At 64.4% G+C, this 114,450-nt stretch carries 100 protein-coding genes and 4 pseudogenes (1 of these 104 cut by a window edge); 41 read left to right on the top strand and 63 right to left on the bottom strand.

The annotated features are described in order from the left end of the window. The 3 genes from H4V95_RS08900 to H4V95_RS08890 form a co-directional block, all read left to right on the top strand. On the top strand, nucleotides 1-262 hold the 3' portion of the coding sequence (locus tag H4V95_RS08900; RefSeq protein WP_196866101.1) for an RNA helicase. 2,564 nt of this gene lie to the left of the window's left edge; 262 of the gene's 2,826 nt are visible here — the last part of the coding sequence; its start codon lies off the left edge, out of view; the stop codon is at nucleotides 260-262. 32 nt (nucleotides 263-294) lie between these two features. Then, on the top strand, nucleotides 295-1,953 hold the full coding sequence (locus H4V95_RS08895) for an amidohydrolase (protein ID WP_196866102.1): 1,659 nt from the start codon (nucleotides 295-297) through the stop codon (nucleotides 1,951-1,953). Nucleotides 1,954-2,378: 425 nt separating this feature from the next. Then, nucleotides 2,379-3,125 carry a polyprenol monophosphomannose synthase gene (locus tag H4V95_RS08890; protein WP_196866103.1) on the top strand — a complete coding sequence of 249 codons (747 nt, stop codon included), beginning with the start codon at nucleotides 2,379-2,381 and terminating at the stop codon, nucleotides 3,123-3,125. A 176-nt stretch (nucleotides 3,126-3,301) separates the two neighbouring features. Here H4V95_RS08890 and H4V95_RS08885 read toward each other — a convergent pair whose 3' ends face one another. Then, nucleotides 3,302-3,649: an RNA polymerase-binding protein RbpA gene (locus H4V95_RS08885; protein WP_024477045.1), complete on the bottom strand. Its 348-nt coding sequence runs from the start codon at nucleotides 3,647-3,649 to the stop codon at nucleotides 3,302-3,304. A 415-nt stretch (nucleotides 3,650-4,064) separates the two neighbouring features. On the opposite strand from H4V95_RS08885, the pseudogene H4V95_RS08880 reads away from it, so the two are divergent. After that, nucleotides 4,065-5,331 (top strand): annotated as a pseudogene (locus tag H4V95_RS08880) (IS110 family transposase). A 166-nt stretch (nucleotides 5,332-5,497) separates the two neighbouring features. Here the strand turns inward: H4V95_RS08880 and H4V95_RS08875 are convergent. The 3 genes from H4V95_RS08875 to H4V95_RS08865 form a co-directional block, all read right to left on the bottom strand. Next, a complete protein-coding gene (locus H4V95_RS08875) occupies nucleotides 5,498-6,433 on the bottom strand; it encodes an SPFH domain-containing protein (protein WP_209729967.1) in 936 nt (311 codons plus the stop codon). An 82-nt stretch (nucleotides 6,434-6,515) separates the two neighbouring features. Further along, complete coding sequence (locus H4V95_RS08870; protein ID WP_171585208.1) at nucleotides 6,516-6,995, bottom strand: NfeD family protein; 480 nt, start codon at nucleotides 6,993-6,995, stop codon at nucleotides 6,516-6,518. Nucleotides 6,996-7,099: 104 nt separating this feature from the next. After that, the gene (locus H4V95_RS08865; protein WP_209729965.1) at nucleotides 7,100-7,972 is read right to left on the bottom strand and encodes a putative RNA methyltransferase; all 873 of its coding nucleotides are present in this window, start codon (nucleotides 7,970-7,972) and stop codon (nucleotides 7,100-7,102) included. Between the two features lie 76 nt (nucleotides 7,973-8,048). On the opposite strand from H4V95_RS08865, the gene H4V95_RS08860 reads away from it, so the two are divergent. Continuing rightward, nucleotides 8,049-10,118 carry a S9 family peptidase gene (locus tag H4V95_RS08860; RefSeq protein ID WP_209729963.1) on the top strand — a complete coding sequence of 690 codons (2,070 nt, stop codon included), beginning with the start codon at nucleotides 8,049-8,051 and terminating at the stop codon, nucleotides 10,116-10,118. Between the two features lie 4 nt (nucleotides 10,119-10,122). Here the strand turns inward: H4V95_RS08860 and H4V95_RS08855 are convergent, their stop codons facing one another. Continuing rightward, nucleotides 10,123-11,565, bottom strand: a complete 1,443-nt coding sequence (locus tag H4V95_RS08855; protein ID WP_209729960.1) for a cell wall metabolism sensor histidine kinase WalK — start codon at nucleotides 11,563-11,565, stop codon at nucleotides 10,123-10,125. Between the two features lie 250 nt (nucleotides 11,566-11,815). On the opposite strand from H4V95_RS08855, the gene H4V95_RS08850 reads away from it, so the two are divergent. Both H4V95_RS08850 and H4V95_RS08845 read left to right on the top strand, forming a co-directional pair. Next, entirely contained in the window at nucleotides 11,816-14,206 is a 2,391-nt protein-coding gene (locus tag H4V95_RS08850; RefSeq protein WP_196866109.1) for an excinuclease ABC subunit UvrA, read from the top strand. Nucleotides 14,207-14,238: 32 nt separating this feature from the next. Then, the gene (locus H4V95_RS08845; RefSeq protein WP_245345633.1) at nucleotides 14,239-15,426 is read left to right on the top strand and encodes a VOC family protein; all 1,188 of its coding nucleotides are present in this window, start codon (nucleotides 14,239-14,241) and stop codon (nucleotides 15,424-15,426) included. A 224-nt stretch (nucleotides 15,427-15,650) separates the two neighbouring features. On the opposite strand, the gene H4V95_RS08840 is transcribed toward H4V95_RS08845, so the two are convergent. Then, a complete protein-coding gene (locus tag H4V95_RS08840; RefSeq protein WP_196866110.1) occupies nucleotides 15,651-16,526 on the bottom strand; it encodes a glycosyltransferase family 8 protein in 876 nt (291 codons plus the stop codon). A gap of 33 nt (nucleotides 16,527-16,559) precedes the next feature. Then, nucleotides 16,560-17,942, bottom strand: coding sequence for a D-arabinono-1,4-lactone oxidase (locus tag H4V95_RS08835; protein ID WP_209729956.1), 1,383 nt, complete (start codon nucleotides 17,940-17,942; stop codon nucleotides 16,560-16,562). A gap of 168 nt (nucleotides 17,943-18,110) precedes the next feature. On the opposite strand from H4V95_RS08835, the gene H4V95_RS08830 reads away from it, so the two are divergent. Beyond that, nucleotides 18,111-19,025 (top strand): 2-hydroxyacid dehydrogenase, encoded by a 915-nt coding sequence (locus H4V95_RS08830; RefSeq protein ID WP_209729954.1) that lies wholly within the window; start codon nucleotides 18,111-18,113, stop codon nucleotides 19,023-19,025. A 4-nt stretch (nucleotides 19,026-19,029) separates the two neighbouring features. Here H4V95_RS08830 and H4V95_RS08825 read toward each other — a convergent pair whose 3' ends face one another. The 7 genes and pseudogenes from H4V95_RS08825 to H4V95_RS08800 all read right to left on the bottom strand — a co-directional run bounded on the left by H4V95_RS08825 (nucleotide 19,030) and on the right by H4V95_RS08800 (nucleotide 24,282). Continuing rightward, complete coding sequence (locus H4V95_RS08825) at nucleotides 19,030-19,971, bottom strand: glycosyltransferase (RefSeq protein ID WP_209729952.1); 942 nt, start codon at nucleotides 19,969-19,971, stop codon at nucleotides 19,030-19,032. Between the two features lie 77 nt (nucleotides 19,972-20,048). Continuing rightward, nucleotides 20,049-20,861 carry a glycosyltransferase gene (locus H4V95_RS08820; protein WP_209729949.1) on the bottom strand — a complete coding sequence of 271 codons (813 nt, stop codon included), beginning with the start codon at nucleotides 20,859-20,861 and terminating at the stop codon, nucleotides 20,049-20,051. A gap of 1,006 nt (nucleotides 20,862-21,867) precedes the next feature. Further along, complete coding sequence (locus H4V95_RS08815) at nucleotides 21,868-22,812, bottom strand: oxygenase MpaB family protein (RefSeq protein ID WP_209729947.1); 945 nt, start codon at nucleotides 22,810-22,812, stop codon at nucleotides 21,868-21,870. A gap of 172 nt (nucleotides 22,813-22,984) precedes the next feature. After that, the gene (locus tag H4V95_RS08810; protein WP_196866115.1) at nucleotides 22,985-23,173 is read right to left on the bottom strand and encodes a hypothetical protein; all 189 of its coding nucleotides are present in this window, start codon (nucleotides 23,171-23,173) and stop codon (nucleotides 22,985-22,987) included. 202 nt (nucleotides 23,174-23,375) lie between these two features. Beyond that, the gene (locus H4V95_RS08805; RefSeq protein ID WP_209729945.1) at nucleotides 23,376-23,558 is read right to left on the bottom strand and encodes a hypothetical protein; all 183 of its coding nucleotides are present in this window, start codon (nucleotides 23,556-23,558) and stop codon (nucleotides 23,376-23,378) included. Between the two features lie 11 nt (nucleotides 23,559-23,569). Then, nucleotides 23,570-23,768 (bottom strand): annotated as a pseudogene (locus H4V95_RS18325) (recombinase family protein); the annotation flags it as partial. Between the two features lie 262 nt (nucleotides 23,769-24,030). Then, complete coding sequence (locus H4V95_RS08800; protein ID WP_196866116.1) at nucleotides 24,031-24,282, bottom strand: hypothetical protein; 252 nt, start codon at nucleotides 24,280-24,282, stop codon at nucleotides 24,031-24,033. Nucleotides 24,283-24,478: 196 nt separating this feature from the next. Between H4V95_RS08800 and H4V95_RS08795 the strand changes: the two genes are divergently transcribed. From H4V95_RS08795 to H4V95_RS08785, 3 genes are all read left to right on the top strand, one after another. Then, nucleotides 24,479-25,021 carry a DUF421 domain-containing protein gene (locus H4V95_RS08795; RefSeq protein ID WP_196866117.1) on the top strand — a complete coding sequence of 181 codons (543 nt, stop codon included), beginning with the start codon at nucleotides 24,479-24,481 and terminating at the stop codon, nucleotides 25,019-25,021. Continuing rightward, nucleotides 25,021-25,761, top strand: a complete 741-nt coding sequence (locus H4V95_RS08790) for a hypothetical protein (protein WP_245346041.1) — start codon at nucleotides 25,021-25,023, stop codon at nucleotides 25,759-25,761. Before H4V95_RS08795 ends, H4V95_RS08790 begins: the two co-directional genes overlap by 1 nt. A gap of 107 nt (nucleotides 25,762-25,868) precedes the next feature. After that, nucleotides 25,869-26,573 (top strand): alpha/beta fold hydrolase, encoded by a 705-nt coding sequence (locus H4V95_RS08785; RefSeq protein WP_209729943.1) that lies wholly within the window; start codon nucleotides 25,869-25,871, stop codon nucleotides 26,571-26,573. Between the two features lie 76 nt (nucleotides 26,574-26,649). On the opposite strand, the gene H4V95_RS08780 is transcribed toward H4V95_RS08785, so the two are convergent. The 3 genes from H4V95_RS08780 to H4V95_RS08770 form a co-directional block, all read right to left on the bottom strand. Beyond that, nucleotides 26,650-27,411, bottom strand: coding sequence for a methyltransferase domain-containing protein (locus tag H4V95_RS08780; protein ID WP_209729941.1), 762 nt, complete (start codon nucleotides 27,409-27,411; stop codon nucleotides 26,650-26,652). 36 nt (nucleotides 27,412-27,447) lie between these two features. Further along, nucleotides 27,448-27,858: a VOC family protein gene (locus H4V95_RS08775; RefSeq protein WP_209729939.1), complete on the bottom strand. Its 411-nt coding sequence runs from the start codon at nucleotides 27,856-27,858 to the stop codon at nucleotides 27,448-27,450. A 109-nt stretch (nucleotides 27,859-27,967) separates the two neighbouring features. Then, nucleotides 27,968-28,240 carry a DUF2277 domain-containing protein gene (locus tag H4V95_RS08770; RefSeq protein WP_209729937.1) on the bottom strand — a complete coding sequence of 91 codons (273 nt, stop codon included), beginning with the start codon at nucleotides 28,238-28,240 and terminating at the stop codon, nucleotides 27,968-27,970. 106 nt (nucleotides 28,241-28,346) lie between these two features. Between H4V95_RS08770 and H4V95_RS08765 the strand changes: the two genes are divergently transcribed. From H4V95_RS08765 to H4V95_RS08750, 4 genes are read left to right on the top strand one after another with little or no spacing between them, the layout of a single operon-like run. After that, entirely contained in the window at nucleotides 28,347-29,123 is a 777-nt protein-coding gene (locus tag H4V95_RS08765; RefSeq protein WP_209729935.1) for an alpha/beta fold hydrolase, read from the top strand. A gap of 11 nt (nucleotides 29,124-29,134) precedes the next feature. Continuing rightward, a complete protein-coding gene (locus H4V95_RS08760) occupies nucleotides 29,135-29,551 on the top strand; it encodes a DUF3054 domain-containing protein (RefSeq protein WP_209729933.1) in 417 nt (138 codons plus the stop codon). Between the two features lie 55 nt (nucleotides 29,552-29,606). Continuing rightward, complete coding sequence (locus tag H4V95_RS08755; protein ID WP_196866123.1) at nucleotides 29,607-29,888, top strand: Lrp/AsnC family transcriptional regulator; 282 nt, start codon at nucleotides 29,607-29,609, stop codon at nucleotides 29,886-29,888. 2 nt (nucleotides 29,889-29,890) lie between these two features. Beyond that, nucleotides 29,891-30,616: a copper homeostasis protein CutC gene (locus H4V95_RS08750; protein WP_209729931.1), complete on the top strand. Its 726-nt coding sequence runs from the start codon at nucleotides 29,891-29,893 to the stop codon at nucleotides 30,614-30,616. On the opposite strand, the gene trpD is transcribed toward H4V95_RS08750, so the two are convergent. Then, nucleotides 30,613-31,674 (bottom strand): anthranilate phosphoribosyltransferase, encoded by a 1,062-nt coding sequence (trpD, locus tag H4V95_RS08745; RefSeq protein WP_196866125.1) that lies wholly within the window; start codon nucleotides 31,672-31,674, stop codon nucleotides 30,613-30,615. The genes H4V95_RS08750 and trpD overlap by 4 nt on opposite strands. A gap of 148 nt (nucleotides 31,675-31,822) precedes the next feature. Between trpD and H4V95_RS08740 the strand changes: the two genes are divergently transcribed. From H4V95_RS08740 to H4V95_RS08725, 4 genes are all read left to right on the top strand, one after another. Further along, complete coding sequence (locus H4V95_RS08740; RefSeq protein WP_196866126.1) at nucleotides 31,823-32,461, top strand: heme-copper oxidase subunit III; 639 nt, start codon at nucleotides 31,823-31,825, stop codon at nucleotides 32,459-32,461. Nucleotides 32,462-32,548: 87 nt separating this feature from the next. Continuing rightward, a complete protein-coding gene (locus H4V95_RS08735) occupies nucleotides 32,549-33,334 on the top strand; it encodes a c-type cytochrome (RefSeq protein WP_196866127.1) in 786 nt (261 codons plus the stop codon). Between the two features lie 94 nt (nucleotides 33,335-33,428). Beyond that, entirely contained in the window at nucleotides 33,429-34,454 is a 1,026-nt protein-coding gene (locus tag H4V95_RS08730; protein WP_209729929.1) for a ubiquinol-cytochrome c reductase iron-sulfur subunit, read from the top strand. 1 nt (nucleotide 34,455) lies between these two features. Next, nucleotides 34,456-36,138, top strand: coding sequence for a ubiquinol-cytochrome c reductase cytochrome b subunit (locus H4V95_RS08725; RefSeq protein WP_209729927.1), 1,683 nt, complete (start codon nucleotides 34,456-34,458; stop codon nucleotides 36,136-36,138). An 85-nt stretch (nucleotides 36,139-36,223) separates the two neighbouring features. Here H4V95_RS08725 and H4V95_RS08720 read toward each other — a convergent pair whose 3' ends face one another. Further along, on the bottom strand, nucleotides 36,224-37,006 hold the full coding sequence (locus H4V95_RS08720; protein ID WP_209731324.1) for a GntR family transcriptional regulator: 783 nt from the start codon (nucleotides 37,004-37,006) through the stop codon (nucleotides 36,224-36,226). A gap of 153 nt (nucleotides 37,007-37,159) precedes the next feature. Here H4V95_RS08720 and H4V95_RS08715 point away from each other — a divergent pair, with 153 nt between their 5' ends. Then, nucleotides 37,160-37,702, top strand: a complete 543-nt coding sequence (locus H4V95_RS08715) for a PadR family transcriptional regulator (RefSeq protein ID WP_196866131.1) — start codon at nucleotides 37,160-37,162, stop codon at nucleotides 37,700-37,702. Nucleotides 37,703-37,707: 5 nt separating this feature from the next. Then, a complete protein-coding gene (locus tag H4V95_RS08710) occupies nucleotides 37,708-39,423 on the top strand; it encodes an AarF/ABC1/UbiB kinase family protein (protein WP_209729925.1) in 1,716 nt (571 codons plus the stop codon). A gap of 353 nt (nucleotides 39,424-39,776) precedes the next feature. Here H4V95_RS08710 and H4V95_RS08705 read toward each other — a convergent pair whose 3' ends face one another. The 5 genes from H4V95_RS08705 to H4V95_RS08685 all read right to left on the bottom strand — a co-directional run bounded on the left by H4V95_RS08705 (nucleotide 39,777) and on the right by H4V95_RS08685 (nucleotide 44,873). Then, nucleotides 39,777-40,178, bottom strand: a complete 402-nt coding sequence (locus H4V95_RS08705; protein WP_196866133.1) for a cytochrome c oxidase subunit 4 — start codon at nucleotides 40,176-40,178, stop codon at nucleotides 39,777-39,779. Between the two features lie 3 nt (nucleotides 40,179-40,181). Next, the gene (gene ctaD, locus H4V95_RS08700) at nucleotides 40,182-41,903 is read right to left on the bottom strand and encodes a cytochrome c oxidase subunit I (RefSeq protein WP_196866134.1); all 1,722 of its coding nucleotides are present in this window, start codon (nucleotides 41,901-41,903) and stop codon (nucleotides 40,182-40,184) included. Continuing rightward, on the bottom strand, nucleotides 41,903-42,769 hold the full coding sequence (gene coxB / locus H4V95_RS08695; RefSeq protein ID WP_196866135.1) for a cytochrome c oxidase subunit II: 867 nt from the start codon (nucleotides 42,767-42,769) through the stop codon (nucleotides 41,903-41,905). The genes ctaD and coxB overlap by 1 nt, the downstream gene beginning before the upstream one ends. Before the next feature lie 193 nt (nucleotides 42,770-42,962). Beyond that, a complete protein-coding gene (locus H4V95_RS08690; protein WP_171585239.1) occupies nucleotides 42,963-43,343 on the bottom strand; it encodes an iron-sulfur cluster assembly accessory protein in 381 nt (126 codons plus the stop codon). Nucleotides 43,344-43,469: 126 nt separating this feature from the next. Then, a complete protein-coding gene (locus tag H4V95_RS08685) occupies nucleotides 43,470-44,873 on the bottom strand; it encodes a dipeptidase (RefSeq protein ID WP_209729923.1) in 1,404 nt (467 codons plus the stop codon). 89 nt (nucleotides 44,874-44,962) lie between these two features. On the opposite strand from H4V95_RS08685, the gene H4V95_RS08680 reads away from it, so the two are divergent. Then, nucleotides 44,963-45,535 (top strand): DUF3043 domain-containing protein, encoded by a 573-nt coding sequence (locus H4V95_RS08680; protein WP_196866137.1) that lies wholly within the window; start codon nucleotides 44,963-44,965, stop codon nucleotides 45,533-45,535. 38 nt (nucleotides 45,536-45,573) lie between these two features. On the opposite strand, the gene H4V95_RS08675 is transcribed toward H4V95_RS08680, so the two are convergent. Then, on the bottom strand, nucleotides 45,574-46,650 hold the full coding sequence (locus tag H4V95_RS08675; protein WP_209729921.1) for a quinone-dependent dihydroorotate dehydrogenase: 1,077 nt from the start codon (nucleotides 46,648-46,650) through the stop codon (nucleotides 45,574-45,576). A 96-nt stretch (nucleotides 46,651-46,746) separates the two neighbouring features. On the opposite strand from H4V95_RS08675, the gene H4V95_RS08670 reads away from it, so the two are divergent. Then, complete coding sequence (locus H4V95_RS08670) at nucleotides 46,747-47,862, top strand: alpha/beta hydrolase (RefSeq protein WP_209729919.1); 1,116 nt, start codon at nucleotides 46,747-46,749, stop codon at nucleotides 47,860-47,862. On the opposite strand, the gene H4V95_RS08665 is transcribed toward H4V95_RS08670, so the two are convergent. The 3 genes from H4V95_RS08665 to leuA form a co-directional block, all read right to left on the bottom strand. Beyond that, entirely contained in the window at nucleotides 47,859-48,683 is an 825-nt protein-coding gene (locus H4V95_RS08665) for an isoprenyl transferase (RefSeq protein WP_196866140.1), read from the bottom strand. The two genes, H4V95_RS08670 and H4V95_RS08665, sit on opposite strands and share 4 nt — an antisense overlap. Beyond that, on the bottom strand, nucleotides 48,680-49,429 hold the full coding sequence (gene recO / locus H4V95_RS08660) for a DNA repair protein RecO (protein ID WP_209729917.1): 750 nt from the start codon (nucleotides 49,427-49,429) through the stop codon (nucleotides 48,680-48,682). The genes H4V95_RS08665 and recO overlap by 4 nt, the downstream gene beginning before the upstream one ends. A gap of 97 nt (nucleotides 49,430-49,526) precedes the next feature. Continuing rightward, nucleotides 49,527-51,275 (bottom strand): 2-isopropylmalate synthase, encoded by a 1,749-nt coding sequence (gene leuA, locus H4V95_RS08655; protein WP_209729915.1) that lies wholly within the window; start codon nucleotides 51,273-51,275, stop codon nucleotides 49,527-49,529. A 286-nt stretch (nucleotides 51,276-51,561) separates the two neighbouring features. Here leuA and H4V95_RS08650 point away from each other — a divergent pair, with 286 nt between their 5' ends. Continuing rightward, entirely contained in the window at nucleotides 51,562-53,511 is a 1,950-nt protein-coding gene (locus H4V95_RS08650) for a M13 family metallopeptidase (RefSeq protein WP_209729913.1), read from the top strand. A gap of 3 nt (nucleotides 53,512-53,514) precedes the next feature. Here the strand turns inward: H4V95_RS08650 and H4V95_RS08645 are convergent, their stop codons facing one another. From H4V95_RS08645 to H4V95_RS08625, 5 genes are all read right to left on the bottom strand, one after another. Further along, the gene (locus H4V95_RS08645; RefSeq protein ID WP_209729911.1) at nucleotides 53,515-55,092 is read right to left on the bottom strand and encodes an LCP family protein; all 1,578 of its coding nucleotides are present in this window, start codon (nucleotides 55,090-55,092) and stop codon (nucleotides 53,515-53,517) included. 111 nt (nucleotides 55,093-55,203) lie between these two features. Continuing rightward, nucleotides 55,204-56,133, bottom strand: coding sequence for a GTPase Era (gene era / locus H4V95_RS08640; protein WP_196866145.1), 930 nt, complete (start codon nucleotides 56,131-56,133; stop codon nucleotides 55,204-55,206). Beyond that, nucleotides 56,130-57,422, bottom strand: a complete 1,293-nt coding sequence (locus H4V95_RS08635) for a hemolysin family protein (RefSeq protein WP_395939870.1) — start codon at nucleotides 57,420-57,422, stop codon at nucleotides 56,130-56,132. Before H4V95_RS08635 ends, era begins: the two co-directional genes overlap by 4 nt. A gap of 20 nt (nucleotides 57,423-57,442) precedes the next feature. Next, complete coding sequence (gene ybeY / locus H4V95_RS08630) at nucleotides 57,443-57,916, bottom strand: rRNA maturation RNase YbeY (RefSeq protein ID WP_196866147.1); 474 nt, start codon at nucleotides 57,914-57,916, stop codon at nucleotides 57,443-57,445. Next, the gene (locus tag H4V95_RS08625; protein WP_209729907.1) at nucleotides 57,913-58,962 is read right to left on the bottom strand and encodes a PhoH family protein; all 1,050 of its coding nucleotides are present in this window, start codon (nucleotides 58,960-58,962) and stop codon (nucleotides 57,913-57,915) included. Before H4V95_RS08625 ends, ybeY begins: the two co-directional genes overlap by 4 nt. 331 nt (nucleotides 58,963-59,293) lie before the next feature. Here H4V95_RS08625 and H4V95_RS08620 point away from each other — a divergent pair, with 331 nt between their 5' ends. After that, nucleotides 59,294-60,265 carry a GerMN domain-containing protein gene (locus H4V95_RS08620; protein ID WP_209729906.1) on the top strand — a complete coding sequence of 324 codons (972 nt, stop codon included), beginning with the start codon at nucleotides 59,294-59,296 and terminating at the stop codon, nucleotides 60,263-60,265. 9 nt (nucleotides 60,266-60,274) lie between these two features. Here H4V95_RS08620 and H4V95_RS08615 read toward each other — a convergent pair whose 3' ends face one another. The 3 genes from H4V95_RS08615 to hrcA all read right to left on the bottom strand — a co-directional run bounded on the left by H4V95_RS08615 (nucleotide 60,275) and on the right by hrcA (nucleotide 63,279). Beyond that, nucleotides 60,275-61,030, bottom strand: coding sequence for a 16S rRNA (uracil(1498)-N(3))-methyltransferase (locus H4V95_RS08615; protein WP_196866150.1), 756 nt, complete (start codon nucleotides 61,028-61,030; stop codon nucleotides 60,275-60,277). A 2-nt stretch (nucleotides 61,031-61,032) separates the two neighbouring features. Next, entirely contained in the window at nucleotides 61,033-62,160 is a 1,128-nt protein-coding gene (gene dnaJ / locus H4V95_RS08610; RefSeq protein WP_196866151.1) for a molecular chaperone DnaJ, read from the bottom strand. Nucleotides 62,161-62,265: 105 nt separating this feature from the next. Continuing rightward, entirely contained in the window at nucleotides 62,266-63,279 is a 1,014-nt protein-coding gene (gene hrcA, locus H4V95_RS08605) for a heat-inducible transcriptional repressor HrcA (protein ID WP_196866152.1), read from the bottom strand. Between the two features lie 149 nt (nucleotides 63,280-63,428). Between hrcA and H4V95_RS08600 the strand changes: the two genes are divergently transcribed. Both H4V95_RS08600 and H4V95_RS08595 read left to right on the top strand, forming a co-directional pair. After that, nucleotides 63,429-64,295 carry a DUF3097 family protein gene (locus H4V95_RS08600; RefSeq protein WP_196866153.1) on the top strand — a complete coding sequence of 289 codons (867 nt, stop codon included), beginning with the start codon at nucleotides 63,429-63,431 and terminating at the stop codon, nucleotides 64,293-64,295. A gap of 73 nt (nucleotides 64,296-64,368) precedes the next feature. Next, complete coding sequence (locus tag H4V95_RS08595) at nucleotides 64,369-64,815, top strand: DUF4870 domain-containing protein (RefSeq protein ID WP_196866221.1); 447 nt, start codon at nucleotides 64,369-64,371, stop codon at nucleotides 64,813-64,815. A 140-nt stretch (nucleotides 64,816-64,955) separates the two neighbouring features. Here the strand turns inward: H4V95_RS08595 and hemW are convergent, their stop codons facing one another. Next, nucleotides 64,956-66,185: a radical SAM family heme chaperone HemW gene (hemW, locus tag H4V95_RS08590; RefSeq protein WP_209729904.1), complete on the bottom strand. Its 1,230-nt coding sequence runs from the start codon at nucleotides 66,183-66,185 to the stop codon at nucleotides 64,956-64,958. Nucleotides 66,186-66,187: 2 nt separating this feature from the next. Next, the gene (gene lepA / locus H4V95_RS08585; RefSeq protein ID WP_196866155.1) at nucleotides 66,188-68,041 is read right to left on the bottom strand and encodes a translation elongation factor 4; all 1,854 of its coding nucleotides are present in this window, start codon (nucleotides 68,039-68,041) and stop codon (nucleotides 66,188-66,190) included. Nucleotides 68,042-68,226: 185 nt separating this feature from the next. Between lepA and H4V95_RS08580 the strand changes: the two genes are divergently transcribed. Then, a complete protein-coding gene (locus H4V95_RS08580; protein ID WP_196866156.1) occupies nucleotides 68,227-68,706 on the top strand; it encodes a type II toxin-antitoxin system PemK/MazF family toxin in 480 nt (159 codons plus the stop codon). 256 nt (nucleotides 68,707-68,962) lie between these two features. Next, nucleotides 68,963-69,223 carry a 30S ribosomal protein S20 gene (gene rpsT, locus H4V95_RS08575; protein WP_209729901.1) on the top strand — a complete coding sequence of 87 codons (261 nt, stop codon included), beginning with the start codon at nucleotides 68,963-68,965 and terminating at the stop codon, nucleotides 69,221-69,223. 261 nt (nucleotides 69,224-69,484) lie between these two features. Here the strand turns inward: rpsT and holA are convergent, their stop codons facing one another. From holA to leuS, 5 genes are all read right to left on the bottom strand, one after another. Continuing rightward, on the bottom strand, nucleotides 69,485-70,501 hold the full coding sequence (gene holA / locus H4V95_RS08570) for a DNA polymerase III subunit delta (RefSeq protein ID WP_312883983.1): 1,017 nt from the start codon (nucleotides 70,499-70,501) through the stop codon (nucleotides 69,485-69,487). A gap of 46 nt (nucleotides 70,502-70,547) precedes the next feature. Next, nucleotides 70,548-73,289 (bottom strand): ComEC/Rec2 family competence protein, encoded by a 2,742-nt coding sequence (locus tag H4V95_RS08565; RefSeq protein WP_209729899.1) that lies wholly within the window; start codon nucleotides 73,287-73,289, stop codon nucleotides 70,548-70,550. 25 nt (nucleotides 73,290-73,314) lie between these two features. Beyond that, entirely contained in the window at nucleotides 73,315-74,334 is a 1,020-nt protein-coding gene (locus H4V95_RS08560; protein ID WP_209729897.1) for a ComEA family DNA-binding protein, read from the bottom strand. A 72-nt stretch (nucleotides 74,335-74,406) separates the two neighbouring features. Beyond that, a complete protein-coding gene (locus H4V95_RS08555; protein WP_245345630.1) occupies nucleotides 74,407-75,489 on the bottom strand; it encodes a DegV family protein in 1,083 nt (360 codons plus the stop codon). Between the two features lie 3 nt (nucleotides 75,490-75,492). Beyond that, on the bottom strand, nucleotides 75,493-77,991 hold the full coding sequence (leuS, locus tag H4V95_RS08550) for a leucine--tRNA ligase (RefSeq protein WP_395939830.1): 2,499 nt from the start codon (nucleotides 77,989-77,991) through the stop codon (nucleotides 75,493-75,495). 318 nt (nucleotides 77,992-78,309) lie between these two features. On the opposite strand from leuS, the gene H4V95_RS08545 reads away from it, so the two are divergent. After that, nucleotides 78,310-81,765 (top strand): bifunctional proline dehydrogenase/L-glutamate gamma-semialdehyde dehydrogenase, encoded by a 3,456-nt coding sequence (locus H4V95_RS08545; RefSeq protein WP_209729894.1) that lies wholly within the window; start codon nucleotides 78,310-78,312, stop codon nucleotides 81,763-81,765. A 123-nt stretch (nucleotides 81,766-81,888) separates the two neighbouring features. Here the strand turns inward: H4V95_RS08545 and H4V95_RS08540 are convergent, their stop codons facing one another. Together H4V95_RS08540 and H4V95_RS08535 are read right to left on the bottom strand one after the other, a co-directional pair. Then, on the bottom strand, nucleotides 81,889-82,797 hold the full coding sequence (locus H4V95_RS08540) for a GIY-YIG nuclease family protein (protein WP_209729891.1): 909 nt from the start codon (nucleotides 82,795-82,797) through the stop codon (nucleotides 81,889-81,891). A gap of 49 nt (nucleotides 82,798-82,846) precedes the next feature. Next, nucleotides 82,847-86,035, bottom strand: a complete 3,189-nt coding sequence (locus H4V95_RS08535) for a type I restriction endonuclease subunit R (protein ID WP_209729889.1) — start codon at nucleotides 86,033-86,035, stop codon at nucleotides 82,847-82,849. A 172-nt stretch (nucleotides 86,036-86,207) separates the two neighbouring features. Here H4V95_RS08535 and H4V95_RS08530 point away from each other — a divergent pair, with 172 nt between their 5' ends. Then, a complete protein-coding gene (locus tag H4V95_RS08530) occupies nucleotides 86,208-86,369 on the top strand; it encodes a hypothetical protein (RefSeq protein ID WP_196866164.1) in 162 nt (53 codons plus the stop codon). 42 nt (nucleotides 86,370-86,411) lie between these two features. On the opposite strand, the gene H4V95_RS08525 is transcribed toward H4V95_RS08530, so the two are convergent. The 4 genes from H4V95_RS08525 to H4V95_RS08510 all read right to left on the bottom strand — a co-directional run bounded on the left by H4V95_RS08525 (nucleotide 86,412) and on the right by H4V95_RS08510 (nucleotide 89,987). Next, complete coding sequence (locus tag H4V95_RS08525; RefSeq protein WP_209729888.1) at nucleotides 86,412-87,269, bottom strand: ABC transporter permease subunit; 858 nt, start codon at nucleotides 87,267-87,269, stop codon at nucleotides 86,412-86,414. Beyond that, a complete protein-coding gene (locus H4V95_RS08520) occupies nucleotides 87,266-88,213 on the bottom strand; it encodes an ABC transporter ATP-binding protein (protein WP_209729885.1) in 948 nt (315 codons plus the stop codon). Before H4V95_RS08520 ends, H4V95_RS08525 begins: the two co-directional genes overlap by 4 nt. A 121-nt stretch (nucleotides 88,214-88,334) precedes the next feature. Continuing rightward, complete coding sequence (locus H4V95_RS08515) at nucleotides 88,335-88,832, bottom strand: DUF6326 family protein (protein WP_209729883.1); 498 nt, start codon at nucleotides 88,830-88,832, stop codon at nucleotides 88,335-88,337. Between the two features lie 114 nt (nucleotides 88,833-88,946). Further along, on the bottom strand, nucleotides 88,947-89,987 hold the full coding sequence (locus tag H4V95_RS08510) for an NAD(P)-dependent alcohol dehydrogenase (RefSeq protein WP_209729881.1): 1,041 nt from the start codon (nucleotides 89,985-89,987) through the stop codon (nucleotides 88,947-88,949). Nucleotides 89,988-90,109: 122 nt separating this feature from the next. On the opposite strand from H4V95_RS08510, the gene H4V95_RS08505 reads away from it, so the two are divergent. Next, complete coding sequence (locus H4V95_RS08505; protein WP_209729880.1) at nucleotides 90,110-90,784, top strand: TetR/AcrR family transcriptional regulator; 675 nt, start codon at nucleotides 90,110-90,112, stop codon at nucleotides 90,782-90,784. A 311-nt stretch (nucleotides 90,785-91,095) separates the two neighbouring features. Here the strand turns inward: H4V95_RS08505 and H4V95_RS08500 are convergent, their stop codons facing one another. Genes H4V95_RS08500 through H4V95_RS08490 form a run of 3 tightly spaced genes read right to left on the bottom strand, consistent with a single transcriptional unit; the run spans nucleotide 91,096 to nucleotide 95,902 of the window. Then, nucleotides 91,096-92,229, bottom strand: a complete 1,134-nt coding sequence (locus H4V95_RS08500; protein WP_209729878.1) for a restriction endonuclease subunit S — start codon at nucleotides 92,227-92,229, stop codon at nucleotides 91,096-91,098. A gap of 14 nt (nucleotides 92,230-92,243) precedes the next feature. Beyond that, nucleotides 92,244-93,851, bottom strand: coding sequence for a class I SAM-dependent DNA methyltransferase (locus H4V95_RS08495; RefSeq protein ID WP_209729876.1), 1,608 nt, complete (start codon nucleotides 93,849-93,851; stop codon nucleotides 92,244-92,246). Continuing rightward, complete coding sequence (locus tag H4V95_RS08490; protein WP_196866171.1) at nucleotides 93,851-95,902, bottom strand: hypothetical protein; 2,052 nt, start codon at nucleotides 95,900-95,902, stop codon at nucleotides 93,851-93,853. Before H4V95_RS08490 ends, H4V95_RS08495 begins: the two co-directional genes overlap by 1 nt. On the opposite strand from H4V95_RS08490, the gene H4V95_RS18760 reads away from it, so the two are divergent. Continuing rightward, a complete protein-coding gene (locus H4V95_RS18760) occupies nucleotides 95,832-96,359 on the top strand; it encodes a DUF3892 domain-containing protein (protein WP_312883982.1) in 528 nt (175 codons plus the stop codon). The two genes, H4V95_RS08490 and H4V95_RS18760, sit on opposite strands and share 71 nt — an antisense overlap. 88 nt (nucleotides 96,360-96,447) lie before the next feature. Then, nucleotides 96,448-97,167, top strand: coding sequence for a hypothetical protein (locus tag H4V95_RS08480; protein ID WP_209729874.1), 720 nt, complete (start codon nucleotides 96,448-96,450; stop codon nucleotides 97,165-97,167). A gap of 120 nt (nucleotides 97,168-97,287) precedes the next feature. Here the strand turns inward: H4V95_RS08480 and H4V95_RS08475 are convergent, their stop codons facing one another. From H4V95_RS08475 to H4V95_RS08460, 4 genes are all read right to left on the bottom strand, one after another. Beyond that, entirely contained in the window at nucleotides 97,288-97,872 is a 585-nt protein-coding gene (locus H4V95_RS08475) for a recombinase family protein (RefSeq protein ID WP_209729871.1), read from the bottom strand. Nucleotides 97,873-98,052: 180 nt separating this feature from the next. Continuing rightward, a complete protein-coding gene (locus tag H4V95_RS08470; RefSeq protein ID WP_209729869.1) occupies nucleotides 98,053-98,397 on the bottom strand; it encodes a hypothetical protein in 345 nt (114 codons plus the stop codon). Between the two features lie 344 nt (nucleotides 98,398-98,741). Further along, nucleotides 98,742-100,138 (bottom strand): IS3 family transposase gene (locus H4V95_RS08465; protein WP_209728238.1). Its coding sequence is split into 2 segments (ribosomal slippage): nucleotides 98,742-99,787 and nucleotides 99,787-100,138, totalling 1,398 coding nucleotides; the frame shifts between segments, so codons are not numbered across the junction. A gap of 157 nt (nucleotides 100,139-100,295) precedes the next feature. After that, on the bottom strand, nucleotides 100,296-100,796 hold the full coding sequence (locus H4V95_RS08460) for a hypothetical protein (protein ID WP_209729867.1): 501 nt from the start codon (nucleotides 100,794-100,796) through the stop codon (nucleotides 100,296-100,298). Nucleotides 100,797-100,930: 134 nt separating this feature from the next. Between H4V95_RS08460 and H4V95_RS08455 the strand changes: the two are divergent. Beyond that, nucleotides 100,931-102,324: pseudogene (locus tag H4V95_RS08455) on the top strand (IS1380 family transposase). A 440-nt stretch (nucleotides 102,325-102,764) separates the two neighbouring features. On the opposite strand, the gene H4V95_RS08450 reads toward H4V95_RS08455, so the two are convergent. Further along, nucleotides 102,765-103,001: a hypothetical protein gene (locus tag H4V95_RS08450; protein WP_209729865.1), complete on the bottom strand. Its 237-nt coding sequence runs from the start codon at nucleotides 102,999-103,001 to the stop codon at nucleotides 102,765-102,767. A 302-nt stretch (nucleotides 103,002-103,303) separates the two neighbouring features. Beyond that, nucleotides 103,304-103,918: an ECF RNA polymerase sigma factor SigK gene (gene sigK, locus H4V95_RS08445; protein ID WP_209729863.1), complete on the bottom strand. Its 615-nt coding sequence runs from the start codon at nucleotides 103,916-103,918 to the stop codon at nucleotides 103,304-103,306. Nucleotides 103,919-104,359: 441 nt separating this feature from the next. Here sigK and H4V95_RS08440 point away from each other — a divergent pair, with 441 nt between their 5' ends. Continuing rightward, nucleotides 104,360-104,560, top strand: coding sequence for a hypothetical protein (locus H4V95_RS08440; protein WP_209729861.1), 201 nt, complete (start codon nucleotides 104,360-104,362; stop codon nucleotides 104,558-104,560). 9 nt (nucleotides 104,561-104,569) lie between these two features. After that, nucleotides 104,570-104,968: an MMPL family transporter gene (locus H4V95_RS08435; RefSeq protein WP_209729859.1), complete on the top strand. Its 399-nt coding sequence runs from the start codon at nucleotides 104,570-104,572 to the stop codon at nucleotides 104,966-104,968. A 252-nt stretch (nucleotides 104,969-105,220) separates the two neighbouring features. On the opposite strand, the gene H4V95_RS08430 is transcribed toward H4V95_RS08435, so the two are convergent. Further along, nucleotides 105,221-106,174: a GlxA family transcriptional regulator gene (locus tag H4V95_RS08430; protein ID WP_209729857.1), complete on the bottom strand. Its 954-nt coding sequence runs from the start codon at nucleotides 106,172-106,174 to the stop codon at nucleotides 105,221-105,223. 359 nt (nucleotides 106,175-106,533) lie between these two features. On the opposite strand from H4V95_RS08430, the gene H4V95_RS08425 reads away from it, so the two are divergent. Next, nucleotides 106,534-107,238: a cyclase family protein gene (locus tag H4V95_RS08425; RefSeq protein ID WP_209729855.1), complete on the top strand. Its 705-nt coding sequence runs from the start codon at nucleotides 106,534-106,536 to the stop codon at nucleotides 107,236-107,238. 142 nt (nucleotides 107,239-107,380) lie between these two features. Here the strand turns inward: H4V95_RS08425 and H4V95_RS18635 are convergent, their stop codons facing one another. Further along, a complete protein-coding gene (locus tag H4V95_RS18635; RefSeq protein WP_281064524.1) occupies nucleotides 107,381-107,503 on the bottom strand; it encodes a hypothetical protein in 123 nt (40 codons plus the stop codon). Nucleotides 107,504-107,923: 420 nt separating this feature from the next. Here H4V95_RS18635 and H4V95_RS08420 point away from each other — a divergent pair, with 420 nt between their 5' ends. Then, nucleotides 107,924-108,139 (top strand): AsnC family protein, encoded by a 216-nt coding sequence (locus H4V95_RS08420; protein WP_209729853.1) that lies wholly within the window; start codon nucleotides 107,924-107,926, stop codon nucleotides 108,137-108,139. A gap of 444 nt (nucleotides 108,140-108,583) precedes the next feature. After that, nucleotides 108,584-109,558, top strand: coding sequence for a serine hydrolase domain-containing protein (locus H4V95_RS08415; protein ID WP_312883981.1), 975 nt, complete (start codon nucleotides 108,584-108,586; stop codon nucleotides 109,556-109,558). A 209-nt stretch (nucleotides 109,559-109,767) separates the two neighbouring features. Here the strand turns inward: H4V95_RS08415 and H4V95_RS08410 are convergent. Further along, nucleotides 109,768-111,041 (bottom strand): annotated as a pseudogene (locus tag H4V95_RS08410) (IS110 family transposase). Between the two features lie 161 nt (nucleotides 111,042-111,202). Here H4V95_RS08410 and H4V95_RS08405 point away from each other — a divergent pair. Further along, nucleotides 111,203-112,350, top strand: a protein-coding gene (locus H4V95_RS08405; RefSeq protein WP_209729851.1) for an IS3 family transposase whose coding sequence is annotated in 2 segments (ribosomal slippage) — nucleotides 111,203-111,467 and nucleotides 111,467-112,350 — 1,149 coding nt in all. Because the reading frame shifts where the segments join, the coding sequence is not laid out codon by codon here. 611 nt (nucleotides 112,351-112,961) lie between these two features. On the opposite strand, the gene H4V95_RS08400 is transcribed toward H4V95_RS08405, so the two are convergent. Together H4V95_RS08400 and H4V95_RS08395 are read right to left on the bottom strand one after the other, a co-directional pair. After that, nucleotides 112,962-113,348 (bottom strand): TipAS antibiotic-recognition domain-containing protein, encoded by a 387-nt coding sequence (locus H4V95_RS08400; RefSeq protein ID WP_209729849.1) that lies wholly within the window; start codon nucleotides 113,346-113,348, stop codon nucleotides 112,962-112,964. Nucleotides 113,349-113,410: 62 nt separating this feature from the next. Beyond that, nucleotides 113,411-113,752, bottom strand: a complete 342-nt coding sequence (locus tag H4V95_RS08395) for a hypothetical protein (protein ID WP_209729847.1) — start codon at nucleotides 113,750-113,752, stop codon at nucleotides 113,411-113,413. Nucleotides 113,753-114,450: the final 698 nt, after the last annotated feature.

The following is a 114,450-nucleotide window of genomic DNA, read 5'->3' as shown; positions in this document are numbered from 1 at the left end:
CAGGTTGCCCGTCACCGGGGAACCGGAACTGGGCCTTGTCTGGCCCATGTACAAGTGGGCGCGGGGGAAGGCCCTCCAGCCCTCACTCAGCGGAACCGACCTGGCCGCAGGGGACTTCGTCCGGTGGACCAAGCAGGTCATCGACCTGCTCGATCAGCTGGCCAAGATCGACGACCTGCCGAGCGGTCAGCGGCGGCTATGCATTGATGCCATCGGGCTCATCCGTCGCGGCGTGGTGGCCTACTCGGCCATCGGCGACTAACCATCACCTTCCACCACCTGTCTGGAGCACGCATGACCCCGCCCCGCCCTGTTCTGTACCGCAACGGCTCCGTCTACAGCGCCGCGGACCCGTTTGCGACGGCCATGCTGGTAGACGGCGACACGGTCGCCTGGATCGGCTCCGAGCATGCCGCCGAGTCCCTCGCGGATTCGACGATGACCGTGGTCGACCTCGCCGGTGCGCTCATCACCCCAGGCTTCGTCGACTCCCACGTCCACACCACCGAGACCGGCCTCGCTCTGGAGTCCATTGACCTGGCAGGCTGCGGCAGCCTCACCGAACTGCTGGACCTGGTCGCCGCAGCCGCGCGGAGCGGTGTGGCCACGGTCCTGGGCCACGGCTGGGACGAATCCCGCTGGCCAGACCGGACCGTACCGACGGCACAGCAGCTGGACGCGGCCGGCGGCGGTAAACCTGTATACTTGGCGCGCGCGGACGTCCATTCGGCGGTGGTCTCCGGCTCCCTGGCAGCTGCCCTCGGGTTGGCAGCCCTCGACGGCTGGGACAACGGCTTCGTGGTGCGCGACGCCCACGTCGCCGCCCGGCTGGCCTCACGGAACCTCAATGACACCCAACGGTCCACGTACCAGCGGGCAGCCCTTCGCCAGGCGGCAGCCAACGGAATCGTCGCTGTCGCCGAGATGGGCGCACCGCACATCTCACCGACCGCGGACCTGCAGGCGTTGCTGGGGCTCGGCCAGGGCCCCGAGGACGAGCTGCTTCCCGAGGTACTGGCCTACTGGGGTCAGGCCGTCGGGTCGGTGTCCGAGCTGAGGGACATCCTGGATACTTTCGACGGGCGCCTGGCCGGACTCGGTGGCGACCTGAACGTTGACGGGTCGATCGGTTCCCGCACAGCAGCGTTGAGGCAGCCCTACGCCGATGACTCCCACCAGGGCACCGTCTTCCTGGATGCCGGCGCTGTCGCCGCGCATCTGGGCGCTGCAACGAGCGTCGGGGTGCAGTCCGGATTCCACGTGATCGGGGACGCCGGACTGGACGTAGTCCTCGACGGCCTGTCCCGTGCTGCAGAGGCGCACGGCATCGAGAACGTCCGGAAGGCCCGCCACCGGCTGGAACACGTGGAGCTCGCCGACAGCGGGGCCATCGCCCAGCTGGTTCACTTCGGCGTGACCGTCAGCGCCCAACCGGCGTTCGACGCCCGCTGGGGCGCCGCTGACGGCCTCTACAGCCAGCGGCTGAGCGACACCCGGATGGCTGGCATGAACCCCTTTGCCAGTTTCCTTGCGGCGGGGGTGCCTCTGTGCTTCGGATCCGACAGTCCCGTCACGTCGCTCGACCCGTGGTCCACACTTCGAGCCGCCGTCCTGCACAATAATCCGGCCCAGCGCATCTCCGCCCGTGCCGCTTTCATCGCCCACACCCGGGCGGGGTGGCGGGCCGTGGGGTCCAGGAATCCCCTCCTCGGACAGTTGGTCCCCGGGGCTCCGGCGTCCTACGCGGTCTGGGAGGTAGAGGAACTGATGGTGCAGACAGCGGACAGCCGGGTCCAGTCCTGGAGTACCGATCCGCGGGCCGGAACACCGTTGCTGCCCGCTCTCGATACGGGGTCGGATCCGCGCTGCCTCGAAACGGTGCACCACGGCCGGCAACTGTACCGGGCAGAAGGTTTTGACGAATTACCATCTGCCCTGCGGTCCGCGTCCTGACCTGCGGAAACGGAAGTTTCCCCAGGTCAGCGGGCTGTTGACACGTACTCCACAGCGCGTAGGCTGTGGAATCAACGGGTTGATCCAAGTCAGGCACCATGGCTGACCCGACCGGACCGACTCGACTCATGACTGAGGCAACCACCACCACGCTGGACGGGTAGTCATGTGTCGCGGTATCGGTAGTGATGAAATGGGTAGATTCGCGCGTCAGTAGAAAACAGCTGTGATCGTTGTCGATCCGTGCTGGCCCGAAGGCGCGCGAATCTACCCCACCATTGAGCGAATCCTCCCAAGCATGGAGGCGCCCCCTGGCCCCACCGGCTTTTCGGTCCTGCGAGGGCATCCAATATACTGGGCGTTTGGTTCCGACCCCCGGGACGTGCGCTGCGGCGCACCTACTTACTTGACCAAAGGTTGCCTGAGTGCGAGTCGTCACCATCATTCCCACCTACAACGAGATAGAGTCGCTGCCCCTGACGGTTTCCCGTCTCCGCCGCGCCGTACCCCACTCGGATGTCCTGGTGGTTGACGACAACAGTCCGGACGGCACCGGTGACCTTGCCGATACTCTTGCTGCTGCCGACCCCCAGATCCACGTGCTGCACCGCCAGGGCAAGGCGGGACTCGGCGCCGCCTACATTGCCGGTTTCACCTGGGGACTCGACGCCGGCTACGACGTCCTGGTGGAGATGGATGCTGATGGGTCCCACCGGCCTGAACAGCTGCAGTCGCTGCTCGAGAGGGTGGCCGACGCCGACCTGGTAATCGGCTCCCGGTGGGTCCCGGGAGGATCTGTGGTGAACTGGCCGCGCCGCCGGAAACTCCTGTCGAGGGCCGGCAGTACCTATTCGAGGATCATGCTCGGCATCGAGGTCAGGGACATCACCGCCGGGTACCGGGCGTTCCGCCGCGAGACCCTCGAGAAACTCGATCTGGCCCAGGTGGATTCGGTCGGTTACGGTTTCCAGGTGGACATGACCTTCCGGGTTGCCAAACTGGGTCTGAAAATCGTCGAGGTGCCGATCACGTTCGTGGAACGGGAGTTCGGGGCGTCGAAGATGAGTGGCGGAATTGTTCTGGAAGCCATCGGCAACGTCACCCGGTGGGGAATTGTTGCCCGCTGGCGTGCTCTTACCACCCGCGGCGCGCCCAGCAACATCACCGGCTGACCGGGTCCTCGGCCAAAAGCCTCCTCGGCTAAAAGGCCGGCTTGAAGCCAGGCTTTTAGAACACGAAAAAGCCGGGTCTGCTGCCCTATGGCAGCCGACCCGGCTGAATCAGTACTTGCTTGAAACAGGGTTAGCGCTGAATCAGCGTGTGCCTGAATCAGGCTGTAACTGTCACTCTAGGCGGACTGACGCTCTCCGCGGCGCTCCCGAAGAATGGTCAGGCGGTCCTGGAGGATCTGCTCCAGTTCGTCCATGCTGCGGCGTTCCAGCAGCATGTCCCAGTGCGTACGCACCGGCTTGTCGCCTGAGGTGTCGGGGCGCTCTCCATCGACAAGCAACGCCTCCTTGCCGGTTTTGGATACCCAGACCGGTGGAACGTCAGCTTCCGCCGCAAAAGTGACGAACACCCTTTCGCCGTCTCCGCAGCGGTATTCGACCCGCTGACGGGGAGCTGGCTCAACCCCGGATTCTGTCTCCATGCTCTGCGCCCCGAGGCGCATTCCGCGCAAGCTACGATCGCTCATGTATTCTCCTACTCAACAATTTGGCATCCGTGACGGCGGATGGTGGTGTGGCGTTTTCCGCCACGTCCTGCCATCTACATAACGCTGTGGAATATGAGTCTGTTCCCGATCACAGCAGCGAAACCACGGCAAACACACAATTATACGCCGGAGTGGCAGCCAAACAGAAACCGGCCAGCTAGCCAACCGCTAGCCGGCCGGCATCAGTAGGGCGACCCCCCCCGTTACCTTTCTTATAGCCCCTAAACGAGCAAGAATCGGGGTTGCTGGCCTGTCGGTCCTGGCATGATTGAGTCCCCCAGTCGAATGTATGATCCGGGGGGTGTTGTCACCGGGGTTCGATAGGCGCCAGAGGATCGCTAATGGGGACCGGACCAGCTGCAGACACCATCGTGGTAGGTCGGCCGTAACGTGGATGCCGAGCTCTGGGGCCGCAGGACAGACCAGCACGGTCTCATTGGGTTTCACCTCTGGAGGTAGTAGTGATTAAGGATCACGAACTCGTCGATGTGTTTATCGGCGTCGATGTCGGTAAGTCCAACCACCACGCGGTGGCGTTGGACAGGAACGGCAAGAAACTGCTCGATAAGGCACTGCCGCAAGACGAGGCGAAACTGCGGGCGATCATCGACAGTCTCACCAAGCACGGCACGCTTTTACTCGTCGTGGACCAGCCGGCCACCATCGGTGCACTGCCGGTCGCTGTGGCGCAGGCCGCCGGTATCCTCGTCGGTTACCTGCCGGGCCTGGCGATGCGCCGCATCGCTGACCTGCACCCCGGTGAGGCCAAGACGGATGCCCGAGACGCTTACATCATTGCTGAGGCCGCCCGGAGCATGCCGCACACGCTGCGCTCGATTGCCGTCGCCGATGAACAGGCCGCAGAGCTGTCAATGCTCTGCGGTTTCGACGACGACCTGGCCAAGCAGGCCACCGCCGCCTCGAACCGGATCCGCGGGCTCCTCACGCAGATCCACCCGGCCCTGGAACGGGCCATCGGCCCGCACCTGGACCACCCCGTAATGGCCGAACTGCTGCGGAAATACCCTGCCCCTGAGGCTCTGCGCCGGGCTGGCCAGAGCCGGGTCGCCGCGTTCATGGCCAAGTCCGCGCCGCGGGCCGGCAGGCGCTGGGCAGAAGAGATCTTCACCGCTCTGGGTGAGCAGAGCGTAGTCGTGGCCGGCACTGGCGCCGCCGGCGTCGTGTTGCCCCAACTCGCCGCGCAGCTGACCCAACTACGCACCTCTCGTGCCGAGGTTCTGACCCAGGTTGAAGCCATCGTGGAGGCCCACCCTCTTCACGAACTCCTGACGTCCCTACCGGCGGTCGGCGTCAGGACGGCAGCACGGATCATTACCGAGGTTGCAGGCAAGGAATTCAAGACCGCCGGGCATCTGGGATCCTACGCCGGACTCGCGCCGGTGACGTGGCGATCCGGTACCTCGATCCGAGGAGACCACTCCTCAAAAAAGGGCAACAAGATCCTCAAACGGGCGTTCTTCCTCTCCGCATTCGCGGCCCTGAAAGACCCCGTCTCACGGGCGTACTACGACCGCAAACGAGCCCAAGGCAAACGGCATAATCAGGCCCTGATCGCCCTCGCCAGACGCCGCTGCGATGTACTGTTCGCGATGCTGCGCGACGGAGTGCTATACGAGGCACCCGCAGTCAAAGCCGCCTAAACAACCAGCCCAGCAGCCGGCCGACCACGCGCCACCGGCCACTCCCTCCTGCCCAAAAACCCGGCAAACCCCAATCTCCGAAAACCACCCAACCAGCTTGACAAAAAACATAGGGACACCCCCCCTTCACCCGGGTCCATCGAGGGACATCGCGGTAGAGGTTGTCCTAGGGGCTGTAGGTGGGCGAGGTGCTTTCGCCGTCGGGAGCGTCAGCGGTCGTGTTGCCGAGGACGTTACCGATCCCCTTGAGCGCTTCTCCGACCTCGCTGGGAATGATCCACAGTTTGTTGGATGACCCTTCGGCGAGCTTCGGAAGGGTCTGGAGGTACTGGTAGGCCAGGAGTTTCTGGGTCGGGTTGCCCTTGTGGATGGCGTCGAAGACCTTCTGAATGGCCTGGGACTCACCGTCGGCGCGCAGGATGGCTGCCTTCGCGTCACCTTCCGCGGCGAGGATCGCTGCCTGCCGCTGACCTTCGGCGGTGAGAATCTGGGACTGCTTGGTGCCTTCGGCGGTCAGGATGGCCGCGCGACGGTCCCGCTCGGCACGCATCTGCTTCTCCATCGAGTCCTGGATGGACAGGGGAGGATCGATGGCCTTCAGTTCCACCCGGGAAACGCGGATGCCCCACCGGCCGGTGGCTTCGTCGAGCACTCCACGCAGCTGCCCGTTAATCTGGTCACGGGAGGTCAGCGCCTCTTCAAGGTTCAGGCCACCGACGACGTTACGCAGGGTGGTGGTGGTCAACTGTTCAACGGCCTGGATGTAATTGGCGATCTCGTAGGTCGCCGCCCGCGGGTCGGTGACCTGGAAATAGACCACCGTGTCAATCGATACCACCAGGTTGTCTTCGGTGATGACCGGCTGTGGTGGGAAAGACACCACCTGCTCGCGCAGATCCAGCAGGGGCAGCAACCGGTCCACAAAGGGGATCAGGATCGTCAGGCCGGGCTGGAGGGTCCGCTGGTACTTTCCCAGCCGTTCCACCACGCCAGCGCGAGCCTGCGGAATGATCCGCACCGATTTAACCAGCACGATCAGGACGAAGATGATCAGGGCAATCAGGACGACTGTCAGTCCGATTGCCCCTGCGTCGCTAGGCATGTGTTCCCCTTTGAGGTTGATGGCACAGGTTCAGTGTCACGGGTAAGTGGCACTGGGATAAGTGGACGGTTGGGGGTGAAGCCTAGACCGCGCCGGAGTCGGCGGCTTTCGGCTGGGCGGGTGCTGAGATCAGGGCGGTAGCCCCGTCGATTCGGGACACTGCCACCCGTTCGCCGGCAGGAATCAGAGAGCCGTCGACCGTCCGGGCGGACCAGGTGTCCCCGCCGATCTTCACCGTGCCGGATTCCCCAGTCACCACGTCGAGGGTCAACGCTGATTCGCCGATGAGCCGGTCAATGTTGCTCAGTTGTTCGGGAGAGCCCCGCTTCAAATGTTTCAGGGCAACCGGCCGGACCACCAGAACCATGAGCAGGGACACCACGCAGAACACCACGACCTGCAGGAAGAACGCCGCCCCGATGAAGGTGCTGATCATGGCGGCGAGGGCGCCCATGGCCATCATGATGAAGAACAGGTCCAGAGTCAGGGTTTCCACAGCGGCAAGCCCCAGGAACAGGACGAGCCAGAGTATCCAGCCGTTCTCCATAAGCCACTCAAACATGTCTTCCCCTCGGGCTAGGGCGCCATTGGGCGCGTATTGCGTACCTCCATCATGCCAAAGCGGAGGGGCGAAACCTAGGGATGGGAGGCCCGGCAGAGCGGTTGTTATAGATCCGCAAGGGTCGCACTCCCCGCTGACCTCCTGAAAACCTGGACGGTGAAACGAGCGCTTGCCGCAGTCCACTCCGGTAGGCCGGCGAGCCGGGCCGAGAGCCCGACCGGGTCCAGGTGGTGTCCCGCCGGACCCATCAGGGCAGCGTTGTAGACGTCGGCCCGTGAGAGCCGCAGCTGGTAGTCAACAGCCACCGCCTCAATCTCGTGGAACAAGCCGGCCAGCGTGGCAGACACCCCGCCGGCCTTGTCTTCGGGCACCTCGAGCAGTCCCGCATCGTCGGCGATCTCCGCCAGATGACCGGGGAGGGGAGTCACCACCACCAGCACGCCGTCCGGCCGCAGTACCCGGTGGAACTCCTCAGGATTGCGGGGGGCGAAGATGTTCGTCAGGAGGTCGACCACTCCATTCTGGATGGGCAGGGGGCGCCAGACGTCCCAGACGAGGCACACGCCGTCGTCGTCGAGAAGCCGGGCGGCACGGCGCAAGGCGAACTTGGAGATGTCCAGGGCGAGCAGGGAGGTGTCGTCGTGTCCGCGGCGCAGTCCGTGAAGGTAGTAGCCGGTGCCGGCTCCGGCGTCCAGGATCACCCGCGGTGCAGCGACCTGCCGCTGTGCCAGGGCCGATACCTCCTCCCGGAGGCGGTCGTAGTGGCCGGCTCCGAGGAAGTCGGTCCGGGCCTGCACCATTGCGGCGGTATCGGGCTGGAACGCGGTGCCCCGGCCGGTGAGCAGGTTGAAGTACCCCTGCTTCGCCGCGTCGAACCGGTGCCCCGACGCGCATCCGAGGGTCCGGCCCGCTGTCGACAGTTCCAGCTTCGCCTCGCACACAGGGCAGCGCAGAACGTTCTCCGGAAGGTGGGGCATGCCTTCATCCTAGGGCCGGCACAGTGCCCACGTGCCCGAATTGGGAAGTCCCGATGACTGATCTAGTCTCGAACCTGTGAAACCACATGAGCTGAACCTTCTCCAGTCCGTAAGTTCACCGTCACTCTCACCCGACGCGCAGCACTGCGTCGTCTCGGTGACCCGACCCGATTTTCAGGCCGACTCCTACGTCGGACAACTGTGGGACCTCCCCGTCTCCGGTGGCGTCGCCCGCCGGCTGACCCGCGGATTCCGCGACACGGCACCGCAGTACTCGCCCGATGGCCGGCTCCTCGCGTTCCTTCGGTCAGCCCCAGGCGGCAAGCCACAGCTGATGATGGTGGACAGCCGCGGTGGCGAACCGCAGCCTCTGACCGATCAGAAAATGGGCGTCGGAGCGTTCAGTTTCTCGCCGGATTCGTCGAAGATCGCCTTCACCTCACGGGTGCCCGAGCATGGCCGGTACGGAACCGTCGACGGCGTCGGGCCCGGTCTTGAAGACCCACGCCGAATCACTACGTTCAAATACCGCATGAACGGGCTGGGCTACTCGGTGGACAAGCGCAACCACATTTTTGTGCTCGAGCTACCGGACCTGGATGCCGCACCCTTCGTGGAAGCGGTCGGCCGTGCCAAGGAGGCTGAGGCGGCCGAGAGCTCGGAGGCAGCTGGCGGATCGGCGGGGGCTGGTGAGTCGGCAGGGGCTGGCTCCAAGGGTCTCCCCACCGCAGTCCAGCTGACCACCGCCAATGCCGACCACAACGAGCCGGTGTTCTCCCGCGACGGGCAGCGGATCCTCTTCACTGCGGCGCTGCACCCGGAGGCCGACACCACCCTGTACACCGACGTTCACTCGATGGCGGTGGACGGAACCGGCCTGTCCCGGCTGACCAACAACGGCGCAGGCACCCGGCTCGGCTGCAACCGGCCGGTGGAAAGCCTCGACGGGAAATGGCTCTTCTTCCTGGGCAGTGACCTGTCCGAGGACGGACTCGACTTCCTCGCCAGGAACACCGCCCTCTACGTCGCACCGGTGGACGCGCCCGGCGAGGCCCGTGCCCTCACCGACGCCGAGACGGTCGACCTCGGGGAGGTCGGCGACATGGTGCCCCGCGGTGCTGACTCGGTGCTCGTCTTCAACCGCACCCGGGGGAAGGGAACCCTCCTGGAGGTGTCAGCTGATGGAACGCTGACGGAGCTTGCCGACGGCGAGCTGATCATCACGGGCGCGGCAGCGGCCGGCGACGTGGTCGTCGCTGCCTATACCGACGCGCACACCATGGGCGACGTCGCGGTGGTGTCCGGCGGAACCCTGTCCCCGCTGACCGATTTCTCCAACGACCTGCGGGACCAGACCACGGTGGTCACACCGGTGGAGGAGACCTTCACCGCAAGCGACGGTCACCCGGTGCACGGGTGGGTCCTCGAACCCGCGGGGGAGGGCCCCCATCCGGTTCTGCTGAACATCCACGGCGGCCCGTTCGCCCAGTATGGCTGGGGATACTTTGATGAGGCCCAGGTGTACGTCGATGCCGGCTACGCCGTGGTGATGTGCAATCCGCGCGGTGCTGCGGGCTACGGGCAGGAGCACGGTCGCGTCATCAAGGGAGCCATGGGCACCGTCGACCTGCAGGACGTGTTGGGCTTCCTCGAGGGTGCCCTGGAGAAGTACCCGGCGATGGACCGGGAACGGCTGGGAGTGATGGGTGGATCCTATGGAGGCTATCTGACCGCGTGGACCATCTCCCAGGACCACCGGTTCACTGCGGCAGTGGTGGAGCGCGGGTACCTTGACCCGCCATCCTTTGTCGGGTCGTCGGACATTGGCTGGTTCTTCTCCGACGCGTACACCGGGTCCGATCCGGAGCAGATCAAGGCACAGAACCCCTTTGCGCAGGTGGACAAGGTGCAGACTCCCACCTTCGTGGTGCATTCGGAGGAGGATCTGCGCTGCCCGCTGGAGCAGGCACAACGCTATTACACGGCGCTGAAGCTGCGGGGCGTGCCCACCGAGCTGTTGGTCTTCCCGGGGGAGACCCACGAACTGTCGCGGGCAGGATCGCCGTGGCATCGCCGGCAGCGGTTCGAGCACATCCTGCAGTGGTGGGCGACCTACCTGCCCACATCGCGGAACCAGCCGGCCTGATGGTCTAGCCGGGGTTTGCCGGCGGCAACTCGGCGGGGCGGGGGAGCAGTATTTCGAAGCATGCTCCCCAGCCCGGTCGTGTCACCAGCGACGCGCTGCCGCCGTGAGCTTCGGCAATCGCGGCCACGATTGACAGGCCCAGACCGGCGCCGCCGGTTTTCGCGGTATTGCGTCCGGAGCCCCGCTTGAAACGGGTGAAGATCTGGTCCGCGTCCTGTGCGGGAATGCCGGGTCCGGAGTCCATCACCCACAGCCGTACCGCCTGGGGCGATACCTCGGCGTCGAGGCGGATGGTGGCGCCGGCCTCCGTGAACTTGACCGCATTGTCTGCCAGCTGGAGGAGCGCCTGCGTCACCCGATGTCGGTCCGCAAGAGTGACCGTCGGCTCGGGGGCGTGGACCTGCCAGTCCCGGGCGGCGAGGGCCGTCATCTTCCGGTACACGCCCAGCACCAGCTCCCGCACCTCGACCCGGTCGAGGGCCAGGAAGTCCGGCCGCTCGGCGCGGGCCAGAACGAACAGGTCGGAGACGATCTGGGTCATCCGGTCCACCTCGTCGGTGACCAGAGCAACCGTTTCGGCTCGCTCTTCGGGGGTCTCGTCGAGATCGATCAACTCCATCTGCCCGCGGATCACTGTGAGGGGTGTCCTCAGCTCGTGGCTGGTGTCGTCGAGGAACTGCCGCTGGGTGGTGAAAGACTGTTCAAGCCGTGCCAGCATGTCGTTGAAAGCGTCAGCTATCTGGGATGCCTCGTCCTTGCCCGTGGTGTCGATCCGCCGGCTGAGATCGGTGTCTGAAATGATCCGCGCGGTCTCCGCCAGGGACTTCAGGGGGCGAAGTACCCGCCCGGCAAGGGCCAGGCTGAGAAGCGACGCCAGAATGGTGGTGCCCAGCTGGACCACCAGCTGCGTCTGGACCGCCTGGTCGATTTCGCTCTGCTCATTGGCGGGGAAGTTCGCGACCACGAAAATACCGTCGAAGGGATCCCCCTCGAACGGCACTGCCACGTAGCTGGTCTGCCCGGCCGGCGTGTCGATGGTCCCCTTTGCCATCTCCTCCAGCCCCAGCCAGTACTGAACAGTGCTGCGGAACTCCCCAGGATCGGGCACCTGCGGCGCCCGCCGGGATTCGTACAGTTCGCCGTCCAGGAAGGCCAGCAGCGTCTCACCCTCGTCGGCAATCTCGCGGGAGAAGTAGACATCGAAAATGGCTGAGAGGTCCTCACCGAACGGTTCACCGGTTCTCGGGTCGACGCCGCCGGCGAGCAGCCGGAACTCCTCCGCCTCACGATCCAGACTGGTGCCGATCTCTTCATTGAGCCGTTCAAACAGGACCAGGCGAAGCAACAGCACCGACCCCACCGAGGAGAGGACCAGGAGCACGACGACCACCGCGACGATCCGCACGCGGATGCTCGACGTCCAGCGCCACGGGCTAGTGCTCTTCATATCGCAAGGGTAAGCCCCAGACCTCGACTGCTGGACAACGGTGCGCGGCAGGAACCGGATGCCAGTCTCGCCTTCTATCGCGACCCGTCAGGACATCTGGTCCGGATCAACGATCTCGGCTGAACCCATCAGAGCGTTGCCACCGAACCGACCTCTGCAGCAGAATCAGTCGTAGTGTGATGGTGGAAAGCACCAGGCCGACGACGCCGTCTGGCACCGGCGCACGGGGCAAACGCCAGGAGGAGACACCATGAGCACGCCGACGGGGACCGAAACTCCTCCCTCTGCCTCACACACGGCGGATCAGCACGACCTGATCCGGGTACAGGGTGCCCGCGAGAACAACCTCAAGGACGTTTCCGTGGAGATACCGAAGCGCCGGCTGAGCGTGTTCACCGGCGTCTCGGGATCCGGGAAAAGCTCATTGGTGTTCGCCACCATCGCCGCCGAGTCGCAGCGGATGATCAATGAGACCTACAGCGCGTTCGTGCAGGGATTCATGCCGAATCTGGCCCGGCCCGACGTCGACCACCTGGAGGGTCTAACCACGGCGATCATCGTCGACCAGGAGCGGATGGGCGCCAACCCCCGGTCGACCGTCGGCACGGCCACCGATGCCAACGCCATGCTCAGGATCCTGTTCAGCCGACTGGGGTCCCCCTATGTGGGGCCACCGACGGCGTTCTCCTTCAACGTCCCCACCAGGAAGGCGAGCGGGGTGATGAGCACAGACAAGGGCGGCAGGGTCGAGAAGAGCGTCGTCAAAGACGCGGTCTACCTGGGCGGGATGTGCCCGCGCTGCGAGGGCATGGGTTCGGTGTCGGACTTTAACCTCAAGGCGCTGTTTGACGAGACCAAGTCGCTGGGGGAGGGGGCCTTGACCATCCCCGGCTACAGCATGGACGGCTGGTACGGCCGGATCTTCGCCGGCGCCGGATTCGACATCGACAAGCCGCTCGCGAAGTTCACCAAGAGGGAACTCGACGATCTCCTGTACAAGGAACCGACGAAGGTCAAGGTCGAGGGAATCAACCTCACTTTTGAGGGGGTGATCCCGAAGATCCAGAAATCAATGCTTTCCAAGGACGTCGAAGCAATGCAGCCCCACATCAGGGCTTTCGTGGAACGGGCCATCACCTTCCAGCCGTGCCCCGAGTGTCATGGCACCCGGCTCAGCCCCGAGGCACGGTCGTCGAAGATCCAGGGCAAAAACATTGCCGATCTGTGCGTCCTGCAGATCGATGAGCTGGCGGCCTGGGTGCGGGGCCTCGGCGAACCTTCGGTGGCACCGCTGCTGCGGGGCCTGCAGCACCTCCTCGACTCGTTCGCCGAAATTGGGCTGGGTTACCTGTCCCTCGACCGGCCGGCCGGCACCCTGTCCGGGGGAGAGGCGCAGCGGACCAAGATGATCCGGCACCTCGGGTCGTCCCTGACCGACATTACCTATGTCTTCGACGAACCGACCATCGGCCTGCACCCCCACGACATCGAACGGATGAACGGCCTGCTGCTCCAGCTGCGGGACAAGGGAAACACGGTGCTCGTCGTCGAGCACAAACCCGAAACCATCGCCATCGCCGATCACGTGATTGATCTGGGTCCCGGCGCCGGGACCGAGGGCGGCAGCGTCTGCTTCGAAGGAACCGTTGACGGACTGCGGACCAGTGACACAATCACCGGCCGCCACCTCGATGCCCGGGCCGCCGTCAAGGAGACGGTGCGGGCGCCGTCGGGAACGCTCGAGATACGTGACGCCACGATGCACAACCTGCAGGACGTGGACGTTGACATTCCGCTGGGGGTCCTGTGCGTCATCACCGGGGTGGCAGGTTCGGGCAAGAGTTCGCTGATCCACGGGTCGGTGGCGGGCCGCGACGGCGTAGTGGTGATCGACCAGGGCGCGATCAAGGGGTCCCGTCGCAGCAACCCCGCTACGTACACAGGGCTGCTGGAACCGATCCGCAAGGCCTTCGCGAAGTCCAACGGGGTGAAGCCTGCCCTGTTCAGCTCCAACTCCGAGGGCGCATGCCCCACCTGCAACGGCGCCGGAATCATTTTCACCGAGTTGGGCGTCATGGCCACGGTCGAGTCGACCTGCGAGGACTGCGAGGGCAGGAGATTCCAGGCCTCGGTCCTGGAGTACACCCTCGGTGGCCGCAACATTTCCGAGGTGCTGTCGATGTCGATGACCGAGGCGAAGGCGTTCTTCAGCGACGGGGACGCCAAGACACCCGCCGCGCACAAGATCCTCGACCGACTTGTCGACGTGGGTCTGGGGTACCTCACCCTTGGTCAGCCGCTCACCACCCTGTCCGGGGGCGAGCGGCAGCGTGTCAAGCTAGCCACCCAGATGTCCGACAAGGGCGACGTCTACGTGCTGGACGAGCCGACCACAGGCCTCCACCTTGCCGACGTCCAGAACCTGCTCGGATTGCTGGACCGGCTGGTTGACTCCGGTAAATCGGTCATCGTGATTGAACACCACCAGGCGGTGATGGCTCACGCCGACTGGATCATCGATCTGGGTCCGGGAGCCGGCAACGACGGCGGTCTGGTGGTCTTTGAGGGAACGCCGGCCGACCTCGTCGCAGCCAAGTCAACACTCACCGGTGAACATCTGGCGACCTACGTCGGCGGGTGATTCGGGCAGGAACGTCTGGAAGGGGTTGCAGAATGTCGGGGAGGACAGGCAGTGCAGGGCTCGGAACGGATTGGCGGGTGGTGGACGGCGTCACGACGGCGTGGTTCGCTGCGCCCTCGTTGGTGGAGGGTGCGGAGCTGGCCGGGCGTATCGTGGAGCTCTCACCCGGGACGGCAGTAGACCTCCGCGCGACAGGGGTGCGGGTACGCCTGAATTCGGCCGGGCACACCGAGGCAGTATCCGCCGTCGCGCGGAACCTCGGATTGGCCGGGGACCCTGCGGGGCTCCAACACCTGAGCATCGTGTTTGAATCGGGGAACCCGTCAGAACTCCGGACCTTCTGGCAGCGTGCCCTCGGCTACGTTCCCGCTGGGGACCGTGGTCTGGCTGATCCGTTGGAGCGCGACCCGGCGCTGCGGATCCGGCCCTTGGCCGAGGCCCGACCCTTGAGGAATCGCATCCATCTCGACGTCGTGCGGCCGGCTGGGGCGGTCGGACAGGCAGGTCTGGGTGAATCCTCGGGACCGTACGGGGTCTGCCATACGGATCCCGACGGCAACGAGGTTGATCTGGTGCCGGGCGCGACGTTGGGCGGGGGGAGTGAGACTGCCGACTGGCAGGCAGTCTTCAGCGCCCTGGCGTGCTACCGCATCACCTCGCCAGCGCAGCAGCGTGACCTTGCCGCCGCAGCGGCGGCACTGGCGAACGCCGCGCGCTTTCCCTTGCTGATCGACCTGCGGCCAGGACTGGTGATTCTGGACAGTGGAAAGGACCGGTGGGAGGGCAACACCGATGGGGTCGACTTCACTGACCTCGCCATGAAGCTCCAGAGCGCTGCGCGCGGGTTGGGCGCGGTTGCCGATCCGGGGCTGCCACGCTTCGTCCAGCTGTTCCTCGACGCCGCGGATCTTCCCGTGGTGCGTGCGTTCTGGAGTGGGGCGCTCGGATACGTCGCGGACCGGCGGGACGGTATCAGCGATATCTTCGATCCGTTGCGCCTGAATCCGGTTCTGGTGTTTCAGGAACTCGACGCGACGGACGAGGCGCGGCGCCGCCAGCGCAACCGGATCCATGTCGAGCTCGCCGTGCCGTCGGATTTTGTCCAGACGCGACTCGCTGCGTGCCTCGCTGCCGGTGGTCGGCTCCTTGAGGAGTCGTCAAAGCGCTGGAGTGTTGCCGACCCCGAGGGTAACGAGCTGGTCATCGTCAGCGGGTTCTAGACGCGTGATTCCTGCCCCGCTTCACTCCGTCGATAAAGCGCCGATAATCTACATTATGTCAACTAATGCTGAGGAAGCTGGGTTGTTACCTGACTGCAATTGGCCAACCTGCCATGCAACCCCTCAGTCGAAGTAGTGCCGGCTCCGAGCTCCATCGAAGAACCCGTTGATGGCCGGAACCTTTCGAGACCAGCTTCGGTCGGTGACTGGCGTTAGGCTAGTCCTCAGTCCAACTTTCGGTCCGCCGTCCCGCGGGGGCAGGAGTCGGCGGGTACGCGCAGAGTGCCGGCCATCCCCCACCAGAGCCGGTTCACCTCGACGTACCGATCTGTGGAGTCGAGCGGTTTTTCCCACGGCTTGTCGATGATGTAGTGGATGTTTTTCACCGACGCAGAATCCCAGACCGACGGGTGCTGGTGCTGCAGGGTCTTCAGCGCGTTATACACGTAGGGCAGCGGACGCCAGCGGTCGCGGAAAAACTCGTTGAGGAAGTCCTGTTCGGCGAACGGGAAGCGGGACAGATCGTCCACGGCCGCCAGCCGCCCCACCATGTCGGCGAAGACGGCCTCGTCGGGCGACAACAGGAGGAAGCCGCCGTTCAGGTAGTTGTCGGTCGCACCCGGTTCGGTGACGTGGTCCCTGCCCCCGCAGTGCGTGTAAAAGCAGGTCTCGGGTGTCCAGCTCGGCGGATAGCTCGCGATTCGGTTGGGGTTGCAACGGCAGGCGTGGCAGGCGGCGATGGCCCCGTCGGCCAATTCCAGCGAGAACAGCTCATCCATGTTCTGGGTCACCAGCATGTCGGCATCCAAGAAGACGACACGCTCAAACTCGGTAAGCCCCCAGACGGCCAGCTTGGTCCAGACCTCCGCGAACCGGGAGTTGGCGTAGCTGTCCACCGCCCCCCCGGCGGGACGCAACGGTGCCACGTCGCGCAGGAGGCACCCGTCGTCCTGCAGGAGGCGTCGGGTCTGCTCGTCGATCCCCTCGGTCACCATGACGACGAAGGGGACGGTGCTGTCGGAGCGCTCGAGCGAGGCCCGGAGCGTCCGGACCCCGATCAGGTAGTTGGGTTGCGTCAGCAAGGTCACCCATGCGTTCATCGGTGGTGCTCCTTTCCTAGTGGCCGGGTCGAGTCAGTCGAGCAGGGCAGCGGTGAACGTGTTGGCGAAGCGGTGCTGCGGGTCGAGCGTCTCGCGCACGCGGCGGAAGGCCTCCCACTGCGGGTAGAGTGCCGGCCAGTCGTAAAGGGACTCGTCGAAGTACTTGCCCCAGTGGGGCCGGCCACCCTCCTCGGACAGGGCCCGTTCCACGTTCCGGAGGAAGCTGTCGCCCTCCTCGGACAGCGAACCATCAGCCGCGTAGTAGACCACGAAGCCGAAGTAACAGGTGTCCTGGCCGTTGGACGGGCTCAGCCATCCGTCGGACGCACCGGTACAGCGCAGGATCACCGGGTAGTGCATCCGCGGGCGCGTCTCCGCGTGCCAGTCCTTGATCTTCCTGATCACCGCTCCGGCCTGCGCGAGCGGGATGCCGATCTCGACGTTGATCTGTGGGGTCGCGATCCCTCGGCAGAACACCTGGTAGATGTCACCCGTGACGTCGGTGAAGTCCCGGAAGCGTGACACCGTGCGGAGCGACTTGCCGTTGTCGGCAACACCCTTGCTGTCATCGCGCAGCTGCTGCAGCGTAGACTCCACGGTGCTGTTCATGGACGCATTGGTTCTCGCATATTCCACGAGCTGACTGCCGCCGGCTCGGTACCGGGAAATCTCGTCGTCGGTCGCCTCGTTGGCGGTCCACACCTGGACCTGGTTCTCCTGCGGGAACCACCAGGCCTTGGCCAGGATGTTCTCCCGGTTCCAGGTCTCCAAATCCGTCTCGAGCGTGCCTGCGTCGACGGCCTTCTTGACACAGGTGTAAATCATGGTCTCCCGCGCACGCAGGGTCACGGCGGTGATCACGCCCAGTGAACCGAGGCTGAGCTGGACGGCGGGGAAGTCCGGGTGGTCCTGCGCGTACTCCGCGACCGTGCCGTCCGCCAGCACCATCCGGATCGCCAGCGCGGCACCGGCTATCGAGCTCTGCTGCAGGCCCTGACCGTGGGTTCCAGTGGACAGGGCACCGGCCAGGGTCTGCTCGCTGATCACCCCAGGTGAGGCGTCCAGCATTTGCCCGCGCGCGGAGAGGAACGCGTACACCTCGGCCAGTGGGGTGGAACCGCCGAAGGTCGCGGTGTCATCGGTGCTGGAGATCAAGCCGCTCAGCCTGCTCAGGTCCAGGAGCGCGCCCGCCCCGTCCGCGACCTGGATCATCCGGCCGGGCGACATCCGGCTCCCGATCATCCGGACCGGGCCGTCGCTCGTGGACAGGAAGTCGCACAACTCCTCCTCGGTGGCTGGAGCAACTACCGATCCGGGTGGCCCCAGCCGGGAGTTCCTGGCCCAGTTGCGGAGCCAGGTGTCCTCACCGGTGAGCTCCGGCTCCTGGTGTGGGTAGGCGAGCTGTGTGATAGCCATGACGCGTCTCCTGTAGAAGTTCGGTTCTGCCTTCGAAGCTGCACTGACGTGCAGGGCTAATCCACCAGCACGAGTGTCTCCCACTGACGTGAACGAACTTCTCAGTTCTGTAGAAGACATGACATGACAATAGCCTAGCCTCGTTAAGGGAATGTATACACTGACAAAATGACTGTCGTATGCGTACCCGACTCGAATGCTCGTAATCTCCTCGGAACCCTTCCCGAAGACGTCGAGGTGATCGTCTGGGATGGCGGGGGCGACAGGCCCGAGCGCCTGGCGGATACCGTCTTCTGGGTGCCGCAGGTCGAGGACTCCACAAACCTCGCCGACAAGTTCGCCGCCATGCCGAAGCTCGAAGTCACCCAGCTGACGAGTGCCGGTGTGGAGGACATCCTCGAGCACGTCCCGGACGGTGTGACACTGTGCAGCGCGCGTGGCGTACACGGCCCGGCTGTCGCCGAGCTGGTCCTGGCCGTCGTCCTGGCCACGTTGCGTCGGCTGCCTCACTTCGGCGAAGCGCAACGACAGGGCAGGTGGGATCCGATGGAGGCCGACGACCTGCGCGACAAGCGCGTCCTGATTATCGGCGCCGGTGACCTCGGAAAACAGACCGCCCGCCGGCTGCGGAGCTTCGACGCCGCTCCCGTGCTCGTGGCGCACACGGCACGGGACGGCATCCACGCCACCTCGGAGCTGCCGAGCCTGTTGCCCGAGGCTGACGTGGTGGTGCTGACCGTTCCACTGACCTCGGACACGACCGGGCTCGTGGACGCCGAGTTCCTCTCCCGGATGCCCGACGGCGCCCTGCTGGTCAATGTCGCGCGCGGTAAGGTCGTCGACACCTCGGCACTGCTCGCAGAACTGACGGCCGGCCGGCTGCACGCCGCCCTGGACGTGATGGAGCCGGAGCCGCTACCCGCTGACCACCCGCTGTGGAAGGCACCGAACCTGATCATCACCCCGCACGCAGCCGGCTCCATTGTGCAGTCCGGTCCGCGAGCCTTCGCGCTGGTCAACGCACAGGTCCGCCGCTACGTGGCCGGCGAGGACCTCGTCAACGTCGTGAAGGGTGCCGACTGAGCCCTCAGGCGTACGCCGTGAAGTGCGGGCCGAGACTGTCGAGCCAGGCGACCGGATGCACCGCCACGGCGTCACTGCCAGGCCGGGCCCACACAGCGGCGACCGCCTCCTCCAGCGCCGCACCGGTTCGGGCGAACTGGTAGCGGTCCAGCACCCAGCGGCGATTCGCCGCGCGGACCGGCGCCAGGGCGTCGAGGTCTTGGATCAGGTCCGCCACCTGGTCGCGGATCAGCAGCGGTCGCTGGTCCGGGACCCGCCAGGCACCAGGTGCCTCGAACAGCTCGTGACCGCCGCCGCCGTCGTAGCCGACCACGAGACAGCCCGAGGCCAGCGCCTCGGCGACCGGCAGACCGAAGCTCTCGGTGTGTCCGAGTGCGACGAAGACCGCCGAGCTCCCCAGGGTGGCGGCCACCTCCGCACGTGGGGCCTGGACCAGTTCCACCAGATCCACCCCCGAGAGCCGTGGCTCGTCAGTCAGCAGCCGTATCAGCAGTGAGGCCTCCCGCGGCCGCTTCTTGGGGAACCAGCTCACCCGGAGCTGCCCGGTCGCACCGGGAACGAACAGCTCGCCGTCTACCGGGTTGGGAACCACGCTCAACGGCAGGCCGGGCAGCGCGGCGGCCAACACGTCGCGGCTCTCCGCGGACACCACCCAGATCGCGGGCGCCGGCGTCCACCCAGGAAAATCCTCGCCGGGGGCACCGGCGGCGAAGGTGTAGAAGTGGTTCTGATTGAAGATGACCTTGCGGGCTCCGGGTGCCGGATCGCTGCCCTGGACGGTCGGTGTCTCCGGAAGCACCAGAAGGTCGTTGGCGCCGATCGGAGTGGTGGCCCCGAACACCTTCGGCACGTCGTCGGCGATCCAGTCGGTACGGTCGTCCGGGTCGGGCAGCCACAACCAGGCCTCGTGGCCGCGCTCACGCAGCAGCCGCACGTGCTGGGTCATTACGTGCACGCCGCCGCTGTGGTGGCGAGTGGCGAAACCCGCGTAGATAATCCGCCTCGGAGATGGTCGGGGACGGCTCACCATGCCGGAGGGGTGAGGTACCAGGACGCACCGCTTCCGACGTTGTGGGCGGGGAACGAGTCCGGGCCGAGGCCGACGTCCGCCCGCCACCCGTTGCCCCACTTGGCGTCCAGGCCGTGGAGGATTTCCGCCCGGTTGCCCTCGGAAGTCTGACCGGTCCGGTTCATCGTCTGCCGCCGCAGGTGCGAGACGTAGGCGCCCTCCGTGATCACGCATCGCAAGCCGGCCGCCCGCACACGGATCGCCAGGTCGATGTCCGCGCCGTAGCCGTGCCGTGGGAAGGCGACCTCGTCCAGACCCCCCAGCTCGACGACGGGAGGCACTGCGAACGCTATCGCGGTGCCGTCACAGAAGTGGACGTCGCGAATTACATCGCGCGGGACGTACTCCGCAGCGGTAGGCGGAATTGCATGGGCCCGCTGGTGGAGCCAAAAGTCGTCATAGCAGGCCGCCGCAAGCGCGATGTCGTTCGCGGTTGAGAAGGGCGCGAGCAATCCGTCGAGGAACCCGGGCGACAGCCTGATGTCGTTGTTGAGCACTACGCAGACCGCATGTCTATCGCGCAATGCCGTCTGCAGAGCCCAGTTCGCGGCGCCGATCCACCGCAGGTTGCGCCCTGGGCGGTGGACCGAGATGCGCCCCTCAGGGAGAACGTAGTCACCGGCGTTGTCGACCACCACGATGCGCAGGGCAGGGTCAAGATCGCTTCCGTCGCGGCACAGGTCATGCACGACCGCGTCGGTTAGCTCCGGCGAACCGAATGCGGGGATGACTACGAGTGCCGACGCGGTGGTAGTGGAATCGGTCACGGCTCGGCGCGGGCCGCGCGGCCCCAGCGGTTGCCGTTCAAGGTGGTCACGAACATTGGTTCCCGTCCGGTCGAGTGGCGTTGCACCACGGCACCGAATAATACCGGATCTTTGCTATAACTCTTGCTATTAGACCGCACAGGCCGACGGGACCGGCGCCATATGCATCACCGATGCGTCCGCGCCCCGCGCACGCAAAGCGACGGACCTAGGAACAGGAATAATCATGAACGATCGTGACCGCCTCTCCGGAAAACTGAATTTCAGTCTCCCGGAAGTTCAGTCAACAGGACTACGTCCCATGCCTCATTGTTCTCGATCGCAGTCCGGCGTTCGGCTTTGTCTTCTTCGCTCATCTTCCCGGCGCGGGGCGCTCCGGGCTTGGTGAACCCTGCGGCCTTTCAGCCGGTGTAATTGTAGGTCGTGGCGACTCCTGAGTAGGTTCACCGGACATAGGCGGGCCCGCCGAAAACCTCGAAGGAAAGAAGTGACGCAGGAGCGCCGGAGAGGTTTATGGCCGGCCACGTCGCGTCAGCGATTGATGGTGTGGAGCGGGTCGCATAATCCGAAGGACAGCAGCAAAAAACGTCCGGGTTGGGCGCGATGAAGGAGCGCCTGGACCTTATCCGGCTGAAGCGAAGCGCAGGACCGTTCAGGGATTGAGAACGCTCCGTAGGCTCGGCAGATGACGGCCGTGCCAGCCAAAAGACCCAGTCTTTTCGCGTTCCGCGCTACGGCATACTTCACGACCTTGAGGTGGCTCCGCCGCCGAGCGCGTGTCTTCCGCTACTACCTCCGATGGGATGGCAGCACCGGCTTCGTCGCCGCTGAGGACGTTGCGCAGGAAGTTTGCTGTAGGCGGTCCGGGTATGGCCGGGCGACCCGCCGCGCGACCCGAAGAGCTGGCTGGTCATGCTGAGTCGGCCCGGGCGGCGACGAACCTCACCGAACGCACGCACCTGACGCGCCGAGGCGCCCGGCTGAACGCCGGCGGCGCGGCCAAGGCTCAGTCGAGCCAGTCCGGGCGGCCAGCGAGGCCGACCCGGTAGCGCGCCGCGTCCTCGGAGGGGCTATGCGGTCCGAGAGCCAGCTGGAAGGTCCGCAACTGCCAGCGGGTGCGCTGCAAACGGAGGCGGGCCGCGGGCGAGCGGTCACCGCGGCCGGGCACCCCGGCGAGGGGGGCCACGGACGGGGAAACCACCAGCGCCCCGGCGCTGGCGAGGCCGTTGTAGAAGATTCGCTCGGCCCAATTCAGCCCGCCCGGGGCGGAGAGGAAAGTAAGGAGTTCGGCGGGTACGGGTTCGAGGTCGGGCTCCACCGCGCGCAGGGCCTCGGCGAGTTCCCGGCGGTTGACCGGGAGGTCCTCGGCCCCAAGTGCCCGGGCGCTGCGGGACCAGTCGGCGACGTAGGTGTCGGCCCAGTTACGACCGAACTGCGGGGCCAGGTCTTGACCGACGGCCTCCTGGGCCCCGAGGAAGGCGTCGGTGAAGGCCAGGTGAACCCAGCGGAGCAGGGCGGGGTCGGAGGCGGAGTAAGCGCGGCCGTCGTCGGTGCGGCCGCGGACCCGCCCGTGCATGCCGCGGATCCGCGCCGATTCCCGCCCGGCGAGCTCCGCGGAGCCGAAGGTGCTCACGGTGAGCCACCGCGCGGTCCCGGCAAGGCGGGCCCAGGGGTCGCTGCGGTAGGAGGAGTGCCGCACCACCCCGGCCATCGCCAACGGGTGCGCGCCCTGCCCGAGGAGCGCCGCGACCCCTCCGACGAGGGTGGAGAGGTCGCCGTGGACCCGCCAGACGACGCCATCGGGCTCGAACCAGCCCGGTCCCTCTCCGACCAGGGCGATCTCGCGCACCCAGTCCGGCGCCCCGGTGGGGTCCCCGGAGACCCGGGCGCGGAAGGCGCGGCGGACGCGGTGGGCCAGGTCGGCGGGGTGCGGTATCGGGCTATCAGGCATCAGGCATCATGCTCCAAAGATAGGTCGGGTACGACGGACACCCTGGACAGGACTCCACTACAAAGGGTAGAACATGGCCCTGACACGGCGATTGACGCGGGGACTCAGGGACTGGACTGATACCCGCGAATCGACCAGCAAGTGACCAGATGCCCGAGCGTGCCCTCCATAGTCAGAAGAGCGTTGGGGCTTCGATGTCGATGTCGGTGAGCGGAGGCCAGACGATCGGCTCGTTCCATCCGTGCCCGAGGAGGGCTGTGCGCAGTGTGAGCGACTGGGCGCGGAACTGGGGTCGGCCGACGCCGCGCCACCGGAAGATCGAGGCGTTGGCAAGCTGGCCCTTTTGGGACCGGTCAATCATATTCAACGCCTGGGTACCGCGGTCCAGATCCAGCAGCCACTCGGGCGTGGGCCCTGACGTTCTCCCAGAACCTGTCAGCCTCTCCCCTGCGCTGCCTCATCACCGGCTACCTCCGCAGGGACGTCATCGGACCCGCGCCGGCCGGCGGGCACGATCGGCCGGCGACCCTTCATTCGCACCACACCTGCGATGACCAGAGCGGCTACGCCAATAGCGCCATAGACAGGGCGCCGGCGACCTGATTACGGACCCGCGGCGGAATGGGTAGCAGCAGCATTGGCAGCCGGACGAACCGGTAGCTGTACCGGATTCTCGAGGAAAGCAACCAGCGGATGAGCCGGATCATGATGCGCTGCTGTCGACGGCGTTCGGTTGGAGGTGGCAAATAGGTTTAGCTCGTTCGGTGATAAGTCCACGTTCGTACTTCGCGAGGGTTGCCAGCATATTCAGCATCAGCCGGCCCGTCGAGGTTTACGGATCGATCCCATCCGACAGGGACCGCACCAGGATCTCCCGCTCACAGCAGGTTCACTGTCTTCAGAACATCGATGAGGGACCGAACCATCCGGTTTGCCCGCCAGACCACACGCCGAATATCTTGCCGTTGCCCTCATGCCTGAAACAGAGGGACGTATGGAAGGACTCACTACTGAGTTGGAGCGGCGGGGCGTCATCCTTCAGTGCCCTTTATCCATAGTTATCGGCCTAGCAAGAGCCTTGTTTTGGGGTGGATTCGCGGTATGCCAATTGAATACGCAGAGGTACCAGTACCGGATATTTCAGATCGGAGTCCGCAGCCCTTTTCGCACGACCGCGCTTCGTCCGGGCCACTCTTGCCGCGGCCAGCAGGTTGTTCTTCAGCGCCGTCGCCGGGGGCCGGCTAGCATCCATCCGACGACGCCACCGAGCACGGTGAGGCCGGGAACGAGATTCCACGACAACCCCTGCAGCTCCCGTATCAACCCGGGGCTGGCCTCCAGCACTGGTGTGATCAGCACGTATACGACGTATGCCACGACGAAGCCCAGGATCGCCCCGCTCAACGCCCCCAACAGTCTCCGACGCTTTCCACGCCTGTCCGGTGCCGGGGACGACGGTTGATCCTTCATGGTTCTCCTGAGGATTGCTTGTGGTTGCAAGTATCGCAGGCCGGGCATAACCCAGAAATGATGTCCATCTGTTGTGGTCGCAGACCTTCGACAGGTTCGGTCCCGCGTGATCGCGATGGTCGACGTCCTCAGGGTTGGCCGTGCCACCGGACTCCCCCAGGCCCGCCGAATGCAGCCGGTGTGAAAAGATTTCGGTATGTGGTTTGAATCGTGGGAACAAGTTGTCCGTGTGCTGATCATCGGATCGGTGTCCTATGCCGCCCTGGTCCTGGTGTTGCGGGCGTCGGGCAAACGCACGCTCGGCCAGCTCAACGCCTTCGATTTCATCGTCACGGTTGCCCTCGGATCCACCCTTGCGACAATCCTGCTCAGCGCCGATGTCACCTTCGCCCAGGGATTCACAGCCCTGGTGTTGCTGGCATCCCTCCAATTCATCGTCGCCTGGCTTTCGGCCCGGTGGCCACGGGTCCGGTCAGTGGTTACCGCGAAGCCGGTTGCCCTGGTCATTGATGGCCAGCTCCAGACCGGCCAGCTCCGACGGAACCGCCTGACCGAATCCGAGGTGCTGCAGGCAATCCGGAGCACCGGTACCGGCGCAATATCGGACATTGCCGCAGTGGTCCTCGAAACCAACGGCACCCTCAGCGTCATTCCCCACAGCGCCCTGGGCAACGGGTCAGCGCTGTCCGGGGTGGAGAACTGGCGCGACCATCCCCTGCCCACGAACGGCACCCCGTGATGGCTCCGGCGAGCGGCCCGGAATCCCAGGAGCAGCTGACCGACCGTCTACGCTCTGCTGAGGAATTCGCGCGCAGGCTCGACAAGCCGATGGGGATCCTCGGCATCATCTTCCTGTTCATCGTGCTGGGCCAGCTCCTGGCGGAAGACCTGGTCCTGGTCCTGGTCTTCGGCGTCGTCGGATGGGTCTTCTGGGCGATCTTCGTCGGCGAGTTCCTGTTGCGCGCATATATCGGTAGTTTCAGCCGCGCGTTCTGGCGGAAGAATTGGTGGCAGCTGATCTTTCTGCTGGTTCCTTTCCTCAGATTCTTTAGGGCCCTGCAGGCCTTCCGGTTGATCAGGGTCGCCCGGTTTGCCCGCTTCGGCGGCATCCTTTCGGCCGGCATCAGGGGGTCGCGCTCGGCCGGCAGACTGCTCTCCAGCAGAATTGGCTGGCTCGCGGCCGTGACCGCCGTCGTGATCCTCGCTTCCAGCCAGCTGCTCTACGCGACGGGATCCCACGAGTCCTACACCGATGCCCTCTTCGAAGCCTCAATGGCCACCATCACCGGATCTGGAATCACCCCCACCGACCACTTCGCCCGGATCCTCCAGGTGCTGCTCGCAATCTACTCGGTAGCAGTGTTCGCCACCCTCGCAGGGTCCCTGGGTGCCTTCTTCCTGAGGGACCAGTCGCCAGTGGCCGCCGATACCGACGCCACTCCCCCGGCTGACCGCTCTGGTGCGACCCTGGACCGCTGAACTGGCCCTGATGGTCGCTGGCAGGTTCCCTACCTCCCCAGGGAACGGCGGCTCAGGTCATGCCGGTTGCTTGCCGATAAGCGCCGGATCGGGCTAGGGTCCCGGGCATGGACATCATTCTGGTACCCGGATTCTGGCTGGATGCGTCATCGTGGGATGAGGTGACTCCCACGCTCGCGGCGGCCGGACACCACGTCCATCCCCTCACCCTGCCCGGTCTGGAGGCTAAGGACGCACCCCGGTCCGGGATAGGGCTCCGCCAGCACATTGACGCAGTGGTCACGGCGATCGACGACGTCGACGGGCCCGTGGTGCTGGTGGGTCACTCCGGCGGCGGAGCCATCATCTACGGCGCACTCGATCAGCGCCCCGACAGGGTGCTCCGGGCAATCTACGTTGACAGCGGCCCCTTGGGCGACGGCGGAAACATCAACGACGAGCTACCGTCCGACGGTGACGACATCCCGCTTCCCGCCTGGGAGGTATTCGAGGAGGATGACCTCATCGGCCTGGATGAAACGCTGCGAGCAGCCTTCATCGCCCGTGCCATCCCGCAGCCGAGGGGCGTCGCCATTGACCGGCAGGTATTGCACGACGAACGCCGTCTCGCCGTCCCGGCGACGGTAATCTGTTGCGAATTTACCTCGGAGCAACTCAAACGGTGGATGGCTGCCGGGGATCCGTTCTTCGCCGAGCTCACCCGAATCCAGGACGTCGACTACGTCGATCTACCCACCGGGCACTGGCCACAGTTCACCCGGCCTGCTGATCTTGGGGCGGCGCTACTCGCCGCCGTCGACCGGGCATCCTGAGCTGACCCAGCTGAACAGCCCGTTGATCAGCAGCGGACCAGTCCGGGCGATCGGAGTGTCCGCGGGGCCAGGGTAGTCACCGGGCGCGAGCCCTGACGGTCCAGGCGGTCGCATCAATCCCGAAGGGCGCGGCCGGAAGCAACCCGGCGCAGGCGTGCCGCAACTCATCACGGCCCCGGACATCCAGGCACCTGACATGGTCCCCCGCCGGGCCGACGCCGAGGGTGAAGGGTTCCCACCAGGCGGCGAATGAGCCGAATTCCACCCGCACTGACGCACTACCTTGCTCGATCTCCAGCAGACCAGCAGTGTCGAACAGGTCGGCAAGCTGCCCTTCGGCTGTGCCGGGCAGGAGTGCTTCGGTGAGTGCCCGGTCATCAATCGACTGGACCGCCTCCCAGAACGTGGCCAGTGGACCTTTTCCTCCGGCGTGATCCCACACGCATGCCGCCACGACACCACCGCTGCGGGTGACCCGTGACATTTCCCGCAGGCCAGCGACAGGGTCGGCAAGGAAGTGGATCACCAGTTGCGCGAGGGTCGCATCGAAAACGCTGTCGGCAAAGGGGAGGTGCTCCGCCGCGCCGCGACGGATGTCGACGCCCGGAAGCCGGTTCCGGGCAGCCGCCACGAACGGGGGCGAGGGGTCAACCGCCGCGACCCCACCGGCTCCCAGCAGGGACACCAGCCGGGCTGTCAGGGCACCCGGACCGCATCCCACGTCGAGTGCACGATGGCCGCTCCGGACCCCGGCCAAACGCAGGAATTCCCCTCCAAGTGGCCCCGAATACTGGCCCATGAACCGGTCATAGGCATCAGCGGCGACGTCGAAGCCCACGTGGATACCCCGCTTGTCCTGCCAGTCCGAATGCCGTCAGGAACCGCTAATGTTGACCAGCCAGTCGACCCCGTACTGGTCCTTGCACATACCGAAGCTGTCGCCCCAGGGCGCCCGCTCCAGCGGCACCGTGACGGTGCCTGAACCGGAGAGCTTTTCCCAGTAGCTGCGCAATTCCTCCTCATCCTCGCCGCTCAATGACACCGAAAAGGCGTCGCCCTCGGTATAGGGCATCCCGGTGGGAATATCGGCGCCCATCAGCACCAGGCCGGCATCCGTTTCGAGGTGCCCATGCATGATTTTTTCGGCGTCGGAAGGGTCCTCGCTCATCTGGTTCTCGCCGAACGTGCTCAGCGTGAGTTCGCCAGCGAAGACCGAGTGGTAGAAGGTCATTGCCTCCCGGGCGTTACCTGCGAAATTCAGGTAGGGATTCAATCGGGTGGTCATCACAAACTCCTGACAGTGCTGAAGGGGTGAAGGCTGGACGGCAGTCATCGATGGCAGGCCCACGACGAGCCTGCCCGACCCCGCAGTGGCGAGCCGGGGCCAGGAACTGCTAAGCGGTCGCGAATCGTTTAGCTGTTCGCGCGCGGTGCTTCTCAGCTTCACTTTCACGGTCCTTGGGAGGAGCCGTGGTGACCAGATCGTCGAGGAGGTGCGCCGTCACGTGGGCGATGCGTTCGACAGCGGTGTCAAACACCTCCTGGTTGACCTTCGAGGGACGGGCGGAACCGCTGACCTTGCGAACGTATTGCAGGGCGGCTGCGTGGATTTCCTCGTCGGTGGCAGACGGTTCGAAATTAGACAAAGGTCGGATATTTCTGCACATGTTCCATAGCGTAGGCCGACATGAGTGCGGGGGGAATAGCTGGTCGGGTTCATCTATTCGACGTACGAATGCCTACAGTTGAAGGACTCCCAAGTGAAGGATCCTGATGCATTTCGAACGACATGGCAGCGGCAAACCCCTCCTCCTGGTGCACGGTCTCGGTTCGAGCCTGCGCACCTGGGATCCGATCATGCCGGCGCTGACCGCCGAGCGCGACGTGATCGCCGTCGACCTGCCCGGATTCGGCCGCAGCTCACCCCTCGTAGGCCCGGCGACCGTCGGAACACTCACCGACGCGCTCGAACGGTTTATCGAGGCCGAAGGATTTCAGGGCATAGACCTGGTGGGAAGTTCGATGGGCGCACGGATGGTGCTTGAACTCGCCCGGCGCGGGCACCCGGGCACCACTGTTTCGCTGGACCCTGGTGGATTCTGGAGCGACCGCCAGCGGCTGGTGTTCGGGGTCAGTATCACCGCCTCGGTCGCCCTGGTGCGGGCCATCCAGCCGGCGCTGTCCTTCCTGACCAGGACTGCAGCCGGGCGGACCGCCCTCCTGGCGCAGTTTTCAGCCCACCCCTGGAAGCTCCACCCCCACCTGGTCCTGACCGAGTTGCGGGGCTACTCCGCCTCACCCAGCCTTGACGAAGCACTGCGGTCTCTCATCGAGGGACCACTCCAGCAGGGCGCAGCCCGCGGATCCCTTCCCGGCAGGGTGGTCATCGGGTGGGGCCGGCAGGACCGCGTTACTCCCGCCAGCCAGGCGGCCACCGCGCAGCGGCGCTTCCCGGACGCCTCGCTGCACTGGTTTGATGCGAGCGGACACTTCCCCCACTGGGACCAGCCCGCGCCGGCCGCGCGTCTGATCCTCGACAGCACCTCCTGAACATCCAGTCGATGACTCCCCCAACAGACCACTCGTCCTTTACCCGCAACGCAGCGCCACGCAGGCAGGCTGCGGGCTGGCTGCTGGCCGATCTGGGCCTGATCATCGCCTTTGCAGCAACCGGGCGCTCAACCCACGAGTCCGGGCTGGCGATCCTGGGCATCCTCAGCACCGCTGGGCCTTTCCTTGCTGCCTGCCTGCTCACCTGGGTTGTGCTGAGGGCCTGGCGGTCGCCTGCCGTGCCCTGGCCAACCGGTGTGCTCGTATGGCTTGGTACAGCGGTGGGAGGCCTCGCGATCCGTGCGCTGCTGGGCGGTGGGATGGCGGTGAGTTTCCTCGTGGTCGCCGTCGTGGTTCTGGGCGCGGTCCTGGTTCTCCCCCGCACTGTGGCGTCACTCGTCCTGCGGCAGCGTGGTACTTCGCGATAAGTTAGCTGCAAGCCTGTATCACCAGTCAGTTCCACCTCTGCCAGGGAGACACCCCATGATTACCGCTTTCGTCCTGATCCAGACCGACGCTTCCCGGATCCCCGAGTGTGCCCAGGAAATCTCCGAGATCGATGGCATCAGCGAGGTCTATTCGGTGACCGGGGAGTGGGACCTCATTGCCATTGCACGGGTCAGCAGGCACGAGGACCTGGCCGACGTCATCGCCGACCGCCTCTCCAAGGTTGAGGGGGTGGAGTCCACCACCACCCAGATCGCCTTCCGCTCCTATTCACAGCACGACCTCGATACTGCCTTCTCGTTGGGCTTCGAAGGCTGAGGATGCGGGTAGAGATCGCGGTGCAGGACCCCGCCGGCGCGGCGATAGCCGACCACGCTGGTGCGGCGCGCGCTGAACTCTGCGTGGGTCTGCCGCTGGGAGGGCTGACACCCTCCGTCGGGCTGGTCCGCCGGATCAGGGCCATGGTTCCGGCCCTGCCCCTGCACGTGCTGATTCGCCCCCGCCCTGGGGGATTCACCTACTCCCCCGCCGAGCTCGACGTGATGGCCGCGGACATCGATGCGGCTGCGTCCGAGGGTGCGGCGGGCGTCGTCGTCGGGGTCCTGACGGCCGGCGACGACGTCGACGCCGGGGCGCTGAGGATCCTGCGGCAGGCGGCTCCCGCCATCGAGTACACCTTCCACCAGGCGATCGACCACACCCCCTCGCCTGTCCACGCCCTTGAGGCGATCTCCGCGGCTGGGTTCACCAGGGTACTGACCTCCGGCGGCGCGGTTTCCGCGGCACAGGGCCTTGACACTCTCGGGTCGATGGTCGCCGCGCAGAGCGGCCTGACCATCCTCGCGGGCGGTGGCGTGGTCCTTGGCGACCTCCCGGCGCTGTCCGCCGTCGGGATCACCGAGGTCCACCTCTCGGCGAAGGCAACCCACCGTCCGCCCGGAGGCGGCATCTCCCTTGGAGTGTCGGATACGGAGGGCAACAGTTACCAGGTCACCGACCCGCTGCAGGTTGCCGAGGTAATCGGGCGGGCCAACCGACTGCCCTAGGCGCCGCCGGTCACCCGCACCCACTTGTCCAGCGCGGCCTGCGCGGCCCCCGAGTCGATCGAGGCTTCGGCACGCCGCATCGCGGCCGTAAGCCGATCGATCAGTGGCGCCGCATGCTGGGTATCGAACGCCACGAGCCCGGCCGCCGCATTAAGCACCACAGCGTCCCGTACCGGACCCCGCTCCCCCGCCAGCAGTGCACGCACCACTGAGGCGTTGCTTGCCCCGTCTGCGCCACGCAGTGCCTCCACCGGGGCTACCGGCAGCCCGAAGTCGGCGGGGTGGACAGTGTGCTCGGTGACCGTTCCGTTCCTGACCTCCCAGACAGTCGACGAGCCGCTGGTGGTGAGTTTGTCCCTGCCGTCGCTTCCCCTGAACACGAGGGCGCGAATCCCCCGCGCCGCGAGCACCCCGGCCATCAGCGGCGCCATCCGTTCACTGGCGCAGCCCATGGCCTGTGCATCGACGCCGGCCGGGTTACTGAGCGGCCCCAGGAAGTTGAAGGCTGTGGGAACCCCCAGTTCACGCCGCGGGACCGCTACGTGACGCATGGACGGGTGAAACACCTGGGCAAAACAGAACGTGATTCCGGCTTCCTCAGCCGAGCGGGCGACATCGTCGATGGAGAGGTCCAGCCGGACGCCCAGCGCCTCGATGACGTCAGCGGCACCGGCAGATGAGGACGCGCTGCGGTTGCCGTGCTTGACCACCTTCGCTCCCGCGCCTACCGCCACCAGGGAGGACATGGTGGAGATGTTGAGGGTATTCAGGCCATCCCCGCCGGTACCGACAATATCGAGGGTGGGGCCGGGTACCTCGATACGGTGTGCCCGCGAGAGCATTGCCTCCACCAGCCCGACCAGCTCGCCGACGGTTTCCCCCTTGCTCCGCAGGCCAACGAGGAAGCCCGCCACCTGGGCGTGGCTGGCCTCGCCCTCCATGATCTGATCCATGGCCCAGCGGGTCTGGTCAGAGGACAGATCGTCTCCCCGGATCAGGGCGGAGATCAGTACAGGCCAGGTCGGGGAAGCGCTGTCGGGGCTGGAAATCGTCGTCACACCTCAAGGTTATCTACGAATTGTAGAAAGTCATCTGTTCGCGACTTCCGCGCCGTTACTGGGATGGCGAGTCCCCAACGCCCATGGGGACGCGCCGGGAGGGCATCAGCATTGGTGAACTGGTGCTTTTTAGAGACATAATGGATCTGTGACATCTGCGACTCAAGCCCCCAGTACCACGGCGCATCACACGCTGAACCGCCCCAACATGGTTTCCGTCGGAACCGTCGTTTGGCTGTCCAGCGAGCTGATGTTTTTCGCCGGACTATTCGCCATGTACTTCACCCTGCGCTCCACTTCAAGTGAGCTATGGGCAATGGAGACCGAAAAGCTGAACGTTCCGTTCGCGCTGATCAATACGATTATTCTCGTCTTGAGTTCGGTGACCTGCCAGTTCGGAGTGTTCGCCGCCGAGCGGTTGCAGCCTCGCCGCACCGGGAGCGTGTTCTCCCCCGCGAAGTGGGGAATGATCGAGTGGTTCCTCCTGACCTTCATCCTGGGCTCCATCTTCGTCGCGGTGCAGGGCTACGAGTACGCGGTGCTGGTCTCTGAGGGCGTCTCGCTCTCGTCCAACGCCTACGGGTCGGCGTTTTATATCACCACCGGTTTCCACGGACTCCACGTCCTCGGCGGGCTGATCGCCTTCCTGTTCATCATCGGACGAGGGTTCGCAGCCAAACGATTTGGCCATTTTGAGGCCACCTCGGCAATTGTGGTGTCGTATTACTGGCACTTTGTCGACGTCGTCTGGATTGCTTTGTTCATCATTATCTATTTCCTGAAGTAACCCTTAGTTGAACCCTCTTCTACTACGTGTAGAATTTCATCAAGTGGTACTGGCAGTGATTGCACGACAGAAGGCAGGAACCAGCAAGTGAAGGCACTTTCGCAAAGGCGACGTCATCCCCTGGCAGCAGTAGCTTTGTTGCTGATCGGATTACTCCTCACGGGTGGCGTCTACGCCCTGGCGAGCAGTACCAACGAAGCCAAGGCACAGACCTTTTCAGCGGATCAGGTGGACGAGGGCGAGAAGCTTTTCATCGCCAACTGCGCCACCTGCCACGGGATGGGCGCAGTCGGTTCGGAGAACGGGCCATCCCTCGTTGGGGTGGGCGCAGCATCGGTCGACTTCCAGGTAGGCACCGGACGCATGCCGATGCAGATGCAGGGCCCGCAGGCACAGGTCAAGCCACCACAGTTCGGTGACGAGCAGACCATGCAGATGGCCGCCTATGTGGCATCCCTTGGCGCTGGCCCAGCCATCCCCGGGGAAGAAACCCTCGACACGTCCGACGCCGACCCCGCCAACGGCGGCGTGGTCTTCCGCGTCAACTGCGCCATGTGCCACAACGCTGCCGCCGCTGGCGGCGCCTTGACCCGGGGCAAGTACGCTCCCGCCCTCTCCGGCTCCACCGCCAAGCACACCTATGAGGCAATGGTCACCGGGCCGCAGAATATGCCGGTCTTCAGTGACGCGAACATCACCCCCGAGGACAAGCGCGACGTGATCGCGTTCCTCGAGACCATCGACGAGCAGGGCTCCCCCGGCGGAGCGGACCTCGGTTCGCTGGGACCGGTTTCCGAGGGCCTCTTTATCTGGGTAGCGGGACTCGGCGTCATCATCGCCTTTACCGTCTGGCTCACCGCGCGATCGTCCTAGACCGCGATGGCGCACTACAGGCAGCCCACGGGCAGCAACCACAAACTGAACAACAGACCACAAGCAGAGTTTTTCCAGAAGGATGCGAGGGATCATGGCCGATCATAGTCACGGCAGTCCAGAGAGTACTGGCGTCGTAGCTAGGCCCGGTCAGGGCGATGTGCAGAAGTTCCAGAACCCTGGACTGCCTCCGCACCGTCCCCGGCTGGCCGACAGGGATCCCCGCGCCGAAAAGCGAGCCGAGCGACAGGTAGCGATTCTCTTCCTGGTGTCTATCATCGGCACCATTCTGTTCTTCGTCGGATACTTTTTGATCCCACTCGACGAGACCATCGCCACCCTTCGCCTCCAGAACCTCACGCTGGGCCTCGGCACCGCCTTTGCGATGCTCGGCATCGGGGTCGGGATTGTTCACTGGGCCAAGACCCTGATGCCCGACCACGAAGTCTCCGAGGATCGCCACGAGATCCGCACCGAAGCTGATCGCGCCGATGCCGAGAAGATCATCAACGACATCGTCGAGGAAACGGGCATCAAGCGTCGCCCGCTAATCCGCAACACGCTGCTGGGTGCGATGCTCCTGGCGCCGCTCCCCGCCGTGTTCATCTTCCGCGATCTGGGTCCATTGCCCGGTGACGTGCTGCGGCAGACCTACTGGGATTCCGGAACCCGTCTGGCCCGGGATCCAAGTGGCACCCCGATCAAGGCCTCCGATGTGACCATCGGTTCGGCGTTTCACGTCATTCCTGAGGGACTGTCAAATTCCGACCACTACCTCGAGGAAAAGGCCAAGGCCGTTGTCTTGCTGATGCGGCTGAACCCAGAGTCGTTGAACCCCTCCCCGGGACGCGAGGACTGGGGCTACCAGGGCATCGTCGCCTATTCCAAGATTTGCACGCACGTGGGTTGCCCTGTTGCTCTGTACGAACAGCAGACCCACCACCTGCTCTGCCCGTGCCACCAGTCCACGTTCGACCTTACGCAGGAATGCAAGGTCATCTTTGGACCGGCCGTACGCCCGCTACCGCAGTTGCCCATCGCCGTTGATGACGAGGGCTACCTGATCGCTACCAGCGATTTTCAAGAACCAGTAGGACCAAGTTTCTGGGAGCGTGGCTGACATGAGCAGCACGACATCGCAAAGTACTTACCAACCCAAGACAAGCGTCGGTAAGATCACCAACTACGTTGACTCAAGGGTCGGCGGATCAGGGATCGTCAAGGAGTTCGGCCGGAAGATCTTCCCGGACCACTGGACTTTTATGTTCGGTGAGGTAGCGCTGTACTCCTTCGTGATCCTGCTCCTCTCGGGCACCTTCCTGACCTTCTTCTTCGATCCGTCGATGGCCGAGACCCACTACGAGGGCAGCTACATTCCGCTCCGCGGGGTAGAAATGTCCGAGGCGTACGCCACCGCCCTGAACATCTCCTTCGATGTCCGCGGCGGACTGTTCATGCGCCAGGTCCACCACTGGTCGGCCCTGCTCTTCGTAGCTGCCGTGTCAGTGCATATGCTCCGCGTCTTCTTCACCGGCGCGTTCCGCCGCCCGCGCGAGCTGAACTGGGTGGTGGGCTGCGTCCTGCTCATCCTGGCCATGGCTGCGGGCTTCACCGGCTACTCACTCCCCGATGACCTGCTGTCCGGTAACGGCCTTCGCATCATCGACGGCGTCATCAAGGCAATCCCGGTCGTTGGTACGTACATCAGCTTCTTCCTCTTCGGTGGAGAGTTCCCCGGCACGGTGGTCATCCCGAGACTGTACGTGCTGCACATACTCCTGATCCCTGCGATCATCCTGCTGATGATCGTGATCCACCTCTTCATGGTGGTGACCCACAAGCACACCCAGTTCCCCGGCCCAGGCCGGACGAACGACAACGTGGTCGGCTTCCCCGTCGGCCCCGTTTACGCAGCAAAAGCCGGCGGATTCTTCTTCATCGTGTTCGGCATCATCGCAGCGATCTCGGCGGCGTTCACGATCAACCCGATCTGGAACTACGGCCCGTACGACCCCTCCCCGGTGTCGGCCGGTACTCAACCCGACTGGTACATCGGCTGGGTGGACGGCGCGCTGCGTCTCATGCCGGGCTGGATTGCCGGCATTCCACTGGAGTGGGACATCCCGATGCCGTGGGGTGTCAACACCCTGTCGCTGAATGTTCTCATCCCAGCGCTCGTTCCTGCAGGAATTGTCTTCACCCTCATGTTCGCGTGGCCATGGATCGAGTCCTGGCTGACGAAGGACAAGCGGGAGCACCACCTGCTCGACCGTCCGCGGAACGCACCGTTCCGCACCGCGGTCGGCGTGTCCGGCGTCGTGTTCTACTGCGTCATGTGGGCGGCAGCCAGCTCGGACCTCATCGCCACCCACTTCTTCGTGTCCCTGAATGATGTGACCTACTGGTTGCGGGTGCTGTTTTTCGTAGGCCCGATCATCGGCTTCATGGTTGCGCAGCGTATTGCACTGGCCCTCCAGCGCAAGGATCGCGAGATTGCACTGCACGGCCGGGAAACCGGTCGGATTGTGAGACTCCCCCACGGCGAGTTTATCGAGGTCCACGAACCACTCGATGAATACAAGCGCTACAACCTGGTCAACTACGAGTCCCACGCTGTGCTTCCTGCCGAAGCCGACGTCAACGGTCACGTTACCCGGACCGAAAAGGCACGGGGCCGGTTGTCCCGCTTCTTCTTCGAGGACAGGGTTGCGCCAGTAACCCCGGCCGAACTTGAGGCATCCCACTCGCACGGACACCACGATGCGATTGCCGAGCAGCACGACAAGGCAGCCGTCTCGCAGTAACACCACGACGAAAGGGCCCGATCCAGCACGAGCTGGATCGGGCCCTTTCTCTTGTCCGCGCGCAGATGCGGTCTGCAGGGCTGTTCTAGGGGCTATTGAGGCGCTTCGCTGTATAGGCGCGGGGCGACCGCACACCGGGGCGCTGCAGCGGCACCCACAGCTTGTAGCGGTCCGCGCGGTAGTACGACACCGAGTAGTCGATCATAGACCGGGCCACATACGCGTGACGCTGGATTTTCAGGAGCGGAGCACCCAGGTCGACGTTGAGCAGACGCGCAATTGACGCTGAGGCCGCCGTTGCCTCGATAGTGTCCTCTCCCCACTCCATCACCAACCCGAACCGTTCGCTCAACACGTTGTACAGCGAGGTGGGCGCCGGCTCGTCGAGGATCCCCGGCACCCGGTGCGCGGGGATGAAGTTCTCGTCGACGCTCATCGGCTCGCCGTCGGCAAGAAGCTGGCGACGGAACCGCACGACGGGGTGCCCCTGTTCCAGTTGCAGTTCCCTGGCGATCAGCGGGGTAGCCCCGATTTGTTCGAAACTGAGGACCCGCGCATCAGGCACCATCCCCCGGCGGTGCATTTCCTCGCTGTAGGAGGTGAGCTTCATCTGTAGATCCAGCTTGGTGTGTGCCACGAAGGTTCCAAGACCGACAATCCGCTCCAGTACCTCTTCGGCGACCAGAGCGTCGATGGCGTGGCGCACCGTCATGCGTGCAACCCCAAAATGTTGGGTCAACTCACGCTCCGAGGGAATGGCGGTTCCCGGCTCTGCGTGAACCGCGATCAGCTCGCGCAGGATCTCCCGTAACTGCACATGTTTGGGGGCGGTCGAATCTGGGCGGAGCCCTTCCTCGAGTAACCGCAGTAGTGTGCTCGACACCGGTGGCGACCTTTCCTGCAACTGCGACAACTGGCTGCTCCCAGTCTAGAGGGGTCCCCTCAGCGTTGATTCCCCCGACCCCTGCGGTGTATCGTTGACTATCGTTATATATCGTTGAGCGCGACTGAGGAGAGCATCATGCGAAGTTCCTACCCGGCAAGTGGATTCGGCGGCAACAACATGGACGGCATGTGGCAGGCGGTCGAAGAGCTCCGGTCACGGTTTGAGAAGCGCTCGGGTACCCGCGCCGGACGCGGCGAGGTCCGTTCCGCCATTCTCGCCCTCCTGGCAGAGAGGCCCATGCATGGATACCAAATCATCCATGAGATCGAGGAACGCAGCGGAGGCAGTTGGAAGCCCAGTGCAGGTTCCGTCTACCCCACGCTCCAACTGCTGGCTGACGAGGGCTTTATCAGTGCTGAAGAGTCCAACGGCCGGAAGATTTTTTCGCTGACCGAGGCGGGACGTGAGGAAGTGGCGGGAGCAGGAGGCAGTAGCCCCTGGGGGCCAGCCGATCACTCCGGCGCTGCTGGCTTCGGCGCCCTGCCCAAGGCTGGCGTGGAACTGGCTCAGGCTGCCGCCCAGGTGAGTCGGACCGGGACACCGGCGCAGGTCCAGGAGGCAGCCAAGGTGCTCAACGACGCGCGCCGTCGGTTGTACTCAATCCTCGCCCAAGACTGACCGGCATGGGTTTGGACCGCCGGGGTATGGCGGATTCGCTCCCCGGCGTGAGTGCCACCCGTGCCCGATACCGTCGCATAGTGCGGTTCGCGGCGTGGCATCTCGCTGTGACCTGGTGGTTTGAGCTCATCCTCCCCCGCATCGGGCTGGGCCGGATCGCCGAGCGCACCAGGACACGACGCATGCTGCGTTTCGCCCGGCGCTTCAGGGTACTGGCGGTGGACCTTGGTGGACTGATGATCAAGGTGGGCCAGTTCCTGTCGTCGAGGCTTGATGTTCTGCCACCTGAGATCACCGCCGAGCTGGAAGGACTGCAGGACGAGGTACCGCCGGTCCCCTTCCCCGCAATTCGGGTCCTCGCCGAGGCGGAGTTGGGTGCGCCCCTAGAGAACGTGTTCGCGGCCATCGAGGAATCACCCATCGCGGCGGCATCGTTTGGGCAGGCACACCGCGCGCAGCTTCGGCCGATGGATGCCGCCGATACGGGGCTGGCTGACGTTGTCGTCAAGGTCCAGCGTCCCGGCATCGATGCGATCATTGATATCGACCTTGCTGCGCTGCGGAAAGTAGGCGGCTGGCTCAATCGCGTCCGCATTGTGTCCGACCGGGCTGACGTACCCGCCCTGGTGGAAGAGTTCGCCCAGATCAGCCTCATGGAGATCGACTACCTGCGGGAAGCTCAGAATCTGGAGCGGTTTGCGTCCGACTTTGCCAGCGACGACCGGGTGGGTGTGCCCGAGGTCGTCTGGGAACGCAGCACCCGCCGCATCCTGACGCTCGAAGATGTCACAGCGATCAAGATCACGGACGCGGCTGCCCTGATCGCCGCGGGAATCGATCCGGTGCAGGTCGCCCCTGTGTTCGCGTCGGTCATGTTCGATCAGATGTTCACCAACGGGTTCTTCCACGCCGATCCGCATCCCGGCAACATTTTTGTCACCGTTGACCGGGGGGATTCCGGGACAGCCCTGACCTGGAAACTCACCTTCATCGACTTCGGAATGATGGGTGAGGTACCACCCAGTACCCGTGATGGCCTGCGGAAACTCCTGATAGCCGCTGCTACCCGTGATGGGAAGGGGCTGGTCGCCGCGATCAAGGACGTGGGCGTGCTGGTCCCTTCGGCGGATACCGGTGAACTTGAGCGGGCGATGACCCACCTGTTTGCCCGGTTTGGCGGCATGGGATTCGCTGAACTCCGGGAGGTGGACCCCAAGGAGTTCCTCGATTTCGCCGTTGAGTTTGGCGATCTGGTCCGCTCGTTGCCTTTCCAGCTGCCCGAGAATTTCCTCCTGATTATCCGTGCCATGTCGCTGACGTCGGGGGTGGCCAGCTCGCTGGACCCCCGGTTCAACCTGTGGGATTCGGTTGAACCCTATGCCGCGCAGCTGTTGCGTGATGAGCGCGGCAACATTGCGCAGGACGTGGCCCAGCAGGCCTTCAAGGCAGCGTCGGTGACCCTGAGACTGCCACAACGCCTTGACGGACTCATCACCCGTGTGGAGGACGGCTCCCTGTCTGTTGCCAACCCCCGCCTGGAGCAGCGTCTGGCGCGCCTCGACCGGACGGCGCAACGTGCCGCCTCGGCCTTGATCTTCGGCGCGTTGCTGATCGCCGGCTCGCTAGTCCGTGCCGATGACACCGTCCTGGGAAACGTCCTGATGCTGGCGTCAGCTGTTCCCCTGCTCCACGGACTATGGGCCGGCCGCCGGGGTCTGTAACCCCGCGCTGTCCGCAGACCGCCAGGGTCAGGAACTGCGGCTTTCGATCCCCCGTTACCGCCTACCCGGCTCATGCGTTCGCCTGCATCCTGCAGCGGACAGAGCCTCCTCCCCGTGTGCTCCCCGCGGACAGGCCCCACTCCATGAGCCGGCTACTGACAAGCCGCCCTCCGTGAACCTGCCGCTGACAAGGTTCCGGTGGGACGGCCACCCTGCGGCAGGCACCCGGAGGGGTCAGCCTGATCGGGGACCCGCCAGCCCTCAGTGTGCCACTGCCCTTCGACCCAAGAACCCGCAGTTAACGACGGCGGGCCCCCACCCGGAGGTGAGGGCCCAACAGTAGGACTTCTGATCTAGTGGGCGTGGTCCCCACGGCTGTACTCGAAGACCCAGCCAACCAGTGCGATGACTACCATGCCAAGGCTGATGTAAAGAATCCAAAATCCCGCGGCCAAGCCGAGGAAACCAGTCGCCGCCGACAGGCCGAGCACGAGGGGCCACCAGCTCCAGGGACTGAAATGACCCTGTTCACCCGACCCTTCATGGATCTCGGCGTCAAGCCTGTCCTCGGGCCGCATCCCGATCCGGCGCCCGGTGAACCCCAGGTAGAACCCGATCATGCCCGCCAGGCCGCCGACCAGCAGGATGCCGAGGAACCCGACATATTCGGTCCACCCGGTGAGGTAGCCGTAGACCACTCCGACGAGTACGAAGAAAGGTGCTCCCCAGAAGAAGAGTCCGGTCTCAACCTTCATGTGCTAGGCGTCCTTCCGGTCGGCCGCGCCAAGTGCCTGTCCTACGGCAGAGCTTGGCGTGTGCTGCTGCTGCAGCTCGGGATGGTGGAGATCCAGCGCGGGACGCTCTGACCGGATCCGGGGCAGTGAGGTGAAGTTGTGGCGCGGTGGTGGGCAGGAAGTCGCCCATTCCAGCGAGGCACCGAAGCCCCAGGGGTCGTCGACCTCAACTTTTTTCCCGCTCCGCCACGTGATGTACACGTTCCAGAAGAACGGAATCAGTGAGGCGCCGAGCACGAAGGACGCAATGGTCGAGAACTGGTTCATCGCTGTGAACCCGTCCTCGGGCAGGTAATCCGCGTAACGGCGAGGCATACCGATCACACCCAGCCAGTGCTGGATCAGGAAAGTGCCGTGGAAGCCGACGAACAGCATCCAGAAGTGGATCTTGCCGAGACGTTCGTTGAGCATCTTGCCCGTGAACTTGGGCCACCAGAAATAGAATCCTGCGAACATCGCAAAGACGACGGTGCCGAAGACCACGTAGTGGAAGTGGGCCACCACGAAGTACGTGTCCGAAACGTGGAAGTCGAGCGGAGGTGACGCCAGGATGATGCCGGTGAGTCCACCGAACAGGAAGGTCACCAGGAATCCGAGGCTCCACAGCATGGGCGTCTCGAACGTGATCGAGCCACGCCACATGGTCCCTATCCAGTTGAAGAACTTCACACCCGTCGGCACCGCGATGAGCATGGTCATGAAGGCGAAGAACGGCAGCAGTACTGCCCCGGTGACGTACATGTGGTGGGCCCAGACGGTCACCGAAAGAGCAGCGATCGCGATCGTCGCGTACACAAGGCCCTTGTAGCCAAAGACCGGTTTCCGGCTGAACACGGGGAAAATCTCGGAAACGATGCCGAAGAAAGGCAACGCAATAATGTAGACCTCGGGGTGGCCGAAGAACCAGAACAGGTGCTGCCAGAGGATCGCTCCGCCGTTGTCCGGGTCGAAGATGTGCGCACCGAACCGCCGGTCCGCGCCGAGGGCGAAGAGGGCTGCAGCCAGTGGCGGGAAGGCCATCAGGACGAGGATTGCCGTGACGAGGGTGTTCCAGGTGAATATCGGCATCCGCCACATGGTCATGCCGGGGGCACGCATGCAGATGATGGTGGTAATGAAGTTGACCGCACCCAGGATGGTACCGAAGCCCGACAACGCCAGGCCGAAGACCCACAGGTCACCACCGAGCCCCGGGGAGAAGGTGGTATTTGATAGCGGAGCATAGGCAAACCAGCCGAAGGATGCAGCACCCTGGGGGGTGATGAAGCCGGAAACGGCGATGGTGCTGCCGAAAAGGAAGAACCAGAAGGCCAGGGCGTTCAATCGTGGGAACGCGACGTCGGGGGCACCGATCTGAAGCGGCATGATGACGTTGGCGAAACCGGCGAACAGCGGGGTCGCGAACATCAGCAGCATGACGGTGCCGTGCATGGTGAAGAGCTGGTTGTACTGTTCCTTGGTCTGCAGGATCTGCATCCCCGGCTCAAAGAGCTCCGCACGGATAACCAGCGCCATGACGCCGGCAAAGCAGAAGAAGACGAAGGACGCGATCAGGTACATGTACCCGATGGTCTTGTGGTCGGTGGAGGTGATCCAACTGACCACTACCCGGCCCTTGGACCGCGGGACAACCCGGGGTGCGACAGTGGTACCGGAATCGTCAGCTGTGTATTCGTAAGTGGACATCAGCCGTTACTCCCTGCTGGTTCAAGTTCGTTGTCGGAGTACGAGTTGCGATCGTATTCTTCACCGAGCTGGCCATCCTCAAGGGTGGCCATGTGCGCATCAAACTCTTGCTGCGAAACGACTGCAACATTGAAGAGCATCTCCGAGTGGTACTCACCGCACAGTTCGGCGCACTTCCCATCGAAGGTGCCTTCCCGTGTGGGAGTGAGGGTGATGTAGTTGGTGCGACCGGGAATCATGTCACGCTTCTGCAGGAACGCTGGCACCCAGAAGGAGTGCAGCACATCGCGGGCATTGAGCTGGAGCTCGACCGTCTGGTTTACCGGCAGATAGAGGGTGGGAAGCGTCTCGGGGATACCTTCCTCACCGGTCAGGTTCGCCTGGACTCCGCTGAAGTACTTGTCTTCGTTCACGTAGTTGAAGTCCCAGGACCACTGCTTGCCACGAACGTCGACTACCAGGTCCGGGTTGTCCACGCGGGCATCGATCGCCTGCTGGTCCCGGTCCGTGAAGTAGAAGAAGACGAGGACCATGAAGAGGGGAATGGTCAGGTAGAAGACCTCGAGGGGAAGGTTGTAGCTTACCTGGCGGGGAAATCCTGTCTCATTCCGGCGCCGGCGGTACGCAACGATGCACCAGATGATGAGACCCCAGGTGATGACGCCGACTATCAGTGCCGCAATCCAGGAGTTCACCCACAGATCAATGATCCGACCGGTGTGGTTGGTGTTGTCGCGCTCGGCGGGCAACCAACCCCTTTGGACTTCAGCTGAACAGCCCGACAGAAACAACGCGCCTACCAGCATGAGGCTGGAGATCTTGGTGACCCTTGCGCGCCGGGTGCCGGTTCGGTGCTGCGAACTCACAGACGGCCCTTCCTTTTCTTACGTGTTTGCCACCCGTGGCGGCGTTACCCCGTGTGCGCGAAAGGCACACATTTAGTTTTACTACTTACTGTAGAGCTTACCCGTAACCGCCGCCATCGGATGACACCAAGACGGCCTGCCGCGGAACTTTTGGCAGGTCATCAATGGTGCTTGTTTGGGCAGCAAACACGTGCTAGTGGAACGAATCGCCGCAGGCGCACGAGCCGCCGGCGTTGGGGTTGTCGATGGTGAACCCCTGCTTGGAGATCGTGTCCTCGAAGTCGATCGAGGCGCCCGCCAGGTAAGGGACGCTCATCCGGTCGACAATGACTTCTACGCCGTCGAACTCCCGGACGGCGTCGCCGTCGAGGGTGCGCTCGTCGAAGTACAGCTGGTAGATCAGGCCTGAACAACCGCCGGGCTGCACGGCAACGCGGAGCCGCAGGTCGGTGCGGCCTTCCTGCTCCAGGAGGCTGCGTACCTTGTCGGCTGCAACATCGGAGAGCATCACCTCATGGGCGGCCAACTCGGCCTCGGTGGTTCCGGTGGTGGTTTCGCTGGTGGAAGTACTCATAACTGGTTTCTCCTCGCTGTGGACACGCGTAGCGGTTTTGTGTCCTAACCCATGGTACGTCGGCAGTCCCGTCCGCGACCAACCCCGGGACCGGCTGGTCGCGGGCGGCGTCCCCGGCCGGGTTGGTCAGAGACCCTCGGCGTTGATGCGGGAGAGCATCAACGCCTCGGCGAGCACCGCCTTCTGGAACTCCGCGAGGTGCAGCGACTCGTTGGCGCTGTGCGCGCGTGAATCGGGATCCTCCACCCCGGTGATCAGGATCTGTGCGGTTGGGTACACCTCGGTCAGGTCGGCGATAAACGGAATCGAACCTCCCATTCCTGCTTCAACGGCCGGGACGCCCCACGCTTCCTGGAGCGCCCACAGTGCGGTCTGCGCGGCTGGCGCCGCGGTATCGGAGGCGAAGGCGCTACCGGTTTCCCCCTCGGTGAACGTGACCGTTGCACCGAAAGGCGCGTGACGCACCACATGGTCCTTGACCGCCGCCATTGCCGACGCCGGATCCTGGCCAGGCGCCAGGCGCAGACTGAACTTGGCGCGGGCCCGCGGGAGGAGGGTGTTAAAGGACAGGGCGACGCTCGGAGCATCCAGGCCAATGATGGACAGTGCCGGCTTGGTCCAGAGTCGTGAGGCGATGGACCCGGTACCAGCGAGGCGGACGCCGTCGAGCACCGAGGCGTCCGCGCGGTAGTCGACCTCCGGGTAGTCGACGGTAGCGTGGTCGCCGCCGGCGAGCCCGGCAATGACGACGTCGCCGGCCTCGTCATGGAATGTGGCGATCAGCCGGGCGAGCAGTGTCGGTGCGTCCAGTACCGGTCCCCCGAACATGCCCGAGTGAACGGCATGTTCAAGGACCTGCACCTCGACGGTGCCGTCGACCAGACCGCGCAGACTCGTGGTCAGGGCGGGAACGCCGACCTTCCAGTTGCTGGAATCGGCGACCACGATCACGTCAGCCTGCAGCAGGTCCCGGTGGGTGTCGAGGAACGTCCTGAAAGTCGGCGAACCGGCCTCCTCCTCACCCTCGATGAAGAGGGTCACGCCGACGCCGAAGTCCTCCCCGAGCACCTCATCCAGCGCGCGGAGGGCGCCCAGGTGAGCCATGATGCCCGCTTTGTCGTCGGCCGCTCCCCTGCCGTATAGCCGGCCGCCGCGTTCGACGGCGGTGAACGGTTCGCTCTCCCACAGCGCGCGGTCGCCCGGCGGCTGCACATCGTGGTGGGCGTAGAGAAGCACAGTCGGCTTTCCGGGTGCGGCCGGCCGGCGGGCGACGACGGCGGGACCGCCCTGGACCCCGTCGGTGGTGACCCGGAGAATCTGGACGTCGCTCACGCCAGCGGCTCGAATCAGGCCAGCGACAGCCTCGGCGCTGCGGTCCAGCTCGGCCGGGTCGAAAGCTTCCCAGGCGATCCCGGGGATGGCGACGAGGTCAATGAGATCGGTGACCACCTCCTCGAAGCCGGTGGCGACGGCGGCGCGAAGGGCCTGAGCCGAAAAGTCGTGGGGGGACGCGTGTTGTTCGTCAGTCATGTAAGTCGACCTTACACAGTGACCGTCGAGTAGTGACGGCTGCATAGTGACCGGGCGCACGCGAGCGTTGCGGCGGGTATCCTAGGAGGGTGTTTGGACGTAAAAAAGAGGCCCCCGAGGCCCCCGTAGACCAGTTGCCCGAAGAGCGCCCTGTTGGCAAGGGAGTGCCGACGCCGCGCCGTAGCTCTCAGGAAGCCGCACGGAAGCGCCCGCTCGTCCCCGACGACCGGAAGGCTGCGAAGGCGGCCGGCAGGGATGCGCAGCGAGCCGAAAGGCTCCGGATGCGCCAGGCCCTCGATACCGGTGAAGAGCGTTACCTGCCCTTGCGTGACAAGGGCCCGGCGCGCCGCTACATCAGGGATTTTGTGGACGCCCGCTGGAATCTCGGCGAGTTCCTCATGGTCGCGGCGCTGGTGTTCGTGATCCTGAGTTTTGTTCCCAGCATGCAGGTCCAGGGAATGGTGTTGTACGCCTTCTGGATCATCATCATCGCCGTCGTGCTTGACTGCTTCCTGCTGCGCCGTAGCCTGAGGGGACGCCTGACCGCAAAGTTTGGTGAGCCCGCCCGCGGCGACCTTTGGTACGGGGTCACCCGTGGGCTGCAGCTCCGCCGCCTGCGGCTTCCGAAGCCGCTGGTGAAGCGCGGCGAATACCCGGCGTAGGACCGGTTCCCTCAGGGACACCGGGCTGCTGCCAGCAGCTAGTGACGCGCTGTGAGCAACTCTTCCAGCCGACGGTTAATCTGCCGGGCCCAGAAGGGCCCCTCGTACAGGAACCCCGTGTAACCCTGCACCAGGGTGGCGCCAGCGTCGAGGCGTTCCAGGACGTCCTCGGCAGTCTCCACCCCGCCGACCGACACGATGGCAAGCTCATCGCCTGCCGCGGCGCGGAGCCGACGCAGCACCTCGAGGGAACGCTGCTTCAGGGGGGCACCGCTCAGTCCACCCACGCCGCACTTCATCACCAGCGCGTTGTCGCTGGCCAGCCCTGAGCGCGTGATGGTGGTGTTCGTAGCGATGACCCCGTCCAGACCGAGATCGACGGCGAGGGCGGCGACGTCGTCGATGTCCTGGTCCTCCAAGTCGGGGGCTATCTTGACGAGCAGCGGCACCGGACGCCCCGCACTGTCGTTGGCTGTCTGCCGGACCGCTGTCAGGAGCGGTCGCAAGGATTCGACGTTCTGCAGGAGGCGGAGACCCGGAGTGTTCGGGGAGCTGACGTTCACCACCAGGTAGTCGGCCGTGGGCGCCAGTTCCCTCGCGCTGACCAGATAGTCCGCGACGGCGTCCCCAAGGTTGACCGCCTTGGTTTTACCGATGTTGACTCCGATGATCGGCCGGTTGGCTACGTACCGTCGTTCCAGCCTTGCGCGGGCCACCTTCAGCCGGGGGGCGACGGCCGCTGCTCCGTCGTTGTTGAATCCCATCCGGTTGATCACGGCTCGGTCTGCGACCAGGCGGAACAGACGTGGTGTCGGGTTGCCGGGCTGTGCCTGGCCGGTGATCGTGCCTACCTCCACATGACCGAATCCCAGGCTGGTCAGGGCGGTAATCCCGTGGCCCTCCTTGTCGAATCCGGCTGCCAGCCCGAACGGGGACGGGAACGTGATGCCGAACGCCGAGGTCTGCAGTCCCGGGTGTGGTTTTGTCAGCTGACGCAGCACCAAGCCGGCGGGTGTGCGTTCCGCGGCACGAATCAGCCGGAACCCGATCTGGTGGGCCCGTTCGGCGTCCATGCGGGAGAAGACCAGTCGGAAAAAGGCAGGGTAGATTCGCATGCTCTAAAACTCCCACGCACAAGCTGCCAACAACAACTCCTGCCCGCCGGCGGTGGAGCTGCTCCTGGAGACGGAGCCAGCGGTTACAGTTTTCGGATGGGGCTGATCTGGAAACCGGACTATCTGGGCGACGGGTTCACCTGCGCCGACCTGCCGCTCGGCACCGACGACGAGGGTCCGTGCGTCGCGACGCTGGTGTCCTACACTCCCCCGACACCCGAGAACCCAATGGCGACGCATCCCCCCGCAGGCAACCGGTTCCATCCCCGTGTCTGGTGGTCGCACCTCCTGGATCGCCTGCCCCAGCGACCCGAGCGAGGGAGCACCAACGAACCGGCATCCGAGGAGCCGCCAGTCACTGCAGTCCTCTACCTGCACGGCTGGAGCGACTACTTCCTCCACCGTGGCCTCGCCGAGTTCTACGCGGCGCGCGGGGTCGCCTTCTACGCGCTGGATCTTCACAAGTACGGGCGCAGCCTACGCGACGGGCAGACCCCCGGATATGTCGGGGACCTCGCCGATTATGACGACGACCTCGATGCGGCGTTGCGGGCGATGGCATCCCACATCCGTGAACGGCAGGGCGCTGAGGTGCCGGTTCACGTGCACCTGATGGCGCACTCCACGGGGGCGCTCATCGCCTCGCTATGGGTCCACCGCAATCCCGGCCGGATTGCCAGCCTGATCCTGAACAGTCCCTGGCTTGATGTGCAGGGTAGTGCGATTTTCCGGGGCGCCACCCAAGGACTGCTGGATCCCATTACCCGGTTCAAACCGAAGGCACGGCTGAAGCTCCCGGAGATCGGGTTTTACTGGCGCAGCATCAGCAATACCGGCGACGGCGACTGGGACATCAATCCCCTGTGGCGTCCCGAGTTCGGCTTCTCCATCAGGGCGGGCTGGGTGGCGGCGGTCCTGGCCGGGCACGCCCAGGTGCGCCGGGGACTGGACATCGACGTACCGGTCCTGGTCCTGGCCTCGACCCGCTCATCGGTGAGCCCGGTCTGGAGCGAGGCGATGCTCACCTCGGACAGTGTGCTGGATGTGACCCTGATGACCCAGCGGGCCCTCCAGCTCGGACCGAACGTGACCGTCTGCCGGTATGAGGGCGCGCTGCACGACGTCCTACTCTCCAAGGAACCGGTCCGCCGCGAGGTGTACCTGACCCTAGACGGGTGGCTCCGCTGTCAGGAGCTTGTCGGCCGGGGCTAGCCCGGTGCCGCAGCCGACTGGTCCACCGCGCCACCGAAGCGTCGGTCCCTGCCCGCGTACTCGCCGATCGCCCGCCACAACACCCGGCGGTCGACGTCGGGCCAGAGCACGTCCATGAACACCATCTCCGCATAGGCGGACTGCCACAGCATGAAGTTGGAGAACCTCTGCTCACCGGAGGTCCGCAGGAACAGGTCGACGTCGGGGAGATCGGGTTCGTCGAGGTACTTCTGGATGGTCTTCTCCGACACGGCCGACGCGCGCAGCTTGCCGGCCTGGACCTGCTCGGCGATGGCGCGGGCAGCGTCGGCGATCTCCGCACGGCCCCCATAGTTGACACACATGGTGAGGGTGCAGGTGGTGTTGCCGAGGGTCTGCTGTTCAGCCACCTCCAGTTCCTTCACCACCGACTGCCACAGTCGGGGACGCCGTCCGGACCAGCGGATCCGCACGCCCCAAGCGTCCAGCTGGTCACGCTGCCGGCGCAGGACGTCCCGGCTGAACCCCATCAGGAACCGCACCTCGTCCGGTGAGCGTTTCCAGTTCTCGGTGGAGAACGCGTAGACGGACACGTGCTTAACGCCGATCTCGATGGCACCAGCCATCACATCCAGCAGTGCCGCTTCCCCGGCACGGTGGCCTTCCGTCCGGGGCAGACCGCGCTGGTTGGCCCACCGGCCGTTCCCGTCCATCACGATCGCCACGTGCTTAGGCACGAACTGCGCCGGGATGGCGGGAGCCGTTTCGCCCGAGGGGTGTGGCCACGGGCGGGTAGGGCTGGTGGTTCGCCAGTCCTGATTGGCTGTCGGTCCTGACTTCACTGACGCTCCACTAGTTTGAGGGATTTGACGACGCGTTCGAGGTGCCACTGCAGATAACTAGCGACCAGCCCGGCGGCCTCCCGGCGGGACTGTGGGCCGGAGGCGTCGGCTGTCTCCCAGTTGCCGGAGAGCAGCGCGGCGAGCAGTTCCATTGACTCGGCCGACGGCGACGCGGCTCCCGGTGGACGGCAGTCGGGGCACACTCCCCCACCCAGGGGCGCCGAGAAGGCGGAGTGCGGCCCGGGCGTCCCACAGCGGGCGCAATCGGTGAAGCTCGGTGCCCAGCCGGCGGTGGCGAGGGCACGCAGCAGATAAGAGTCGAGGATCAGCTCCGGTGCGTGCAAGCCCCTGCTCAGGGCTGACAGCGCCCCGACGATGAGGTTGTACTGGGCTCCGGAGGATTCGCCGTCGGCGTCGGTAAGCCGTTCCGCAGTTTCGGCGATCGCCGCGGCAGCCGTGTACCGGCCGTAGTCGGCGGCAATCCCGTGACCGTAGGCGCCCTTCGTTTGCGCCTGGGTGACGACGTCGAGGCTGCGTCCGGCCACCAGCTGCAGGTCGACCGTCATGTAGGGTTCCAGCCGCGAACCGAACTTGCTGCTGGTGCGGCGCACACCTTTGGCCACGGCCCTGACCTGCCCGTGATCCCTGGTGAGGAAGACGATGATCCGGTCGGCTTCACCGAGTTTGTAGGTGCGCAGCACAACGCCTTCGGCGCGGTAGGTGCGGGAGGCAAAGGACGAGGACACCGTTCCATTTTCGCACCACTTCCGCCGCACGGGGGCATCGGTGGGGGCGCGCCCCCTGACCGTTGCCCACGTGTGGCGAAATGCCCCGCCGGTACCGCTAACTGGCCTGCTGCTGGTCCCTGATGGCACGGTTCACAGCTGAGATGACTGCCTTCAGCGCGGCCATCGTGGTGTTGGAGTCGATGCCGATCCCCCAGAGGACGCGTTCCCCGATAGTGCACTCGACGTAGGCTGCCGCGCGGGCGTTGCCCCCGGCGGACAGGGCATGCTCGGTGTAGTCCAGGACCCGCACGTCCACCCCGTCCTCTCCCAGGATGGAGAGCAGCGCCGCAATCGGGCCGTTGGCCTCGGCGGAACGCCGCTGGTGGACGCCGTCCACCAGCAGGGACGCGGTGAGCTTGAAGGAGTCGTCCTCCCCGGTAGCGGTGTTGACGCTGGTGAGGGCATAGTGTCCCCAGGTGCCCGCGCCACCGGCCCGGCTGGGCAGGTACTCGTCCTGGAAGACCTTCCAGAGCTCTGCACCGCTGATTTCCCCGCCAACCGTGTCAGTACGACGCTGGATGACCCCGGAGAACTCGATCTGCGCCCGTCGCGGCAGGTCCAGGCTGTGCTCGTTCTTCAACAGGTAGGCGACACCGCCCTTGCCGGACTGGGAGTTGACCCGGATCACTGCCTCATAGCTGCGCCCAATATCCTTCGGGTCAATCGGCAGGTAGGGCACGGCCCAGGGGATGTCCTCGACGGTCGTGCCGGCATCGGCGGCGTCGGCCTCCATCCGTTCGAAGCCCTTCTTGATGGCGTCCTGATGGGAGCCGGAGAAGGCGGTGAACACCAGGTCGCCACCGTACGGTGAACGCTCGGGGACGGGGAGTTGGTTGCAGTACTCCGCGGTCCGCCGGATGTGGTCAATGTCGGAGAAGTCGATCTCCGGGTCGATACCCTGACCGTAGAGGTTCATGCCCAGCGTCACCAGGTCAACGTTGCCGGTGCGTTCGCCGTTGCCAAAGAGGCAGCCCTCGATCCGGTCAGCGCCCGCCAGGTAACCGAGCTCGGCTGCTGCGACGCCGGTCCCGCGGTCGTTGTGCGGGTGCAGGGACAGGATGATGTTCTCCCTGTTGTCCAGATTCCGGCACATCCACTCGATCGAGTCGGCGTACACATTGGGGGTGGCCATCTCGACGGTTGCCGGCAGGTTCAGGATCATCTGGCGGTCTGCGCTGGCTTCCAGGACCACCGCGACCTCGTTGCTGATCCGCGCCGCGAATTCCAGTTCGGTGCCGGTGAAGGACTCGGGAGAGTACTCGTAGGTGACCTCGGTGTTCCTGAGGGTCTCCTCGAACTTCTTGCAGAGCCGCGCCCCGGTCAGCGCGATGTCGATGATGCCGTCCTTGTCCTGGTTGAACACCACCCGGCGCTGCAGGACCGAGGTCGAGTTGTACAGGTGGACGATGGCACGATCGGCGCCCTCAATCGACTGGTAGGTCCGCTCGATCAGGTGCTCCCGGGCCTGGGTGAGGACCTGGATGGTGACGTCGTCGGGAATCCGGTCCGTCTCGATCAGCTGACGGACGAAGTCAAAGTCGGTCTGCGACGCCGAAGGGAACCCCACCTCGATCTCCTTGTAGCCCATCTGGACGAGAAGGTCGAACATCTTGTGCTTGCGTTCGGGGCTCATCGGATCGATCAGCGCCTGGTTCCCGTCCCTCAGGTCGACCGCACACCAGCGCGGTGCCTTGGTGATGACCTTGTCGGGCCAGGTCCGGTCCGGCAGTTCAACGGTGATCTGGTCCTGGAACGGCGTGTACTTGTGGAACGGCATTCCGGACGTCTTTTGTGCGTTGCGCATGATGATTGGCCTGTTCTCTGGAGGTTCTGGGGGAAGACTCCGGGGCAGCTTCGGTACGACTCTGAGCCGGGTTCTTCAGGACTGGGCCGGGCATCACTGACTCCGCAGCGGGGAGTCGGCCTTGACTGTGTCTTGAGTGACTACCTAGTCGTTCTGGCCCCGCCGCGGCAGCTAAGGAGAAGCAGTTCTGCGCGCACAAGCCCACCCTAGCATGGAGCATAGGATGGAATCCGGATCGATTTCACTTCATCGCACCCCCGAATTCACCCCACCAGTGAGGACAACCATGACAACGGCAGGGACCACCCACACGGCAACCGGTACTGAGGAACGGGTTCAGGATGACCTGTTCCGGCACGTCAACGGTGGCTGGTTGAGCACCACCGATATTCCGGCAGACCGGCCGCTGGAAGGCGCCTTCACCCAGCTCCGGGATGCTGCCGAACTGGCCGTGCGCCAGATCATCGAGGACGCGGCGGCGACGCCTTCTCCGTCCGGCGACAACTTCAGGATCAAGGCGCTCTACGGCTCCTTCATGGACGAGGACCACATTGAGCGGGTCGGCGCGGACCCGGTGGCTCCCCTGCTGGAGAGGATTGACGCGGTCGAGTCAACGGCGGCCCTGGTCGCGCTGGACGCCGAACTCTCCCGGACCGGTATCGCCGGGCTGGCGCTGCCCTACGTGAGCAACGACGCCGGCAACCCCGAAAGATACCTGCTGCACCTCTACCAGTCGGGGCTGGGCATGCCCGACGAGTCCTACTACCGGGAGGACAAGTTCGAAGCCTCGCGGACCGAGTACCGGTCCCTCCTGTTCGCCCTGCTCAAGGAAGCGGGAGTGGACGACGCGGAGGGACGGGCCAAGGCCGTCTTCGAACTGGAAACCCAACTCGCGGCTGCCCATATGGATGCGGTCGCCCGGCGGGACCCGCAGGCCACCTACAACCTGCTGGGCCTGGACGCCGTCGTCGAGCTGGCACCGTTCAGCGGCCCGTGGCTTCGGACCCTGACCCGCGACGCCGACGGCATCGACGAGCTGATCGTCAGCCAGCCCCAGTATCTGGCCGCAGTGGACCGGCTCCTGGCCTCGGGAGACCTCTCGGTGTGGAAAAGCTGGCTCACCACCCGGGTGCTGCTGCACGCGGCCGGGTACCTCAGCCGCGCGTTCGTTGACGCAGCGTTCGCCTTCTACGGCACTCACCTCAGCGGCACACCGCAGATCAAAGACCGCTGGAAGCGCGGTGTTGCCCTGGTGGAGGGGGCCGTCGGAGAGGCCGTCGGACGGGAGTACGTGAACCGGCACTTCCCACCCACCCACAAGGCCATCATGCTGGGGCTGGTCGAAAACCTGCTTTCCGCCTACCGGGAAAGCATCACCTCGCTCGACTGGATGACCTCAGAGACGAAAGAGCGCGCCCTCGCCAAGCTGGAACGGTTCCACACCAAGATCGGTTTCCCCGACCAGTGGATCGATTATGCGGAACTGGAAATCGTCGACGGCGACACCTACGGGAACGTCCGCCGCGCGACAGCCTTCGAACTGGATCGCCAGCTCGCCCGGCTCGGTGGACCGATCGACCGCGGCAACTGGCTGATGACACCGCAAACCGTCAATGCCTACTACATGCCCACCATGAACGAAATCGTCTTCCCGGCAGCCATTCTGCAGCCGCCGTTCTTCGACGTCGACGCCGATCCGGCGGTCAACTACGGAGCAATCGGCGCGGTGATCGGCCACGAGATCGGCCACGGATTTGACGATAAGGGTTCACAGTTCGATGGAAGTGGCCGCCTGGACAACTGGTGGACCGACCAGGACCGGGCCGCCTTCGACGCACTCACCGCGCGTCTGGTGGAGCAGTACGATCGCCTCAGCCCGGCCGAGGCTCCCGGACACACCGTCAACGGCAAGCTCACCCTTGGCGAGAACATCGGCGACCTGGGCGGGCTGTCCATCGGCTACCGCGCCTACCTGCTGAGCCTGGACGGCGCGGAACCGCCGGTCATTGATGGCTTGACCGGCGCTCAGCGGTTCTTCATCTCGTGGGCCCAGTGCTGGCGGCAGAAGATCCGCGGCGAGGAGGCCGTCCGCCGGCTGACCGTCGATCCGCACTCCCCCAACGAGTTCCGGTGCAATCAGGTGGTGCGCAACCTGGACCCGTTCCATGACGCGTTTGGCGTGACCGAGGCGGATCAGCTGTGGCTGGACCCCGACCAGCGGGTCCGGATCTGGTAGCTGCTACGAGCCGAACGACGACTGGCAGGTCACCTGGTCAGCAGTCTGGCCTGACAGTTCGGGCGGCAGGCCCTCCGTCGTGACGGTGCTGCCGCTCGTGAAGTCGGCGCCGACGCTCAGGGCGAGCCCCACGGTGGCGGGGCTGGACAACACCTGAACATCGGCGAGCCCAAACAGTTCGGCCACCGTTGTTGCGATCGCCTCGTAGCCCGGACCGACGAACAGCTGGGTTGCCGGTGTTTCGGAGTCCTCACTGACCACCGCCTGGGTGTAGCCCTCGCCCTGCAGCAGTTCCAGGATTTCCTCACCCCGGTCGGTTTCTCCGGAGGAGTCAATGACGGTGAACGGGACTGCGGCGGGATCGAAGTCGGGTTCCTCCTCAGCGAAGGGCTCTCCGCTGGGCTCCTGGGACGCCTCACCTGGGGCGGATGGTTCGGGAGAGGCTGAGGGGCCGGGTGAGGCGGAGGGGTCAGGAGCAGCTGACGGCGCGGGTTCCGCGGCGTCGATGATGCTGCGATCGTCCACGAGGGTCTCGAACAGTTCGGCGGCGCGTTCCTCGTCAGGGACCAGCCGGTTCAGGTCCGGCTCGTAGGGCAGCACGGGCATCGTCACGAAGGCCACCTTCGCCAGGTCGACGTCCTTCAGGCGATCGGCCAGGCGCAGGAGGTCGGGAATCTGGCTCAGCCCGTCATCGACGGTGAGATTCCTGGTGATGGTTTCGGCGATCGCGTACATCCGGGGAAGGTTGTTGAGGGTTCCTTCCTCGGTGATCTTGCGGGCCATTGACGCCATGAACGACTGTTGAGCCCGGATTCTCCCCTCGTCGCCGCCGTCGGCGAAACCGTGGCGGGTCCGCAGGAAGGCCAGCGCCTGCTCACCCTCCACCTCGGAGGTGCCAGCGGGCAGGCTGAGCCCGGAGTAGGTGTCCTCGATGGCCTGGTTCACGCAGACCTCGACGCCGCCGAGGGTCGAGGAGAGTTCCTTTACAGCCTTGAAATCGGCCATCATGAAGTGGTCGATCTTCAGGCCGGTCAGTTCGTTGATCGCGGCGACGGTGCAGCCAGGCCCACCATTGCCGAGCGCACCGTTGAGCATCGCGAGATCCTGCGCCGGGCTGAGCGTCCCGGATTCAGGGTCGAGGCAGGCCGGCAGCGGCACCAGGAGGTCGCGGGGGAAGCTGACCATCGTGACGTTCTCCCGGTCAGCGGACAGGTGCATCATCATCATGACATCGGAGTTGCCGGTCTCAGTGGTGAACTCCTCGCCGCCGTACGCGGCGTTTTCCGACCCTTCCCGGGTATCGGTCCCGAGGATCAGGATCTGCACGGGGTCCCGGTCGATATTGGCGGTGTCGTCGCCGTCCTGATCGGTGCCAAGGTTCAGGGGCTGGGTCAGCACGTTGCCCTGCAACCGCAGCAGCTGGACGGAGGCGAACCCTGCACCGGCGATGAGCACCGTGGCCAGGACACCGGCAATGATCTTCAGGACGGTCTGAGGCGCCGACCGGCCGAGGTGGCGCCCACCCGGAGACGCCGCAGCGCCCTCGGCGGGGTGGCCGGCATCGGCGGATCGGGGACTCATTCGGTGCGGCCCTTTCGGAGAATTTCGGTCGAGTGTAGCTGGTAGACGGTGGCAAAGAGAACCAGTCCCAGCCTCTCAGTCAACGACTGCTGGAGCCGGGTAGTGCCCGGCCTAGAACCCCAGGCGCACCAGCTGCTTGGGGTCGCGCTGCCAGTCCTTGGCGATTTTCACGTGCAGGTCGAGGTAGATCCGCGTGCCCAGCAGGGCTTCGATGCTCTTGCGCGCGTTGGTGCCTACCTCCCGGAGGCGGGCACCACCCTTACCAATGATGATCGCTTTCTGGGAGGAACGCTCGACGAAAAGGTTCACCCGGACGTCGAGCAGCTGGTTGTCCGCGCTCCGGCCCTCCCGGGGAACAATCTCATCGACCACCACAGCGAGCGAGTGCGGCATTTCATCGCGGACGCCTTCGAGGGCCGCTTCCCTGACCAGTTCCGCGACCATCACGGCCTCCGGCTCATCGGTCAGCGCACCACCCGGGTACAGGGGCGGGGATTCGGGCATGTGCGACACGAACACGTCCCCCACCGTCTCCACCTGGAAGCCGTCGGCGGCAGACACCGGGACGACGTCGGCCCATCCGTCCTCACCGAGCACCTCCTCACCCAGGGCCACGACAGCCATCAGCTGCCGCGTCAGGGCGGCACGGTCCACCAGATCGGTTTTGGTCACGACGGCGATCAGCGGTTTGCGCTGCAGGCGGGACAACTGCTGGGAAATGAACTTGTCGCCCGGCCCGATCGGCTCGTTGGCGGGGATACAGAAACCGATCGCGTCCACTTCGGCGAGCGTGTCTGCCACGAGGTCGTTCAACCGCTGCCCCAGGAGAGTGCGGGGACGGTGCAGCCCCGGCGTGTCAACGAGGATCAGCTGGGAGTCCTCCCGGTGCACAATCCCCCTGATGGTGTGCCGCGTGGTCTGCGGTTTGGACGAGGTGATGGCCACCTTCTGTCCCACCAGCGCGTTGGTCAATGTCGATTTGCCGGCATTCGGACGGCCGACCAGGGATACGAACCCGGCCCGGTGCTGTTTTTCGCTCATGATATTCCGCCGTGTCCTTGAAGTTGTGCGGGATGTCGATCCCGGCCGTCGTCGTCGTTCGCGGGTTCCCGCTTCCGCACAATGATGTGCGATACCCGGTTTCTGCGGCCTTCGACCCGTTCGGCGCGCAGTCCGATGCTGCCAACGGTGACCTCGCTGCCGACGATCGGCACCCGGCCGAGTGTCTTCGCGAGCAGACCGCCCACCGTGTCCACCTCGTCGTCCTCCAGATCGACGTGGAAGATCTCCCCCAGGTCGTCGATGCCCATCCGTGAGCTGATCCGGTATTCGCCGTTGCCGAGTTGTTCCAGCTCGGGTACTTCGGAGTCGTACTCGTCCACGATCTCGCCGACAATTTCCTCGATCAGGTCCTCGAGGGTCACCAGGCCCGCGGTGCCGCCATACTCGTCGATGACGATGGCGACGTGGGTGGATTCGCGTTGCAGTTCCTGCAGGAAATCGCTCACCGGCTTTGACTCCGGGACGTAGCGCACCGCCCGGCAGACGCCGTCCACCGGATCCGAGTCCCGTTCATCGGGACCGTGCAGCTGGGCGACGACGTCCTTGAGGTAGAGGATGCCGATGATGTCGTCGGCGCTGTCGCCGATGACGGGAATGCGGGAGTAGCCCGAGCGCAGGAACAGCGACATCGCCTGTTTCAGCGTGGACCCGGTCTCAATGGACACCATGTCGGTGCGCGGCACCATGACGGAGCGCACCTTGGTGTCGCCCAGTTCAAACACGGAGTGGATCAGTTCCGCCTCGCTGTCCTCGATCATCTCCGCGTCGTTGGCGCGCGAGAGCAGTTCGCGGAACTCCTCTTCAGTGAAGAAGGCCGCCTCGGCGCGGGCCGCTCCCGGGGTGATGGAGCTGCCCAGGGAGACGAGCCAGCGTGGCACCGGCCCGAGGACCCCGCACAGGAAACGAACCAGTCCGGCCGTGGCAGGAACCACTGTGCTGGCGTGGGTGCGACCCAGTTGACGGGGCGACACACCCACGAGGACAAACCCGACCGCGGCCATGGTGGCAGTGGCCAGCAGGCCGGCAATCCACACGTTGTCGAGGATGTCGTGGAAGAGGATGGCGACTGCCACGGCGGCGGCCATCTCGAACCAGACCCGCCAGAACCGGAGCGCGTGCATGTGGGCGATGGGCGAGGCGAGAATCCGCTCCAGTGCGCGGCCGGATTTGCCCTGCAGCAGTTCCTCGCCCTCCTGGCGGGGCAGATAGCTGAAGGCGGCCTCGGCGGCCGTGACCAGCGCTGCAACGAGGACAAACACCAACGCCATGAGTGCGAGGACCCAAATGATCAACTGACAGTCTCCTCGGGCGCTTTTCCGCCCAGATAGTCGGCCAGCAGGCGACGCTGGAGGCCGAACATTTCAGCCTCCTCGTCGGGTTCCGCATGGTCGTACCCCAGCAGATGCAGCACCCCGTGGGTGGTCAGAAGGAGCAGTTCCTCGCCCGTGGAGTGCCCAGCCTTCGCGGCCTGCTCCTGCGCCACCTCGGGGCAGAGGACCACGTCGCCGAGAACACCTGCCGCGGTCAGCCGGCCGGCGGTGCCGGGACGGAGCTCGTCCATGGGGAACGACAGGACGTCGGTGGGTCCCGGCTCGTCCATCCATTCGAGATGGAGTTTTTCCATCGCCACCGTGTCGACGAGGATGATCGACAGCTCTGCCTCGGGGTGGACGTACAGGCTGTCCAGGAGGAACCGTCCCAGCCGGACCAGGTTCTCCTCATCGGCGTCGATCCCTGATTCGTTGTTGACCTCGATGCTCATGCCTTGCCTCCCGCGTGTGCCCGCGGGCCCCGGTGGTCGCGGGCGGCCGACGCCCGCTGGTTCTCATCCCAGACGCTGTAGGCGGTCACGATGTCGCCGACCAGCCGGTGCCGGACGACGTCGGAGGCGTCCAGGGTTCGGAAGCTGACGTCGTCGACCCCCTGGAGGATTTCGCTGACCACCCGCAGGCCCGAGTTGGTGCCGCCGGGGAGGTCCACCTGGGTGATGTCGCCGGTGACCACCATCTTGGAGCCGAAGCCGAGCCGGGTGAGGAACATTTTCATCTGCTCGGGCGTGGTGTTCTGCGCCTCGTCCAGGATGATGAACGCGTCGTTGAGGGTGCGTCCGCGCATGTAGGCCAGCGGGGCCACCTCAATGGTGCCCGCAGCCATCAGCCGGGGAATCGTGTCAGGGTCCATCATGTCGTGGAGGGCATCGTAGAGGGGCCTCAGGTACGGGTCGATCTTGTCGCTGAGGGTGCCGGGCAGGAACCCCAGCCGCTCGCCCGCTTCCACCGCCGGGCGGGTGAGGATGATCCGGTTGACTTCCTTGTGCTGCAACGCCTGCACAGCCTTGGCCATTGCCAGATAGGTCTTCCCGGTACCGGCCGGGCCGATCCCGAACACCACCGTGTGCCGGTCGATCGCCTCGACATAGTCGCGCTGGTTCAGCGTCTTGGGCCTGATGGTCCTGCCGCGGGAGGACAGGATGTTCATGGTCAGCACGTCCGAGGGGCTGCTGATCGACTGATCCTTCAGCATCGAAAGGAGCTGCCGGAGAACCTGTGGATTGACTGTGGTGTTGTTCGCGGCGAGGGTGCGGATTTCGGAGATGAGCCGCTCCGTGCGTGACACGTCGACGGCGGGTCCGGTGATGGACAGCTCGTTGCCCCGCACATGCAGGTTGACCCCCACGAAGGTACTCTCGATCAGCCGCAAGGCTTCATCGTTCGTCCCCAGCGCCTGAACCATCTGTTCCGTCGAATCGAAGTGGATCACGACCGTGTCGAGCCCCACTGCGCTAATGCCAACTGAAGAATCGGTCATATAATCGGCCTTCGCGGCCTTCCATCTCTCCTTGAATCGGTAACTGACGGCACCCGTCCGCAGCCAATCTTACGTCACCCGGCCCCCTTCCGAGGAGTTTCCACTCCTGGCTGATCCGTCGGATCGGTGGCCTGCTGCCGCACTCAGGAAGCAGTTGGTCACTACCGGGCAACGGCACGGTTTCAATACTGTCTCAGTCCAGTGACGACTTGGCTACACCCCGTCTGAGCCCGGTAACCGTATGTAAAGCTGGAAGACGTTGCTTCAGCGAATAACGCAAGCGACGTCTTTTAAACATGGATGAGCGGGACAGGGAAAGGACAGGACGCAGATGGAGTGGTCCTTTCAGCCTGGCGATCGCGGGCGCCGACGGAGTAGGACCCTGACCGCGACAGCCTTGATCTCGCTGGCTGGCCTCGGCCTGAGCGGCTGCACCCCGGTGGACGGCACTGACGCCGCGACCTCCCTTCCCGCACAGGTGAGCACCGTGACGGATCCGACGTCGGACCCCCACTCGGCGGTCCCACCGGCCACCGCCGCGGGCTCCAACCTGCTGCCCGTCTATTGGATGGGCGACAACAACGGCAGCATACTGCTGTACCGCGAGTTCCTCAAAGGTGAGCAGGGCGGGGATCCGATCGCCGCCGCCGTGCAGGCCATGACCACCAGCGCACCACTGGACCCCGACTATTTCGGTTCGTGGTCACCGGCTGGCACCGTCAGCGCCTCAATCTCACCCGGAAACATCATTACCGTTGATATTTCCCGCGACGCGTTCGGCACGCGGATCGATGAGGGCTCCGCCTACCGGGCGGTCCAGCAGCTCGTCTATACCGCCAGCGCTGCAGCCGCCAGCTCGGGCCTCGTCTCCGGCGGCGATCCCAGCAGCGTCGTCATCCTGGTCGACGGGGAAACCGGGTTCAACGCCTTCGGTCACATCGAGCTGGGCGGGCAAATGCAGCGGGACACGGCACTGCTGGCGCCGATCTGGGTGATCGAGCCACAGCACGGCGAGGTTCGCGACCAGCCGGAGATCACCGTATCCGGCAGCGGCGTGTCCGACGATGCCGTGCTGTACTGGCGGATCGACGAAGTGGTCGGCGTCGACCTCAAACCGTACCGGAGTGGGACGGTGGGGCTGGACGAGGGCCCCGGTTCCCCGGGCCTGTTCGAATTCACCGTTGCCCTGGAGCCCGGCGACTATGAGGTCACAGTTTTTGACCGCCCCGCGGCCGACCAGGACGACCCCGAACAGAACAATAAGGAACTCAACGCCGACACCAAGCGCTTCGACCTCGGCTAGGGGGCGTCGCTACCAACGGCCGAGAAGCTGGTTCAGAACGGCCAGCGCGGCCGGGCCGGCCGTCGAGGAACGCAGCACATGATCGCCCATTCGCGCCGCATGAGCGCCCTTCGACAGGAACAGCTCCAGTTCCGCAGTGCTGATTCCGCCCTCCGGACCCACGACGACCGCGACGATGTCTGGCACCTGTTGGTCAGCTGACCCGACGAACGTTCCCAGCCCGTCGACGGCCTCCTCATGCAGAACCAACGCCAGGTCAACGCCGGCCAACCAGCCGGCGAGGGACCGGCTGTCATGGAGGCTGTGCACTTCCGGGAGCCGCGCCCGCCGCGACTGTTTGGCCGCGCCCCAGACGGTCGACTCCCACTTCTGCCGGCCCTTGACGGCCTTCTCCGCGCGCCAGCGGACAATGCTGCGGTCCGCCTGCCAAGGCACCACCGCATCCACCCCCAGCTCGGTGGCGGCCTCGACCGCCTGGAGATCACGGTCCCCCTTGGCCAGCGCCTGAACGAGGACGAGCGCTGTGGCCGGGGCTGGTTCGTCGTCGACGGTGCTGACCTCGAGCGTGACGTTCTGGCCGCTGCTCTCGGCAACGGTACCCGTCAGCCTGCGCCCACGCCCGTCGGCGACGTCGATGGCCTCGCCCACGGTGACCCGTTTCACCGTGGCAGCGTGGCGGGCCTCCGCACCGGTCAGGACGAAGCGGGATCCGGGAGCGGCGGCGGAGACGGCATCGGGGTCGCCAAAGTACAGTGCGTTGCTCACGCCTAGAGGTTACCCAGCCGCTCCCGCAGCTTCGCGAATACCCCTGAGCCGTTGCTGGCAAGTTGTCCCTCGACGAACTCCTCGCCGCGGAGTTCGGCCAGTTTACGGAGCAGTTCCTCCTGCGCCTGGTCGACGTTGCGGGGGGTTTCGACGTTCAGGTGGACCTTGAGATCACCGCGCCCGTAGCCGCGCAGGTGGGTCACTCCCAGTCCGCGCAGTGTCACGATCTCGCCCGACTGGGTGCCCGCCTTGATGCCCAGCTCCTGGTCGCCGTCGAACGAGGCGAAGTTCAGGGAGGTGCCGAGTGCGGCAGCGGTCATTGGGACGCTGAGGGTGACGTGCAGGTCGTCTCCCTCGCGCAGGAAGGTGGCGTCCGGGTTGACCCGGATTTCCACGTACAGGTCACCCTGCGGTCCGCCGGCCATGCCGGCTTCACCCTGGCCGCCGAGCTGGATCCGGGTTCCGGTGGAGACACCCGCTGGTACCTTGATGGTGAGGCTGCGGCGGCTGCGGACCCGGCCGTCGCCGTTGCACTCATGGCAGGGGTTGGGGATCACTGTGCCAAACCCTTGGCAGGTGCCACAGGTGGCGCTGGTCATGACCTGGCCCAGAATGGAGCGGACGGCCCGCTGCACCTGACCGGAGCCACCACAGATGTCGCAGGTCCGCGGCGAGGTCCCTGGCTGGCAGCAGGAGCCATCACACGTGGGGCAGACCGCGGCGGTCTCGACGTCGATCTTCTTGTTGATCCCGAACACCGCGTCGACCAGGTCGATGCGGACCGCGATGAGCGCGTCCTGACCCCGGCGCGTGCGCGACGGCGGTCCGCTGGGTCCGCCCCCACCGAAGAAGGTCTCGAAAATATCCTGGAAGGCAAAGCCCTGGCCGGCGTGCCCGCCACCGAAACCGTTGTCGGTTCCGTTCTCGTTGCCGGTGGTGTCATACACCCGGCGCTTCTGCGGGTCGGACAGCACCTCGTACGCGCGGGTGACCAACTTGAACTCCTCCGAGGCGTCGGGTCCCGTATTGACGTCCGGGTGAAGCTTCCGTGCCAGCTTGCGGTAGGCCTTCTTGATCTCCTCGCCGCTCGCATCGCGGTTCACACCGAGGACTTCATAGTGATTACTCACTCCTGCACTTCACTTCCTGTGTCACTGGTCGAGATGGGGCAATAGCGCCCCATCTTCGAAAGGTTCGATTGTTGCCGTCAAAGTTCTTACGTGCCGGGCGTCCGGTTAGTCCGTGAGGATCCGGGACAGGTAACGGGCCACCGCGCGTACCGCCGACATCGACGTGGGATAGTCCATCCGGGTTGGTCCGAGGACTCCCACCTTCGCCAACGAGTCGGGGCCGTACCCGGTGGCAATCACCGACGCTTCGGCGAGGCCGCCATGGGGGTTCTCCCGCCCAATCCGCACCGACACGCCAAACGCATCGTGTTTCATTTCGGAGAGGAGGCGGAGCATGACCACCTGTTCCTCGAGTGCTTCCAGCACCGGCCCAATGCTCAGGGGAAAGTCTACGGTGGATCGGGCCAGGTTGGCTGTACCAGCCATCACAATCCGGTCCTCGCGGTTGATACCCGCGAGTTGTTCCAGGGTTCGCGCGAGGACGGTGCCCGCCCTGCGCTGCTGAAACGGCAGTGTCGCCACGGCCAACGCAAGTTCCTGCGGGAGGAACGTCAGCTTCGTGCCCGCCACCGACCCGAGGAAATGCTGCCGGAGTTCGGCGAGGCTGTTCTCAGGGACGGGTTCCGGCAGGGGTACCACACGCTGCTGCACGGTGCCGTTCGTGGCGATCAGAACCACCAGCACCTGGTTCGGTGCAAGAAGCACGAACTCAAGGTGCCGGACGGCGGCGCTCCCCAGATGGGGGTACTGCACCACTGCCACCTGGTTGGTGAGGTGGGACAGCAGACGGACGGTGCGGTCCATGACGTCGTCGAGATCCTCGGCACCCTCCAGCAGGGCCTGGATGGCGCGTTTCTCCGGCGCGGACAACGGCTTGACCTCGGAAATCTGGTCGACGAAGAGGCGATAGCCCTTATCGGTGGGAATGCGGCCGGAACTGGTGTGGGGCGCCGTGATCAGGCCCTCTTCCTCCAGCACCGCCATGTCATTGCGGATGGTGGCGGAAGAGACACCCAGCTGATGCCGCTCCACCAGGGCCTTCGATCCGACAGGCTCCCGGGAATGCACGTAGTCCTCGACGATGGCACGCAGTACCTCCAGCCGGCGTGGTTCGCTCACTTTTCACCTCCGAACATGGTTCCTCGTCACTTCAGCGGATCTGGCACTCGACACACCCAAGTGCCAAGTCTAGTACTTTCCGATGAATTGTTAGCATTGAAAATCCCTGGCCGGACCGTCCAGCGGTGAGCCGGGAAGCGAGTAAGACGATGTCCAGTTACGAATGGGGAGCACAGGACATTTCAGCTCCCCGCAGTGTCCCACTCCCCAAGGTCCCGGTCAGCGCCGGGCTGGTGCTGGAAGACGTGCAGAGCGGCTACGTCGGTGCGGTGGTCCGGGTGGAGAAGTCCGGCGGCATGCACGTAATGGTGCTCGAAGACCGCCGGGGCAAGCTCAAGTCCTTCCCCCTGGGGTTTGGTTTCCATGTGGACGGGTCCCCGGTGGAAGTCGTGGCCCCAGCGGTAGCCCCGGCCACTCCGGCGCGCCGGGTGACGGCGTCGGGATCCGTCAGGGTCGACGGCGCCCGCGCCCGCACGGCCCGCGCCAGCCGGATCTGGGTGGAGGGCCAGCACGACGCCGAGCTGATCGAGAAAGTATGGGGTGATGACCTGCGACTGGAGGGTATTGTCGTCGAGCCGCTCCACGGGGTCGACGACCTCGCCGGGATGATCCGGGCCTTCGCCCCCGGCCCCCATCGACGGCTCGGCATCCTCGTGGACCACCTGGTCACCGGATCCAAGGAGCAGCGCATCGCACAGGAAGCCATGAACGTCCCGGGCGCCGCCGCCAACGTCCTCGTCGTCGGACACCCCTATGTGGACGTGTGGCAGGCCATCAAGCCCGGAGCCGTCGGATTGACCGCCTGGCCGGTGGTGCCGCGGGGTCAGGATTGGAAGACCGGCATCCTGGCCGGGCTCGGGTGGCCCAACTCCGACAAGGCAGCCATCGCGCACGGCTGGAAGCGGCTGCTCGGCTGTGTCACCAGCTATGCCGACCTGGAACCGTCGCTGCTGGGGCGGGTGGAGGAAGTGATTGACTTCCTCACCGATCCCGGAATTTCCGGTCGGACCGACTGATCCACGGTGCACTATCACCGGGCAAAGACGTACTCTAGTGAGGAAGGCCCCTACCCAGGTGGCCCCGCAAGCAATGAAGGATGTCCAGTTGTCTAACCCCGCCGAGAAGCCCAAGCAACACGGATCCGCGGACGGCCACGGCCAGCCCTCGTCCGCTTTCGAGGGCGTCCCGGCGAATGCGCTCCCCCTGACCGCGTCCGAGGACCGGCAGTGGGCAACCCTGTCACACTTTGGCGGAATCCTGGGGTTCATTCCCTCCCTGCTGATCCTGCTCATCTTCAAGAACCGTGGGCCGTTCACCGCGCAGGAAGCGCGGGAAGCGTTCAACTTCACCTTCCCTCCGACGCTGCTGGCGTTCGCGGCCTGGCTGCTGTCCATGCTGCCCACGGTCGGCGGACTGTTCGCCGTCGTCAACGCGCTGATCTGGGTGGCCATCGCCTTCTCGTCAGCGATTGCCGGTATCCAGGTCAACCGCGGCCGGCCATACCGCTACACCCTGAATCTCCGGCTCTTCAAGTAGGCCGGCCCAGCCCAGCCCAGCCCAGCCCAGCCAGGCCGCGAGCCAGTCGGCCGGGGGCCAGCGGAATGCGAGTTGGCTGGCCGGGTTATTGGAATCCGTGTCAGTCAGGCTGGCAGTCAGACCGGCGGGCAGTCGGGCAGTCAGTCGGGCAGCAGCCGCCGGACCACGGCGTCCGCGAGGAGTCGGCCACTGGCAGTCAGGGTGATAGTGCCCGCGAACGCTGCGGCCGGGTCCACCAGCGAGTCCGCGATCAGCCCAGCGACCGCCTGGCGGCCCTCCGGGCGCAGCGCACTGGTGGGCAGGCCCTCCCGGAGGCGGGCGCGGAGCATCACGTCCTCAACGTACCGGGTGTCGGCGTCGAGAATCTCCCGGCCCGCTGCCGGCGATACGCCCGAGGACAGCCGCTGCGCGTAGGCGGTGGGGTGCTTCACGTTCCACCACCGCACACCGCCAACGTGCGAGTGGGCGCCGGGACCGGCGCCCCACCAGTCGTCACCCCGCCAGTACGCCAGGTTGTGCCGGCATTCGTCCTCGGGGGTGCGCGCCCAGTTGCTGACCTCGTACCACCCCAGCCCGGCCGCGGCCATGGCCTGCTCGGCCAGCGCGTACTTTTCAGCGTGGTCATCGTCGTCGATGTCGGGCACCTGTCCTCGGCGGATCCGCGCGGCAAGCTTGGTGCCCTCCTCAATGATCAGCGCGTAGGCGGAGACGTGGTCCGGGCCGTAGGACAAGGCGGCATCGAGGGACCGCTGCCAGTCGGCGGCGCTCTCCCCCGGCGTGCCGTAGATGAGGTCTAGGCTGACGCGCAGCCCGGCTTCCCGAGCCCACTGGACGGCCAACGGCACCCGCTCAGGCGAGTGGGTGCGGTCCAGCACTTCCAGGACGTGGGGCACCGCTGACTGCATCCCGAACGACACCCTCGTAAAACCTGCCCCGGCCAGCACGGCAAGCGACTCCGGGGTGACCGAGTCGGGGTTCGCCTCGGTGGTCACCTCGGCGCCGGGGGCGAGCCCCCAGTGCCCGACTGCTGTCCGCAGCACGGTCGCGAGGTCCTCGGCGGGGAGCAGGGTGGGAGTGCCGCCTCCAAAGAAGACGGTGGATAGGGGCCGCGGAGCGGTTCCCGACTCGGTCAGGACACGGCTGGCAAGGTCCAGTTCGGCACTGACCGTCGCCGCGTACCGGTCCTGGGATGCACCGCCGCCCAGCTCGGTCGCAGTGTAGGTATTGAAGTCGCAGTACCCGCACCGCACCGCGCAGAACGGAATGTGCACGTACAGCCCCAGCTTGCGGTCGGCGCTCCCGACCGCCGCCTGTTCCGGCAGCAGACCGTTCTCCGGCGAGGGCAGGCCAAGAGGCAGAGCACTCGGCATTGCTACTTCTTGACCTTGTCCTTGGATTCGTCGGTGGTCAGGGCGGCGATGAAGGCTTCCTGGGGAACCTCCACCCGTCCCACCATCTTCATCCGCTTCTTGCCTTCCTTCTGCTTCTCGAGCAGTTTGCGCTTACGGGTGATGTCACCGCCGTAGCACTTCGCGAGGACGTCCTTGCGGATGGCCCTGATGCTTTCGCGGGCAATGATCCGTGAGCCAATCGCGGCCTGGATGGGTACCTCGAACTGCTGGCGGGGAATGAGTTCGCGCAGCTTGCCGGTCATCATCACGCCGTAGGCGTAGGCCTTGTCGCGGTGGGTGATCGCCGAGAAAGCGTCGACCTGTTCGCCCTGCAACATGATGTCCACCTTGACCAGGTCGGCGGCCTGGTCGCCGTCGGCCTTCCAGTCCAGCGAACCATAACCGCGGGTCCGGGACTTGAGGATGTCGAAGAAGTCGAAGACGATCTCGGCCAGCGGCAGCCGGTACCGGATCTCCACCCGGTCTTCCGAGAGGTAGTCCATGCCACCCATCACCCCGCGCCGGCTCTGGCACAGTTCCATGATGGCGCCCACAAACTCGGTGGGTGCCAGGATGGTCGCCGAGACCATTGGCTCGCGAACCTCTGCGATCTTCCCGGTGGGGTACTCGCTGGGGTTGGTGACGTGAATGAGCTTCTTGTCTTCTAGCGTCACCTGGTATTCCACGTTGGGTGCCGTGGAGATCAGGTTCAGGTTGTGTTCGCGTTCGAGCCGTTCGCGGGTGATCTCCAGATGCAGGAGGCCGAGGAAGCCTACCCGGAATCCGAAACCGAGCGCGGCGGAGGTCTCCGGCTCGTACACGAGCGCAGCGTCGTTGAGCATGAGCTTCTCGAGCGCGTCCCGGAGCACCGGATAGTCGGTGCCGTCCAGCGGGTAGAGGCCGGAGAAGACCATGGGCTTCGCGTCCGCGTAGCCGGGAAGTGACGCCGTGGCGGGCTTGGCCAGATTGGTGACGGTGTCACCGACCTTGGACAGGCGGACGTCCTTCACCCCGGTGATGAGGTAGCCCACCTCGCCGACGCCGAGCCCCTTGGAGGGGGTGGGCTCCGGTGAGCTGACGCCAATCTCGAGCAGCTCGTGGCTTGCGCGGGTGGACATCATCTGGATCCGCTCGCGGGGGTGCAGCATGCCGTCAACCACCCGGACGTAGGTGACGACGCCACGGTACGTGTCGTAGACGGAGTCGAAGATCATGGCGCGGGCCGGTGCATCCGGGTTGCCCACGGGTGGCGGAAGATCCCGGACAATCTGGTCCAGGAGGGCCTCGACGCCCATGCCGGTCTTGCCGGATACCCGTAGGACGTCCTCCGGCTCGCCGCCGATCAGGCTGGCCAGCTCGGCGGCGTACTTCTCAGGCTGCGCCGCCGGGAGGTCGATCTTGTTCAGCACCGGGATGATGGTGAGGTTGTTTTCCATCGCCAGATAGAGGTTGGCGAGGGTCTGGGCCTCGATGCCCTGCGCCGCGTCAACGAGGAGGATTGCGCCTTCGCAGGCAGCCAGCGACCGGGAAACCTCGTACGTGAAGTCGACGTGGCCAGGGGTGTCGATCATGTTCAGCGCGTAGCTGACGCCGTCGAGCTCCCAGGGCAACCGGACGGCCTGGGACTTGATGGTGATGCCGCGTTCGCGCTCAATGTCCATGCGGTCCAGGTACTGGGCCTTCATGTCACGCTGCTCAACGACTCCGGTGAGCTGCAGCATCCGGTCCGCCAGGGTGGACTTCCCATGATCGATGTGCGCGATGATGCAGAAGTTCCTGATGATCGCCGGATCAGTGGCGGCGGGCACTGGGGAAGTGCGGGCCTTGGGTGACACTGGACATTCCTTACTGTTGCGAAGGCTGCTGCGCGGCAGCCGTTATAACGACAACGGCCGGGTTCGCCAGCTAAGTGAACTTCGCTGGTACGCGGGTTTTCTTGCACCAGCTGAGTTAACAGTCTCCCACGAGCTGGCGAATGCTCTGGAATCCGGGCGATCACCTGAACTGTATTCTGGACCGCATGCCCTTTGACGCCAGTTCACTGCTGCGGTTCGCCCGTCGCGCTGTCAGGGCACTGCAGGCCCCGCCGCGACAGACGAAGCCCCACCGCACCCCGTCCTCCTACGCCGGGGACTTCACGGGCACCCCGACGATCAGCTACGCGCCACGCCCCGACAACCGGCCCGACGCCGGCGAGATTGTTTGGGCGTGGGTCCCCTATCAGGAGGACCACCGCCAGGGCAAGGACCGGCCGGTCCTCCTGATCGGGAAACACGGCAAGAAGCTGCTCGGCCTGATGCTGACCAGTCGCGACCGGAACAGCGCGCACGGCTCCGACCCTGCCTACGTCGACATCGGAGCGGGCCCTTGGGACCGCAAGGGTAGGCCCAGCGAGGTACGCACCGACCGCATCATCCAGCTGGCGCCGGACGATGTGCGCCGGATCGGAGCCGTCTTGCCCCCGGCGGCATTCGATCGGGTTGTTGCACGGCTTCACTGACCCCGTGTGGTGCCGCCGGCTAAGTCAGATTTGACCTGACCGGGCCGGCAAGAGTGTCTGTCGATGGAGACGGCACGCGCGAGGGGTGGCTGCCGGGACTATTCCCCGTATCTCTGGTAATCTAGACAGCTGTGTGTCCGAGCAGGTCGACGGGCACTTTAGTCCAATCGTCCACGGTATCCCCACGCCGCTCAGTCATTGGTTGAACTGAATTACCCTCACGACCAGTCCGCAATACAAAGAGAGTTTTAAATACGTGGCAAATATCAAGTCCCAGAAAAAGCGCATTCTCACCAACGAGAAGGCGCGCCAGCGCAACAACTCGGTTAAGTCCGAGCTGAAGACGGCCATCCGCGCCGTCAACACTGCGATCGGTACCGCCGATAAGGAAGCCGCTACCGGTGCGATGCGCACGGCCAGCCGCAAGCTGGACAAGGCTGTCAGCAAGGGTGTCGTGCACAAGAACAACGCAGCGAACCACAAGTCTGCGATCTCGAAGAAGGTCAACGCTCTCTAACCAGAGCCGGACCGTTCGACGATTTCCAGATGGCTGGCCTTCGGGCCGGCCATCTGTCGTTTAACGCGCTGGCCACTTCGGATTCCATTCTCGCCCCCGACTCCGCCCCTCCCCCCCTAGCCCTTTCCGCCGAGACGGTGGATCTGGTCGGCTGAACGCCTCATGAGTCGCCCTACCTCACCACTCGATGGGTGGTCCTGGGAGTTCGGGGTTCTGTGGGTTCTGTGGGTTCTGTGGGTTCTGTGGGTTCTGGGGGCGAAGTCAGCCGCGGCCGGCGAGGGCGATGGTCGTGACGGCGTGTTCGACGGCGTATACCGGGTCCCGGGAGGCGCCCTTGACCTGCGCGTCCGCCTCAGCGAGCACCTGGATGCACTGCACCAGCCCCTCGGAGCTGAATCGCTGGGCGTCGCGCCGGGCCTGGTCCACCTGCCACGGTGCCATGCCTAGCTCCTTCGCCAGTTGCGCAGAGCTGCCCCGCACCTGGTGCACCTTCGCCACCGCACGTACCTTCATGGCCAGCGCGGCGGTCAGCAGGACCGGGTCGGCTCCGGTGGCCAGGGCATGGCGCAGCATCGACAGGGCCTGTCCTCCCCTGCCGGCCAACGCTGCATCGGCAACCTTGAAGCCGGTGACCTCCACGCGTCCGCCGTAGTACTTCTCGACGGTTTCCTCGGTGATCTCACCCGTTGTGTCGGAGATCAGCTGGTGGCAGGCTGCGGCCAGTTCGGCCAGCTGGGATCCAACCGCTGCGACCAGGGCCCGGAGCGCACCACCGCCGATCCGGCGCCCCGCGGCCCGGAACTCTTCGACCACAAAGTCGGTCTTGTCCGAGTCCTTTTTCAGCGGCTGGCAATCAACCACCGTGGCGCCCGAAGCCTTGATGGCGTCCAGTAGCTTCTTGCCGCGGTTTCCGCCACTGTGATGCATCACCAGGACGACGTCGGGCGCCGGGTCGCTGAGGTAGCCAAGGCCGTCCTGCAGGAAGTCGTCGTTCATCTGCGCGAGTCCGGTGACTTCGATGAGCTTCGCTTCCCCGAAGAGGGAGGGACTGCCGTGGAGAATGAGTTCTCCCACCTCGTACTTGCCGGCGTCCAATTGCACCACTTCCAGATCCGGGCGGGCGTCCTTGAGGCTTCGCCGGATCCGCTCAACTGCCTGGCCCGCGGCATACGTTTCCGGTCCGCTGAGAAGGACCACCGGCGCGGGGGCCACGGCACGCCAGTGCACCCCGGACGTCCCGGGAGTGTCCCTGCGGGCTGCGGCGGGTCTGGAATTCACGTGGTGGGCTCCTGCTTTGATTCAGTGACTGGACCGGTGTCCACGGTCAACTGTGCCACGGGCTGCACCTGCCGCAAAGCGGGACGGCGCGGTGTCGTCGGACGCGCAACGAGTTGTCCTGGATGGAGACCAGAAACGTGCCCAGCTCGTCCGTTCGGGCCACGGCAATCCCTGCCGTGGACAGTCCATCGGTGATGCTGGGGTGGGGGTGACCATAGTCATTGTCACGGCCGGCAGAGATCAGTGCCAACCGTGGACGGACGGCGCGTGCGAGTTCCAGCCCACCATTCTGCGCGCCGTGGTGGGCAACCTTGAGGATCTGCACTCCCCGTTCGGCGAGGTCCGGGTTCTCGCGCAGCAGGGCCGCCGCGGCATCTTCCTCAAGGTCACCGGTCAAGAGGACCGACAGCACGCCGTCCATGGGTGTGTCGATGATGACCTCGAGCACCGCGCTCGAGTTGTTTTCCGAGCCGAGCCGTGTCCCCGGCTCCGGCCAGAGCACCGTCCAGCTGACTCGCCCATGTCCGTCGTCGCCGTGCGACCCGCTCATTCCTGCCCGCAGTTTCTCGGGTGTCACGCTGGTAGCGACGGCGTCACGATCGTCCGGGGCATTGCTGATCACTGTGGCAGTCACCTCAACCGGAAGGACCGGCTCCGACGTCGAGTACAGAACCCGCTCGACGGTCCGGTCCCTGAAGACTCCCTCGATGCCGCCGTAGTGGTCGGCATGCAGATGAGTGAGGACCAGTAGTTCCACGGTGGTCACCGCTAGCCGGTCCAGGCAGGCGTCGACGTCGTCTGGCTCAGGGCCGGTGTCGACCAGGATTACCTTGTGCTCCCCGGTTCGCACGGCGAAGGCGTCGCCCTGGCCCACGTCGCACGCCGCCAACTGCCACCGGTCCCCGCCATCACGGTGGAACGGCCACAGGAAGACCGCTGCAAGGCCGACCGCGACGCCTACCGCCAACCAGGCCGGCCCCGCGACCCTGGGCCGACGAGTATCTCTGGGCCGTCGAACATCCCTGGGCGCGGCGGCTGGGGTCGGTTTTACTTGCCCCTGTCGTGCCCGGCTCCGGAGGGCTGACCACCCTCGCGGACCCCACACCACCGCCAGAATGACGGCAAGCGAGAGCACACCGGTCAGGATCGCGCCAGCTGCGCCGCCCACCCAGGGCACCGCAGCACCGGGAGCGGCGCTGAAGAACCGTGCCACCGAGCCCACCCAGTCAGCGCCCCACCCCGCCACTACTACCAGTGGTACGGCGAGCGGTTCGGCGATGGCTAGGAGGGCTACCGCCAGCATTCCGACAATGGTGACCACGGGAACCACCGGGGTGGCTGCGATGTTGGCGGGAACTGAGTACAGCGGGAGCGTTGGCTGCAGGAGGGTGAGGATCGGGGCGCAGCACAGCTGCGCGGCGATCGGGACGGAGAGCAGTTGGGCAGCAGCAAGCGGCATGAACGTGCTCAGCCTGGTCGCCAGAACAGGGCCAAACAGGATCAGTCCGGCCGCTGCGGCGACCGACAGCATGAAGGCGTAGGAGTTGTTCAGCCACGGGTCGGCGGTGAGCAGGACGACGACGGCGAGCAGCAGGAGCGCGAAGGGCACTCTGCCTCGGCCCGTCAGTACCGCGACCACACCGAGGCCGCCCATCACCGCAGCACGCAACACACTCGGTTCGGGCCGGACCAGGATCACGAAGCCGATCAGGGCAATGATTCCCAGTCCGGCGGCCACCAGGCGGGGTGCCCTGAGTGCGCGGGAACCGAGAAACACGAAGGCCAGCAGGTAGGTGCAGTTGGCGCCGCTCACCGCGGTCAGGTGGGTGAGCCCGGTGGTCTGCATGTCCTGTTCGAGGGACGGGTCGAGACCGCTGCGGTCGCCGATCACCATCCCGGGCAGCAGCCCATCCTGCCCCGCGACCTGCGTCGCAAGGTCCACGAAACTGGTTCTGAGCTGTGCCGGGTAGCTGGCCAGTCCTTTCTGCGGGCTGACCCGAGGGCCGGTTTGCGCGATCAGCAGGGCCACGGCCCTGTCGCCAGGCCCGGTAGGCAGCAGGCGACCCGCCGCACGGATGGTGTCGGAAGCGGCAACCTGCTGCCACGAGGCCGGGCCGATGACCACCACCGGCGTGTTGGCGGTGAACGACTCGCCGCGAACGACACCTGCGCTGAGCACCGCCTCGACCAGGAACCGGTCCTTCCCCGAGTAGCGGTCCGGGCTGATCAGCACCGCGTCGGAGGTGGCGTTCAGGACTGCCGTGATCGACGCCTGCTGCTGCACGGCGCCTGAGACTGGGCCAGCGGTGCGCACCGCGATGCTGGCGGATGCGGGCAAACTGACCAACGCGGCAACAGCGAGGGGCAGGACGGCCAGCCTGGCACTCCGCCTCAGCCAGCCTGACGTCAGACAGCCGAGGCCGCAACCGACGGCCAGTCCGGCGAGGGCCAGCGCACAAAGGAGCGCGGCGGAAGAGTTGAGTCGGATCACCGCGGCGGCAGTGACCCAGGCTGCCGCGGCGGCCGGCAGGAGTCGGTAGTCTCTGGGCCGGGACTCCGCCCCGGATGCCCGGGAGTCCCGGCCCGGAGCACCCGTCCGTGTAGTCATCCGGTGAACCACGGCAAGGGGCCGCCGCCAGCCGCCTGAACGCTTCAAGGGTGGATTCGGCGTCAGGACACCGCCCGGGGCCGTCGGTGCATCGGGGGTGGTCCGCTCACGCTGGCCAGTCCGTGCGGCAGGCTCGGTGGCCGCCTGCACGTACCTGGTCCAGGGACGGTGCGACGTCATCGTCCTCCCCTCGGCCGGGTGCGGCTCACACCGTCACCAGCGGGACCAGGGCGGCGAGCATCGCTTCGCCGATCCCGGGTACCGCGTCCAGATCCTCGGGGCTGCTGAAGCCGCCGTGATCGGTTCGCCATGCGATGATGCGTTCGGCGAGGACCGGACCGATCCGCGGGAGTGTTTCGAGTTCAGCGGTGTCGGCCGTGTTGATGTTGACGATTCCCGGCGTACCCGGAGGACCCGTCGCCGTCGGATCGGGACTCCCGGGGCCCGGCAGAGGAGGATCGGCAACCACCGGGGGAAGGGTTTCGCCCCGCACGGGCACCCGGATCTGCAGGCCGTCCTGCACTGGTGAGGCCAGGTTGATGGCTGCGAGATCAGCATCGGGCAACGCTCCCCCGGCCTGCTCCAGTGCCTCGAAGACGCGGGAGCCAGCATCAAGTTCGACGATCCCCGGGCGGCTGACGGCACCGGCCACATGCACGATGAGCCGCTGGGAACCAGGGCCAGGCTCCGACACCGCGCCGGGCGATCCAGCCCCGGCCGATCCAGCACCAGACCCTGCAGAGCCCGGCGCCACCGTGGAACCATCAGACCCCACCAGCTCCCCCGGCGGCGGATCACCGGGTGGGGAATCTTCGGGCTGGGAATCACCGGGACGGGATTCGCTGGCCTCAGCGGTGCCGGACTGTGCGGCATCCGATAGTCCAGCCGCTGCCCCACCTCCCTGCTGTCCGGAGGTCGGGCGGTCCAACGCGATTGAGGTCACCTCCGAGGGAGCACCGCCGCGCAGAAAGAACAGGCCCACGGCTAGGGACAGGGCCAGCCCCAGGGCTACGAGCGCCGCACCACGGCCCACCGCCCACTGGCGTCCGCGCCTGGCAGCGTCCTGCACCCCCACCGCCGCCCCCGCCCCCGCGTGCGGAGCTGCGTCGTCGGAGGGTTCAAGGGTGTCAAAGGTGACGGGCTCTGCCGGCTGACCCTCACGGTCCTGCGGGAAACTGAACCCGCCCCTCGATGGAGCGCTGGTGGCCCAGCGGTGTCTGGCCATGCGACGAGCCTAGGATTCGCCGTCCGGCGGTGGCCTGGAGGCGGCACCCTATGTGTGCGAGGACAGGAAAAGTCAGGAAGTTGTGGAGGAGGAGTCGGCGTCGTCAATCTCCCCCGCGACGGCGATCGCGATCACCCCGAGCCCGGTGTGGGCGGCCAGGACTGCCGGTAGTTGCGCCAGGACGGTGCGGATCCCGGGATGGCGCTGCTGGAGGGTCGTCGTCAGCTCCTGTACCTGGGCCTGATTGCCGAAGTAGTGCAGCGCCACCACCGCGTCGGGCCGGCCGGCGATGTCCGTCTCCACCAGGTCGAGCAGCCGGGCAGTGGCCTTGGCGGTGGACCTGACCTTTTCAAGCGGCAGGATGCGCCCGTCCTGAACGCTCAGGATCGGTTTGACGTTCAGCAGGGTTCCCAGCATGCTCGCTGCTGCACCGATGCGCCCGCCCTTGCGCAGCTGTTCCAGACTGGGCACCAGAAACCGGAGCGTCGAGGAGTCGCAGACGGCCTGGGCTACCGCCGCTGCACCGGCGAGGTCGAGCCCGCCGCGCGCGCCAGCCTGGGCGGCCGCCACCCCGAATCCCATTGCCATCCCGACCGTGCGGCAGTCAAGAACCTCCACCGGGATGGAGACGGCTGCAGCTGCCCACCGCGCGGCGTCCGTGGTACCGGAGAGGTCACCCGAAAGGTGCACCGAGAGAATTCCCGTCACACCTTCGGCCTCAAGCCTCCGGTAAACGCTCTCGAACTGCCCCGGCGACGGCCGGGAGGTGCGCACCTCCGCGCCCTCCGCCAGTGCCACCGACAGTGGTCCGGTGAGGTCGTCGGTGCCTTCGCCGAAGATCCTTCCGGCGATCATCACCGGCATGGGAACCACGACGACACCTCGAGCGGCGCCGCCGGCGGCCAGCCACTCCGGCGGAAGCGCCGCCGCCGAATCGGTAACGACGGCGATCCGTGGCCCGGCGCTGGCCTCCGCCGCCGAGCGCGATCCGGACGGACGGACCCAGAGGCGTTCGAGCCACCGCATCGAGTACCACGCCCCCGCAGTGGCCTTCGGCTGCGCGGAAACCTCCCGTACCGCCTCAAGCTGGGCTGGGTCGGCCTGCACCGCTTGAGGCTGTACTACGGGAGGCTGCGCTGCTTTGTCGGCCCGCATGGGTTACTCCGGAACGATGTTGACCAGCTTGGGAGCCCGCACGATGACGGTCCGGATTCCCCTGCCATCGAGGGTCTTCTGGATCTGGTCGCTGGCCAGGGCCAGCTCTCGCAGCGCATCCTCGGTGATATCCGGCGATACTTCGAGCCGGTCACGGACCTTACCCTGCACCTGCACGACGGCGACCACCGTGTCCTGCACCAGCAGTGCCTCGTCAACGGCGGGCCAGCCAGCCGTGGCGACGGAGGCGGGGTGGCCCAGCCGGTTCCACAGGTCTTCGGCCGTGTAGGGCGCGAACAGGCTCAGGATGATCGCGACCGCCTCGGTGGCTTCGCGGACAGCCGGATCGGCGCCGCCGACGCCCGAGTCGATCGCCTTGCGGGTGGCGTTGACCAGTTCCATCACGCGGGCAATGACCACATTGAATTTGTTGCCTTGCAGCAGCGCGGCACTGTCCGCGACGGTCCGGTGGGTGATCGACCGCAACGCGCGGTCCCCACTGGCCGGATCGCCGTCGGGCGCGCTCGTCACGTCCAGGCCCAGCCGCCAGGCGCGGGCCAGGAACTTCGACGAGCCCGACGGCGACACGTCAGCCCAGTCGACGTCGTCCTCTGGAGGGGAGGCGAACACCATGGTGAGCCGGATCGCGTCCACGCCAAACTTGTCCAGCTGCTGGCTCAGGTCCACACCGTTGCCGAGGGACTTGCTCATGGCCTTGCCGCCGTTGAGGACCTGTCCCTGGTTCAGCAGTGCCGAGAATGGCTCGGTGAAACCGATCAGGCCCAGGTCATACAGCACCTTGGTGAAGAACCGGCTGTACAGCAGGTGCAGGATCGCGTGCTCCACGCCGCCCACGTACTGGCCGACCGGCAGCCAGCGGTTCACGGCGTCGGTGTCGAACGGCGCATCGGTGGTGTCCGGCGACGCGAACCGCAGGAAGTACCAGGAGGAGTCGACGAAGGTGTCCATGGTGTCGGTATCCCGCTTCGCGGGACCGGCGCACTGCGGGCAGGGCACATTCACCCAGTCCTCGACGGCGGCCAGTGGGGACGTGCCCTTCGGCGACAGATCCCCGCCGCGCAGGTCCTCCGGCAATGTGACGGGCAGCTGGTCGTCGGGGACGGGCACCTCGCCGCACGTGGCGCAGTGGATGATCGGGATGGGGGTACCCCAGAACCGCTGCCGGGACAGCAGCCAGTCGCGCAGCCGATAGTTAACCGTGTGCTCGCCGGTGCCGTGTTCGGCGACCAGGTCGATCGCGCGGGCGATCGCCTCATCCTTGCCCAACCCGTCCAGCTCGCCGGAGTTCACCAGCGTGCCATCGCCGGTGGTCGCGATGCCGGACACCGCAGGGTCCTCGGCGCCGGTGTCCACGACCATCCTGACCGGCAGGTCGAAGGCCTTCGCGAAGTCCAGGTCGCGCTGATCGTGCGCAGGTACCGCCATGATGGCGCCCGTGCCGTAGTCGGCCAGCACATAGTCGGCAGCCCAGACGGGCAGCTTCTCGCCGTTCAGCGGGTTGACGGCCCAGCGGCCGGTAAACACGCCGGTTTTTTCGCGCTCGGTGGACTGGCGTTCAATCTCCGACAGGGACTTGATGGCCTCCCGGTACTGCACCAGCTCGGCACGGTGGGACTCGGTGACCAGGTCCAGGGCCAGCGGCGCGTCAGCTGCCACCACAAAGAACGTGGCGCCGTGCAGCGTGTCCGGCCGGGTGGTGAACACCGGGACGCTCTGGGCAGACTGCCCGTCGGCCTCCTCGATCACGAAGTCGACGTGCGCGCCCTCGGAGCGGCCAATCCAGTTGCGCTGCATGGCCAGGACCCGCTCGGGCCAGTGGCCCCGCAGCTGATCCATGTCGTCCAGCAGGCGGTCAGCGTAATCGGTGATCTTGAAGTACCACTGGTTCAGGCTCTTCTTGGTGACCGGGGTGCCGCAGCGCTCGCAGGCACCGTTGACGACCTGCTCGTTGGCCAGCACCGTCTGGTCCTTGGGGCACCAGTTGACCGGCGAATCCTTGCGGTAGGCCAGCCCCTTCTCGAAGAACCGCAGGAACAGCCACTGCGTCCACTGGTAGTAGCCGGGATCGGACGTGTGCAGCCGGCGTGACCAGTCGACACTGATCGCGTAACGCCTGAAGGAATTCGCCTGCGTGTCAATGTTCGTGTAGGTCCACTCCGACGGGTGGGCGTTGCGCTGGATAGCGGCGTTCTCCGCGGGCAGCCCGAATGAGTCCCAGCCGATCGGGTGGAGCACGTCGAACCCCTGCTGACGGTAGTAGCGCGCGACGACGTCGCCCATCGCAAACGCCTCGGCGTGACCCATGTGCAGGTCGCCCGACGGGTACGGGAACATGTCCAGCACGTACCTGCGTTCCCGGGATCCGTCGTCGGCGGGCTTGAACGGCTGGAGCCGGTCCCACTCCGCGGGCCACCGGGCTTCAATGTCGGCGAAACTGTAGGTGTTCTCGTCCGGATGCCCGGCGTCGGCTTGCGTGCTCACTTGTTGTTGCCCTGTCCTCTTGATCAATTGCCCCTAGACACACAAAAGCCCCTCGTCCAGGGAGGGGCATGCCGCACGGTCGAACGTGCGGCTAGCTAAGAAGTTGTACTGCAGACATAAATCTACCCTAGCGCAGATTGGCGTCCGTGACCCCGCCGCGCAGGTTACGATTATTCTGGTACGCGCGCCCGCAAGACGCGCTGCCATGCCGAGGCGGAATGCGCCCCCGGCCTGATCGGCCACCGGCCCCGCAAGGGGAATACCCACCTGAGTCAGGATCCGATAACGGTGGCCCGTCGCATTGTGAGGCACGATCGCATGACACAGCTCTTTTCCACTGTTGATCCCCTTCCCGCAACTCTGGGCGACGACGCCGTCGCCCTCGTCCGGCGCTGGCTGCACCTGGATGAATCCCGTCGCCCCGAACCGGTAGCGACCCGCGGATCGCGATCGGCGCAGCTGCTCGCCGAGGTCCTCAAGGACGACGCCGGACTCCAGTTCACTCTCGGTTTCGTGGACCGGGTGATCCGGCCCGAGGACAACGCCGTTGCCGCACGCAACCTGTCGAAGCTGGCACGGCAGACGCCGTCGTTCCTCCCCTGGTACATGCGGGGTGCCGTGCGGCTCGGTGGCGCGCTCGCACCGACCCTGCCCGGCATTGTGGTGCCCGTAGCCCAGCGGGTGCTGCGGGAGATGGTGGGACACCTCATTGTTGACGCGCGGCCACACAAACTGGGCAAGGCGATCGCCGGGCTGCGGGGCGAATCGGTCCGGCTGAACATCAACCTGCTGGGCGAGGCAGTCCTCGGCAACGAGGAAGCCGACGCCCGGCTGGCCGGTACCACCAAACTTCTGGCACGCGACGACGTCGACTATGTCTCGATCAAGGTCTCCTCAGTGGTCAGCACCATGAACCTGTGGGACTTCCACGAGACCGTGGAGCGGGTCGCGGAGCGCCTGCTCCCCCTCTACCGACTCGCGGCGTCCTCCCCCGCTCCGAAGTTCATCAACCTGGACATGGAGGAGTACCACGACCTCGATCTGACCGTCGCCGTGTTCAAGCGGATCCTCGACACCGAGGACCTGTTGCACCTCGAAGCAGGGATCGTGCTGCAGGCCTACCTGCCCGACGCCCTTGGCGCACTGCAGGACATCACCGAGTGGGCAACGGCGCGCCGCAGCCGGGGCGGCTCGGCCGTCAAGGTCCGGCTCGTGAAGGGCGCCAATCTGGCCATGGAGCTCGTCGACGCGAAGGTGCACGGCTGGGAACCAGCCACCCTGCCCTCCAAGGAAGCCACCGACACCAATTACAAGCGCTGCCTCGACTGGGCTCTGCGTCCCGAGAACGCCGAGGCGGTCAGGATCGGTGTGGCAGGGCACAACCTGTTCGACATCGCTTTTGCGCGGCTGCTGGCGCTTGCCCGCGGGGTCGAGGACCGGATCGAATTCGAGATGCTCCTGGGCATGGCCGAGGAGCAGGCGGAGGAGATCAAGAAGGACGTGGGCTCGCTTCTGCTGTACACGCCTGTGGTCCACCCCGCGCAGTTCGACGTCGCCATCAGCTACCTGATCCGCCGGCTGGAGGAAAACGCCAGCCAGGAAAACTTCATGTCGGCTGTCTTCGAACTGAACAAGAACCCCCAGCTGTTCGAGCGGGAGAAGAAGCGCTTCCTCGAATCGTTGGCGGCCGTGGACAACACCGTCCCCGTCGCGAACCGTTCCCAGGCCACCGACCGCTTCGTCGCGGCAGCGCCAGGCGAGTTCGCCAATCAGTCCGACTCGGATGCATCCCTGCCCGGTATCAGGGACTGGGCGACCGCAATATTGGAACGTGTTCCTGGGTCAACCCTCGGGGTCGACCTGGTGAAGGCCTCCTGGCTCGCAACGAACGACGACGTCGACCGTACGGTCGATGCGGCGCTCGCCGGTCAAACCGAGTGGTCCGCGCGCTCCGGCGCCGAACGGGCTGTAGTGCTCCGCAGCGCTGCCGCCCGTCTCGCCGCAATCCGCGGTGACCTGGTGGAAGTAGCAGCCAGCGAGACGGGCAAGACGGTTGCAGAGTCGGACCCCGAAATCTCCGAAGCGATCGACTTCGCCAATTACTATGCACTGCTCGCCGAGGAGCTGGACCAGGTGGAGGGCGCCGAGTTCGTACCGGCACGGCTGACGGTTGTCACACCGCCGTGGAACTTCCCGGTGGCTATTGCCGCCGGCTCCGCACTTGCCCCGTTGGCGGCTGGCAGCGCCGTCGTCGTGAAGCCTGCGCCGCAGGCCAAGCGGTGCGCCGCGGTGCTGGTGGAGGCACTCTGGGAAGCCGGTGTGCCCCGGGAAGTCCTGCACTTCGCTGACGTCGAGGAGGGTCCCGTGGGGCAGCACCTCATCTCGCACCCCTCGGTGGACCGGGTCATCCTGACCGGCGCCCACGACACGGCGAAGCTGTTCCGCAGCTGGCGGCATGACCTGCCCCTGCTTGCCGAGACCAGCGGCAAGAATGCCCTGATCGTAACCCCCAGCTCCGACCTCGACCTGGCTGCTGCCGACGTCGTGAAGTCAGCGTTTGGGCATGCCGGGCAAAAGTGTTCGGCTGCCTCACTGGTGATTCTGGTGGGGTCGGCCGGGAAGTCGGCGCGGTTCCGTAACCAGATGGTCGACGCCGTCGCCTCCCTGAAGGTGGGGTACCCCGAAGACTCGGCCACCGAGATGGGCCCGGTCATCGATCCCGCCGAGGGGAAACTGCGCGACGCGCTGACGACGCTGGGCGAGGGCGAAACCTGGCTGGTGAAGCCTCGACAGCTGGACGACACCGGACGGCTCTGGAGCCCCGGCGTCCGGGCGGGCGTGAAGCCGGGCAGCTACTTCCACCTCACCGAATTCTTTGGACCGGTCCTGGGGGTCATGCACGCCGACTCCCTGGAGCAGGCCATCGAGTGGCAGAACGCCAGCCCATACGGTTTGACGGCGGGCATCCACACCATGGACGGCGACGAGTTGGCGCTGTGGCTGGACTCTGTCCAGGCAGGCAATTTGTATGTGAACCGCGGTATCACTGGAGCAATTGTGCAGCGTCAGCCGTTCGGTGGCTGGAAGCGTTCGGCTGTGGGGCCAGGAGCCAAGGCCGGAGGACCCAACTACCTGATGCACCTCGGCAGCTGGAAGCCGGTCGAGCTGCACCCCGGGAATGTTCACGCTCCGCTGAGCGGACCGGTCCGTGATCTGCTGCACGCAGCCGACATTCCCGCCGTCGACCAGGGATTCCTGGCCCGCGCGACCGCCGACGACCAGCGTCACTGGGTCAAGTCGTTCGGGGCCAACCGCGATGTGTCGGGCCTCGGGGTGGAACGCAACGAGTTCCGTTATGTTCCGGGTACGGTCACGGTGCGGCTCAACGAGGACGGCACGCTGGCGTCGCTGGTCCGGGTGCTTGCTGCCGGGCTGCGGGCCGGAGCGACGCTGCGGGTTTCGTCGGCTCACCCACTGCCGCCTGCGCTGACGGCTGTCCTGTCGGCTCATAATGTTGAGCACGGAGTGGACGACGACGCCGCGTGGCTGAAGCACGCGCCTGCGGCCTCGCTGGGTCGGGTCCGGCTGATTGGCGGCGGCTATTCGGAACTGTGTGCAGCCACCGACGGCGATCCTGATGTGGCCATCTACGCCGGACCGGTCACCGAGTCCGGACGGATCGAAATGCTTCCGTTCCTGCACGAGCAGGCGGTGTCCATTACGGCTCACCGGTTCGGCAACCCGGACAGCGTGTCGCACACGGTGCTCCACTAGGAGCGTTTGCTGGGGCGGTTGGACTTGCCCCTTCCGTTGATCCCCTCCGCCGAGCTGCGAGATCTGGCGGGTTCGGACGTTCCGGACCCGCGGTATTTCACGGCTCGGCGGGGTGTTCAGGTGCTAGAGCGCGGGGATCGATTGTTCCTGCCACTGGGCATAACTCAGCCCGGTGGCGGAAACAATCCAGCTTATTCGGCCATTGGTTGGTCGGCCGGTCACGACGGCGGCAGCAGCGCTCGGGCTCTTGAACGCATAAGGCCGAGCAAACCGACGGAGACCGCCGATGTCTTCAAACGTTCCGTCCACGCGGAGTCGTTCGTAGAGCTTCTGGTATCCGGTGTGCCCGCTTACCCACTTGCTTCGCACTGCGGATCCTTCGTAGACAATGAACTCACCGTCGATTTCCTGACCACGCGCGGTTCCTCCGTCTCCCGGAACGCCTAGTTCGAATACCGGTGACGAGGCTTTCGGCCCGTCCGGATCTGTCGCCTCAGCCTCGTTGCGTGGTACTTCTCTGAACGCATCGATACCAAGCAGCGGAAGCACAATCCGTGCCTGGCTGATGAAGTACTCCATGTCCGAGATATCGGCCTCAGGCAACGGCAACGTGGGTGGTGCGGTCCTATTCACTATGATGGTTCGGTCGGCCACCTTGCCAAGCTCAATGAACCGGCTTTCCAGATAGCGGACGTGCGCCTTTGTCAGGTTTGCGTCCTTACTTGTGAGCAGCAGTGCCCGGGTCCAGAAATCCTTTCCGCCCTCAGGCTCGCCACGATTGTGCATCTTCAGGCGGGTGCTGACGTCGTCACCTTCTCCGATGTACAACATCTGGTCGTCTGGGTCTTCCTCGTTCACTCCGGTCAGAAAATACACGCCGGTCTTCGCAGCCTCCGGGCGCGCAAGGAGAACCGCTAGGTCCGAACGGGATCCGGCAACAATCTGGCCGGTCCAGTTCATAATTTCCGCGGTCAGGAGTCCGCCCGGCATACCGTCGGTCAGGAAGAGCCGGACCTGTCTACCTGTCGTCATTGTTGATCTCACTGCTCATTGTCGGTAGGAATGTGCTTCGCGCCACCGTTCAGCCGCGCGCTTCCGCGTAGCGGGGCGCCATGGATTCCATCTGCTCCATTACGAGCTTGATGGCGGCCGGTTGCTTGTCGGGTGGATAGCCGTTCTTGACGAGCAGCCGTTTGATCGAGGAACGCAGTTTTGCCCGGACGTCGTCGCGAACGGTCCAATCGGTCCGGACGTCGCGCTGCATCACTGCCACGAGGTCGCGGGCAATCTGGGCCAGAATCCCCTCACCCTGTACCTCGACCGCCGATTCGTTCTGTGCCACGGCGTCGTAGAACGCCAGCTCGTCCTCGTTCAGTGGCGGTGAGAACTTTGCGCCACGGGCCGCCTCCGCCGCAACTTCTTTGGCCAGCGCGACCAGTTCCGCGATGACCTCGGCTGAGGTGAGCTGCTGATTCGTGTAGCGGTTCATCAGTTCAGTGATGCGTTCTGAGAACGCCCGTTCACGGATCACATTATTGCGGGTGGTCTTGGCCGACTCCTCAGCCACCAGCTTCCGCAGCGCTTCGATAGCAAGCTGCGGATTCTTTGCCTGTTGCGTTTTAGCGATGAATTCTGGGGTCAGATCACCGAGTGATGGCTTCGGCATCCCCGCAGCTTCATAGATGTCGAGGATGTCCCCGGTGGACGTCGACGTCGCGATCAGGTCCCCAAGCAGGCGCGCGATGTCTTCGGGCACAGGTTCGCCCCGGGCCTGTCGGTCCGCGGCGTCGAACTTCGCCATGTAGACGCGGATCTCCTCGTACACCTGAATCTCGGGGCGGAGCTCAGCCAGGTTCTGGGCCCCTGAACACAAGGCCCAGGCCCGGGACAGCTGACTCGAGGCCTTCCGGTACCGTCCCGCGAGCGTCTCGGCACCGTCGTCGGGCTGGTTGCCCGGCGTCAAAGCGCTGCGCAGGTAGTTGACCGAGCCGGTGACAGCATTCTTGAAGGCCTTGGGGGTGCCGGCACGGTAAACGGCGTGCCAGTCGTAGCCGGCTAGCATCTCGCGCAACATCTCCACCAGTGATCTGGTGAGCTCGACCGCCTCGTCAATATTCCTGCCGATGGGTTTGTTCTGCTGGTCGGTCTGGGAATACTCAGCCAGCGCCTTAGCCAGATTGTCGGCCAGCGGCGCATACGCCACCAGCAACCCATCCTGCTTGCCGCGGAACGTCCGGTTTACCCGCGCCAGCGTCTGCATCAGCAGCGCTCCCTTCAGCGGCCGGTCCAGGTACAGGGTGTGAAGCGGCGGCGAATCGTACCCGGTGAGCATCATGTCCTTGACGATCACTATCTCGAGTTCGTCGTCGACATTCCTCAGGCGTTCCTTGATGGTCGCGTTCAACGAGTCCCGGCGCACATGGTCAACCACCGGTGGAACGTCCGACGGCGTCCCGGAGTACACCACCTTGATTTTGCCTTTGTCGAGGTCATCCGAGTGCCAGCCGGGGCGCAGCGCGATGATGGCGGCATACAGGTTGGCGCAGATCTCCCGGGTGCCGCCCACAATCATGGCTTTGCCGGGCGACTCGATGAACTGGCGCATTTTGCCTGAACGATTTTCCCAGTGCGTGACCAGGTCCTCCGCGAGGGCCGCGATGCGCTGCGGTGCCCCGTAGACGGCGTTCACGACGGCGACGCTCGCCTCGATCCGTGCCCGCTCGGTGTCGTCCAGGCTCCGGGTGATGTCGTCGGCCGCCTGGTCGAGGGTTTCCTCGGTGACGTCCTTGGCCAGCGCCACCTTGATCAGCCGTGGTTCGAAATACACGGGAACGGTGGCGCCGTCGTCGACCGCCCGGCTGAGGTCGTAGATATCGATGTACTCGCCGAACACGTCACGCGTGTTGCGGTCGTCGAAGGAGATGGGGGTGCCGGTGAACGCGATCAGCGTGGCCCGCGGCAGCGCGTCGCGCAGGTGGCGGGCGTAGCCGTCGAGGTCGTCGTAGTGGCTGCGGTGCGCTTCGTCGACGATCACGATGATGTTCCGCCGGTCGGAGAGCAACGGGTGGTCCACGCCGGCGTCCTTCTCCTCCTGGCTGCGGCCGAACTTCTGCAGGGTGGTGAAGTAGATGCCACCGGTAGTTCGACTGGCGAGTTCCTCACGCAGTTCGGCCCGGCGGCGGATCTGCCGTGGTTTCTCCGGGAGCAGGAGGCTTTGCGCGAAGGTTTCGTACAGTTGGCCGTCGAGTTCATTGCGGTCGGTGATCACCAGGATGGTGGGGTTCAGGAGTTTCGGGTGCCGGGTGACCTGGTTGGTGTAGAGCTCCATTTCCATGGACTTGCCTGAGCCCTGGGTGTGCCAGACGACGCCGGCCTTGCCGTTGCTCGCGACCGCCAGGACGGTGCTGCCGACGGCCTTGGACACGGCGAAGTACTGGTGGGGCTTGGCGATGCGCTTACTCAGCCCGTCAGCGTTCTCGTCGAAGGCGGTGAAGTTGCGGGTCAGCTGGACAAACCGTTCAAGGCTGTAGAGGCCGTCGAGGGCGAGATCCAATTCGGTGACCGGCTCGCCGTCGACCAGGGCGTCGCGCGCAACCGGCTTACCGTCGTCGTCGACATTCCAGGGCGAAAAGTGGTTCAGCGGGGTGAACGGTGTGCCGTATTTGGCGAGGATCCCGTCCGAGGCGAGGGTGAACACGCAGAAGCGGAAGGCGAGCGGGAACTCGCGCAGGTAGGTCTGCAGCTGGGCGTGGGCGGCGGGTACATCGGCCGAGCGGCTCCCGGCCCTCTTCAGTTCGATCACGCTGACCGGCATGCCGTTGCAGTAGAGCACGACGTCGAAGCGTCGTTTGTAGTCGCCCTGCCGGAGGGTGACCTGGTTGACGGCGAGCCAGTCGTTGTCGTCGGCGTCGGCGCTGAGGACGCGGAGGGTGGGATTGTGTTCGGTGCCGTCGGTGTCGATGTAGCTGATCCCACGGTAGCCGTCGGTCAGATAGGCGTGAATGCGGTGGTTCTCGGTGATGGCATCGGTCGACTTGGGGGCTGCGATCTCGGCGACGGCCTGCTGCAGGTACTGCTGCGGCACAGTGGGGTTGAACTTCCTCAGCGCTGCGAGCAACCGTGGCCGAATGAGCAGGTCGTCCCAGGTCTCGCGCTCCCCCGATCCGGGGGCGATGGACTCGCCGGTACCCGGCCGCCAGCCGAGTTCGGCCAGCTGTTCCATGGCGAGGCCCTCCCAGAGCGCTTCGCTGAGACCTGTCACTGCTGTCATACTATTTCCCCCAGTGTGTTGCCGATCACTGGCTCCAGTCTAGGTTCCGTTGGTCACACCTTGTGACCGAGGCAGCCTCACACTCACTGGCGGGATTCCGACTTCATGTACTTCCAATGAAGTTGCGATAGCTCGATAAGACTGCCGCGGGCATCATCCCGGAAGTGGCATCATGACCAACCTCATCGACATCTACTACCGTCATCCGCGCGGCGGGTTCACCGTGTATATGCCTCGGCAACGCGAAGTCAGACCTCACACGATCACCGCGTGCCGCCACACCTGGAAAATGCTCCTGCGCTACGTCGCTGAGATCCGCGGGGGTCCCACTTGAGCAGGTGACGTTCTCGATCATTGGGTACCGAGATGCACGGGGTCAGGCGTCGCGTCGGTGCAGCACGACGGCCGCGGCTGCGAGAGGGACGATAGCGTAGGCGGCCATCACAATCAGGCTCGCCTGTGTGGAGAGGTAGGCACCCTGCGTCTCGGCTGCTCCGGTGGTGAGCAACGCTGCGGACGCCGGCAGCGGTAAGTAGCTGACGATGGTCTCTACCCAGTCCAGGCGGATGAAGCTGAGGGTGCCGGGCAGTAGCAGCAGGACGGTCAGGGCTACGGTCACGCTGGCGGCGGTGGAGCGCAGGAGCGTGGCAATGCCAAGGGAGAACAGGGCGGCGGCGATAAGGGAGTAGAGGGTGCCGCCGAGGACGCGCCAGGTGCCCGGGTCGTCCAGCGCTGGGACGAGGTCGTACTGCGAGAGCTGGAGCATGGTGACGAAGTAGGAGAGGGTCGCGCTGACGAGGGTCACGGCGGCCGTCAGCACAATCAGGACGAGGGCTTTGGCGCCAAGGACGGGGATCCGGCTCGGAACAGCCGCGAAAGTGGAGCGGATCGTGCCGGTGGCGTATTCCCCGGTGATGAGCAGGGCGCCCAGGACGGCGATGGTGAGCATGCCGAAATGGAAGCCGCCTGCGATGATCTCGGCACCATGCATCTGCTCGACGCCTTGGGCCAGGGCGGGATCGTCGGTCGTGGCGCTCAAGGACATGGCGGAGGCCAGGGCCACCAGCGTGATCACTGCGGCGGTGGAGGCCAGCGCCCACCACGTCGAGCGCAGGGACAGCAGCTTGATCCATTCCCCACGCAAGACCCCCGCGAAGGTGGGATACACCTGCGCGGCGGCGGGCGGGTTGGCTGCGGGTGAGCTCATCAGGGGGTCATCGGTCAGTGTGCTCATCGGTCTTGGCCCTTCTGGTCTGGGGTGCTGTGGGCGGTGGTGGGCTCGGAGCGGTACTCGACCGCGTCCTGGGTCAGGAACATGTACGCCTCCTCGAGGCTGGCCCGGCGTGGGGACAATTCGTAGAGCGGCAGCCCGTTTCGGAAGGCGACCTGGCCGACGTGTTCCGCGGTGGTCCCGCTGACCTCGAGCATCCCGGTCTCGGGAGAGGTGATGGTCACGCTGTCGGTGGCCAGGGCGGCGGCGAGCTCACAGGAGCGCGGGGATCGCACCCGCACAGCGCCGCTGGCGACGGAATCGATGACCTGTTGGACCGAGCCGGTGGCGATGATGTGACCGCGGCCGATCACCAGGAGCTGATCGGCGGTCTGGGACATCTCGCTCATCAGGTGCGAGGACAGGAACACAGTCCGTCCCTCGGCGGCCAGATCGCGCACCAGTTGGCGAACCCACTGCACGCCCTCAGGGTCGAGCCCGTTGACCGGCTCGTCGAGAATGAGCGTCCGGGGGTCACCCAGGAGTGCGGCGGCGATGCCCAGGCGTTGGCTCATGCCGAGGGAGAACCCGCCGACGCGCTTGGTCGCGGCCCCGGCCAGGCCGGTCATCTCGATGACCTCGCTGACGCGGGAGGTCTTGATGTTGTGGGTGGCGGCCATCGTACGCAGATGCGAGCGGGCGCTGCGGCCGGGGTGCACGGCCTTGGCGTCGAGCAGGGCGCCGACCTCCCGCAGCGGGGAACGGTGCTGCCCGTAGGGCTTGCCGTTGACCGTGACGGTGCCCGACGTCGGCCGGTCCAGTCCCATGATCAAGCGCATCGTCGTGGACTTGCCGGCACCGTTCGGGCCGAGGAACCCGGTCACGGTACCGGGCGCAATGGTGAAGCTGAGGGTGTGCACTGCGGTCTTGTCGCCGTAGCGCTTGGTGAGCTCGTGTGCCTCGATCATGACCGGGACCTCTCTGGGTGATGGTGGGATTGGCGGATCTGATACGGCGGCTCGGCGTGCCCGTCACCTGCCGGTAGGGGCATTGGATGGCCCCTACCGGACGGGGGGATTGCTCTTGGGTTCACGCTTGCTGCTGGGCGCGAACGGCTTCATGGTCCGGGCTGGTCGGCATGGTCCCCGACGGGGCGGTGCGGGGCCAGGTCCAGGCGGAGCGCAGAATGAAGGCCAGGATCAGCAGCTCGACGCCAATGGTGAGGCCGTAGTAAAAGGCCCAGTCCCAGGTCGCCCCTGCCGCGTTGAAGACGGAGAGGGGGATGAACAGCAGGGCAACGACAAGGTTCATGGCCCGGTTCGCTCGGGGAGGCAGCGTCATCGAGAGCAGCACCATCAGGCTCGGGATCGCTATGATCACGAAGAAGATGGAAACCAATGTCCCGGTGATGTCGAAGACAAAGATCTCGCCACCCCGGATTTCGTCAATTTCGCCGGGCTGGTAGAGGTGGAAGTAGTCAATGTAGATGACGAGGAACATGAAGCTGGTCCAGGCGGCCGCGAGCTTGGCCTGCACCGGGATCCGCGGATTGTCGAGCAGGGTCGGGGTTTTCGTTTGGAGGGTCATCGGTTTTACTTTCGATTAGAGCGGTCCGTCCGCCGGAATGGCGGCAGGTCTGGGCGTGCTTTCATGCGGGTTGGGTCGTTCTCGTCGGTCCTCTCGGTCCTCTCGGTCCGGTCGTCAGACGGAGATCACGACCTTCCCCCGGGTGTGGCCGGCCCCGACGTAGCGGAGGGCGTCGGCCACTTCGTCGAGGGGGTAAGTGCGGTCGATGACGGACCTGATCTGCCCGGTCGTGAGCAGCTCGGCCAGGGTGAGCAGGTCTTGGCGCTTCCCAACCGACATGAAAGGCTTCAGCTGCTGACGGGTGAACCCAGACAGCACACGCGCTTTGATTATCCGACCGAGGGGGCCGAACCAGCGGCCCCCTCGTCCGCTGTTGGGGATCAGGGTGCCGGTGGGCGTCAGCGCCCGGCGGACAGCCGCCAGGGGCTGGGCTTCGATGTTGTCGAGGATGACGTCGTAACGCTTCCCGGTGTGGGTGAAGTCGGTCCTCGTGTAGTCAATGACATGGTCGGCACCGAGTGACCGGACCAGGTCGACATTGCGGGTGCTGCACACACCCGTCACCTCGGCACCAAACGTCTTGGCGATTTGCACGGCGAAGGAGCCCACGCCGCCTGACGCGCCCGTGACCAGCACCGTCTGGCCCGGTCGAACGTTCGCGATCTTGCGCAATGCCTGCAACGCCGTCATGGCCGAGGTGGGCACCGCTGCCGCGTCCACGACCGACAGGTTGGCAGGCACGGGCACGAGGTTGTCCGCCGGGACGCAGGCGTACTCCGCGAGTGCTCCAGCGGTGCTCCAGCCGAACACCTTCTCGCCGGGGCGGAAAGCAGTGACGTCCTTGCCTACCGCTGCCACCACCCCAGCGAGGTCCATGCCGGGAGTGCCGTGGCGCGGCCGGCGGAGCCCGTACACCAGGCGCACCATGTACGGCTCGCCGGTCATGACGAAGTAGTCGCCAGGGTGTACCGAGGCTGCGCCCACCTGGACGAGCACCTCCCCTCGACCGGGTAGCGGTACCCCGATCTTGGACAACTCGAGCGCTGAGGGCGGGCCGTAGCGGTGCTGGACGGTGGCCCGCATCGTCGCCGCCCCGCCCAGACTTACCCCCGGCACCAGGGGTGCTCCGGCATTCGATCGCTGTTCGTTTCCCACAGAAACCTCCTTGCGTCCGAGCAACGACCTTCGCTGCTCGTACACCGTACGACGTACGTTGTACGATAGAGTGTGATCGTACGCTGTACTAATGTCAAGCATTTTCAGAAAGCGAGGAATTTGTGTCCGCTAGGGAACAACGCCAGGTCGCGTCAGACGCGGGGCTGACCAAGCACCGGGTGGTGGTGGAGGCGATCCGGCTTGCCGACCGCGAGGGGGTCGAAGGGTTGAGCATGCGCCGGCTGGCCCGCGAGCTTGGCGCGGGAGCGATGTCGCTCTACCACTATGTGGCGAGCAAGGAGGAGTTGCTGGACGCGATGATCGACGTCGTGTTCGAGGAGATTGAGCTACCGCCCGAAGAGACCGACTGGCAATCGGCGATGCGACGGCGTTCGGTATCCGCCCGACAGGTTCTCGCGCGACACCCGTGGGCGATTGGCCTGATGGACTCGCGGACATCGCCGGGGGCCGCGCACCTCCGCCATCGCGAGGCTGTTACCGCCTGCCTGCGGAGGGCGGGTTTCTCAGCGTTGATGGCAACGCACGCCAACTGGCTGCTCGACAGCCTTGTCTACGGTTACGCCCTGCAGGAAGCCAACCTGCCGTTCGATACAGCCGATGAGTTCGCGGCCATGGCCGAGGACGTCTACCTGCCCCAGCTTCCTCCCGACGAGTTCCCCTACCTCAACGAATCCGCCGCGGCACTCGTCGCTGCCGACTACGACCCGGCGGAGGAGTTCATCTTCGGCCTCGATCTCGCCCTGGCCGCCCTCGAACCCCTGAGAGACTCCGCATAGCGATGCTCACGGACCTTCCCTCGTCCCTTGGTGCGGCAGGTCAATCGATAACCGCCGTGTCGTTGTGGGACCGGTAGTCGCTACCGAACCCACCGCGGCCCTCCACCAGATCGAGGCTCCTGCCAACCCCGCGAAGTTAGTCCGGCGTGAGTGCCAGCCCTTTAAAGTCGGGTGTCTACTGGAGCTGGTCGGAAGGAAGCTCCCTCGTCGGCGGTGTCCATCCCTGACCGGTCATTTGAGGATGGCATCGCCGCTGCCTTCCACTTGATAGGTCGAAGTCGTTTCGAACCTATCCCGCGGCATCGACATTCTTAGACGAGTTCTTCGACCAGCATTTCGGCTTCTTTGACCCGCAGTTTTCCGGACATGAGCTGGGGCAGGAGCGTATCGCGCGTGGTGGCGAGCATCTCGTTCTCTCGGTCCATCTGTGATGTAACGTCGAATAGCTCCATGGCTATCGTCGTAAATTCGCGAAGCTGGTCCGAGTCTGGACGCCGGACCGCAATTGCATGTGCCTCATTTCTGTTTAAGCCGGGAACAGCTGAGTCTGAGTTCATTTCGTGGAGTCGAAGAGACTTTAAAAGGAAGTACGAGAAGATTGGGCTGATCCATTCGGCGCTTGGTTTCGCCCAAAACGTCGTGTCAATCGGGAAGAAAGGCCCCGATGCCCAGTGAACGGCACCCGCGGTGCCCTTGCGTCCGACTACGACTCCCGGCCCATCACACAGTGCTTCAGTATGTTTACCAACAATTCCGCCACTGCCATAGACCTTCACCGGTCCGTTCGTTCGCTTGCCTGCAGGTAGTGATTTTCCGTACTCGAGAGTGAGTACTTCTGCCAAGGTGACAGATTCATGAGATCGAAGCATCAAGCGGCGAAACTCCAGCTCGGCTAAGTCAGAAGCCGATCGAGCGAGTTTGGCGTTGGCGACGATCTTGTCGTCAAGTGCCCCCAGCATCTCCGCAATTGCTCGCTGCTGCGCAAAATCGGGAACAGGAATGAGGACCTGGCGTAGCTCTCGGATTGGAAGTTGGGGCTGTGCACTTCCAGACGTCAACGACTCCACCTGATCTGTGAAACTGGTGGATCTCATGAATGAATAAAGAAATGAGGAGTCAATGAGCTTGCCATCTGCCCTAAGAATGACCATCCCAGAATTGATTCGCATGTGATCTTCAACCACAGTCTCCCCGAAATAGGCGACATTCCCAACAGTGCCACGGGTAGTCAGCACAACGTCTTCCCGTTGTAATTTGCCCGCCCGAAGCTGCCGATCCTTTTCGTGGGTGACGAAAACCTGATCGGTGAAGTCGAAACCCCTTTTGGTTACGTTTCGAGCGCTTAGGAAAAGACAGTGACCGGTTTCCAACAGGTCACCGCTTGACGGATAATTCCGGCCGCGATCGCCGTCTATTATCTGCACCGGTGCACTGCCCAGACTCATTTCTGGCCAACCACTCACGAAACCCGCCCCAGCTGCTCTCGCACGACCGCGGCCAGCCGCCCCGACTCAGCGAACTGCTCAAACAACTCGGCCGACAGCCGGGCGATTTTCTCCTCAATCGGCTCGCCGTCGTCCTCCACGTCAGCCGCGCCGACATACCGGCCCGGCGTCAGCGCGTAGTCGGCTGCCTTGATCTCCGCCAGCGAGACTGACTTGCAGAACCCCGCGACGTCGTCGTACTCGATGCCCGAACCCTGAGCCGACGCTGACCCGCGCCACGCGTGATACGTCTCGGCGATCTTTGCGATGTCCTCGTCCGCCAGCGCGCGCTCGGCCCGGTCCACCATGTAACCCAGGTTCCGCGCGTCAATGAAGAGCACCTCACCGGACCGGTCGACGGCGCCTGCCGATTTGTCCTTAGCGAAGAACCACAGGCACACCGGGATGCCGGTGCTGCGGAACAGCTGAGTGGGGAGGGCGACCATGCAGGAAACCAGGTCGGCCTCCACCAGTTGCGCACGGATGTCACCCTCGCCGCCGGAATTCGACGACATGGAACCGTTCGCCATCACCACACCGGCGCTGCCGCCCGGGGCGAGCTTGGAGATGATGTGCTGGATCCATGCGTAGTTGGCGTTGCCTACGGGCGGGACACCATACTTCCAGCGGGGGTCGCTTTCGGAGCGCGCCCAGTCCTTGATGTTGAAGGGCGGGTTGGCCATGATGAAGTCGGCTTCCAACTCCGGGTGCTGGTCGCGCGCGAACGTGTCGCCCCAGCGGCTGGCCAGGTTCCCGTTCAGCCCGTGGATGGCGAGGTTCATCTTCGCCATCCGCCAGGTGCGCTCGTTCAACTCCTGCCCGTAGACGGAGATGCTCGACCCCTCCTTGTTGTGCGACTCAAGGAACTTCTCCGTCTGCACAAACATGCCGCCCGACCCACAGCACGGGTCATAGACGCGGCCGTGATCGGGTTCCAGCACCTCAACGAGCACGCGGACGACGTCGGCCGGCGTGTAGAACTCGCCTCCCCGCTTGCCCTCGGCCTTGGCGAACTTCTCCAGAAAGTACTCGTAGACCTCACCGAGCAGGTCGCGGGCCTTCTTAGCGCCCTGTCCGGTGAACCGCGCGGAGTTGAAGAGGTCCAGCAGTTCACCGAGACGGCGCTGGTCAATGTTGTCCCGGTTGAAGATCCGCGGCAGCGTTGCCGCGAGCGACGGATTGGCGCCCATGACGGCGTCCATCGCGTCATCGATCAGCTCGCCGATGGTCTTGGCCGCCTCGCCGTCCACTGCCTGCGTGCCCTTGGCGTTCTGTGCGAGGTAGGTCCAGCGTGCCTGCGTCGGCACCCAGAACACCCCCCGCCCGGTGTACTCGTCGACGTCGTCGATCATCTGAGTAATCTGGTGCTCACCGAATCCGTCGGCCCCGAGTTCGGCCCGGATCCGCTCCCGGCGTTCATCGAACGCGTCCGATACGTACTTCAGGAACACCAGCCCCAGGATTACATCCTTGTACTGGGACGCGTCCATGGAGCCGCGCAGCTTGTCCGCGGCCTTCCACAGGGTGTCCTTGAGTTCCTTCATGGTGGACGGCAGGGCATCCACCTTCACTTTCGGGGGCACTAGGGTGTTCCTTCCATCGGGGCGGCGGGTGTGTGTTCGCCGAGGGTCACGGTGTTGCTCGCTACGCCGTCCATGATCAGCGTAGCGAGTTGAGTGAGTTGGTTGACGCGTTCCAGCGCGGCGAGCCGCTCCTGCTCGACGGCGTCGAGAGTGCGGCTGAGAAGATCTCGCTGGTCGACGTCGACCGCGCGCACTGTCCACGACCTCCACCGCCGCGCTGTCGACGCCTGGCTGTTGATGTCTTCAGCGAGCAGTCTGGCTACCAGTCCCGGCTGACCTCGACCGGGTTGTCCCCCGTCAACAATCCGGAGGATGCGGGCTGGATATGCAACAGCGGCCGCGCCCTCACAGTCGACGATTGCCCACGGCTTCGGTCCGGTGCAGAAGACGACGTCGCCCGGCTCGGTGAGTCGGCCCGCCGGGTATTGTGTAGCGAACCTGAACCGATCCATTGTCGCTAGCGGACCGGCGTCGAGCAGAGACCCTACGGTGAACACCCTGATGGTGCCGGGCGCGGCGGGTTCTCTCTCCAAAAGGTCAGCTACTTCGATCCGGTTTCCGGGGAGGTAGGCCACCACTCCGGCGGCGGCCAGATCTCCGAGAACCCTCTCGACCGGGCTTTCCGGGTTCGGCGTTGGACTCACCGACACATCCAGACTCCGAGCGGTCTCCGGAAGTTCGAGTGATGACAGGAGTTGCTCGATGGCTAGCACCGCGTCCGCTGGCTGAGCGATCCTGTTGCGTGGAAGTGGCCGAGCCCTGACCAGCGAACCGCGTGCCGCGAGCATCGACGACGTCTTCACGAGTCGCGCAAACCGAAACGCATGGCTCTCCACCGATCGCCGATTCCCCATGGCAGCGGCAAGATCGCTGACCAGATCATCGATATCAGTCGTGGACAGTCTCGATCCGGAGAGGTCGGACACCATCGTCCACCGATCAGCCAAGGCCACCTCGGCGTGCGCGGGCCCGAGTACCCACAGAGCCATTGCCCGGCGCGGTTTCGACTTCAGCAAACCTTGAGGCAAGCGGACGACGGCGCGCAACCGACCCGTACGCAAAATGGCTGACCGGATAGCGTCCCCCTCCCCCGCCGGCCCGTCCACACTCAACGGATCACAGAGCGCACTCGCGGGACCGAACACAATGGCGCGTTCATCATTGGTGAGCTGCAGACAGATCGTATCGATGGTATTCAGGACCGCGACGTCGTCCGGGTCCTGGTGCTCCGCGTGAGGGAACTGCGCCAGATGAAGTCCCGAAGTTTGCACGCCAAACAGGCCGTCGGCGTCGTCCGTTGTCTCAAGCACGAGGCCGTGAGTGTACAGACGACGCAAACCACGCCGAGATGCTGCTGAGTCGCTTCCCTTCCAGGCGAGGGCACACCGAACGGGTCCGTCGCCTTCATTCAGCCGCAGCAGAATGTCGCTGTTTCCCGGGGAGTGATCCACGACCAACCTTGGACCGTCTCGCGGGCTGAGCAGCGCGGCTACCGCGGCAGAAACCAGGCTGACGGCATCTTGGTGAATTTCCTCACTTTGCAGTCCGAGCCGCCGCTCGGACGTGAGCAGCAGGTCGAATGCTGCCGCCGGGCTGTAGGCAGCGTCCGCCAGTGCCTCGGCCGTCGCCGCGAGGAAGGCAAGCTGGTCGCCTGCCGCTTCCATTTCGCGATAGAGGCTTTGGTTGTGCGGATCGTGGTCGTCAGCCAGATCCAGCAGCTCGACGTTGGACAGTCCGTTGAGTCGCTCACCGCTGAGAACCATCAGGCACAAGAGGGCCGTCAACGCGTCAGTCTCTGACTGGTCGGCTGATATGCCCGAGCGAAATGCGTCGGCGTCGAGATGAGCGGAGGGGTTGTTGCCACGACCCGTGTCGTGGAGCCATCGGCCAATCTCCGAGGCGTCGAATGCCGGTTGGCTTGATGAGCTGTTGGTCGGCGCTGGAAAAGGGAGATCGGCGTCTCGATAGCGGCGGCGCCACATGGAGACCACCGGACGCGCAACCTGGGCCAGCCGGGCTACGTCGGCAAGGGACATATCGGCTGTGGTCATACTCGGCATGCCTCCTCTTCAATCCGGGGTCCTAGGACCTGACCCTACCTGCTTACTCAACGCAGGCCCGTCAGCACTTGATAAAGGGGGTTATCGCTTGAAACACAGAGACAACGTTGTTGCGGACCCTAGCGTTCATTCGACGAGCTCTACAACCACCGATCAAAGGATCATCATGAAGTACATACGCCAGATTCACCTTGATAGCCCGGGGACACGGAGCGAACATATCTCCCGCGTGAATCATTCGGATACCCCTACCGGTCCATTGTCCGAATCATCCAGAGCAAAGATCGTGCAGCAAATCGCGTCCGGTACGGAGACCTTTTGCAGCCGTAACACCAACGGCGCCGAGGCCCCGGTGGTGGTGAGGACCAGCGGACTCGGAATCAAGTACATCGCCACTGTCAGCGACGGACGGGAGACCAACAATCTGCTGAGTCTTCCCACGTACTGAGCAAACCCACAGTCTGCGGTTGGAAGCGGCATGGGGGCCGCTTCCAACCGCTTCCTCCCAACAGCACTCTCTTCAGAAGGATCTTGCAATGAAAATTAACTTGGCAATCTACGCAGTCGGACTACTTGCGCTCACCGGCTGTTCGACCGCGGAGTCCGATACAGCAGAGACGCCGGAGACAGCAGCTGTAAGCTCGACCTCGCCGGTCGATTCGACTCCGCCATCGGAGCTTGTGGCGACACCGTCCGCGACATCATCGCTCGCGCCTTCTGTGACATCGACGCCTGCGGAGGCCGAGGAGGCCGAGGAGGCCGAGGAGGCCGAGGAGGCCGAGGAGGCCGAGGAGGCCGAGACAAGCGTCCGCGGGAACCTGGTCAAAGACATTGGTGAACCTGCAGGCATCTTCAATACCGAAGATCGCAGCACGAACGTCATCGACTTCACCGTCACTTCGATCGCCCCCGCGGAATGCACCGAGGAGTACGCTCAACCGCCAGCCAACGGTCACTACTTGGCTGTTCAAATGGACGTCGTTACCCAACCTGAGCTGAAAGATGAGTTCAGTGGCAGCTTCTACGCCGATGCGGGTACCTGGAAGCTCATTCAGGCAGACGGGACCACGTTCAACGGCATGTTGTACGGAAACTCTTACGGGTGCCTACCCGAAACAACCATCCTGCCGCAGTCAATCGGACCCGGAGAGACAGCTTCCGGAACGGTTCTCCTCGATGCGCCCGCCCTCGAGGGAACGCTGGTTTTGTCTTATCTTGGCGAAGACGCTTGGGAATGGGTCATCCCCGAGTCCTAGGCTGGGTTCAGCCGACTTTGGATCGCGTTGAGGTTTGGGGTCTGAGGAGGATCGGTACGGAAATTCACGCTAAGGGTGGGTTGGTGTGGTTTCCGGCGTGAACGGTGAAATTTTGCGGATCTAACCGGTGGCGTCGCCCGCGCGTTTGATGGCACGGTAAACGGTTGAACGGGCGACGGCAAAGAGTTCGGCAAGTTCCGCCGTCGTGTGTGTCCCGGCTCGGTGGACCGAGACCAGGTGGGCTTCCTGCTTCTTGGAGAGCTTGGGTTGCTTCCCCCGCAGCCGGCCCTTCGCCTTGGCAACGGCCATGCCTTCCCGGGTACGGGCCCGGATCAGGTCGGCTTCGAATTCCGCGACCATGGCCAGGACATTGAAGAGGAGTCGGCCCACGGGATCGGTCGGGTCATGGACGGAGCCGCCGATGCTGAGCTTGACTTCACGGCGGGTGAGCTCATCGACAATATCCTTCGCATCGCGCAGCGACCGGGCAAGGCGGTCGAGTTTGGTCACAATCAGGGTGTCCCCGTCCCGGCAGGCAGCCAACGCTTCCCTGAGTCCGGGACGCGCCCGGTTGGCGCCGGTGAGGCCCTGGTCGGTGAATGTCTTCTCCGGCGCCACCCCAAGGGCAACCAAGGCATTCTTTTGGCCGGTGAGGTCTTGGTCGTTGGTGGATACACGCGCGTATCCGATCAGCAGTCCGGTCATGGTTTTGAATGTACCGGTTGCACCCCCTTCACCGGGCATTTTTGCGGGCGGGTCTTACGGGAATCGAAGAGCTGCGGAAACGCGCCGATTTTTGATCCGTAAAATTTGGGTGATGCTTGCACCGCCGGGGGACCGGCTAACGGGCGGGCTGAGACGGTACCGGCCCGGGAGAACATGGGGCTACTCAGGAAGTTCGAGCCAAGTAACGTGCCCATCAAAACTTTGAGAAGTCCTCCCCAATAAGCCTGTCTCTAACTCTTCGAGCATTCTCCACTTCACTGCGTAAGTGGCCCATTCTTCAAGCGTTTGTGGACACCATTCTTGCCAGCTCTGATGGTCCGTGGTGTCCGGGATCTCGATCCTGACGCCGTAGAGCACGCCAGGGTTTGCCCACTCAAATAGGACCAGTACGTCGCTTCCGGCGATCTCAACGGAGCGCACTTCAAAGTATGTCTCGACCGATTGGATTCGAAACACGGCCTTTATGGCCTCAAGCAATTCATCTGAATTTAACGGTGCGCTCAATGAGTCTTCCTCTCATCCAATCACAGGGCTCATGACATAGAACGGGTATCCATACAGGTAAACGAACAAGGCATCAGTTGGCACTCGGGCCGGAACAAACACTTTTTGCCCCCCGTCGCAATACAGCGTGTAGATTCGTTCGCGGTTCCGTCACCGTCCAAACAATCGTGCAGCACTTAATCAGGCTGGACGCCTACCCTGTCTCGGATACGGCATAGGTGAAGTACACCACTCGATCAATCAGTGAACAACGCAAAACGAACAGATCCTTCACCCCAAGTGTCGCTGTGGGAGATCCACGACCGCGCTACGGAAGTTGTCAAGGTGAATGGGGCCAGTGGGAGTTAGGCGGCTGCTTCTGTCTGGGTTTCCTGGGATGGTTTGTTGATCCATGCCGCGCCGGGGACGGTGAGTATTTTTGGGTCCGTTTCGGTGCTGAATCGTTCGGGATTCTTCTGCCGTGCGGCGGCCAAAGTGATGGAGCGTTCGGTGGCCTTCGTCGCGGCAAGACCGTAGTGGACGTCTGCCGGGGTGTTTAGTCCGATTCCGGTATGGCGGTGGCTGTGGTTGTATCCTTCGACAAAAGTCGCCATGAAGGCCCTCGCATCGGCCAGGGAGCCGAATCGTTCAGGGAACACGGGAGCGAATTTCAAGGTCTTGAACCACGCCTCGCTGTAGGGGTTGTCATTGGATACGCGGGGCCTGGAGTGTGACCTGGTGACTTCCAGATCGGAGAGCAGTACAGCTACGGTCTTGGACGTCATAGAAGTCCCGCGGTCCGCGTGCACGATTTCCGGGATGCCGTGGATACCGAAGATTTCCTTCATCATCTCCACCGCCAACTCCCCGGATTCGTGGGCATGGACGTATGCGCCCACGATGTAGCGGGAGTAAATATCGAGCATCACGTAGGCATCGAAGTACTTACCCCTGACCGGGCCGGCAAGCTTGGTAATGTCCCAGCTGTAGACCTGCCCGGGGCCAGCCGCTGTCAATTCCGGAACGGTCCTGGGCGGATGGCGTGCCTGCCGGCGGCGCTCTTTGACCTGCTTATTCTCAGTCAATATCCGGTAGATCGTTGAGATTGAGCACAGGTAGGTCCCCTCGTCCAGCAGCTGCGCGTAGATCTGGACCGGGGCTAGATCCACGAAGCGGGCAGAGTTCACGGCAGCGAGGATACCGGCGCGTTCGTCCGGGTCGAGCTTGTTTGCCGGGACAGACACGGGCATCGGCCCGGCCTGCGGGATCCGCGGGCTGCGGGTTGCGGTCGCCCGCGGTATCCCGGCCAAGACCGCCGCTTCCCGCGTGGGGATATGCGCACCTGTGAGTTCGGCATAAACCCCCATCAGGGTTTCCTGTACCACTGCTGCTGCTCCTCGCTTTCGGAGATTTCCTCCAAAAGCTGCCGTGCTTTTCCCATGATGTCCAACGCTGCCCGAGTCCGTGCCAGCGTGCGTTCATTCACCTCCAGTTGCCGGCGTAGACGGGCGATTTCGGCCTGCTCAGCGGTAAGCTTGCCGATCTTCTCCCCGGGCTTCCTACCCTCGAGCACACCTGCATCACGGAGTTTGCGCCACTCAGTGATCTGGGAGGAATAGATGCCCTCACGACGAAGGTACGCCCCGCCTCCGGAGCCATCGTCACAGGCCTGTTGGTAAGCGGCCAGATGGGCTAGTTTCTGCGCCGGGGTAAACGACCTTCGAGGCCTTGGACCGCCGGCACGAGGGCCAGAATTACTCATGGACCCATCTTCCCGCACCCGGGAAATTGTGGAGATAGACATTGGTTCTGATCCTGATTCTCGCCCTACGAATTAGACGGACTTGCTATGAGCCACTGGCCTCAACTCACCCTGACACGTAGGGCTACCGCACCTGATCGACGCGCCGAGGTGAGATTCAGTCGACTTCCCTATGGATCTGATCCTTTCTTGTGAGAGTCACCAGGAGGACGACCAATGAGAGGAGGCTCATGGCATAGAGAATCCTGCTCCATGGGGCGTGGTCTCCACCTGAGGTGGCGAAGGCATCGGCGATGCTCATCCCGGGGTTGAAGGAGGCAAAGAAGTAGGTAGGCGTCCCGAGGACGATGAGGATGAGGAAGAGGCGGGTAATCGTCCATGGCAAGTCGGGGAATCTCACGATGGAGAAGGCACCGACGGCAAGGGCGATGATGGGACCGGCTAGTGCCCACACATAGACCGGTGCTTCCACTAGCGGTTCATTCGCAGAGGACATAGCAGATTTGATCTCTTGGAGGCTCATTCCTGGAACGGCTGCCATCGGGTTCCAAACCAAGATCTGGAACGCGCCGATCAACGCATACGCCACGGTCGTCAGGATCCCAATCACTATGATCGGAACGATCTGCCGCTGCTGCTCATCCAAGAGGGTCCCCATGCCGCCATACTAGCCTCGGGCTTTCATGAAGGTGGTCTCAGAGCGGTGCGTTGAACGGCGAAAGGTGCTCCTGACGTGGGAAAATGGTGTTGTCTAGGCATCATTTGTACCGCGTCAAAAGGAGCACCTTTCTGGTGAGTAACTTTACCGGTTTCTACCCGTCCGTCCGTGTTGATTCGGTAGGGTCCGGGGTGGTGTCCCAGGCCGGCGGGTTGATCCTGACGGATACGGTCCGGGTGTCCGGGATCGGGTCGGGCTTGTCGGAGGCCTTATCGCTGTGGCGTAAGCCTTTCGCGGTGCACGATCCGGGGAAGATCCTCACCGACCTGGTTTGTCCCTGGCCACCGGCGGCGACTGCTTATCCGATGTGGACAGGCTCCGCGCCCAACCACAGGTTTACGGCCGCGTCGCCTCCGACCCGACGGTAAGCCGGCTGGTAACGACCTTATCCACCACGGCCCCGAAGAAGGCGTTGGCGGCGATCAACACGACCCGTTCCGCAGCCAGGGCGCAGGTGTGGGGTTTAGCCGGTGACCAGTCACCGTTGCACGGGGTGAGCAGGGACGCGCCGTTGGTAGTGGATCTGGACGCGACGCTGCTGAGCTCGCATTCGGAGAAGGAGGACGCCCGCCCGACCTGGAAGAAAGGCTTCGGCTTCCACCCGCTGGCTGCGTTCGTGGATCACGGGGCCGAGGGCAGCGGGGAACCGTTGGCGGTACTACTCCGCCCGGGGAACGCCGGATCCAACACCGCCTCCGATCACATCCAGGTCACCAGGGACGCCCTGAAGCAGTTGCCGGCAGGATTCCGGTCAGGCCGGAAGGTGATGATCCGCACCGATTCCGCCGGCGGCACCCACGAATACCTTGACTGGCTCACCCACCCACGCCGGAACCTCGCCTATTCGGTGGGGTTCCCGCTCCACGGGGCCGTCGAAGCGGTCCTGCCCCAGGTCCCGAAGACCGCGTGGACCCGCGCCTATAACAGTGACGGGATCGAACGCGACGGGGCATGGGTCGCCGATATTACCGGGATGCTGGATCTATCTTCCTGGCCGGCCGGGATGCGGGTCATCGTCCGCAAGGAAGTACCCCATGTCGGCGCGCAATTAAGGATCACTGATGTCGACGGGATGCGCTACACGGCCCTGGCCACGAACCAGGACCATGGCCAGCTCGCGGACCTCGAGGTCCGCCACCGGTTACGGGCCCGGTGCGAGGACAGGATCCGTAACGCCAAAGACACCGGCCTGGCGAACCTGCCCCTGCACTCCTTCGCGGGAAACACGCTCTGGTGTCATCTGGTCATGCTCGCCGCCGAAATCATGGCCTGGGCACAGATGCTCGGCCTCCACGGCACGAAAGCCAGACGCTGGGAGCCAAAAAGGCTCCGGGCGAGGATCTTCGAGATCGCCGGGACGACCAGCTGGCACGCCCGACGCCTGACCGTGCATCTCGCCGCCAGAGCCCCTGACACGCCGCTGCTCATCAAAGCCCTCACCCGCATCAGAGCCCTGGACCCGCCGTAAAAGCCACCATCGCCGACCGACCCCGAGCAGGAAAAGCAGTCTCGACGTGATGGACGTGGAACCATCACCGACCACCGCCACCGGTCAGCGGCAACAATGTCGTACCCACATGCCAGAATCAACACCATCAGGCAGCCAGTAAGCCCCGATCACACCGACGAGACCGCCTCATGAAAGATCGAGGCTAGGGGTGGCTTGTGAAAAAGTGAAATATGCGACGTTAGCGCGAATATTCACCAGAAATCAGCCGTCGGCCGGGGCGACCGGGCCGGTTTGTAGCCAAGAAGTCCTTCGCCAATTTGGTGTGTCGCGAAGGGAGGTACCCCTTGCGATGGTGCGTACGCCGCGGCAACCGTTACACGGCGAGCCCTTGTATTCCTTGGGCTGTGAGGGGTCTCAAACGGTCTTGCGAACGATGGTTATCGATCGGGAGTAGTGGGTTACAGCGGGTCGCCCGTTTCGTGGGGTGGTTGTGCTGTGACCAGGTCTCGTCGGTTGAGCTCGGTAGTGAGTTCTTCTAGGCGTCCTTCAGTTTCAGGTTCAGGATTTGAATCGAGGTATTCAGCGTCCAGTTCACGGCGAACCTTGCTGTTGAGCACTTCCACCTCGGTGTCATCCAGGATGGTTAGGTCCGCCGGAAATAGCTCTTCTGGCGTGATCCTACTGTTGTGGTCCATCGGTTCTACTTTCTACTGCACGCGTTCGGGAAAGGGCGTGGTGAGCGGATTGCGGGCTTCATCTAGTTGATCGTCTATGGCCACTAAGTCACGTATTGCTGCGCTGAGTAGTCGTTGTGTGTTTGGTGTGATGTGCGCGCTGGGGTCGCAGATCGAATCGGTGTTTACACATCCTGCCAAGAAGCTAAGCACGGTGCGTGCCAGGTGGGCGCGGGCTGACTGAAGATCGGCGAGCCGTCGTGCCGGTTCTTCCATCGAGGGGGTCTGCTCGATGTTTGCTGTCTGGTTTTGAAGGAGAGGGGTCACTTGGTTGGGCCCTCGTCTAGGCAGGTTCTCAGGTGTTTGAGTCCGTCTCGGATTCTGGTTTTGATGGTCGGTAGCGGGATGGACAGACGTTCGGCGACTTCACGGTAGGTCAGGCCGTTGTAGTAGGCGAGGCTGATTGCTTCTCGTTGGGCGGCAGAGAGGCTTCCCAGGCAGGCGGTGACGGATTGGGCTTCTATTCTGGTGGTAACGGTTTCGGCTACGACGTCGTAGTCCGGGCTGTGGTTCGCGACACCCCAGAGCGCGTCCCGGTCGGTTCTGGCTTGTTCTGAGCGGACTTTATCAACGGCTCGGCGGTGGGTGATGGTCATCAGCCAGGCCATGGGATTACCGATTGTGGGGTTGTATTTGTGGGCGTCCTGCCAGACGATGAGGAAGATTTCCTGGGTGGCGTCGTGGGCTATCTCAGCGTCGACGGTGACCCGGCGCGCAAGACCATAGACCCGGTGAGATGTGAGTTGGTAGAACGTGGTGAAAGCATCCCGGTCTCCTTCGCCCGCACGGTGAAGAAGCTCGGCTAGTGGTTTGTGATCTGCCTGAAAGTTCACTCCGGCGGATCTACGTTCGGACGCGTTCAAAATCAGCTGATCCATAGCCTTGTGTGGTGTATGGGGATCGGATCTGCGTAGTCGGCGGTGTTGAAGTGTGCGCCGTCGTGTCTGTTCATAACGAGTGCCCTTTGGTGGTAGCTCGCCGTGCGGTCAGACGGAAAGTGTCGTAAACAGCGAAAAACGGTAACCGAGGCCGTCCTTTGATCAAGATACCGTATTGCGTTTCGGATGGTGACTGGGATGAATGAAACGGCAGAAGGGACGAGCCTGTTGACGGCCGCAAACGATCGTTAGCGAGACACTTCCAACCCGGTGTTGGAAACCGCGGAATCAAGCGCCTTATTTTGTAACGCTTTCCGTGTACTCGACAATGTAACGCCCAACCCGGTTAGTGATACATTTTGATGATGCGAATCGGATATGTCAGATATGTGGGCACGAGACATGTCCGTTAGTCAATTTGTCTCATGCCGACAGCAATGTATGGAAGGGGACTACAAGCTCATCTCTGACGGCTTTGGGGCGGGTGCGAACGGCCCGTCTTCAGTGGCGGCCGCGGTGCCGGAGGGGATCAACGCGGAGACAGCTGTGGCCGCCCTGGCTCAAGAGTTCGCCGAGGCTGAGTACGTCTCGGCTGTGAATCCAGCAGGTATTAGCGACGACGGGACCTCTGCCATCGAGTAGGTCATCCCGGTGGACGGCGTCCTGTTTGGCCTGGCCATTGATTACCAGATGTTCGTGGTGTCCGGCATGCGTGAATCCTATATTCAGAGCGGCGACGCGCGCCGCGCTAGTCCGGATGGCTACAGCCATGGAGCACGGGTCGTTATCGGCGCTGCAATCATCATGATGGCCGTTTTTGGTGGATTCGTTTTCTCTGAGGTCCCGAACATCTCTGCCAACGGGTTCGCCCTTGCGGTCGGTATTTGTCGAAGCTTTCATTGTCAGCATGACTCTCCTCCCTGCATTCATGCATCTCTTCGGCCGCGCTGCCTGATGGTGTGCGGACTGGCTGTCACGCATCCTTCCAGACCTCGACGTCGAAGGCAGCAACCTGGCTCGTCCAAAGAGCTGGGACCGAAAAGCGACTGAACCCGAACGGGGGCTCATAGAGGTCGGAATCCGCTGACTTAGGGAACCTCCGGGAGCCATTATGGTTCTTGGGAGTTCCACTGCCTTGATGTTCGAGGCGCAGCAATTGGTTGGTATTCTCAGCGAGCAAGCACCCTTTACAGCGACCGGGCTGTAGAGCGGCCCTTGCAGGTACTGGAGTGCAGCGAAGACGGACCAACCGATAAGGAACCTGTGGTCACCCGGCTCAGGCCACTGCCAAATAGGTAAGGTTTACGCCGGTGCAGCTTGCCGGTTCCTACCTTGATAGAGGCGGCGGTAGCTCGAGGGCGTCGTATTGAGTTTTCGGGTAAAGTGAAGGCGAAAATTCGCGGTCGTTCCCAGACCTGTCTTGGATGCAATAGCACTCACTGTTAGATCGGTGGTCTCTAGGAGCCGACAGGCTTCAGCTATGCGTTGATCGTTCAACCATTTCAGGGGCGTCGTTCCTGCTTCGGCGGTGAATTTGCGGGTGAAGCTTCTGGATGCCCAACCTGCATGGTCAGCCATTTCGTCTACTGTGAGCGGTTGAGTCAGGTTCTGCCTAGCCCACTCGCACGTGTCGGAGAAGAGAGTTAGGGGAGCGGCTACTGGTCTTTCCATGAATTGGACCTGACCTCCTTCGCGATGCGGGGCCACGACCATCCGCCGCGCAATACTATTCGCCGCTTCGGTCCCGAAATCCTTACGAACCAAATGAAGGCATAGATCGATGCCTGCTGCGACGCCGGCGCTGGTGCTGACGTTCCCTTGGTCTACGTACAGAACGTCCGCATCGACGGTAATCTCCGGGTACAGGGTTTGAAGGCGGGCGGCGTTTCTCCAGTGGGTGGTTGCTCGTTTACCGTCCAGAAGGCCTGATGCTGCAAGAGCAAAAGCGCCCGTACACACCGACACAACGCGGGCTCCATTGGCCGCGGCTTGACGGAGCGCTTGGCAGACTTCGGCCGGAGGATCATTGAGTGGTTCATAGCCTGGTACCACGATGGTGTCCGCGGACAGAAGGGCATCCAGCCCATCAGCGGCCTGGATGGAGTATCCAGAAGTCGTAGGCACCAGACCCGGCTGCGCTGCGCAGACTCGGAAAGAATAGCGACTCCGTTCGTCCACGTGACCGAAAACCTGCGCTGGAATGGCGAGGTCAAAAGCAACCACATCAGGCAGTGCCAAAGCTACGACTCGGTGCATAGGGCCACTGTACTGGCCCCACATCAAGTGAGCAGAATCCTTTCGTTACCGGACATTTCTGCCATGCACTCTCGACTTCAACGAGTGACAGCATGTTTTCATGATGGTTTTTGGCAGGCAGAAGACGGCGGGGGCCGTCCAGCGGTTGATCCTGCATGGCCGTCGGCAGCCTAGCCCGACGCCCAGTCCCCCGAGTTCATCGGGCGTTCACCACTGCAGCGGTGGTCACGGTGGTGCGGAGCTCATTGTCGTACCAGTGACGCGCTCGAGGGTCGGTAGCGACGAGTCTTTCCCGTTCCATGCACGAGAACGGCCTCTATGCTTTTGCAGCTATTCACCGCTTTGAAAGGTAAGAACTGATGCCAACACCCAGCTCAAGTGCACCGTCCTTTGAGCGTCCCGCCCGCCGGGTGGTTGACCTGAGCCATACGATCGCCGCAGGGGCGGTAACCTATCCGGGATTACCAGCGCCCACGATCGCGTCGTATCTATCACGTGAGCAATCACCGACCCGGTTCTCCCCCGGCTCGGAGTTCACGCTCGACACGATCACAATGATCGGCAACACGGGCACCTACATCGACAGCCCGTTTCACTGCTTCTCAGGCGGGGCCGACCTCGCAGGACTGGAACTCAGAACACTTGTCGGCCTAGACGCCGAGGTGGTCCACGTACCCCTGGGCTCTGGACGTGGTATACACGCCGGAGCCTTCCGGAAACGGGACCTGAAGGGGAAGGCAGTTCTCCTCCATACCGGCTGGGATCGACACTTCGGCACTGCTGCATACGCGACCGGCGCTCCCTTTTTGTCCGAGGAGGGTGCAGGTTTCCTGGCCGATGCGGGCGTAACTTTGGTCGGCATCGACTCCCTCAACATTGATGACAAGGATTCCGGGGGTGACCGGCCAGCCCACAGCATTCTGCTGGGCGCTGGGATCCATATTGTCGAACACCTCACCAACCTCGCCAATCTGCCGGAGAGGGGCTCTCGCTTCACAGCGGTCCCACCGAAAATCATCGATTTCGGCACTTTCCCAGTTCGAGCCTTCGCAGAAATGGGATGACGTCGGTCCGCGACCGCTTTCGCTTGTCCCGTGGATCGTTGCAAAGAGCACCCGAGTTGCGGACTGGTCGCTCGAGGGCGAGGGGCGACTGACAGGAACCCGGCCCCATGTTCGGTGATTAGAGAGGGACGTCATGGCAGACCTAGGAGGTGAAGCCAATGTTGAACCAGCGGGTGGTTGCTGGAATTAGTGAGTCGTTGGCACGGTTGGAGCCGAGACGGGCAGCGAAAGCAGCGAGAAATCCCCAGCTCACTATAGTCGTCATTATCTTTGTGCTGCCACTGGCGTTCCTGGCAACACGGGCGACACGGGAGCAAACGAGCAGCGCCAAGACGCCCCAATACTGAGAACAGGACGTAGCTGCCAGCGGCGCATCCTCTGATCGAACCCACCGCACAGTCAGCCCCAAAACCTCACCTCGATCCACCTCCGAACGCCGAAAGATGCTGTAAAGGCTCAGATGAGCGTCGTTGTGCCCCTGTGGCGCCGTTGTGCCGGGTGATCGCCCGACCCCCGGTGCTCGAGCGTCGTACATTCGGCGCCGATACTGGTGGATCACTGCGGGGGGCGGGGTCGTGATGAGACTATCGCGGCCGCCCTTGATTCAGCTGAGAGAAACACAAGCGCAGTGCAACTTCGGGTGCAGGATGGAGTGCCACCTCCATTCGTCAACTAGTATTGACGAATGGAGGTGGAGATGATGAAAACACTTGTTGCATCGATGGATAGCAAGGGGCCGGCCGAAGCTTTGCAGATCATTGCCGAGCTTCATCGGGAAGTGGCGCGCAGTGAAGCTGGTCTCGTCCGCAATGCTCGGCAGGCGGGCCTGTCATGGGAAGCTATTGCCCAGAGTCTGGGCGTGACCAAGCAGGCCGTCCATAAGAAGTACGGCAAACAGTAAACGTCGACCGTGGTCCCACTCGAAGCGCGGAGCTGCCCGGGTGCGTGCCTCCAGGCACCATCACGAACCGTCTCACCGGTCAATTCGACCCAAGGCCCCTGACCGAAGATGCACGGGCACGGGCCGGCCTCTGCTGCACTAAAAATCTGAGTTCATGACCTCGAAGCCGCCACGGCCGCCCAAGCGCTCCACCCCGAACCTCGAGACAGTCTCCACAGCAGAGCCGGAATTGGGACGGCATTCCCCTCGCCGCCGTTCCACGGCGTGTACTAGGAAACCCATGCAGATTTCCCCGACCGGAGGGTCAACCAAAGTTGACCCTCCGGTCGACGTCAACTATGGTTGACTCGGCGAGACCGTCAACCGTAGTTGACACCGACTGAAGGCCGGGCGGATTACGGTATTGAACGCACGTGCACTGCGCACCGAGAGGGGAAATTTGTTGTGAAGACTGACTGGACAGGGGACGCCGACCTTGTGCGCTCCGTGGAGCGCGCGTTCCGACCACATGCGGCAGCTGTGGCGGTCATATCTCCAGAGCGGGAGAGGACCGCGACGATCGGTGCAAGCCGTGGTTCTTTCTTCGAAATTGCGTCGATCTCAAAGGCGCTTACCGGCATGGCGTATCGAGACGCGACGGAGCGCGGCCTCGTCTCGCCGACGACAGTCCTTCGCGAACTACTCCCCCTTGAAGATCACGGGCAGGTTGGTTCCGTGAGCCTGGGTTCCCTGGCCATTCACCGCTCCGGCCTGCCCGGTCTGCCCCGGAGAATGCAACCGCTTCGTCGGAACCTGAGATTCCTGCTCCGGGGTGAGAACCCTTACGGTGATTCGCTGGTCGAGCTACTGGACCAGACACATGGCCTGCGCCTTGGTGCCCCCCGGCCCAAGTATTCGAACCTTGGTTTCCAATTACTCGGACACGCCGTCGCCAAAGCCGCCGGGAGCAGTTACGGACAACTCCTGCGGGACGTCCTTGGACCCGGCTTTTCAACCCCCTTCCACGCGGAGGACCTCGGCGAGGCGGACCTGACAGGATACGGTCGCTTCGGGCGCCCCATGGCGGCGTGGGTCGGGGAAGCCGTCGCGCCCGCGGGAGGCGTACGCGCGGACATCAGCACCATGCGTGGCTTCCTTCGTTCGGTTCTCGACGGCACAGCCCGGGGTCTCTCCGCGCTCGATCCCGTCGCCGAGTTCACCCCACGGGTCGGTATCGGCGCCGGGTGGATCACACTCGAGCACCGGGGCCGCCCGATTACCTGGCACAATGGCGCCAGTGGGGGCTTCAGCAGCTGGATCGGACTCGACCGGGAGGCCGGCACCGGCGTTGTAGTGCTCTCGGCGGTTCACAGGTCCGTCGACCGCCTGGGGTTCCGCCTCCTGACAGAATTCACTCCAACGTCGGAATCGACGAGCTGAATCCCCCGGCGGCGCCCCCTGCCCCGGGCTGCTGGTGTACCTTGGCGGCTGAAGGGGCCGAGGTACACCAGGCGGTGCCAGACCCTAGGCCAGCTGGAGGTCATTGCCGGGCATACGGTCGTGGTTTTGAACGATGGGCCAATCCGTGAGGAGTTGACCGAACTCAGGATCCCTGGACGAGCCCTGGCGCTCCGACGCGGGGGGTGCCTCTATGGTTTTCGCCAAGCGGCTGTGGCCGGTCGTGGTTCGTAGAAGGTTCCGTCTCTGAGCATGGCGAAGAGGGTGTCGCAGCGGCGGCGGGCGAGTGCAATGAGGGCTTGGTTATGTCTTTTACCTTCGGCCCGTTTTCGGTCGTAGTAGGCCCTGGATGGCGGGTCCTTGAGTGCCGCAAAAGCGGAGAGAAACAGGGCTCGTTTGAGGACCTTGTTTCCCTTCCGTGACGGGTGGTCCCCGCGGATGGATGTTCCGGACCGCCAGGTCACTGGGGCCAGTCCGGCGTAGGAAGCCAGATGTCCGGCGGAGGCGAAGTCTTTCCCGACGATCTCGGTCAGAATTCGCGCTGCGGTCCTGACACCGACCGCCGGGAGCGATGTCAGGACCGGGTGAAGAGGGTGGGCCTCCACGAGTGCTTCGACCTGGGCGAAGACCGTGTCCCGGGATTCTCTGATGTCGGCGAGCATCCTGGCCAGCTGGGTGGCACGATGGTTGCCGCGTTCGTTCCTACGACGGTGACTGTTTGCTGATCGAGGGCGGCGATGATGTCCGCGGCGAGGCGTTCACCCATGCGGGGCGCCTGCTTTGTTAGCCGGTTCCCGATCCGGCGTCGACCGGCGTGGCGTAACGCTTCGGGGGTAGGCCAGGTACGCAGCAGGTCCAACACGGCGGGGTGGTCCAGGCGTGGGCCAAGGACTCGTTCCAGGGCCGGATGGATCTGGGTCAGCAATCCTCGGATCCGGTTCGACGTGGCGGTGGCTTTAGCCAGGTCGTCGTCGAAGCCGCAAAGCATCGTCAGCTCGGCGAGCTGTTCGTCAGCGATCTGGATTGATCGCAGCGTGTGGGGCATAGATCGGGCGGCTTCGACGATGATGAACGCGTCGCGGGCGTCGGTTTTCGCTTCGCCCGGGTGCAGGTCAGCGATCCGGCGCATCCCCAATCCGGGTAGGTAGCCGACAGTGACGTCAGCGGCCTGGGCCACCCGACGGCGAGCCCCGATCGTGGCCGGCTGATCAACCACTAACAACAGGCTGCCGTGTCGTTTCAGCGCGTGGAGGATTTCGCGCAGCCGGGCCTCGTCATTGGGTAAGGCTTTATCGAAGAGTTTCTTCCCTGACCGGTCCAAAGCTACTGCGTGGTGTTCGCCTTTGCCGACGTCCAGGCCGATGAACGCGTCAATGCTTTCGTGATTGCCTTTTCCCCTGTTCCTCCTAGTCGCAGCACCTCATAGTTCAGTGCTGGACTGTCCCATGGTGTCAGAGCCCGGCATCCACGTTACGCACGACCTTCGAACTGTCCTGCCTCTATCAGCGGTCTCTCTGGCACCTACCAACCCCGGTGACAACACCCCTGGTTGGGTCCCCGGGTAGGAGTCCGGTGACTGTGTGAGTTTCGCATCCGATAATGGATGCAGGAGGAAATTCACAGATTATGGCACGTAGACATACCCCGGATCAGGTCATCGCGAAAGTGCGTCAGGGCCAGAAGATGCTCAACGACGGACGACCGATGATCGAGGTCATCAAAGAGTTACAGGTGACCGAGGCGACCTGGTATCGGTGGCTGCAGCAGTACGGGTCCGAGAAGAACGCCACCCAGGCCAAGGCCGTCAAGGACCTCGAGAAGGAGAACGCGCGACTGAAGAAGCTGTTAGCCGATCAGGTCCTGGCCAATGACATTTTGAATGAGGTGGCGCGGGGAAAATTCTGAGCCCCGAACCACGTCACCGCGCCGTTCGTATGGCGCAGGAGAAGTTCGGGGCGTCCGAGAGGTTCGCCTGCAAGGTGTTGGGGCAGAACCGGTCAGCGCTGCGCAAAGGCCGACCCGTGGTCAGCTTTGAAGAGGCACAGTTGCGCTCTGATCTGCGCGCCGTTGCCGGCAAGTATCCGGCGTGGGGGTGGCGCAAGGCGCGCTGGCACCTGCTCGAGCAACCGCAGTGGGACGGCGTGGCGCTGAACAAGAAGCGCGTCCGCCGGCTCTGGCGGGCCGAAGGACTCACGTGCAAGCCCAAGGCGCGCAAGAAGCGCCGCACCGGTCCCGGCTCCGGCGAGCACAAGCGCCTGCGGGCCGAGTACCCGATGCACGTGGTCAGCTTCGACTTCCAATCCGACGTGACTTCCTGCGGTCGGCATATCCGGTTCTTCAACGTCATCGATGAATACACCCGCACCGCCCTGGCCATCATCCCGAGACGGTCCTTCACTGCGACCGATGTGGTCGCGGCACTGGAGGACATCATCGCCGAAACCGGCATCGTGCCGACCTATGTGCGCTCGGACAATGGTCCGGAGTTCACCGCCGCCGCGCTGATCGACTGGTGTGCCACCGCCGGAGTCGATACCGCGTTCATCGACCCGGGATCGCCCTGGCAGAACGGATTCGCCGAATCATTCAACGCCCAATTCAGGAGGGAACAACTCGCCGGAGAAATCATGGACACGATGGCCGAGGCGAAATACTTGGCCGACGAATGGAAAGAGATCTACAATAATGAACGGCCCCACGGATCCCTCGACGGACTGACACCGTCAAGACACTGGGAACGCTGGACCGCAGAGAACCAATTAGCTATCACATAGCCACTGGACTGCTAACGGGGGCCCAACCACCCCCCCCGGATCATGGATGACTGGGGGCGGCAATCATGCCGGGGCCAGCAGGCCAGCACACCCATATCCTGCAACAGAAACGGGTTACGAAAAAGGTAACGGGGGCGACTGCTTCACCAACCCATGCGGGCAGGGGACATCCGAAGCGACTGGATCCTGTCAAGTCCACCTCCTCGAGGTCCTCCGCGTGGAATGGGGATGAAAACCCGGGCCCAATGATGCCCTGCAGAAGCTGTTCGTTACTGCTTCCGGTGGCTAAAGGTGAGCTGAAGCACTACCAGTTCGAAGAAGCCCTCACTCGTTTCACCCAGACTCCGCCGAGACGACGAACTCGCAGGATTCCGCGTCGGACTCACATTGCCCCAACAATGCTCACCTCCCAAAGGCCCCTTTGATCAGCAGCGCACCGAGCCTACGAGGGAGCATGGTTGAGGTGAGAACCAGACGGTGATCATCCGGCAGGGCCATAGTGAATTCGCTCATCCTGCCGACCATAGGCCACGAATGCGGCCGGACATCCACGAGCTAAGGTACCCCATTGTCGATTCGTTCCGGGGAGCTTCGGCCAGCGACGGCTTGTTCTAGAGCCGGTGCTGGGCGTAGGCAGCCATGGCGTAGACCAAGAACTCGACCATGTCCTTGTGGTAGCCGTTGTGGAAGGCGTTCATGTCCTCGTTCTCGCGGTAGAACAAAGCCATGCCGATGTAGGCTTCCGGGCTTGGTGTGTAGAACCGGCAGGCGATTTGGTAGTGCCGGTGGATCAGGTCCTGGGTGGACTGATCGTCGGGGCTGCGCTGTTCGAGGCCCTCGGCGAGTTCGCGATAGATCGCGTCCCAGTCGGCGTGGACCTTGTCCCGGTCAACGTGGGCCCATCCGTTGGTCGCGGCGAGACTGGTGGCTTGTTCTTTGGCGAGGGCGTCGCGGCTGGTCTGGAGGTAGGTTGTGGTGAGTTTGCTATTTCCGGTCATTGTGGTCCTTTCGGGGACTTTGGGGGTTTTTGATTGTGAATCGGCAAGCATGTCCGGATGCATCATTCGTAGCGGAGGGCGTCGCTGGTGTTTTGCCGTGCTGCCATGCGGGAAGGGAGGGGTCCCAAGGCACACTTCTGCGGCCGGTCCGTGAACCTCACCGACAACACAGCTACCAGGGCCCATCCCACCGCGAAGCCCAGCAGGAAACCCCCAGTCACGCCGCTCTCCGTCGCCGCGATGAAGGGAGCCACATCCAGCAGGAGCGCGGCGACGACCCATGCCATCAAGGCGCCGGCTACCAGCGAGGCAATGTGGCCCTTGCCTAAGGGATCAGAGCCGAGGGGACTACCGGGCCCCCTCGGAGCGGCCGCTGTCGTCTTCTGCGCCCTGGAAATCATCATGCGATCATGCTGTCATTCGCCAGCAGTGGAAGCGCAATGTAAAAACACCTAGTACGAAAAGGATTCTGCCACATCCCGGCCAGCCGGATGACGACGGGTGTCGCATGTAGCGGCCGGATGCCCTGAGAGTCGATGACTTAGAAGAAGTTGTTCCCGACGAAAGATTTGTTTCGACGCACATGAAGTCCTGCGCGAGGACCGAAGCGCTCGAAGCAGTAAGGTCCTTGACGAAATCAGCTGAGCATTTGAGTGACCTACGGGGTATGGTGAAAAACTACAAAAGGCCCTGATTCGGTGTCACGAAGGACTTTGGACGACGAGGTTCGCGCCGTCAATGCCTATCTCAGCCACCTTTCTTCAGCATCAAAGCACCCAACCGCCGGAGTTTGAGATTTCATACTTAGCTGCCCCGTCAGCCTCGTACAGCTCGCTCGCGCTTTGTGCATGAACTCATCGCAACAGCACAGTTCATAGTGATTATGGATACAAAGATATATAGATTATCTGCGTCGCTTTGCTGGGGAACGTGTCTACCCTGACGGACAGCTTCTCAGCCGCTTTTATATACGACGGGACTATCGCACTTTTGGGTGCACTTGCAGCCCTTCTGACACAAGGAAAGAGTAAGCGGATTCGTGACTATCTGGAAGCCACCTTGATTTCCCGCAAACCGATGCAACCACAACTTTCGTAACGGG

The organism is Arthrobacter sp. CAN_C5, assembly GCF_017875735.1.
GTDB lineage: Bacteria > Actinomycetota > Actinomycetes > Actinomycetales > Micrococcaceae > Arthrobacter_D.
This window is presented reverse-complemented; position numbering and strand designations above follow the sequence as displayed.

What these genes read in the sequence shown, in the direction of transcription:
- H4V95_RS08840 (WP_196866110.1), bottom strand. Translation starts at nt 16,526, where the DNA reads ATGAACGCATGGGTGACCTTGCTGACGCAACCCAACTACCTGATCGGG.
- H4V95_RS08885 (WP_024477045.1), bottom strand. Translation starts at nt 3,649, where the DNA reads ATGAGCGATCGTAGCTTGCGCGGAATGCGCCTCGGGGCGCAGAGCATG.
- H4V95_RS08715 (WP_196866131.1), top strand. Translation starts at nt 37,160, where the DNA reads ATGCGAAGTTCCTACCCGGCAAGTGGATTCGGCGGCAACAACATGGAC.
- H4V95_RS08775 (WP_209729939.1), bottom strand. Translation starts at nt 27,858, where the DNA reads ATGACCACCCGATTGAATCCCTACCTGAATTTCGCAGGTAACGCCCGG.
- H4V95_RS08795 (WP_196866117.1), top strand. Translation starts at nt 24,479, where the DNA reads ATGTGGTTTGAATCGTGGGAACAAGTTGTCCGTGTGCTGATCATCGGA.
- H4V95_RS08685 (WP_209729923.1), bottom strand. Translation starts at nt 44,873, where the DNA reads ATGACTGACGAACAACACGCGTCCCCCCACGACTTTTCGGCTCAGGCC.
- H4V95_RS08770 (WP_209729937.1), bottom strand. Translation starts at nt 28,240, where the DNA reads ATGTGCAGAAATATCCGACCTTTGTCTAATTTCGAACCGTCTGCCACC.
- H4V95_RS08560 (WP_209729897.1), bottom strand. Translation starts at nt 74,334, where the DNA reads ATGGCCAGACACCGCTGGGCCACCAGCGCTCCATCGAGGGGCGGGTTC.
- leuA (WP_209729915.1), bottom strand. Translation starts at nt 51,275, where the DNA reads ATGCGCAACGCACAAAAGACGTCCGGAATGCCGTTCCACAAGTACACG.
- ybeY (WP_196866147.1), bottom strand. Translation starts at nt 57,916, where the DNA reads ATGAGCATCGAGGTCAACAACGAATCAGGGATCGACGCCGATGAGGAG.
- H4V95_RS08835 (WP_209729956.1), bottom strand. Translation starts at nt 17,942, where the DNA reads ATGGCTATCACACAGCTCGCCTACCCACACCAGGAGCCGGAGCTCACC.
- H4V95_RS08825 (WP_209729952.1), bottom strand. Translation starts at nt 19,971, where the DNA reads ATGACCCAGCACGTGCGGCTGCTGCGTGAGCGCGGCCACGAGGCCTGG.
- H4V95_RS08490 (WP_196866171.1), bottom strand. Translation starts at nt 95,902, where the DNA reads ATGACCACAGCCGATATGTCCCTTGCCGACGTAGCCCGGCTGGCCCAG.
- H4V95_RS08875 (WP_209729967.1), bottom strand. Translation starts at nt 6,433, where the DNA reads ATGCCTAGCGACGCAGGGGCAATCGGACTGACAGTCGTCCTGATTGCC.
- H4V95_RS08800 (WP_196866116.1), bottom strand. Translation starts at nt 24,282, where the DNA reads ATGAAGGATCAACCGTCGTCCCCGGCACCGGACAGGCGTGGAAAGCGT.
- H4V95_RS08555 (WP_245345630.1), bottom strand. Translation starts at nt 75,489, where the DNA reads ATGCGGGCCGACAAAGCAGCGCAGCCTCCCGTAGTACAGCCTCAAGCG.
- H4V95_RS08650 (WP_209729913.1), top strand. Translation starts at nt 51,562, where the DNA reads ATGACAACGGCAGGGACCACCCACACGGCAACCGGTACTGAGGAACGG.
- era (WP_196866145.1), bottom strand. Translation starts at nt 56,133, where the DNA reads ATGAGCGAAAAACAGCACCGGGCCGGGTTCGTATCCCTGGTCGGCCGT.
- H4V95_RS08870 (WP_171585208.1), bottom strand. Translation starts at nt 6,995, where the DNA reads ATGTTTGAGTGGCTTATGGAGAACGGCTGGATACTCTGGCTCGTCCTG.
- H4V95_RS08710 (WP_209729925.1), top strand. Translation starts at nt 37,708, where the DNA reads ATGGGTTTGGACCGCCGGGGTATGGCGGATTCGCTCCCCGGCGTGAGT.
- H4V95_RS08515 (WP_209729883.1), bottom strand. Translation starts at nt 88,832, where the DNA reads ATGACCCTCCAAACGAAAACCCCGACCCTGCTCGACAATCCGCGGATC.
- H4V95_RS08845 (WP_245345633.1), top strand. Translation starts at nt 14,239, where the DNA reads ATGTCGGGGAGGACAGGCAGTGCAGGGCTCGGAACGGATTGGCGGGTG.
- H4V95_RS08675 (WP_209729921.1), bottom strand. Translation starts at nt 46,650, where the DNA reads ATGCGAATCTACCCTGCCTTTTTCCGACTGGTCTTCTCCCGCATGGAC.
- H4V95_RS08535 (WP_209729889.1), bottom strand. Translation starts at nt 86,035, where the DNA reads ATGACAGCAGTGACAGGTCTCAGCGAAGCGCTCTGGGAGGGCCTCGCC.
- hemW (WP_209729904.1), bottom strand. Translation starts at nt 66,185, where the DNA reads ATGCCGAGTGCTCTGCCTCTTGGCCTGCCCTCGCCGGAGAACGGTCTG.
- H4V95_RS08395 (WP_209729847.1), bottom strand. Translation starts at nt 113,752, where the DNA reads ATGATGATTTCCAGGGCGCAGAAGACGACAGCGGCCGCTCCGAGGGGG.
- H4V95_RS08625 (WP_209729907.1), bottom strand. Translation starts at nt 58,962, where the DNA reads ATGACCGATTCTTCAGTTGGCATTAGCGCAGTGGGGCTCGACACGGTC.
- H4V95_RS08520 (WP_209729885.1), bottom strand. Translation starts at nt 88,213, where the DNA reads ATGATCGAGGCACACGAGCTCACCAAGCGCTACGGCGACAAGACCGCA.
- H4V95_RS08440 (WP_209729861.1), top strand. Translation starts at nt 104,360, where the DNA reads ATGGAAGGGGACTACAAGCTCATCTCTGACGGCTTTGGGGCGGGTGCG.
- H4V95_RS08810 (WP_196866115.1), bottom strand. Translation starts at nt 23,173, where the DNA reads ATGATTGACCGGTCCCAAAAGGGCCAGCTTGCCAACGCCTCGATCTTC.
- H4V95_RS08785 (WP_209729943.1), top strand. Translation starts at nt 25,869, where the DNA reads ATGGACATCATTCTGGTACCCGGATTCTGGCTGGATGCGTCATCGTGG.
- H4V95_RS08730 (WP_209729929.1), top strand. Translation starts at nt 33,429, where the DNA reads ATGGCCGATCATAGTCACGGCAGTCCAGAGAGTACTGGCGTCGTAGCT.
- H4V95_RS08790 (WP_245346041.1), top strand. Translation starts at nt 25,021, where the DNA reads ATGGCTCCGGCGAGCGGCCCGGAATCCCAGGAGCAGCTGACCGACCGT.
- H4V95_RS08755 (WP_196866123.1), top strand. Translation starts at nt 29,607, where the DNA reads ATGATTACCGCTTTCGTCCTGATCCAGACCGACGCTTCCCGGATCCCC.
- H4V95_RS08595 (WP_196866221.1), top strand. Translation starts at nt 64,369, where the DNA reads ATGAAGGATGTCCAGTTGTCTAACCCCGCCGAGAAGCCCAAGCAACAC.
- H4V95_RS08475 (WP_209729871.1), bottom strand. Translation starts at nt 97,872, where the DNA reads ATGACCGGACTGCTGATCGGATACGCGCGTGTATCCACCAACGACCAA.
- H4V95_RS08540 (WP_209729891.1), bottom strand. Translation starts at nt 82,797, where the DNA reads ATGACGACAGGTAGACAGGTCCGGCTCTTCCTGACCGACGGTATGCCG.
- H4V95_RS18760 (WP_312883982.1), top strand. Translation starts at nt 95,832, where the DNA reads ATGGAGACCACCGGACGCGCAACCTGGGCCAGCCGGGCTACGTCGGCA.
- H4V95_RS08705 (WP_196866133.1), bottom strand. Translation starts at nt 40,178, where the DNA reads ATGAAGGTTGAGACCGGACTCTTCTTCTGGGGAGCACCTTTCTTCGTA.
- H4V95_RS08525 (WP_209729888.1), bottom strand. Translation starts at nt 87,269, where the DNA reads ATGAGCACACTGACCGATGACCCCCTGATGAGCTCACCCGCAGCCAAC.
- H4V95_RS08545 (WP_209729894.1), top strand. Translation starts at nt 78,310, where the DNA reads ATGACACAGCTCTTTTCCACTGTTGATCCCCTTCCCGCAACTCTGGGC.
- H4V95_RS08635 (WP_395939870.1), bottom strand. Translation starts at nt 57,422, where the DNA reads ATGGCGTTGGTGTTTGTCCTCGTTGCAGCGCTGGTCACGGCCGCCGAG.
- H4V95_RS08400 (WP_209729849.1), bottom strand. Translation starts at nt 113,348, where the DNA reads ATGACCGGAAATAGCAAACTCACCACAACCTACCTCCAGACCAGCCGC.
- H4V95_RS08620 (WP_209729906.1), top strand. Translation starts at nt 59,294, where the DNA reads ATGGAGTGGTCCTTTCAGCCTGGCGATCGCGGGCGCCGACGGAGTAGG.
- sigK (WP_209729863.1), bottom strand. Translation starts at nt 103,918, where the DNA reads ATGGATCAGCTGATTTTGAACGCGTCCGAACGTAGATCCGCCGGAGTG.
- H4V95_RS08670 (WP_209729919.1), top strand. Translation starts at nt 46,747, where the DNA reads ATGGGGCTGATCTGGAAACCGGACTATCTGGGCGACGGGTTCACCTGC.
- H4V95_RS08425 (WP_209729855.1), top strand. Translation starts at nt 106,534, where the DNA reads ATGCCAACACCCAGCTCAAGTGCACCGTCCTTTGAGCGTCCCGCCCGC.
- H4V95_RS08850 (WP_196866109.1), top strand. Translation starts at nt 11,816, where the DNA reads ATGAGCACGCCGACGGGGACCGAAACTCCTCCCTCTGCCTCACACACG.
- H4V95_RS08750 (WP_209729931.1), top strand. Translation starts at nt 29,891, where the DNA reads ATGCGGGTAGAGATCGCGGTGCAGGACCCCGCCGGCGCGGCGATAGCC.
- H4V95_RS08830 (WP_209729954.1), top strand. Translation starts at nt 18,111, where the DNA reads ATGACTGTCGTATGCGTACCCGACTCGAATGCTCGTAATCTCCTCGGA.
- H4V95_RS08580 (WP_196866156.1), top strand. Translation starts at nt 68,227, where the DNA reads ATGCCCTTTGACGCCAGTTCACTGCTGCGGTTCGCCCGTCGCGCTGTC.
- H4V95_RS08450 (WP_209729865.1), bottom strand. Translation starts at nt 103,001, where the DNA reads ATGGACCACAACAGTAGGATCACGCCAGAAGAGCTATTTCCGGCGGAC.
- H4V95_RS08430 (WP_209729857.1), bottom strand. Translation starts at nt 106,174, where the DNA reads ATGCACCGAGTCGTAGCTTTGGCACTGCCTGATGTGGTTGCTTTTGAC.
- H4V95_RS08865 (WP_209729965.1), bottom strand. Translation starts at nt 7,972, where the DNA reads ATGCCCCACCTTCCGGAGAACGTTCTGCGCTGCCCTGTGTGCGAGGCG.
- H4V95_RS08765 (WP_209729935.1), top strand. Translation starts at nt 28,347, where the DNA reads ATGCATTTCGAACGACATGGCAGCGGCAAACCCCTCCTCCTGGTGCAC.
- H4V95_RS08815 (WP_209729947.1), bottom strand. Translation starts at nt 22,812, where the DNA reads ATGCCTGATAGCCCGATACCGCACCCCGCCGACCTGGCCCACCGCGTC.
- H4V95_RS08460 (WP_209729867.1), bottom strand. Translation starts at nt 100,796, where the DNA reads ATGGGGACCCTCTTGGATGAGCAGCAGCGGCAGATCGTTCCGATCATA.
- H4V95_RS18635 (WP_281064524.1), bottom strand. Translation starts at nt 107,503, where the DNA reads ATGACGACTATAGTGAGCTGGGGATTTCTCGCTGCTTTCGCTGCCCGT.
- H4V95_RS08530 (WP_196866164.1), top strand. Translation starts at nt 86,208, where the DNA reads ATGACCAACCTCATCGACATCTACTACCGTCATCCGCGCGGCGGGTTC.
- H4V95_RS08690 (WP_171585239.1), bottom strand. Translation starts at nt 43,343, where the DNA reads ATGAGTACTTCCACCAGCGAAACCACCACCGGAACCACCGAGGCCGAG.
- H4V95_RS08600 (WP_196866153.1), top strand. Translation starts at nt 63,429, where the DNA reads ATGTCCAGTTACGAATGGGGAGCACAGGACATTTCAGCTCCCCGCAGT.
- H4V95_RS08420 (WP_209729853.1), top strand. Translation starts at nt 107,924, where the DNA reads ATGGAGGTGGAGATGATGAAAACACTTGTTGCATCGATGGATAGCAAG.
- H4V95_RS08480 (WP_209729874.1), top strand. Translation starts at nt 96,448, where the DNA reads ATGAAAATTAACTTGGCAATCTACGCAGTCGGACTACTTGCGCTCACC.
- H4V95_RS08725 (WP_209729927.1), top strand. Translation starts at nt 34,456, where the DNA reads ATGAGCAGCACGACATCGCAAAGTACTTACCAACCCAAGACAAGCGTC.
- ctaD (WP_196866134.1), bottom strand. Translation starts at nt 41,903, where the DNA reads ATGTCCACTTACGAATACACAGCTGACGATTCCGGTACCACTGTCGCA.
- H4V95_RS08855 (WP_209729960.1), bottom strand. Translation starts at nt 11,565, where the DNA reads ATGAAGAGCACTAGCCCGTGGCGCTGGACGTCGAGCATCCGCGTGCGG.
- H4V95_RS08895 (WP_196866102.1), top strand. Translation starts at nt 295, where the DNA reads ATGACCCCGCCCCGCCCTGTTCTGTACCGCAACGGCTCCGTCTACAGC.
- H4V95_RS08760 (WP_209729933.1), top strand. Translation starts at nt 29,135, where the DNA reads ATGACTCCCCCAACAGACCACTCGTCCTTTACCCGCAACGCAGCGCCA.
- H4V95_RS08500 (WP_209729878.1), bottom strand. Translation starts at nt 92,229, where the DNA reads ATGAGTCTGGGCAGTGCACCGGTGCAGATAATAGACGGCGATCGCGGC.
- H4V95_RS08645 (WP_209729911.1), bottom strand. Translation starts at nt 55,092, where the DNA reads ATGAGTCCCCGATCCGCCGATGCCGGCCACCCCGCCGAGGGCGCTGCG.
- H4V95_RS08565 (WP_209729899.1), bottom strand. Translation starts at nt 73,289, where the DNA reads ATGACGTCGCACCGTCCCTGGACCAGGTACGTGCAGGCGGCCACCGAG.